Origin of the sequence: Clostridium sp. AM34-9AC, assembly GCF_003480225.1 — a bacterium.
GTDB classification, from domain to species: domain Bacteria; phylum Bacillota; class Clostridia; order Lachnospirales; family Lachnospiraceae; genus Acetatifactor; species Acetatifactor acetigignens.
Window position 1 is genome coordinate 942 of record NZ_QUIU01000014.1, and the last position, 89,559, is coordinate 90,500.

Sequence of the window (89,559 nt, forward strand, 5' to 3'; positions counted from 1 at the left end):
GTAATATGCAAAAATAAATATTTATGGGATACTAGCTCAGTCGGTAGAGCACTTGACTTTTAATCAAGTTGTCGGGGGTTCGAATCCCCCGTGTCTCATTGCAGAGAGATCAATATACGGTTTGTATATTGATCTCTTTTAATTTACGCGAGCAACGAGCCAAAGTCCGTGCTTGCACGAGACCTTGGCGACTGCCGCGATAACTTGAGAAACTCGCGAAGCGTGTTTCTCATAGTTTTCCCAGGCACAAGAGAACCTATATCAGACCATTGTCTGCACAAGAATGATATGCTAAAATAATTCGTCGGAAACAAAAAATCAACGAAAGAGATTTAAAATCGAAATGGAAAGTAAAGTAAAAGAACTGCGTTACGCAATCGTACAGTCCATACCAGTCATGCTGGGATATCTTTTCCTGGGATTTGCCTTTGGACTGATGCTGAATGATGCAGGATACGGCTTCTGGTGGGCCTTTTTTATCAGCTTGTTTGTGTATGCGGGAAGCATGCAGTTTGTGTTGGTCACCTTGCTGACGGCGGGAGCAAGTCTGTGGTATACACTGATCATGACGTTGTTTGTCAATGGCAGACACATATTTTACGGACTTTCTTTTGTAGAAAATTTCAAAAAAATGGGTATAACATATCCTTATATGATCTTTTCCCTTACGGATGAGACGTTTTCTCTGTTATGTGATCTGAAAGTTCCTGAGGGAATGCGTGAGGAACGGGTCAGCTTCTACATTTCTCTGTTGGATCATTGCTATTGGATTCTGGGAAGCTGTGTAGGTGCACTGGCCGGAAGGGTCCTGCCAATCGACACTACGGGAATTGACTTTTCCATGACGGCATTATTCACAGTTATAGTAGTCAACCAGTGGATGGATACGAAAGAACATAAACCGGCAGTCATCGGAGGCGTTGTCGGAGTTCTGTGTTTACTGGTACTGGGCGCAGACACCTTTTTATTACCTGCATTGACCATTGCCGCAATCATATTATTAGGAGTTAAGAAAAAATGTTACATTCCGTCGCAATCATAGCAGTTGCAGCTATTGTTACTTTGATCATACGGGCAGTTCCTTTCGTGGCATTTGGTGGAAAGAGAGAGGTTCCGGAAACAGTCACATATCTGGGAAAAGTACTCCCGCCGGCCATTATGGTGATTCTTGTTATTTACTGTGTAAAAGGAATTAATCTGTTTACCGGCAGTCATGGATTTCCGGAATTGCTGTCTATTGCCGTGGTGGCATTGCTTCATATCTGGAAGAAAAATACGTTGCTGAGTATAGCTGTAGGGACCATACTTTATATGATATTAGTGCAAGTAGTATTCTAAAACAGTGTGAAAAGGCTTTTTTTCAGCCTTTTCACACTGTTTTTTTACGAAATTAAATGCTATAATGAGCGCAACAGAAATAAGATGAGGGAGAAACAGAAGATAAAATGGAAACCGATAACAAAGAATTAAAAGAAGAAACAACAAAGAAAGAGGCTGATAAGAAAGAAACGGAGAGCAAAGAGGAAACAAAACAGCCTGTGGAAGAGACAGCGGTACAGAAGAAAAAGAGCAAAAAATGGATTGGTATTGTAGCAGCTGTAGTTGCAGTAATTCTATTGGCATATGGTGGTGTGGCAATTTACTACCAGTCTCATTTCCTGAATCATACTTATATCAATAACAGTGATTGCAGTAATATGACGGCGACAGAGGTAGCGGCGATCATGGATCAGCAGTCACAGCAGTATAGTTTACAGATTCTGGGCAGAGATGAGAACGGTGTGCAGGAAGAGATCGGTACGATCACAGCATCTGAGATCGGAATGTACTGGGTGGATACTTTGAATGCGGCACAGGAGCTTTTGGACAGACAGAATGAATTCCTGTGGATTGAGATGCTGTGGAGTACGCAGAATCATGATGTAGTTCAGGGTGTGTCCTATGATGCAGACAAATTGCAGGAACAACTGGCACAGATGCCTGCACTGCAGAACAAAAATATGATTGCACCGGAAGATGCTTATATCAGTGAATATTCCGAGAAGAACAAGAATTATGAAATCATTCCGGAGACCATGGGAATAGAGTTGAACAACAACCTGGTAGAAGAAGTAGTATCCACAGCAATCATGCAGGGAGATACCACGGTAGATCTGGAGGAGCAGGGCTGTTATGAAACTGCCAAAATAACGGCAGAGGATGCAGCGCTGGTAAAAGCCTGTGATACCATGAATAAATGGGTCAGCGCACAGATCACCTATGACTGGAACGGCAATAAGGTTGTCGTAGACGGAGATACGATCCATGAGTGGATCCAGACGGATAACAAGGATCCCCAACTGGACGAGGAAGCAATCGAGGAATTCGTAGCAGAGCAGGCCAAAGAATACGATACCTATGGCAAAAAGAGAAAGTTTACCACAGTTCAGGGAATCGAGCTTACCTTGCCCAGCGGAGCTTACGGCTGGAAGACCGACCGCGAGGAAGAGGTCAAAGAACTGACAGCTTCTATTGAAAAGGGAGAAAACATCGACAAGGAACCGGTATACAGCAGCAAGGGAGCACAAAAGGGAAGTGACGATATCGGTAATTCCTACGTGGAAATTGATCTGACGAATCAGCATCTTTATCTGTTCCAGAATGGAAGCATTGTATTGGAGACAGATTTTGTATCCGGTAATATGAGCAAAGCGGGCTGCATGACCCCTCCCGGAGTGTTCGGACTGACCTATAAGACAAAAAATGCTGTATTACGCGGTGCGGATTATGAGACGCCGGTAAACTACTGGATGCCTTTTAACGGAAATGTCGGAATGCATGATGCTACCTGGAGAGGAAGCTTCGGTGGAACCATCTATCTGACATCAGGCTCTCACGGTTGTGTCAATCTGCCACTGAATATGGCGGCAGCTATTTATGAATATGTATCTACCGGTTTCCCGGTAGTATGCTATTACTATTAATGCGAATCAGTGTGACTATAGATGATGGGATATTGAGAAGGAAGGCAGTTCTATGAAACAGCGTTCAGCAAAAAAAGTGCAGAAGTGGAAAGAGAGATTTGAAAGAGAACGACAGTTAAGGCAGGAGATCTGGGCGGTAGCACCGGATATTCTGCGTTCTAAGAACTTTCGCTCCACACGTTCACATGTACAGCACGGTAACATGACAGTCAATGATCACAGTATGAATGTGGCAAAATATAGTCTTGCCATCAGCGAGAAGCTGCATATTCCCTGTGAAAAAAGGGATTTGATCCGTGGGGCATTATTGCATGATTACTTTCTGTACGACTGGCACACGCCGGATCATATCAGCCCCCATAAGCTTCATGGCTTTTATCATCCGGGAAGAGCGCTTCACAATGCACAGAAGGAATACCATCTCACTCCCAGAGAAAAAGATATTATAAAAAAACATATGTGGCCGCTAACAATCTCCGCAGTTCCCATGTGTCGTGAAGCCTGGATCGTCACCATGGCAGACAAATGGTGTTCGCTTATGGAGACATTTCATGTACATAAGGGACATGGAGCCCTGATCGAGAAGCTTCGGAAGATTGAAGAGGAGCAGGGAAAATAAAAGGGTGGAAACCCAAAACAGGAGAATGACGGAATTGGGTGAATTATACCGGAGATTAAAAGACTACAGTAAGACAGATTATTATCCTTATCATATGCCGGGACATAAGAGACTGCTTTGTGGAGAATTCCCCCGGGAGATCATGGATATCGACATCACGGAGATTGATGGATTTGATAATCTACATGCTCCAGAGGAAATCCTAAGACGATTACAGGACGAGGCAGCCGGACTGTACGGCGCAGACGAGAGCTTTTACCTTATCAACGGAAGTACCTGCGGGGTTCTGGCGGCAATCAGTGCGGCGGTTCCGAGGGGCGGGCGGATCCTTATGACCAGAGGAGCCCATAAATCTGCGTATCATGCGGTATATCTGAGAAATTTAACAGTTTCTTATCTGTATCCGGAAATGATGGAGGAGTATGATATTTATGATGCGGTAACTCCGGAACAGATCGCAGAGGCATTCAGCCGGGAGCCTGTTCCGGATGCGGTATTTCTGGTGTCACCCACTTATGAAGGCAGGATCGCAGATATAGAGACGATCGCAAAGCTGGTACATAGTAAAGGAATTCCTCTGATCGTGGATGAAGCCCATGGTGCTCATCTGGGACTGGCGGAAGGATTTGCGAAGAACAGCTGCCAGTGTGGCGCAGATCTGGTGATCCACAGTGTTCATAAGACTTTGCCGGCACTGACACAGAGCGCGTTGCTTCATGTCAACGGAAGACTGGTCGACAGAGAGCGTTTGCGCAGATTTTTGCATATTTATCAGTCCAGTAGTCCATCCTATGTACTAATGGCAGGAATTGACAATGCACTACAGCTGGTAAAGGAGCAGGGAGATTATCTGTTTGCCCGGTTGCAGGTGAATTATCTGAGAATGCTGACAGAACTGTCAGAATGCAGGAACCTTCATTTCTTGCCGCTGGATGCCAGACAGGATATCGGAAAACTGGTGATATTATCTTCAAAGGCAGGTTTGTCAGGACAGCAGATTTATGATATTCTATTAGAGGAGTACCACTTGCAGTTGGAAATGGCAGCTGCAGATCATTGTCTTGCGATGTTCACCATAGGAGACAGTGACGAGGCATACACAAGAATGACGGATGCATTGCTTGCCATCGATCGTGACATATCTGCGGGAAAGTGGCAGACGCAGCCACAGACGGAAGGCGGAGATTCCAGAGAGACATCTCTCTATCACATGCAGCCGGAAGTCAGTCTGTCTCTTGCGGATGCATGGGATGCCGAAAAAGAGGAGATTCCTCTGGCACAGGCTGCAGGCAGGATTGCAGGAGATTTTGTGAATCTGTATCCTCCCGGAATTCCGGTGCTGGTACCGGGAGAACAGATCGAAGAGATCCATTGCCGAAAGCTTGCGGAGTATTTCAGAAAGGGTCTGAAGGTACAGGGAGTCACCGAAAAAGACGAATATTGCATTACCGTAGTCAAAAATCAAAAAAAATAGCAGCAGAAAGGATTTAGCCTGTATGAGAAAAACCAAAATTATTTGCACCATCGGTCCGGCCAGTGAGAGCGAGGAGAAATTAAGAGAATTGATGCTTGCGGGCATGAACGTGGCACGTTTTAACTTTTCCCATGGAAGCCATAAGGAACAGCTGGTTAAATACAACAGAGTACTGAAAGTACGAAAAGAACTGGGATTGCCGGTAGCAACTCTGTTGGATACCAAAGGACCGGAGATTCGTTTGCGTGATTTTGAGGGCGGTAAGGTAGAGCTGGTATCCGGTCAGCAGTTTGTCCTGACAACGGAAGAAATCATGGGAACAGCGGAAAGAGCCACTATTTCCTACAAAAATCTGAAAAATGACATCAATGTCGGGACAACGATCCTGATCGATGACGGTCTGATCGAAATGACGGTAGAAGAGATCAAAGGAGAAGACATTGTATGTAAGGTCATAAACGGCGGTTTTGTATCGAATCATAAGGGTGTCAATGTACCGGGAGCGATTCTGTCCATGCCTTATATCAGTGAGGTGGATCTGGCAGATATTGTGTTTGGTGTAGAGCACGGATTTGACTTTATCGCAGCTTCCTTTGTCAGAACCAGGGAAGATATTCAGGAAGTGCGCAAGATCGTAGAGGACAGAGGCAGCAAGATCAAGATCATCGCCAAGATCGAGAACATGCAGGGTATTCAGAATCTGGAAGAGATCATTAACGTGGCAGATGGTATCATGGTAGCACGTGGTGACATGGGTGTCGAAATCCCTCTGGAAGAAGTACCTATTCTGCAGAAGAAGATGATCAAGATGGCAGTGGCACAGGGCAAGCATGTAATCACTGCGACCCAGATGCTGGAATCCATGATCAAGAATCCCCGTCCTACCAGAGCTGAGGCAACGGATATTGCCAATGCCATCTATGATGGAACGACAGCCATCATGCTGTCCGGCGAGAGTGCAGCCGGTCTGTACCCCGTAGAGGCAGTTAAGACCATGAGCCGTATCGCAGAGAGAGCGGAGCAGGATATTGACTACCGCGGAAGAATGCAGAAAGTTAAGGAAGACAGACAGGAAACTCCCGATATTACTACGGCAATCTCCTATGCGACCTGCAGCGTGGCTTCCGATCTGAATGCAGCAGCCATCATCACCGTAACCATGTCCGGATTTACTGCGAATATGATCGCGCGTTATAAGCCCGGATGCCAGATCATCGGCTGTACATTGGATGAGAAGGTATACCGCCAGTTAAATCTGCTGTGGGGTGTAAAACCTGTCATGATCCAGAAGGAGCGGACCACGGATGCTCTGTTCGAGGAAGCGGTATTCAAGGCAAAGCAGGCGGGTCTGGTGAAGACAGGTGACACAGTTGTCATTACTGCAGGTGTACCCCTGGGCGTGGTAGGTAAGACCGATATGATCCACGTGGTGGAAGTAGAATAAAAACGTACTGTGCAGGCAGGAAAAAAGCTGGGACAGTATCGGGAAAACGAGAATACAGATATGGGAAAAATCGTATATCTCATGGGGAAAAGCTCCTCAGGGAAAGATACTATTTTTAAAAAACTGATGAAAGAGGGCACGATGGATCTGAGGACTATCGTGCCTTATACGACACGACCGATCCGTGCCGGGGAAGAGAACGGTGTGGAATATTTTTTCACAGATGAGACCGGTTTTCAGACCCTGAGGGAACAGGGGAAGGTCATAGAGGACAGAGCTTATAATACGGTCTATGGCATCTGGCGGTATTTTACAGTGGATGACGGACAGATAGATTTGACCACGAAGAATTATCTCATGATCGGAACACTGGAAGCCTATGAGAAAATGATTGCTTATTTCGGAACAGAAGCTATTTTGCCGGTCTATATTGAGCTGGATGACGGTGTACGCCTGCAGCGGGCACTGGACAGGGAACTGCGACAGGAGAAGCCGAAGTACGAAGAGATGTGTCGCAGATTTCTGGCGGACAGCGCAGATTTCTCCGAAGAAAAGCTGGCGGCAGCAGGGATCCGGGACAGATTCGAGAATACAGATCTGACAAAATGTCTGAAAGATATTACAAAGTACTTAAAAGAAGCCGGAATATAGCCGAAATACTGATAACAGAGAAGAAAAATGCCGGAATATAGCCGGTAAACAAAGGAAAAGAGGTGGGCGTATGGAAATGAGAGTAAATCAGATACAGCAGCCGGCTCCCGTGGAGCAGGTACAGAACACAGCGCCCACGGACGGCAGCTTCAAATTCATGCTGGCGAGCCATGTGGAGGAAGCAGAACTTCAGGAGCGACTGACGAACCTGATGGCGGAGATCACCACAGAGGGCGAAAAGCTAGCAAAGAAACGGGATGTGAAGGATATGCGACATTACCGTGGGCTGGTCAAGGAATTTCTCAATGAAGTGGTGACCAGATCCCATTCTTTTTCCAGAGAGAACTTCCTGGATCGGAGAGGCCGGCACCGTGTGTATGGCATTATCCGGCTGGTGGATGAGAATCTGGATCAGCTGGCACAGGAACTGATGAAGGATGAAAAAGACAATCTGGCGATCCTGAACAAGATCGGGGAGATCCGGGGACTGTTATTGGATATTTTTACTTGATCCTGCAAAATTTTATTTGCGCTAATGGCCAGAAGGAAGTACGATAGAAGCAGAGCAGATGATTAACGGTGTACAGACATAGCATAAGATAACAGACAGGGGGAATACCAATGGCAACATTTCATGACATCATAGGTCAGGAACAGATTAAAGAGCATTTACAGAACGCCATTTCGGCGAAGAAGATTTCCCATGCTTATATCATCAACGGTGAAAAATCCTCCGGCAAAGAATTTATTGCCAGAGTATTTGCCATGACCCTGCAGTGTGAAAAGGGCGGAACCGAGCCTTGTCAGGAATGCCATTCCTGTAAGCAGGCGCTGTCGGACAACCAGCCGGATATTATCTATGTCAGCCATGAGAAGCCGAATACCATCAGCGTAGATGATATTCGTGCGCAGATCAACAATGATATCGCCATCAAGCCATACAGCAGTCCCTATAAGATCTATATTATGAACGAGGCAGAGAAGATGACGCCCCAGGCGCAGAATGCAATCTTGAAAACGCTGGAGGAGCCGCCCGAGTATGCAGTGATCATGCTGTTGACTTCTAATGTGAATTCTCTGCTGCCGACGATCCTCAGTCGTTGTGTGGTACTGAACATGAAGCCGGTAGCCGATGAACTGGTGCGTAATTATCTCATGCATCAGCTGCAGGTGCCGGATTATAAAGCGGAGGTCTGTGTGGCATTTGCCAGAGGTAATATCGGCAAGGCGAAATCCCTGGCGTCTAGTGAGGACTTCGATAACATTAAGAATGAAGCATTGTCATTGTTAAAATATATCCAGGATATGGACCTGAGCGAGATCACCGCAGCGATCAAGAAGATCACGGAATATAAGCTGCAGATCAATGATTACCTGGATCTCATCGCGATCTGGTACCGGGATGTGCTCCTGTTCAAAGCGACCAGTGATGTGAACCATCTCGTCTTCCGGGAGGAGATCAGTGCCATCCGCCGTGTCGCACAGCGCAGCAGTTATGAGGGAATCGAGGAAGTCATCGAAGCACTGGACAAGGCGAAGAGGCGCTTGGATGCTAACGTAAACTTTGATCTGACCATGGAACTGTTAATGCTGGAGATCAAGGAGAACGGTTAACAGAAAGACAGGAATAAGTAGAAAGTGAAATTTACGCTTCACTTTCTATTTTTTTGAAAAAAATGACCGGTTGAAATCTCAGGACACTTTCCCGAAAAGCTATTTGCTATCTGTTGCGATTCGGATCTGGAAAAAACGGAACCGGAAAATAAACCGCAGAAACAGCATTGCAGCCGGAAAATACGAAATCGTCTACGGTGTCTATCCGAACTGGAATAAGTACGGAGCGGAGGAACTTTGGCAGATGGCGGCGGATGCCAGTGCGGCACACCTGGAGAGCTAATTTACCGGAATTAAATTGCGGTGTTTGCTTCTCAGCATGTGCCGTCGGTCAATGCGGCATCGGGGAAAAATCATAAATTCCCTTTATTTAACGAACGAATATTTTCTGCCTTCATAAAAACTTCAGCATATTCACAATTCATAAGAATGCCATTGGTTCTTGCTTTAAGTCGATAATATTCTACAATTGGCATAAAAGGGCAATTTTGTACACTTTGCTCCTGCTCAAGTGCCTTTTGCCATAGAGAAAAACCTTCGCTTATGTCAAAAAAGGTTTGCGGCCGGAAGGAACTACAATCTTCCCAGTTTTCTGTGTAATAAAATGCTGGTACGTTGTAAGCTGGATACTCACATTTGATGGCTGGTAAGGATGCATAAAAAACAGCATTATTAACAATAGTATGGCAAGCCATATGATCTTTGTGTGTGCTTTGATAATGGGTTATTAAAATCTGCGGTTTCAGCTTGCGGATCAAGGCACAAAGGTCAAGGCATAAGGAATCTGTTGGAACAAGGAAACCATCAGGAATATCATATATTGTGCTTTGACCATGTAATTCAGTAACAAAAGAAGTAGCCTCACGCCTTTTCATTTCTATAAATTTGTCTAAATCATCTGTGGCACTGGCACTTTTTTCACTTGTAGTTAAGGAAATAATAACCGGAGTCCAATTTTGCATTGCACAGGTAGATAAAAGTCCCCCGGCAGTTAATTCCATATCTCCAACATGTGCTCCAATAGCTAAAATAACAGGGGAAGTAGGTTTATTCATGATGAACCTCCTTGCTGATTATTTTTTCAAAGAAATCTGTGGGAATTGGTAATTCCATAGCTATTAGACAATTAACAATATCACGCAGTGACTGTACACCAATAACCGGCACAGAAGGATATGGTAATTGATAAATGTATGCCAGAACAATTTGGGTAAGATCCCAGCCGGTTTCTTTGGCAAGCTTTTTAATAGCGGTAAGTCGTTCCCTTGACTTATTGTTATCAAATAATTCCCGACAGGATCGATACTGCGGCGCAGTTTGAAAGTCTGTCCGGTCTGCAAGTGAAAAATAACCTCTGGCTGCTGCTGTATAAGCAAATAACGGGAATTGATTATTTGTGTGTAATTGTTCCAGTTCAGAAGAAATATATGTCATTCCATCATATAAAACAGCGGGCATGTTGGGATACGCAACATTCTTCATAGTTTGATGTGCTGTAAAGCCGGTGATTTTTTTATCATCAGCGTAACGCATAGCTTCACGAATGCGCTCTGCACTCCAGTTAGAGCATCCAAAATAGCGAATTTTCCCCTCTTTTTTGAATTGATTCATAATTTCAAGTATTTCACCCGCAGGAACAGCAGGATCATCAACATGAACCCAGTAATAGTCCAGATAGTCCGTATGAAGATTGGATAGGCTGTTTTCCAAATCATGGCGCAGACACTCGGAATTAATTCGGGGGATGGATTTATCCCAAGGATTTAATGCGCCACCTTTACTATCCAGAATAAAGTGGTGCCGGTTGTGCCTTTCGGAAAAATATCTTCCCAACCACAATTCATTTACCGGAAGTCTTTGCTCAAACCATCGACCGTATACATTTGCAGTATCTAAAAATGTGCCACCAAGTTCCAGATATGCATCTACCAGATAATAATTGTGTGTGTCGGTGTAATCACTGCCGGCTGGAGCAAAACTTGCAGCTATTCTTGGTATAGTGATATTTGTTTCAGGAATGTGTATATGTTTCATTGTTGTACCTCACTTTCATATTCAGGGTATGAATAGAGGAAATTACCGATGAAGTTAATATTTTTTACGATAGTTAACAGGTGTCGTATTTGTAATTTGTTTAAATGAAGCTGTAAAATGAGATAGATTAATATAACCTAAACGTTGTGCAATTTCACTTACACTCAAATTTGTGGTGCGTAATAGCATTTTGGCGTAATCAATCTTCTTTTCCTTAATATATTGAGAGACAGATAATCCAAATTCTTTTTTGAAAAGACGATCAAGATAATCTGGGTTCATATGTATATAGTCCGCAACGGTATTTCGGCAGATTTCCTGTTCCAAATGCTCTTTAATGTAATTTTGCACTACATAAACAAGCGAACTGTTTTTGGGTAATAAGCTCTCATTAACTTCAGCAAATTCAAAAATATTTTGTGGACCATGTAGATCTAATTGGAGCATATCTTTCATCTCACCCAGCAACACGGGGATTTTGGCACTATATCCGGTGACACATAGCAGTGGAAGGCTATTTTTTACGAGGGATGTATACATATTTTTAATCTGTTGTTTTACTTCCTCAATATATTGTACCTTGCAAGGAAACAGGATAAAAATGTTTTGGAGCTGGTAGCTAAAGACAACAGCATGTGGACTAAATGTTTGTACTTCTGTGTAAATTTGTTTTTGAACGTTATATCGTAAATCTGCAACTTGTTGAATATTATTACATTGCTGGCGGTCAATAATAAAAAGTACCGGATAATAGAGTATATCCAACATGGTCTGAGACGGTAAGATATACTCATGACCGGAAATATAGGAGAAAAGCATATCGTGCCATAAACTTTCTTTCTGCAAATATTGGTTTAAATAAAGATCCTTATCTGGATGATGGAGTTTGTCAATACATTTTTCAATAGATGCAGTTATTTGTTGTGGTGTTATGGGTTTTAGAATATAATCCAGGCAGCCAAGCCGTATTGCTTCCTGGGCATATTGAAATACACTGTAATTAGTCACAAAGACACAACCTGTTTGCGGATAATTAGCCCGAATCCAGGAAAGCAAGGCTAATCCATTTGTTTGGGGCATTTCGATATCACACATAACTAAGTCAATCATGGGCTCATTTAAAAAATATCTTTTTGCATCTTCTGCGCTATAAGCAAGGAGTATTTTTTCAATATTTAATGATTCTATGGAAATAGAACGAGCTAATGTTTGAATGATTATTGGTTCATCGTCGACCATAAGCAATATCATAAGCAAAATCCTTTCTAAAGTTCAATTGGAATCTTTACTTCTGCACAGGCTCCGCCGGTCTTCGGATTACACAGGTGAATAAATGCATTACCGTCATAAAAATAGTAGAACCTGCTCAAAAGATTTTTCAAGCCAATATGTTCGTTTCCAATGGAAAAAGGCGGTGTATAATTTTCAATATCTTGCAAAAGTGAATCAGGGAAGCCGACCCCATTGTCCTTTATCGTAAGTATAAGGTAATAAGAAGCATCCTCTTGCTGAAGCATGGCAGATACATTTAGTTTTAGGAGCTTGAGCTGTTCATGTGCATATTTTATTGAATTTTCCAAAAAAGTCAATATGGTAAGCGGAGGAATCATACAGTCAGTCAATGAATCGGGAATATTGAAATATACCTGTGGCTTTTGCGCTTTTTGAACTTGCTGTATGGAAATATAATGCGAGCATTGTTCCAGTTCTTTTCTTAAAGGAATGAGGGATGAACTGCTTTTAAATACAGCCCGGAAATATTCCATAAATTCTAAGGTGAGAGACTGTAACTGCAAGTTTTCTTCATTTATGGACAGAAAATAAATGGTATTTAATGTATTTATAAAAAAATGAGGGCTTAATTGAAGCTGCAGACATTGTAAATCCAGTTGAGTTCGCTGCAGTTCTTTTTCATAAAGTTCAATTTTCATGGTCTGTATTCTATGAATCATGGTGTTAAAAGAAGCTGCCATATGATCCATCTCCATGCTTCCCATATTTTCAGTCAGTTCGGAAGAAAAGTCATTATCCCGTATACTATCCATATGTTCGATAAATATAAGGATTGGGTTTAATATATTTCTTTGTAAATATGTATTTGCTATTGGAATTAAAGATAGCAAACATAGTGAGAAAAAGGTCGTAAACCAACATAAGACAATAATAATATAATTCTGCAATGGAATATCAGCAGATAAAAATACTGAAAAATCTCCGGTGGATGAATCAGCTGTAATTTGAAAATGCTGTAAGAGAAAAAAATCAAGCAGACTATCTTTGGCTGTAAAAGTACCGGTTGGTGCAATTGTTACAGCTGTGTTGGAAAAACTGTAATTTTCTAACTTCTGAATCATGGTATCTGTCGGTACACAGACCCCAAGATAAGTGCTATTACATTTAAATAAGCGCAACAAAAACTGTTGATCTTGGAGTGTTATTAATGTCCAGGAAGCATTCAGGGACTGTTCAGGATTTTTCAACATTTCGCAAAGAGTCTCTTTTGCCTGATAACTACCATGCGACACATATTCTGAAGAAGGGATGATGACCATTTCGTTGTTTTCAGAATGAAACATGAATAAATAGGCAATTTCCTGGCAAAGATCAATTTTTGAATTAAGATTTTGGTATAAGTGAATTTTTTCCAATGCGTAATCTTTGCCAGCATAATCAAAAGCAATACTTTGAAAGGCTGGATCCTCTGTTCCGTTTTTTATGAGAAAGAACGAAATCGTACTCAAACGAGAATCAATATCGTCTAAAAAATAATTAACCATATTTTCAGTAGATATTTTTGTTTGCCGATAGGTGGAAAACATAAAGAAAGAATTGGTTATGATTAAAAGAATATTTAGTGGAACTACAAAAAGAAAAATAAATTTGTTTACAGTCTGCTTTAAGGTTCCTTTCATAATCGTTTCTTCCTCATTTCTAAAATTTCTAAAGTTTGGTATTTTTGACATGTAGCACTATATATTATATAGCATATTTAAAATAATATTTGTACATAATGTCAAAAATTGGATAAAAAAAGTCGAAAATAGGGCAGATATGACGAAAGAAAGTATGATAGATTATGTGCACAGGGTATGAAAGAGGTTTAAAAATCTATTATAAAGAAAAGGAGAAGATTAATGAAAAAAAGAAAAAAATATGTAGCTATTATGTGTGCTGCCTTGTTGGCATTTTCGTCGTTGCTGCAAGGCTGCGGAAAAACAGAAACGGAATCTAAAAATTCAACCAAAGAAGTGTTGTCAGAATCATCGGAGCAACAAAGCACAGAACCGGACAAGATAACATTTGCATTTTTCTGCAATTTATTCATTCCGGAAGATATGGACATGATTGAAGAGGCCTTAAATGAACAGACTCGTAAAAAGATTAATGTAGAGGTAGAACTCGTGCCATTAAGCCTTGGTACTTATAACCAGCAAATAAACCTAATGGTTTCTGGTAATGAAAAGTTAGATTTATATATTATGTTTGGTGGTGATTTCAGTTCTGCGATTAATCAGAATAAGCTTCTGCCGATTGCACAGGATACACTACAGGAATATGCACCTGGGGTAGTCAATGCTTTAGGAGATTATCTGAAAGCATCAACAGTTGGGGACGAAATATACGGTCTGCCGGTAAATAAAGATATGGCACAGGCAAGAGGAATTTCTTTGAACAAAGAGATTCTGGAGAAATATGACCTGGTAGAAATGGGAGAAAATATTTCCAATACAGATGATCTGGCGGAATTATTTGCAATTGTTTCTGAGAAGGAACCGGGCATGGTTATGACGTCTTCTCAGGATAATGGAAAAAGTATACTGGAATCCGGATTTGCTTCATTTGATAAGATGGGCGATTACTATGGGGTTCTGATGAATTGCGGCGAGAATGACTATCAGTTGGTAAATTTGTATGAAACCGAATGGTATAAAGATACGCTGAATTATATTCGTGATTGGTACAATAAGGGCTGGATTTTAAGTGACGGTTCTATCAACCCGGATACGGGTATGGGCTTATATAAGTCAGGAAGACTATTCTCTTACATGGGAGATAAAAAGCCGGGCGGCTATGTAGATGTACAGAATTCAACAGGGGTTCCTACCCTGGATGCGCGTTTGTCGCAGGCCGTTGCTACAACGGATTCCATTAATGGAGTTGTTATGGCTATTCCTATTACATGTGAAGATGAGATCCCTGTATTAAAGTTTCTGAATTTGCTGTATTCAGATCCGGATGTGCTTAATATTATTGATTGGGGTATTGAGGGTGTACATTATGAACGTGTGAAAGGTACCAACACTTTAATTACTTACCCGGAAGGTGTTACCTCTGAAAATGATGGATATGGGCTTAACCAGGGATGGTCGTTTGGTAATCAGCTGATTTCTTATGCATGGGAAACAGTAGAAAATGATAATTATTATGATGAGATGAAGGCTTTCAATGAAAATGCAATTCAGTCGCAGGCAATTGGTTTTATATTTGATTCCTCTTCAGTTAAGTCAGAAATTGCTGCTTTGGATAGTGTATTAGCAGAATATCGACTTGGTTTGGAAAATGGTGAATTAGATCCGGAAGAATATTTGCCTAAATTTATACAGGCTCTGCGTGAGGCTGGTATTGAAAAGGTGATTGCAGAGAAACAGAGACAGTTGGACAGTTGGGTGGCTGAGAAGTAAGCAGTATGGAAGCAAGACACGGTTTATTGTGATTTTGTCAGTATCGACATCTGTTAATAAAATAAACCGTGTCTTATTGTCTCTAAATTAGGAAGGTGATTTATTGATGAAAAAGCAAAAACTGAAAAAAATGAAACGGCAGCTGCCATTATATTTAATGGCTTTACCGGGAATTTTATATTTATTGATAAATAACTATTTACCAATGACTGGGCTTGTGGTTGCATTTAAAGAATTTAATTATAGAGATGGTATTTGGGGAAGTCCGTGGAATGGTGTTAACAATTTTAAATATTTATTCAGCACTTCAACTTCATTGATTATTACCAGAAATACACTTCTTTATAATTTAGCATTTATAGTTTTGAATACACTGGTTGCACTTACAATAGCTATACTGCTGAATGAAATTCGTAACAGCATACACATTAAATTTTTCCAGACAGTCATATTACTTCCATATCTTTTATCAATTATTATTGTGGGATATCTGGTTTATGCTTTTCTGGGAAATGATCTTGGATTTGTCAATACACAAATTCTTACCAAACTGGGAATAGATACCATTGAGTGGTATAGTCAACCGAAGTATTGGCCTTTTATTCTTTTATTTGTAAATACATTAAAGAATTTTGGATTTCTTGCAATTATTTATTATGCAAGTGTCATTTCAATTGGCAAAGATTATTATGAGGCAGCAGAATTAGATGGTGCGGGAAAGATGAAGCAAATCTGGTATATTACCCTTCCATTTCTAAAACCCACAATTATTATGATGGTTTTGCTTGCTGTTGGCAAAGTGTTCTATTCGGATTTCGGATTGTTTTATCAGGTTCCGCAGAACTCCGGAGCACTGTTTAGCGTGACAAACACAATTGATACCTATGTGTATCGATCTCTCATTCAGCTGGGTGATGTGGGAATGGCATCAGCAGCAGGAGTATATCAATCAATTGTTGGATTTATTCTGGTGTTTTTAACTAACCTTCTGGTTCGGAAAATTAGTCCTTCAAATGCTTTGTTCTAAAGGAGTGGAGTTATGAGGAAACAAAAAGAACGAAATAGTATAGTGATTATTGTGGCATATGTCGTGCTAGGAATCATTTCATTTATGTGCATTGCTCCTGTGGTTTTGATGGCAGTGGCATCCTTAACAGATAATGATGTTTTGAATTTATACGGATATACATATTTTCCCCAAAAATGGAGTTTAGAAGCGTATGAATTTCTGATTAAACAGGGAACGGTAATTTCGAAATCCTTTCTAAATTCAGTTTTAGTTACTTTTATGGGGACTGCTTTAGGGATAATGGTAACCGTACTTTTGGCATATACCATTTCACGTAAAGAACTGGTTGGACGAAAGCTGATCATGCTTTTTGTTTTTTTTACAATGTTATTTAATGGTGGAATGGTACCAACATATTTGATGTATACACAAATCTTCCATATTAAAAATACAATGTGGGCATTACTCTTTCCCCATTTATTGGTGAATGGTTTTAATGTATTACTGGTAAGAACATTTTTTAATGAAAACATTCCGGAAGTGCTGTTGGAAGCGGCGCGTATTGATGGAGCGGGAGAAATATCTATTTTTCGAAATGTTGTACTGCCGATATCAAAACCTATTTTAGCTACTATAGGACTTCTGGTTGGAGTTGGCTATTGGAATGACTGGTATAATGGATTGCTGTTTGTTACGGATGTTAATTATTATACCTTACAAAATTTTTTAAATAAAATAATGACAGACCTACAGTTCCTTTCACAGAATATGTCAGCTACATCAGATGTTAATTCCATTATAGCGAATGTGCCGTCAGGAACGGTTAGGATGGCAATGGCATTTATCGGTGCATTACCGGTTATCATTGTTTTTCCGTTTTTTCAGAAGTACTTCACAAAAGGTATTACAGTAGGTGCGGTAAAGGAATAGAGAGATATGACAAATAATAGAGACCTTTTTAATTACACGGCTAATTTAATATTGAGAGCAAAACCAGACTTTGAGTATGCAAGAGAACCTCTTTTGAGGCGCATGCCAAACGGTGATTTAGTATGTGTCTGCTTAAGTGGAGGTAAGACAGAACCGGCGAATCAAAATCTGGTAATTATCAGCCGAAGCAAAGATGATGGCTGTACATGGAGTGCACCGGAAATAATTTTTCAACATAGTGAACGTGCCGTGTGGGCAACAGAACTGTTTTGCCACGACAATACAGTGTGCCTCTTTTTGATGACTTATTATGCTCCGTCAAGATATAGAGAACTGATTTTATATCGTTCTTTTAGCACTGATAACGGAGAAACCTGGTCAGAGCCACAGTCTCTTCCGAATGGAATTATAAGTGGAAGTGTCAGACAAGGAATTGTGCTTAGTAATGGATCATGGGTATTCCCGATATATTGGCAGGAATGTTGTGGAGCATGGGATTGGAAACTCCATTCCGTACCAAATGATGGCATTGATGAAAAGTGGCCATTTCGATGTGGCGTGCTACGAACAGAAGACAATGGGAAAAGCTTTCACATAGAAGGATACTTGAAGGTGCAGACATCGCTTTGGGAAAATAATATTGCGGAGTATGAAAACGGTAAGCTGGTTATGCTTATGAGGGCAGAATTCACGGGATATCTTTATCGTTCTTTTAGTGATGATTATGGGAAAACATGGAGCAAACCGGAAAAAACAGATATTCCAAATCCAGCATCAAAAATTACCTTGCTGAAATCAGGAAATAACATATTATTAATACATAATCCTACCATGTGTCAGGAATTTTGCGACTGGAACAAAAGAAAACCATTGGAAATGTGGGTAAGTAGTGATGGAACAAGGACATGGAATAAAAAAATCCCATTGACAAAGGTTGATGAACCGTTCTTTTATCCGCATGGATTTGTGGATTCGCAAAAGAATTTGATTTATATTGCCTGTGAGAACTCTCAGGAACATTTTTTGTTAAAAATACCTATTAACGAAATAGAAGGTTAGCCTTGAACTTTTATAAAACGTAATTTAAAAGGAAATACTTCTCTTAAAGAGTTCTTCTGCCAGACTTTAGGAGAAGTATTCTTTTATTTATTTCAAACGATTATCTAATAAGGTAGAGTTAGTGATATGAAAAAGATGAAGTATTATACTGAGATTTGAGAGTTAAATACCTTGACATTTCCGCTATTTCGGTATTATCATATCAAGGTAAAGGCAATGAACGTGCACAGTAAGATTCTATTTTCCTGACAGAGAGGGAAGCCCACCGGCTGAAAAGCTTCCTGAGGTTCAAGCAGAATCGAAATTCCCACGCGAGCCGCATACCGGAAGAATTCGAGAGCAGAGAGCATGGATTTGGTAGGGTATGACGTTTCCTCACTCGTTACGTGAGTTAAGAGTCTTATCGTGAATGTAAAAATAATTTTCATTTTTCACATAAGGAATTTGGGTGGTACCGCGGATATAAATTCGTCCCAATGGGGTGAAGTTATATGCGCGGTTTTCTTGTATATAAATTTCCCCAGGCACAAGTAAAAATACGTGTGAATCATTCACACAGAAATGAGGAGTAAGATGGCAGATTTAAACGAATTGAATGAAAAAGTCGAACAGATCAAAGCCGACATCCGGGAACAGCTGGAGAAGATCGAGAACACCAAGGGTGTCTACGAGTACAAAAAGACCATTCTCGACAAGAACGGTATTATCGGCGGACTGATGAAGCAGATGGGTTCCGTGCCCAAGGAAGAGAAGGCTGACTTCGGTAAGAAGGTCAACGAACTGAAGAACTGGGCAAGCGAGCATTTCGATGAGCTGAACACGAAGTTAAAAGAAAAAGAGATGGAGCTGCGCTACGAGAGTGAGAAGATCGATATCTCCATGCCGGCAAAGAGCCGCAAGACCGGTAATCTGCATCCCGTAACCCAGGTGCGTAACCAGTTGATCGATATCTTCGCGTCCATGGGCTTCAGCGTATACGAAGGTACCGAGATCGAGACCGATTATTACAACTTTACCGCACTGAATACCCCGCAGGATCACCCCGCAAGAGACATGCAGGATACCTTCTACCTGTCTCCGGAATTCCTGCTTAGAACCCAGACCTCCGCAGGTCAGGTTCACGTGATGGAGAATCAGAAGCCTCCCATTAAGATCTTAAGCCCCGGTAAAGTATTCCGTTCCGATGATGATGCGACCCATTCTCCCATGTTTACCCAGATGGAAGGTCTCGTAGTGGACAAGACCATCACTCTGTGTGACCTGAAGGGTATGCTGGAAGTACTGGTACAGAAGATCTTCGGTGAAGGTACCACCACGAGACTGCGTCCTTCTTACTTCCCGTTCACCGAGCCTTCCGTAGAGGTTGATGTCAGCTGCTTCGCCTGTGGTGGCTGCGGCTGCCGTCTGTGCAAGGGTACCGGCTGGATCGAAGTACTGGGTGCAGGTATTGTAAATAAGAAAGTGCTGGAGAACTGCGGCATTGACTCCGAGGAGTACAGCGGACTGGCATTCGGTATCGGTATTGAGCGTCTGGCAATGTTAAAGTACGGTATTAACAATATCAAACTGTTATATCAATCTGATATGCGTGTACTGGATCAGATCAATGATGACTAAGATCACAGGAATATGATTTTAAAACAGTAACGATGCAAGGAACATTACGAGAGGATGTCGTACAAGACGGCATCGAAGGAGGTAAAAGATATGTTAGTACCACTTAGTTGGTTAAAAGAATATGTGGATATAGATGTAGAAGCCAAAGAACTGGAAGAGAAGCTGTTCTCCTGCGGTTTTGAGGTAGAGGAATCCTACGAAGTAGGTAAGGACATCAGCGGCGTGGTAGTCGGACTGGTAGAAGAGTGTGAGCCCATCCCTGAGACCCACTTACATGTATGTAAGGTAAATGTAGGCGGCGCAGAGCCCCTGCAGATCTGCTGTGGTGCAGACAACGTACATGTAGGCGGCAAATACCCCGTAGCACTGGAAGGTGCGCAGGTATACGCTACCGCAAAAGATCATGTGACCATCGAAGGCACCATGAAGATTAAAAAAGGCAAGCTGCGTGGCTATGAGTCCTGCGGTATGCTGTGTTCCGGTACCGAGCTGGGACTGAATGAGGATCTGTACCCCGGTGCAGGCTACAACGGACTGCTGGTACTGCCGGACGACGCCGAGATCGGTGCAGATGTAAAGCCTCTGTTACAGTTGGATGACTGGATCTTTGACATTGCCATTACCGCCAACAGACCGGACTGCGAGAGTATCTTCGGTATTGCCAGAGAAGTAGCTGCTATCCTGAATAAACCTGTAAAAACTCCGGCACTGGACTACACCGAGAGCGGCATCACGAAGGACGGATTCACCGTGACCGTGGATGCTCCGGATCTGTGCCCCAGATATATTGCACATTATGTAACCGATGTAAAGATCGGGGAATCTCCCGCATGGATGAAACGGAGACTGGCACTGGTCGGTATCGGTTCTATCTCCAATGTGGTAGATATCACGAACTACATTTTAAAAGAACTGGGTCAGCCCATGCATGCTTTTGACTCTTCTTATATCGAGGGCAATGCGATTCATGTAAGACGTGCGCATGACAAAGAAAAGATCATGACGCTGGATGAAAAAGAGTTTGAATTAAACGAAAACAACCTCGTTATCTGCGATGGCGTAAAGCCCGTAGCTTTAGCAGGTATCATGGGCGGTTTAAATTCCGAGATCCGCGATACGACAGAGGCTGTTATCTTCGAGTCCGCAAAATTTGCAAGAGACAATATCCGTAAGAGCTCCAGAGCACTGGGACAGTCTTCCGATTCTTCCCAGAGATATGCCAAAGGCGTGGATGAGTATGCTACCGTTATGGCAAGCAAGAGAGCACTGCATCTGATCGAGGAACTGGGCTGTGGTAAAGTATCTTCTACCCACGTAGAGGTAAACACCGGCAACTCCATTGAACCCACCGAGATGAAGGCAAGCATCAAGAAGGTGAACGGCGTACTGGGTATCGAAGTACCTACCGCTGACATCGAGAGAATCTTAAAGTCTCTGAACTTCCAGCCCGTAATTAACGGTGACGAACTGACCATTCAGGTACCCGCATATCGTGAAGATATGGAATCCTATCCCGATATTGCAGAGGAAGTGATCCGTATGTACGGTTACGACCATGTAACACCGACCTTCCTCGCGGCAGCAGCTGTAACCAGCGGCGGCATGAATACCAAACAGAAGACCGAGCTTAAGATCAAGAGAGCACTGTGTGCACAGGGCGCATTTGAGGGTGTACATTATTCCTTCTTCTCTCCTTCCGATCTGAATCTGTTAGGCCTGCCTGAGGATGCACCGGAGAGAAAGGCCATCCGTCTGATCAACCCGATCAACGAGGATCTGTCCCTGATGCGTACCACTCTGGCTCCCCAGATGATCCATGCCATTGCCCGTAACCAGAAGAACGGTTGTCTGGAAGGCAGAGTATATGAGATCGGCAATAAATTCATCCCTAAGGATCTGCCTCTGACCGAGTATCCCGATGAGAGAGAGACCATCTGCATCGGTATCTGGGGTAAGGAAGAGAATTTCTTCACCCTGAAAGGTCTGGTAGACACGGTAGCAGAGACACTGTTCATTGATTTCGAATATGTAGAGGACAAGAAGACCTTCCTGCATCCTTATCGTACTGCAAAGATTCTGTACAACGGCGAAGAGATCGGCTACCTGGGTCAGCTGACCTACGAGATTCAGAAGGAAGAAGATATGCGTGAATCCGCATACATCGCAGAGATCGATCTGAAAGCCCTGCGTCCCGTATACGGCAAGGTTCCTACCTTCGCACCGATCTCCAGGTTCGCCAAGGAGACCAGAGACCTGGCACTGGTAATGAGCAAGTCCGTTACCTGTGGCGAGGTAGAGAAGGCCATCGCGGAAGCCAGCAGCTTCGTGGAGTCCGTAGAACTCTTCGATGTCTATGAGGGATTACAGGTGGGACCCGAGAAGAAGTCCATGGCCTTCACCGTAACCTTTGCCCCGAAGGAGGAAGAATTCACCACAGAGGCAGTGGACGGCTACGTGAAGAAGATTCTCAAGAACCTGAACAATAAGCTGGGTGTGGAACTCAGATCCTAAAGCGGTAAGCGATAGAAGAAATAGAGTAGTCATTTTCGAAAAGATATGATAAAATAGCAGTTGCAGGTGCATTTCGCACAGGCAGCTGCTATTTTGCGATGGGGTGCTGAATAGCTACGTTATTTTAATTTATTAGAAGATGCCAACGGCATCAGTGAGGTAGATAGATATGACAAAAGTAATCGGTGTAAGATTTCGTACAGCGGGCAAGGTATATTTCTTCGATCCGCTGCAGCTTGAGATAAAGAGAGGCGACCACGTGATCGTGGAGACCGCCAGAGGTATTGAGTTCGGCACGGTCGTTGCGGGAGTGCATGAAGTGGAGGATGACAAGGTAATCCAGCCGCTGAAGCCTGTGATGCGGATCGCCGGAGAGAGAGATATCGAGCAGGAGGCTGCCAACAAAGAAAAAGAAAAGGAAGCCTTCAAGATCTGTAAGGAGAAGATTTTAAAGCACGGTCTGGAAATGAAGCTGATCGATGCGGAGTATACGTTTGATAACAATAAGGTATTATTCTATTTTACAGCAGACGGACGTATCGACTTCCGTGAACTGGTAAAGGATCTGGCAAGTGTGTTCAAGACCCGTATCGAGCTGCGTCAGATTGGTGTCCGTGATGAGACAAAGATCCGCGGTGGTATCGGCATCTGTGGAAGGCCTCTGTGCTGCCACAGCTATCTGTCGGATTTCGTACCGGTATCCATCAAGATGGCGAAGGAGCAGAATCTGTCCCTGAATCCGACGAAGATCTCCGGAGTCTGCGGCAGACTGATGTGCTGTCTGAAAAATGAGGAAGACACTTACGAGGAACTGAACCGCAAGCTTCCCAGTGTGGGTGACTATGTCCAGACGGCAGACGGACTGCACGGCGAGGTACAGAGCGTCAACGTACTGCGCCAGCTGGTCAAGGTGCTGGTAGAAGTCGGCGACGAGAAGGAACTGAAGGAGTACGCGGCAGACACGTTACAATTCAAGAGACGCCGCGGCAAAAAGGGCGGTCAGGAACTGTCTAAGGAAGAACAGAAGGAACTCGAGAAGTTAGAGGAGATCGAGGAGAAGGAAGAAGCGGAAGAACGCGCAGAAAAACGTGCGGAGCAGCGTCAGGACCGCAGAGAGCAGAGAACTGACGGAGAGAATCGTGGTGACAACCGTGGAGAAAACCGCAGACGCGACGGACGCAGGGACGACAACCGCAGAAATAATAACCGCGGGGAAAATAACCGTAACGGCGAGAATCAGAACCGCAATGACAACCGTGGTGGTGACAATGGCAACAAAAGTGAGAACCGCAGGGATAATAATCGAGGTGACAGACGCCGCGAGAACCGTCCCCAGAACCGTCCGGACCAGGTAAGGGACAATGCACAGAGAGCAGATCAGTTCCGTCCCGCCAGCCAGACACAACAGGAAGGTGGTAACGGTCAGGAAGGCGAGCGCAGAACTCAGAGGGACAATTCCTTCCGCAGACGACCGAGACACGGCGGCAGAAGAGACGGCAACAACGGTAATAACGGTAACGGAAGAAAACCGGAGAACACGAATGAAGGTTGAACTGAGGGATAAAGAACGAATTGATGACCTTCAGCGGAACGGTTATCAGATCATACAGAATCGGGAGAAATTTTGTTTCGGTATGGATGCGGTGCTTCTGACAGGATTTGCCCATGCCAGAGAAAGGGATACGATGCTTGACCTTGGCACAGGCACCGGGATCATCCCGCTTCTGATGGAGGCAAAATACCACTGTTCTCATCTCACCGGACTGGAAATCCAGGAGGAGAGCGCAGATATGGCGAGACGCAGCGTGGCACTGAATGACCTGCAGAATCGCATTGACATCGTGACAGGAGACATCAAGGAAGCAGACCAGATTTTCCCGGCTGCTTCCTTTGACTGTATTACCTGCAATCCTCCGTATATGATCGGACAGCATGGATTGACGAACCCGGAGGAACCAAAAGCAATCGCCAGACACGAAGTGCTCTGCACGCTGGAGGATGTGGTCAGCAGGACAGCAAAACTGTTAAAGCCCGGCGGACATTTTTACATGGTACATCGCCCTTTTCGGCTGGCGGAGATCATGACCATGCTGGTAAAATACAAGCTGGAGCCGAAACGGATGCAGCTGGTATATCCCTATATCGACAAGGAGCCCAATATGGTGCTCATCGAGGCGGTGCGAGGCGGCAGATCACGCATGACCGTGGAAAAGCCACTGATCGTGTACCAGGCGCCGGGAGTATATATGCCGGAAATATATGATATATATGGATATTAGATAGTTAAGATATTGTAACTATTCAGCACACCACCCACCGTATAATTATGTCAAATGTTCTTACGAATGCGAGCATTCGCCATACATAGTGACATGATATCATGGCTTTGAATAGTTGTAGACTACTATGATTTGGAAAGGAGGCAGGAGCTCATGCCCGGAACTTTATATTTGTGTGCGACGCCTATCGGAAATCTGGGTGATATGACACCGCGGGTGGTGGAGACCCTGCAGACGGTGGATGTGATCGCGGCGGAGGATACCCGTAACAGTATCAAGCTGCTGAATCATTTCGACATCCACACACCTATGACCAGTTACCACGAGTACAATAAAGTAGAAAAAGCGCACCAGCTGGTAGGACAGCTGTTAAACGGACAGAACATTGCGTTGATCACTGATGCCGGTACCCCGGCGATCTCCGATCCTGGTGAAGTACTGGTGCGGATGTGCCAGGAGCAGAGCGTTCCCGTCACTTCTCTGCCGGGTCCGGCAGCATGCATTACGGCGCTGACTTTGTCGGGACTCAGTACGAGAAGGTTTTGCTTTGAAGGATTTCTGCCTGCAGATAAAAAGGAAAAGAAAATGATCCTGGAGGAACTGAAGACCGAGAGCCGTACCATAATCCTCTATGAAGCTCCCCATCATCTGATCCGGACACTGGAGGAACTGTATGCGGCACTGGGGGAGCGGCGGATCACGTTGTGCCGTGAACTGACCAAGAAGTTCGAGACCGTATTCCCCACCACTTTGGAAAAGGCGTTGGATTACTACAAGACAGAGGAGCCCCGCGGGGAATATGTCCTGGTAGTGGAAGGGAAAAGTCCGGAAGAGAAACGACAGGAAGAGATCGCATCCTGGGAATCCATGAGCATTGAAGAACATATGGCTTATTACGAAGAGCAGGGCATGGATAATAAATCCGCCATGAAGCAGGTGGCAAAAGACAGGGGTGTCGGAAAACGGGAAATCTATCAGTACTTGCATGGCAACTCATGAAACAGTGAAAATACCATAATGAAACCGAAGCAAAACAGACAAAAGCATATGAGGATAATGTAGGATACATCCATGAAAGGCATATGCGGAGAGAGGGAAAATGACTAATTGTGACGCTTGTGTCAATTATGAATATGACGAAGACTATGAATGCTATTGCTGCATGGTGAATCTGGATGAAGATGAAATGTACCGCTTTTTATCCGGAACCCAGCAGGAATGTCCCTACTTTCGACTGGATGACGAATATGCGGTGGTAAGACACCAGATGTAAGGTAAAAATTCACGAAAGCAAGGTCAAAAAGTCTACTTAAATGGTAGAGAATGCTGATTGTGAAAGTAAAAACCGAGTAGTATAATACGAAGTTGCGTACTGAAAAATAGTACGCAGCTTCTTTTGTTTGTGTGCAACATAATGATGATGCCAGGGTGCTATGTGCCAGTGGCACATGTCTAGCACGGACCGAAGCGGAGCGGAGACGTGGGAGTGCGTAGCACGGAGCAATCCGTAGGCATCAAAGTCGGGGGCTTTTGACCCCGACATCAAAGAAATGAAATACTAAAGTTAACAGGTAGGGTGACAATATCATGAAATATGTGAAACAATTTTCGATTATCCTGGGAATCTCCTTTTTGGCAGAGCTTCTGGAGATCCTGATCCCGTTTCCCATCGCAGCCAGCGTTTATGGTTTGGTGATCATGCTGGTGGGGCTGATCACGAAGCTGATCCCACTGGAAAAGGTGGAGACCGCAGCGGATTTCCTCGTGGATGCCATGTCCATTATGTTTGTACCCGCAACGGTAGGTATTATGGCAAGTGTAGATGCACTGAAAGAGATGTTGCTTCCTATTTGTGTGATCACACTGGTATCCACGATACTGATCATGATCGTGACAGGCCGGGTGTCCCAGCACATTATCCGGGGACAGAAAAACCGTGATGCGGCAGCTGTTGCGATGGCAGGAATCAAAGTGACCGATGATGGCAAGGAGGGAAAATAAATGAATGAAATATTGAGTCAGTCTATCTTTTTCGGTATTGCCATTACACTGGTCACATACGAGATCGGTCTGTGGATCAAACAGAAGACCGGAAAAGCCATTGCCAATCCCTTACTGATCTCCGTAATCCTGATCGTGGCAGTATTGTTATTGTTCCATATAGATTATGAGACCTATGCAAACGGCGCACAGTATATCAGCATTTTCCTGACTCCGGCAACGGTCAGCCTGGCAGTGCCTCTGTATCGTCAGCTGGAGCTGTTAAAGACTTATCCCAAGGCCATTTTCGGCGGAATCATCGCCGGCGTGCTGACTGCCATGGTGAGCGTTTTTGCTTTAAGCCTGATGTTCGGTCTGAATCATGAGCAGTATGTAACGCTTCTGCCGAAGTCCATTACCACGGCTATTGGTATGGGGATTTCTGAAAAAATGGGTGGTATTGTGACCATTACCGTAGTTGTCATCATTGTCACCGGAATCTTAGGTAATATTCTGGCAGATACGATCTGCCGCCTGTGTAAGATCGAGGATCCTATTGCCAAAGGTCTTGCCATCGGTACCAGTGCTCATGCGCTGGGAACTGCAAAAGCCATGGAACTGGGTGAGATCGAAGGCGCCATGAGCAGTCTGTCCATCGTGGTCTGCGGTATTTTGACCGTGATTTCGGTATCTATTTTTGCAAACTTTATCTAGTATAGAAAAAAATATTCTGCGCATACTAACCTCGCAAATAAGAAAAAGGAGGTTAACAGCATGAGTGATATTTCAGAATTAGATCTGCAGAATCTGCGCCATCTGATCGGCGGTTTTGACACGACCCACTGCAAAATGCAGGAGTACGCCAAGGAAGCGGAGGACCCGAAGGTAAAACAGTTTTTTGAAAAGGGTGCCCGCAGCGCGATGGAGAACAAACAGCAGCTTATGAAGTTTTTGCAGTAAGGAGGCAGCAGAATGCAGGAAAAGACAATGGTAGCAGATACTCTGGCCGGAATCAACGGCGAGCTGACCCGTTATGCGGGAATGATCGCCCAGTCGGAGAATAAGGAGTTAAAACAGACACTGAAGCAGTTCCGTACGGCCTGTGAGCAGTCCCAGGAGGAACTGTACCAGATCGCCAGAGAGAAGTCTTATTATGTGCCGGCGGAGAAAGCCACCGCAGAAGAAGTGGCACATGTGAGAAGCCTGTTCACACAGGGAACTCTGTAGATCCGAAGGTAATAAATATAACTTATAAATGTAGTTTAGAGTAAATCTCCCGGAGAATTTATTCCCGGGAGGTTTATTTTAGTGCACTTGATAAGAAGCGTTGAATCTGGCAGGGAGCACTGCCCGCAAGGCTCATTTTGCATGTGACATCCCGTCGGGAGCAACGTGCAAAGGTGACCTGTGCCGCATAGGACATACCGCTGCCCGCATATAGTGAAACGAAGGAATAGCAGGCGGTTTATGAGATGCTTAACTATATCTGGGCAGGAATGATCCTGTTAGGCGTGATCTATGGTGTCTGTACCGGGCAGATGAGCGCACTGACGGGAGGCGCGTTAGACAGTGCCAGAGAGGCCGTGAGCCTCTGCATCACCATGGCGGGGGTCATGGCATTGTGGATGGGACTGATGGAGATCGCGCAGGAGTCTGGAATGATTGCGAAAATGACAAAAGGGATTCGCCCCTTTCTGAAATTCATGTTCCCCAGGCTCCCGGAGGATCACCCGGCAGGGGAATACATAACCACGAATCTCATTGCCAATGTCCTGGGGCTTGGCTGGGCCTGCACGCCGGCTGGATTAAAGGCCATGGAGCAGCTGGCTGAGCTGGAGAAACAGAGGGCAGAACAGCGACGGATAGAGCAGCAGAGGATGCAGCCTGTGAACAGGCAGTTACGACCAGTGGCAGGGCAGGGGACGGAGAAGGGACGGCAGGGATCGGAGGATCGGCGGTATGGAGCAGAGGCCACGGCAGCCAGCAACGAGATGTGCACCTTCCTGATTCTGAATATTTCATCCTTACAGCTGATCCCAGTCAACATGATCGCCTACCGCAGTCAGTACGGCAGTGCCAACCCCGCGGTGATCATTGCTCCGGCGCTGGTGGCCACACTGTTCAGTACGATCATTGCCATCATTTACTGTAAATGGAAGGGCAGGTGAGGATCATGATGAACGCATTGACACACATGTCAGATATTATGATTCCCATGGTGATTTTCTGGATCGTGGGTTATGGGATGGTCTCGGGGGTGAAGGTCTATGAGACTTTTTTGAAAGGGGCCAAAGAGGGCCTGCGCATCGTTGTGGAGATCCTTCCGACACTGGTAGGATTGATGATGGCAGTGGGGATTCTCAGGACCTCCGGCTTTTTTGACCTGCTGGGGCATCTGATCGGACCTGCCACACAGGCGGTGGGACTTCCGGCACAGCTGATACCGCTCCTCATTGTGAAAATGTTCTCTTCCTCTGCGGCAACCGGGCTGGTACTGGATATTTTTAAGACCTGTGGGCCGGATTCTTATGCCGGGATGCTGACTTCGATCCTCATGAGCTGTACCGAGACTATTTTTTACACCATGAGCGTGTATTTTCTGGCAGCAAAAGTAACAAAAACCCGCTACACGCTGCCGGGGGCATTGCTGGCAACGTTAGCGGGAACAGTGGCAAGTATTTTCCTTGCGGGAAAAATGGGATGATAATCCCACGATATGCGAATATTGGGTAGAATTGTGAGAGTGCGTAGCACGGAACAATTCGTGGGCATCATATAACTAAATCAACTGCAAGCTTCGCAAAATGAACAAGAACACCGTCAGGGTGATGGAACTTAAAAAAGTGGTGGCTACGACCACACTGGAAGTCAAAGTTCCTTCGTGGTTCATGTTTTTCGCCATGATATAACAGCTTACAGTGGTGGGAGAGCCCAGCATAATGAGGATCGCCACCAGTTTTTCTCCGGTGAAGCCGAAATACACGGCCAGTGGCAGAAACAGAGCGGGCCATATTACCAGCTTTAACACGGTTGCCACTCCGGTGGGGGCTAAAAGCTTTAAGGCTTTTTTACCCTCGAATCCGGCACCGAGGCCGATCAGGGCCAATGGGGTTGCCAACACGGCGATATTGCTGATGGTCTTCGAGATGATCACGGGATAACTGATCCGGCAGGAGCTGGACAACATACCCAGGGCGATACTGATAATGATCGGATTCGTGATGATCCCTTTTAGGGATTTCAGCAGGGATTCCTTATCGAAGCCCTTCGCATCCGGTCCGGTGAAGGACAGGATCAGCACGGCAGCGATATTGTACAGGGGAACCGTACCCACGATCATCAAGGGAGCCATGCCGGAGTTCCCGTAGATATTCTGTATAAAGGCGATACCCAGGACAGCGGCACTGCTTCGATAGCTTGCCTGGACAAGCTCTCCCAGGCGGGATTTGTTCTTATAAAAAATGCCTGCCAGGACCCAGGTGATGACGATGCAGAACAGGGTCACGAAGAAGCAGAACAGCACGTAACCGGTATCCCATACACTGTAAAAATCTGCAGTGGACATGTCCTTGAACAAAAGTACGGGCAGGGTGATTTTATAATTGAATGAATTCAGGGTTTTGACAAAAGAGTCGTTGGTAACATGCAGCTGCTGTAAAACATAACCGATCACCATGACCAGGAATACGGGGATCGTTGCATTGAGACTGAATAATAGTTGTTCCATGGGAATTTGTATGCCTTTCTGCTATCGGAAGCGGAATATAGGAAGCGATAAGCCCCTCTCTTTTTGCAAGTATAGAAAAGGAGAGGGGCTTTGTCAAGTTACGGGCTTGTGATGTTTTATTTTACAGCGTTGATCTTGTAGATAAATTTCACACTGCTGTCCATACCGTTATTGTCTCCGGTGAAGGAGTTGTAATTTTCGGATACGGAAGAGGTAGCTTTCATACGATCGATCACTTCCTGAAGTTCATCGGTATCCATATCAGTCAGTTTGCTGATGGCTTCGTCATTGTATTCGATCATGCCGTCCTTTAATTCCTTGGAACCATCCTTCAGCTGACTGATACCATCGATCAGCTTATCGCTTCCATCGGAAAGCTCGTTTACGCCGTTAGCCAGTTTGCCGCTGCCGGAGGCCAGATCTCTGGCACCTTCTACTAAAGTATCAGCACCATCATACAGCTCTTTACTTCCGTCTGCCAGTTTGTCAGCGCCATCCTTTAACTGGGAAGCACCGGCAACGACCTGGGCGGAACCGTCAGCCAGTTTGGAAGCACCGGCACTTGCGGATGCTACACCGGCGGTGTAAGTCTGGAGACCGGTGTAGAACTGATTATAGCCATCCAGAGAAGCTTTCAAGGCAGCAATGCTGCCGGCAGCTTGTGAAAGACTTGTGGCTTTATCCTGAATGGTTTTCAAATTTGCCTGAAGTGCGGCATCACCTGAGGATACGCTCTGGGATGCCTGAATCATACCCTGATATTTTTCAATTGTCAGTCCGGCCTGCTGGAGGACATATCCCAGAGCAACGTCAGCATCCGAGAGAGGCTCCATTTGCTGATACAGAGTATTTAATATGGTCGCATAATTAGATATTGTCAATTCTTCCGGAAGCGTGAGACCAGCAGCCGTTAACTGGGAAGCTGCAGTTTTCAACAAAGTATCGAATACCTGGCCGGCAGCGCCGTTCAAAGTATCATTCTGTGCAGTCAGCTGACCGAGACCATTCTTCAGATCATTAGTACCGGACTGCAGGCTCTGTGTACCTGCTAACAGGGTCTTGGTGCCCTCCTGCAGTGTACCGATGCCGCTCCGCAGAGAACCGACACCGCCTCTTAAAGTGACAGTACCGTCAGCTACTTTGTAAGCGCCATCCCGGAGGTCGTTGGAACCATCGGACAGTTCTTTTACACCATCCTGCAAGTCACCGGATTTGTCATAAAGCTCTGTGACACCATCATAAAGATCGGAAGTCCCGTCCAACAGTTTGTTGGTAGCATCCTCCAGATCATCCATTGCCTCTGTCAGGTCATCGAGATCATCCACATTACTGAAATCCAGGCGGGAGAAGACGGAATTGGTGGCGATGCAGTAGGATTCATTCATGGTGAAATCCGTTGCATCGGCCTCAATCTCCAGATAATCGTCGAAATCCTCTTCCATATCCAGGTTCGTACCCAGCCCGGGGAAGACGATACCGGTGACAACGCTGTGGCTGCCGTCGTTGATGACCTTACCTGAGGACACCTTAATATTGCGGAAATTGTCATTATCCAGGATCATACCGGTCATTACCGCAAAAGGAACATAAATCTTTTCCTCTTTTCCGGCAATCTCACGGGTCTCATATAATTCGTTCGTGTAATCATAGCGGATCACTACATGACCGCTCTGGCCGTTCAGATCTGATGGGGAGATCTCCTTGCCGTCCAACGTATAAGTAACTTTCAGGGAAATGGGAGCATCCTTATCGGGATTGCTCTGGGTGTAGGAATCTTTTTCTCCCTGATTCTTCAGCCAGTCGCTGACGTAGATCTTCTGCTGGGTTCCGTCTGCATTCAGGATCACATAGACGGTCTCATCAATGGAGGCTGCGGAGGTATCTTCGGATTTCCAGATGTCATCTACGGCATCCCGGATCTGCTCCTTGACCTCGGTCTCTTTCTTTTCGGAAGTTTTTGCATATACGGAGACACCGGTAACACTTAAGGCTACCACACCGGCGAGGCACAGAGCCCCGGTTCTCCAGGCTTGTTTTTTCAAATTGATCATAATCTTATGCCGTCCTTTCTTTCAATGTATTGGAGGGTTCTGCATTCTTGTTCCGGAAGCCGATGCTGGTGACACAGATCATCTTGTCGAACAGCATGAACATGGCCGGCAGGAACAGGATAACAGCAAACATACTTACAATAGCGCCTCTTGCCATCAGATCACAGAGGGAACTGATAATGTCCACGTCGGAATACAGGGCAACACCGAAGGTGGCGGAGAACAGTCCCATGGCGCTGACGATAATGGAAGGAATGGATACCTTCAGGGCGTTGGTGACAGCTTCACGTTTGTCCCTGCCTTCGTAGCGTTCCTGCTTGTATCTTGTGGTCATCAGAATAGCGTAGTCCACAGTAGCACCCAGCTGAATCGTACTGATACAGATCGGGGCAATGAAAGGAAGTGACGTTCCTGTCAGGTGAGCAAGGCCCAGATTGATGAAGATGGACAACTCGATAACAGCTACCAGGATCAGCGGCAGGGTAATACTTTTTTCTACCAGAGCAATGATCACGAAGATCGCTACGATAGAGACGGTATTTACAACTTTGAAGTCCTCGTCGGTGGTCTCGATCAGATCCTTGGTACAGGGAGCTTCACCGATCAGCATGCCCTTGGAATCGTATTTTTTCAAAATAGTATTCAGCTCATTGATCTGGGCATTTACCTCATCGGTAGCGGTCTTATATTCGGAGTTCACCAGAAGGAGTTCCCAGTCATCACTCTTTAATACTTCTTTTACGGATTCCGGAAGCATTTCCTCTGGTACCAGGGGGCCCACTACGGATTCCAGACCCAGAGCATATTTGATACCCTCGACGTTTTCCATCTCGTGGATCATGGCACGTACGTCAGTGTCAGATACATCGGTGCTTACCAGTACCATATGGGTGGCACCTACACCGAAGTCTTCCTGCAATTTGCTGTTGGCTACCACGTAGGCCATATCTTCGGGAAGGGTTTCACCGAGATCGTAATACACTTCATTGTTGGTTGCCTTATAAGACAGATAAGAAGGAAGTACCAGCCCCAGGAACAGGATCAGGAATACCGGGAATACTTTGGTGATACCTGAAGCAACTTTTCCCATATCCGGCAGCAGGGATTTGTGACTGGTCTTCTGTAATAACTTATCCAGTACCAGGATCATGGAAGGAAGCGTTGTGACACAACCGATGACACCCAGGATGACACCCTTGGCCATGACAATACCAAGATCCAGACCTAAGGTATAGCTCATAAAGCACAGAGCGATAAATCCGGCTACCGTGGTGATGGAACTTCCGACCACGGAGGTCAGAGTGTTGTTGATGGCTACAGCCATGGCTTCCTTGTTATCCTCATACATACTCTTCTGTTCTTCGTAGCTGTGCCAGAGGAAAATAGAGTAGTCCATGGTTACAGCCAGCTGCAGGACAGCGGACAGTGCTTTGGTCAGGTAAGAGATCTCTCCGAGGAAATAGTTGGTACCCATATTTAAGAGGATTGCCATACCGATACTCATCAGGAAAACAAACGGTGTGATCCAGTTGTCCATGAAGATCATCATGGCTACGCAGGCCAGTGCAACGGCAATACCTACATAAATCGGTTCCTCTTTTTCGCACAGATCCTTCAGGTCGGTGACCATGGCGGACATACCGGAGACAAAACACTGCTTGCCGGCAATGCTGCGGATCGCTGTGATCGCCTCCATAGTATCGTCGGAGGAGGTGGAGGTATCGAAGAAGATCGCTAGCATGGTGCTGTCACCGGAATTGAAAGCGTCATATAGTTTGGAAGGAAGTATTTCCATGGGAACGGAAACATCTGCGAAATCGTCATACCAAAGAACGGTGTCCACATGATCTACATGGGAAATATCTTCCCGAAGGGAGGAGACATCCTTGGGATCCATTCCCTCGATAATAACGAAGGAAAAGGCTCCTTTTCCAAATTCATCCATCAGAATATCCTGACCCACTACCGTGTCAATATCACCGGGCAGGTAAGTCAGCATATCGTAATTGATCCGCGTCATGATCATACCGATCAGGGAAGGGACCAGTAGTGCAACTGCCAGTATCAGAATAGGAATACGGCATTTTACGACCCATTTACCAAATTTCATAAAACAGGGCTCCTTTCGTTGTCGATTCTTTCTCAATTGGTATTGTATGCAAGGAATCCAGTCTTGAAAACGGACAAAAAAAGGCAATGCACAAAAATTGCGCATTGCTCTTAAATAATCCAAAATATGTGCAAACATGGACAAATGTCCAAATTAACGGGACACACGGGTCAGGGCTGCTTCGATATTTCCGTGGAAAATCTCGCCGACACGCCGGATCAGTCCCTCCGGATCTTTCTTCATTCCGGTGTTCAGCCAGTCTAAAATCATGCCCACCAGGGCAAATTTGTAAAAATCTACCACCATTTTCTGATCTTCGGGAAATACTTTTTTATGAGCCACATGTTCCACCTGTTCCGTGATCCTGGATACATATAGCCGCATGACCTCTCCGGCGATACTGTAAAGGTAGCGCTCCACCCGTTCTCTGCTGACGGAATTGTAAATATGGTAGACCAGACGCTTATTCTCCAGAGCGAACCGGGCAGCGGAGATAAAGCCGTCCTCCCAGGAGTCCATATCCAGATGCTGTGACAGTACCCGCTCCACATCTGCATTCAGAATGTGTTCCAACAGAGCGGTGATATCCTGAAAATGATAGTAAAAAGTGTTGCGGCTGATGCCGCAGTCATCCACGATGTCTTTTATAGTGATCTTATCCAGCGGCCGTTCATTCAGCAGCCGGATAAAGGATTCTTCGATAGCCTTGCTTGTAAACTGTGTCATGGGTTCCTCCAACCTGATGATCCGTACACTTTATCCTATCACAAAAACGTTAATTTGTCATTAAAAGCAGGTCTTCCAGTGAGGAAAAATCAGAAGTTCCCTGTTCCAGATAAAAGGTATGGAATCTAAGGTCGGAGTAAGCATCTTTCCAGTGACTTCTGGCGGTGTCCTGCAACTGCAGAATCTCCAGATAACCGATGTAATATTTCGGATAATTACAGGGCTCTTCTGCGATATAAGTGTAGATTGCTTCGCAGGTCCCGGGAGAATCAATACCGAATTTCCCAAGAACCTCTGCCACCTGATCGTATCCGGCGCCCTCTCCGTGGATCAGGAGGTCCAACAGAGTGTACATGCACAACTGCAAGCTGCGGGTATGTTTCTCCAGCCGGGCCGACTGTGCGGCATCCGACTGTCCGGCCTGTTCCAACAGAGTGGCCGCATAATCATAGGAAAGAAATTCCACATACAACGCCCAGCCTTCGAGATAACCGCCGTACCAGATGAGTTTTCTGGCAGGATCCGTGTGCATGTCGGAAAAGATGCGGCTGCTGTACACGGTCTGGTAGAGATGACCCGGGAACCCTTCATGAGCCAGTGTGGTGTAGAGCTCCAGTCCCTGAGGGGAGTTCCGGCGGTTTATATATATGACATTATTGTCGGAATCTCCCAGAGGCGTGGTTAGGTAAAAGGCCGGTGCACTATAGGGTTCCAGACTGGGGACCACATCTTTGACAGTGACGGTGGGAACGGGACTGCTGACAGGAAAGTCATTTTTCATACGAGCCTGTAGATCCGAGAGCATTTCTTCCGGTTCTGCCAGAGGGAAAACTGCCGTATTTTCTTCAGAAAGCAGTGTAATCAGGGAAGGGGACTGGGAAGCCAGATTGCGGATTGCGGATTGCTCTTTCTGAAATTGCACAAGCAGCATCTGCACCAGTTCTTTTTCGGAACGGGAGGAACCGGTCTCGGAAAACAGCAGATGGAGATAGTAGGTCTTTCCGTCCGGCAGCAGGGCGAGCCCTTTCGGGAGCCCATTGTGGGCACTGTTGTTTTTGCCCGAAGCAGCATTGGCAGTTGTTTCGGATGCAGTGGAATCGGCATTGGTGGAAGTCTCCAGAGAGTGTAGCCCTTCGGATAGGGCGGCATAGGCGGGCTGCACCACCGTGGCAAGCAGGCGGTCGTTGGTCTCAATCAGAGAGGCAGTCTCCTCCGGTGTAAAAAGTCCCTGCTTCTGTAGCTCTGACAGGCGGTCTTCAAAAGTAGTCTGTAAAAAATGGGTTCCCTGTGCCAGTTCTTCGGTTGTGACAATGGTGTCACATTGCTTCCGGACTTTTTCTGAGGAGCAGGCAGGCATAAAGAAGCCTGCGGCAGCTTTTTCCTGCTCGTAGAGAAGCAGGGAGGCAAAATAGTCATCTATCTGATCCAGGAGAGCCAGGTAATCCGTGACATCCCGTTTTGTGCGGAAGGTGTATTCCGCCAGCAGAACGGGAAGCTGGGACTGCATTCCGGAGGAAGGTGACAGAGGCTCATTGTAATAAGGAAAATCTGCCAGAGCCAGATCATTTTCCAGAGAGCGATGCAATAACCGGTAAGTATAGGCATTTTCCGGGGAAAGTCTGTCAGGGTCTATACGGTCAAGCCGGTGCAACAAGTCGGAACAGTGTTCTTTGCTGTCTTCCGGCTGGCCGGAGTGGTAGATCGGAAGCACAGGTTCATATTCGGAGATGCCAAAGGTCTTTGGATCGGCAATGGTGTAGTGCATATTCAGGGTACTGCCAGTCATTTCCTCCTGAAAAAGTTGAGAGGTGAATTGCTCAAAACGTCTATCCGGGGAGGTATGGGAAGCTACAAGGGTCAGAGCACCGGTGAGGGCGCAGAGAAGACTAATACATACGAGTAGTTGAGGGAAGGAGAGAGGGGGACGTTTACGCACGATGATTACCTGATGAAAAAGAGTGTTGGTAAGAGTATATGTGAATACTCCGCGGGATAGACTTACTGCAAGGTTGTACACCATACAACTATATACAAATGTACCTAAAACAGGTAAAAGATGTATTGACTTTGTACGGTGGTCTGATTATACTGAAAGTGATTATGGAGACAAAATATCAAAACCTCATTAATTACATACAGGAACAGATCTCAGACGGACAACTAGGTCCGGGAGAGAAAGTTCCCTCGGAGAATCAGCTGTCGGAACAGTTCCATATCAGCAGGCAGACGGTGCGGAAAGCTATCGGCACGCTGGAGGAGGACGGGCTGGTGCAGAGGATCCGTGGCAGTGGCACTTATGTGAACTTTGACCGCCGGAAGAATCTGGAACAGCGCAACAGCATCGCCGTGGCGACTACCTACGTGGACAGCTACATTTTCCCCAGAATTTTACAGGGAATGCAGAATACTTTATTTGAAAGCGGGTTTTCTGTCCAGATCTATTTCACAAACAACACGCTGGACCGGGAGAAAAGTATTCTGAAGGATCTGTTGAAACGGGACGATGTGGCCGGAGTGATCATTGAGGGGACAAAGAGCGGATTGCCGAATCCGAACCTGGATCTGTACCGGCACCTGATGGCCAGAAAGATACCGCTTCTGTTTTTCAATACCTATTATCCCGAACTGGAGGCACCGCATGTATCGTTAAATGATGCGGAGGCGGCTTACAAGGCCGTAAGATATCTGATTGACAAGGGGCATCAGAAGATTGGGGCAATCCTGAAGCTGGATGACGGTCAGGGCAGACAGCGTTATCTGGGATATCTGAAGGCCATGGAAGAGGCCGGGCTCACTGTGACGGATTCCCGGATGGTGTGGATCGACACGGACGAATCGAAGCAACTTGGTTACTGCCGGGACAGAATCCTGAATCGGGTGGAGGAGTGCACCGCCCTTCTGGCATACAATGATCAGATTGCCTTTCAACTGATCCGGATGCTGACGGAACGCAATATCCGGGTACCGGAAGATGTGTCAGTCATCAGCATCGACGATTCGGATCTGGCGAGACACAGCGAGGTGCCCATCACTTCCCTGCCGCACCCCAAGGAGAATCTGGGGAAAAAAGCAGCGGAGACATTATTACAGATGATCGCGGGCAGGAAAAAGAACCTGACTTACGAATTTGACACCCGTGTCGTAGAGCGGGAATCTGTTGCGGAATGCACTGAAAACGGGAATAAAAAATGAGATAAATAAAGAAGTGAAAAGGAGAGAACACAATGAGCGAAGCAGTAAAAGAAGCGATCAGAACAGGAAAAACAGCCCTCGGTATTGAGTTTGGTTCCACCAGAATCAAAGCGGTACTGGTAGATGAGAGCCACGCACCCATCGCCATGGGAACCTACGACTGGGAGAACCGTCTGGAGAACAACATCTGGACCTACAGCCTGGAAGATATCTGGAAAGGCCTGCAGGGATGCTACAAGAGCCTGACAGACGATGTAGAGGCAAAATACGGTGAGAAGCTGACCACCCTGGGCTCTCTGGGATTCAGCGGAATGATGCACGGCTATATGCCGTTCAATGCAGCCGGAGAACTTCTGGTGCCTTTCCGTACCTGGAGAAATACACAGACATCCGAAGCCTGCAAGAAGCTGATCCCGGTATTTAATTTCAACATTCCCCAGAGATGGAGCATTGCACATCTGTATCAGGCTATTTTGAGCGGAGAAGATCATGTGAAGGATATCGCATTCTTCACCACCCTGGCAGGATACATTCACTGGAAGCTGTCCGGAGAAAAGGTGCTGGGCATCGGTGAGGCAGCAGGTATGTTCCCCATTGATTCCACCATTATGGATTTTGATCAGAAGATGCTGGATCAGTTCGATGGCTTACACAATTTTGACTGGAAGATCCGTGACATTCTGCCGAAGGTACTGGTAGCCGGAGAGCCTGCCGGTGTTCTGACCGCGGAAGGTGCAAAATTACTGGATCCCACCGGAACCTTACAGCCCGGCGTACCCATGTGCCCTCCCGAAGGTGATGCGGGAACCGGCATGGTAGCCACCAACAGTGTGGCAGTCCGCACCGGTAATGTCTCTGCCGGAACCTCCATTTTCGCTATGGTGGTACTGGAGAAGGCTATGGAAAAAGTACACGAAGAGATCGATATGGTCACCACTCCCGACGGTATGCCGGTAGCTATGGTACACTGCAACAACTGTACCTCCGATCTGAATGCCTGGGTAAATCTTCTGGGCGAATGTGCAGAGAGCTTTGGCGTAAAAGTAGATAAGAATGAACTGTACGGTGTGCTGTACCGCAAGGCACTGGAAGGTGCTGCGGACTGCGGCGGCGTGACAGCATACAATTATTTCTCAGGAGAGCCCATCACCGGACTGGATGCAGGGCGTCCCATGGTGGTAAGAACTCCCGATGCGGATTTCTCACTGGCAAACTTCATGCGTTCCCATCTGTACAGCGCAGTTGCTACCCTGAAGATTGGCATGGACATTCTGTTAAAAGAAGAGCATGTGGCCGTGGATTCCCTGATGGGCCATGGCGGCTTCTTCAAGACTCCCGTGGTGGGACAGCGTGTCATGGCAGCAGGCATGAACGCACCGATCACCGTTATGGATACAGCCAGTGAAGGCGGTGCCTGGGGTATTGCTATTCTGGCAGCTTTCATGAAGGAGAAAAAAGACGGCGAGACTCTTTCTTCCTATCTGAATGACAAGATCTTCGCAGGACAGACCGGAACCACACTGAACCCGGATCCCGAGGATGTGAAGGGATTTGATGCTTTCCTGGAAGAGTACAAGAAACTGCTTCCCGCAGAAAAGGCAGCCGTTGCGGCAAAATAATTTTTCAGATGCAATTTGAGCCTGCATAGTGTACGGAAGTACACGATACCTATGTGTCGGAAAGTTGGCAGGCTGTGGAAAGGAATGAGATTAAGTATATGTTAGAGGAATTAAAACAGAAAGTATATGAAGCAAATATGGATCTGCCCCGGTATGGTCTGGTGACTTTCACCTGGGGAAATGTCAGCGCCATTGACAGAGAGAGTGGACTGTTCGTGATCAAACCCAGTGGTGTAGATTATGACAAGCTGACACCGGAGATGATGGTAGTCATGGATCTGAACGGCAATAAGGTGGAAGGGGATCTGAATCCCTCTTCCGACACTGCAACTCATCTGGAGTTGTACAAGGCGTTCCCGGAGATCGGCGGTATCGTGCATACCCATTCTTCCTATGCTACCAGTTGGGCACAGGCGGGAAGAGACATTCCCTGCTACGGAACCACCCATGCAGATTATATCTACGGTCCGGTTCCCTGCGTGCGCTGCCTGACAAAGGAAGAAATCGAGGACGCTTACGAGGAAAATACCGGACACTTGATTGTCAACGAGTTCAAACGTCTGGGCAAGGACCCGAAAGCAGTGCCTGCCGTTCTGTGCAAGAACCATGGGCCTTTTGCCTGGGGCAAGGATGCCAGAGAGGCTGTCCACAATGCGGTAGTACTGGAAGAGGTGGCAAAAATGGCTTATCGTGCAGAGACGATCAACCCCAGAATTCAGCCGGCACCGCAGGAGCTGCAGGATAAGCACTATAATCGCAAGCATGGAAAGAATGCATACTATGGCCAAACAGTTCAGAAATAGAATTTGGCTTATAGTGCGAGGGTGCTTGCACACAGAGCACTATATGACAAATTCTATTAGCGGAGCGCACCTCCATGAAATGAATTTGTGAGTGGAACGAACAAATTTATGAATGGAGGTCTGAACTGTATGCTGGAATTTGCCACCGCAACATTTTACGGTAGAAGAGCAATTCTTTTACTAGACTAGCATTCGGAAGTATGCTAGTATAACAACGTAAATCGCAACAGATAAGCCAATATGGCGGAATGGAGGAGACAATGAAGAATTTAGAACTGCAAAAGCGTGCCAATGATGTCCGCAAGGGCATTGTGACCGCAGTTCATGGTGCGAAAGCAGGACATCCCGGCGGATCCCTGTCAGCCGCAGATATTTTTACTTTTTTATATTTTGAGGAGATGAACATTGATCCGAAGAACCCCGATATGGAGGAACGTGACAGATTTGTATTGTCCAAGGGTCATACCGCTCCCGGACTCTATTCCGCACTGGCTAACAGAGGATATTTCCCGGTAGAGGATCTGCCCACACTGCGTCATCTGGGCTCTTACCTGCAGGGACATCCCTGCATTCATATCCCCGGCGTGGATATGTCTTCAGGATCCCTGGGACAGGGTATCTCCGCAGCTGTAGGAATGGCGCTGGGTGCAAAGATGGAAAATCGTGATTTCCGTGTATACACTCTGCTGGGTGACGGCGAGATCGAGGAAGGCCAGGTATGGGAGGCAGCCATGTTCGCAGGCTTCCGTAAGCTGGACAACCTCTGTGTTATGGTAGATAACAATAATCTGCAGATCGATGGACCTATCGACCAGGTATGCTCTCCTTATCCTATCGATAAGAAGTTCGAGGCATTCAATTTCCATGTGATCAATGCAGATGCTCATGATTTTGATGCGATCCGTGCAGCATTCAAGGAAGCAAGAGAGACCAAGGGCATGCCCACCTGTATCGTATTCCATAGCCTGAAGGGTAAGGGCGTTTCCTTCATGGAGAACAGTGTGGACTGGCACGGCAAGGCTCCCAACGATGAGGAGTATGCAGTGGCAATGGCAGACCTTGATAAGATCGAAAAAGAATTAGAGAAAGCAGGTGAGCAGTAATGGCAGAGAATACCGTGAAAAAAATCGCAACCAGAGAAAGCTATGGTAACTCCCTGAAGGAGCTGGCTGAAGAATTCCCCAATCTGGTCGTATTGGATGCCGACCTGGCAGCAGCTACCAAGACCGGAATCTTCCGTAAGGCATATCCCGACCGCCACATCGACTGCGGTATCGCAGAGTCCAACATGATGGGTGTGGCTGCAGGACTGTCTCTGGTAGGTAAGATTCCCTTCGTAAGCTCTTTTGCAATGTTCGCAGCAGGACGTGCTTTTGAACAGGTACGTAACTCTATCGGTTACCCTCATCTGAATGTCAAGATCGGTGCGACCCATGCAGGTATCACCGTAGGTGAGGACGGCGCTACCCACCAGTGTAACGAGGATATTGCTCTGATGCGTACCATTCCCGGCATGGTAGTAATGTGCCCTTCCGATGATGTGGAAGCAAGAGCCGCTGTCCGTGCCGCTCTGGAATATGAAGGACCTGTATATATTCGTTTCGGACGTGCTGCAGTACCCGTGATCAATGATCATCCTGGTTATCATTTCGAGATCGGTAAGGGAACCATAGTCCGTGAAGGTAAGGATGTCACCATCGTAGCCACTGGTATCTGCGTAGATTCCGCTCTGGGTGCAGCAAAGATGCTGGAAGAGGAAGGCATCAGTGCAGAGGTTGTAAATATCTGTACCATCAAGCCTCTGGACGAGGAGATCATCATTAACAGCGCCAAGAAGACCGGCAAGGTAGTGACCGTGGAAGAGCATTCCGTGATTGGTGGACTGGGAAGCGCTGTCTGCGACTGTCTGTGCGCAAATCATCCCGTGCCTGTGAAGAAGGTCGGCATGCAGGATGTCTTCGGTGAGTCCGGTTCCGCTGCTGCTCTGGTAGAGAAGTACGGTCTGGATGCCAAGGGCGTTTACAAGTCTGTCAAAGAATTTCTGTAAGAGAATATAAGATATCAAGAGGAAGCCGCCAGTTATGTGAAAACAGAGACTGGCGGCTTCTTTTAGGTCATGGTATCATGAACTCGAAATAATAAATGAAAAAGAAGACAATATTGTAAAGAAGTCGATAATCAGGTAAAAGAAGTCGAAAATTAGGTATCAAAAGTCGATATTCAAGCGGAAGTTACACAAGAATATGATACTATATTAGATAGAAATATATATACGGTGCTGGTGTCACAACGGTTGGTGCTCTTAAGAAAGGCGAAATCATGTTAAGCAAAATGAAAAAATCTGTTGTAATTTGCATGAATAGTCTTATATCTGTAATTATTTTTTGCATGATAATAATGCTTTTATGTAGTTGCGTCAGTGCAGCTCGCACGACTTGGAAACAGGCAAAAAAGACTTATCATTCTATGGTGGAGTACTATACGCGCGATGTAGAAAATAATTTGAGCAATATTTCGGACTATCTTCTTCGAATAAGCGAAACAGCGGATTATTATGGTATGACTAATTGCGAAGAGGATAAAGAATCTATGAACAATTTGTCAAGACAGCGGCTGTATAATCAATTGAATGAGGATATTCTTGTTTATAGTTCTGCGGATTACTTTTTTATATTTCAAGACAAATATGCAGATATCATGATGGTGGAATCTGCAAAAAAGAAAGCAAAAATACAAAGTCAGAATATCAGAGAACAGTTGAAAAGGTTATTGGAGAGTAGAGAACCTACAGAAAAATGGGAGCTGTTTGATGCAGAAGGTTATCAATATTTAATCAGAGTTGTATCAAAGGATGGTGTGGGGATTGGCTGTGCAGTGAGCCTTAATCGACTGATTGAAACAATGCAAGCTGTACAACTAAGTGATTATTATGTTTCTTACTATAAAATAGGCACAATGATTTTAGACAACGAGTCAGGGAAAGATCTAAAAATAGAACTGCCAATTCAAGAAACAGATGTGGGTGTAAGAATTGTAATTCCTTCAGAAAAGCTATTTGAAGAAATCAGAACGTTATTAAACTTCAGTATGGTTTTTGCTGTGATTTTGATCATACTGCTTTTTGCTCTTTATATTTCCATGTATCACTGGTTTACAAATCCGGTAAAAAGGATTGTATCAGTAATGCAAAAGGTGGATGAAGAAGGAATAGATCTTAAAATGCCGGAGTTTGACAACTGGGAAGAGTATCATATTGTCAGTAAAAACTTTAACAATATGATGGAAAAAATTAAAATTCTGAAAATTGATGTTTATGAGAAAGAAAAAAAGCAGTCTGAGCTGTATAAACAATATTTAATGCTTCAGATTAACCCTCATTTCTTTTTAAATGCTTTAAATACTATTTATATGTTGAATAAAAGAAAAGATAACAATCAGGTAAATATTCTTCTAACATATCTGATAAATTATTTTAAAAGTGTGTTTGCTCGTCAAGGAGAAATGGTTCCTCTGAAGGAGGAAATCAATTTTATGTTAAACTATATGGCGATTCAAAAGTTTCGTTTTGCGGGTGCTATGCATCTTCAGTGTGAAATAGAGCCGGAAGCAGAAATCAGCATGGTGCCGGCTATGTGTGTATTAACTTTTGTGGAAAATGCAATCAAATATTCCACGGATTTCTCGAATGATTTGATGATTGTCGTTTCAGCCAAAGTAGAGGGAGACAATATAAAAATTGAAATTCAGGATAATGGAGAAGGAATTGAGGAGAACATTCTTAAAAAAATAAACCAAAATGAGAAAATTGTGAAAAACGATAGGGAGCATATTGGAATAAAAAATATAGTAGATAGAATGCACATGCATTATGGAGAGGCTGCCAGTGTCAAGGTTACAAATCGGGACAGTGGAGGAGTTAGCGTTGTCATAAATGTACCAAAATGAACAAAAGGGAAACTATAAGATAACTAGAAAAAGATGTTGGAATGGAGATCAGCTATGAACTTACTTATTGTAGATGATGAATATCTGGTGGTAGAAGAAGTAGTTACAGTAACGGACTGGGGGATGCTGGGTATTACGGAGATTTATTCTGCTACAAATGCAGTTAGCGCTGTTCGAATTTTAAATGAGAAAAAAATTGATATTATGATCTGCGATATTGAAATGCCTCAGACAGATGGATTGGAATTATCAAAAAAGGCAAAGGAAAATTTTCCGGATTTAGAAATCGTCATGTTGACAAGCCATGCGGAGTTTATTTATGTCAGAACTGCCTTGCGATACGGATGTTATGATTATCTGCTTAAACCGGTCATGGAAGATGATATTATTAAGGTGATGAAAAATCTTGTCACTAAGATTGAAAGAGAGCGTCATCAGGCGCAGTTACAGGAAGAAGGAATTGTATGGAACCAGTTAAAACCAGTATGGAAAGAAAAATATTGGGAGGAAATGCTCAGAGGACTACGTGATGATCCGAACAGGGAGTGTGAAGAATATGAGGAGAAGCAATGGAAAGAGGAGCAAGATAGAAGGCTGATCCCAATTTTATTTTATCAATATGCAAATGACAAAGCAGAAGAAGACATAAAGCAGACCAGGAAGAAGGTAAAAGAGGACTTGGGAACAGTGGCTGGTGACTTTCTGCTTCCGGTATTGTCTCAAAAAGAATTTGCAGGCCTGGTTTTTATTTCAGACGAGTGGCTGAGTTCTGGCACTGAAAGAAATGGCATAATATTAAAAGATGCGATATTACAGCAATTTAAGACAGAAAGATTATACGAAAAAATTGGAATATGCATAGGAGAAGTGTGTACAGGGAGAGAAGTACAGTCCATGGTAGATAAGCTTCGACAGTTTGCATGGAATAATGTTTGCAGTAGAAGACAGATTTTGGATATTATAAATATGCCTAAAAACAGTGAAGCAATTGGTATGCCTGATATGACGCTATGGAAAGCATATATTGATAATGGCAAGACTGTGGAACTTCAAGATATAATCCGAAAATGGCTTTGGGGAAAAGACAATGAGGCAAAGTTAAATAGGAGAGCACTTCAAATGCTTCAGTATGATTTGGAACAGTTGTTCTATTCGACACTTCAGGAAAATGGAATTCAGGCACATCAATTTTTATATGATAGAGAAAATGGATGTAACAGAGTAACAGCAATTGGTTCACTGGAGGAAATGGATGCATGGATTGAGGAAACTATGGGAGCTGTTTCCAGGATCATGCAGGATGTATCGAACTTAAGTGGGATCAGGGAACAAACGATTTATTATATACAGACCCATCTCGATGAGGAACTGAATAGGATAAAAGTTGCTTCAGCACTGTATTTAAATCCGGATTACCTGGATAGACGATTTAAAAAGGAAATGGGATGTTCGGTAAATCGCTATATTTTAAGGGAACAGGTAAATATGGCAAAAGGATTGCTGTTAAACCCAAAGATTTCCGTATGTGAGATTGCATCCCGGTGCGGCTATGAAAATATGTCTAATTTTTCTGCAATGTTTAAAAGAGAAGTAGGAATTTCACCAAATGAATATCGAAAAAACGGTGGGATGGAAAGACCTGATCTTTGAGGATCAGGTCTTTTTGTATAAAAATCATAAGTGAAGGTCGAGTTTCAAGTAGAGTCAGAACATAATAGCAGATTATACTATAGTTGATCCTAAATGAAAAGAATGATATGGAAAGGGAGGAACAAAATGTTTGATTTTTTTTCAAAGGAAGATAAACAACTATATAATATGTTAGGACATCTGAATATGGCTGAAAAAGAAATAAGCTTAAAGGATAACAGTGAAACAGAGATATATGAAGTCGCCGGCCCGGATGATAAATATGCTTTTTTGCATGAAGCAGCTATTATAGAATATCATGGAACGCTATTTGCTGCCTGGTATAATTGCGAGGAAAAAGAACTGATCGGACCTACTCCAATCAGACAAAAAAGGTCAAAAGACGGTGGAAAGACATGGAGTGATATTGAAACGATAGCGGAGGATCAAACCGGCAAAATTTTGTTCTGCCCACCAGTGTACGGTATTTGCGAAGATAAACTATATATGCTTATTAATGAAATGGTATCAGCAGATCATATTCATGCTCTTGATCTTTATGTATTTCAAGAGGAAAAGGACTGTTTTGAATTTTTATGGTCCAAACCGATTCCTTTTAAGCTAAATACGAATGTGTATAAGATGGCAAATGGGAAATTGCTTTTGCCGGGACGTATTGCTGAACTAGATGGCTTCCCGAATACTCCGGCGGTACTTATTTCGGATTCCGGGAAAATAGATGATGATTGGAGATTAGTATATATTCAGGAAAATGGAGACTTACCTGATGGTTCTAAGCTGGTACATCCGGAAATTACCGCAATCATAGAAGATAATAAAATTGCCATGTTTTCGAGAGATGACGAGCGAAAAGTTCCGCTTGTATATTTATCACAGGATTATGGCGAGACATGGTCGGATGCCTTTTCCTATGATATTCCTTTTTCAGATTCAAAAATATATGCGGGCACGCTTTCTGATGGTAGAAATTATATAATAGGAAATTGGTATCCGGGAAGAGAAAAACTTGTACTCGCATTCTCCAAACCCAAAGAAAGTACCTTTGAGACAGGCATTATACTACAAAATGGCTTTTCCGACAGATTAGGTTATGGAAAAGCGTGGTGTTACCCATGCGCCTATGAAGCAGATCATAAATTATATATTATATATACTGTATATTTAGAAAATGAAAAAAGAGGGGCTGCATTGTCCGTTGTTCCGTTGATATAACAGCTCCTGTATTTTTAAAGAAGATGCAGAAAACATGGATATAAGTCTGTTGGAGGAAACGATTATGTTGTATACGGAAACAAAGGAATTACAAAAATACAGGGCTTCAAAACGCCTATGGCAAGGAATCCCAAGCATTGAGGTGACAAAACGAGGAAGGATTTTCCTTACTTTCTATTCAGGTGGAGTCAAGGAAGAAATAGGAAATTATGTGATCGTAATTAAGTCGGATGACGGAGGGAATCATTTCTCGGAACCGATTGTTATTGTAAAAGAAGATAATGGAAGATGCTATGACCCATGCCTTTGGATAGATTCATTGGGAGAACTTTGGCTGACATGGGCAAAGTGTCCGGACGATGGTTTATATGCATCTGTTTGCCGAGATCCTGATGCAGAGGAGCTGGTTTGGGGAGAAGAATTTCTGGTAGGCCATAATGTAATGATGAATAAACCTATAGTGGTGAAATCTGGTGAATGGTTGTTCCCGATTGCTGTATGGAATGATGGTATAAGAGTATTATCAGAAGAATATGATACTAAAATTACGGAAAAAGGCTCCTTTGTTTATGCTACCAATGATTGCGGGAAAACCTTTCAGAAGCTTGGCTTTGCAGACGTGAAAGACCGGCATTATGATGAACATATGATCTTGGAGATGAAGGATGGAAGCCTAAGAATGTTTGTTAGGACAAAGTATGGGATTGGCGCATCGAATTCTTATGATGGAGGAAGAAGCTGGAGTAAAGATTTTGACACTGGCTATGGTGGTCCCTGTTCGAGATTCCATATTACAAGATTGCGTTCAGGTAGAATCCTGCTGATCAATCATTTTAAGTTTAGTGGAAGAAATAATCTTACGGCAATGCTGTCAGAGGATGAAGGAAAAACGTTCCCTTATAAATTACTATTAGACGAGAGAGAAGTTTCTTATCCGGATGCAAAGGAAGCAGATGATGGATTTATCTATGTAACATATGATCGGGAACGTGGAAGTTATCTATCCAATATGAAAGAGGTGATGGCTTCCGCCAGAGAAATTTTAATTGCCAAAATAACAGAAGAGGATATTATTAGCGGATCTCTTGCAAACACAAATAGTTATCTGAAAAGGATCGCGAGTAAGCTGACGGATTATGATGGAGAGGACAAAGATCCATTTCATGAGCTGGATTTCGATAAAACAAAAAGCGTATAAAATTCATAAGTGAAGGTCGAAATTCAGGGAGAAAGAAATAATTATAAGAGATATAGTTTAATTACAAAAGATACAAAACATACATAAAAGGAAGGAGAAAATGATATGAAAAAGAAAATTGTAAGTAAAGTATTTGCCTTATTGTTGGCAGCATGTACAGTGCTTTCCGCATGTGGAAATGAAAGCGGTAATCAGAGCGTAGGTCAGACAGACAAAAGTGAAACGAATGACACTGTGCAGGAAGGAGAGGAACCATATACCATTGTTTATGCATTTGATGTATGGGTACAGCAGGCAGATTGGGATTTGGTAGAGGAGAATCTAAGCAACATTGTTTATGACAAGATTGGTGCCAAGGTTAAGCTTTTGCCTATGACAGGAGCAAACTATCAGCAGGAGGTTAATCTGATGATTACCAGTGGCGAAAAGCTGGATCTGGTAAATGCATCAGCCAGAACTACATTCAGTAGTGATGTCACTTCCAATAAACTGCTTGGGCTGGATGAAGAAACGGTTCGTAAATATGCACCGGATGCAATGGAAGTAATCGGCGACTATATGGAAGCTACCACAGTTGACGGAAAAATATATGGATTTCCGACCATACGTGATATGGCAAGTGCATACGGACTGATTCTTCGCAATGATATTATCGAGAAATATGGAATTGATGCTGATGCAGGATTAACAGTAGAACAATTAGATGACCTTTTTGCCAGAATTAAAGAGGGAGAACCGGACAAGTATGTAACGCAGCCGCAAAGCCAGGGAACCAGCATTCTGGAAAGCCTTTTTAAAACATATGATGGGCTGGGTGATACCATGGGAGTCCTGATGGATTGGGGACAGGGCGATCTGACCGTGCAAAATCTCTTTGATACAGAATATTACGAGGAGTGTGTGAGGAAAGCCAGAGAGTGGAATGAGAAGGGCTATATTCTTCCAGATGCTTCAACGAATCCTGATACAGGAGTAGCTTATTTCAAAACAGGAAAAGTGGCATCCACAATGTCCCTGATTCATCCGGGTGTGCCTACAGACAGCACCAATATGACAGGTATTCCATGCAGTACAGCAATTGTAAATCCGGCTTTTGGAAATACACAAACGGTTGGAGCTGTTATTCAGTCGATCCCTGTCAGCTGTAAGAATCCTGAAAAAGTGTTGGAGTTTGTCAATCTGCTTTATAGTGATGCAGAAGTATATAATGCGTTGGTATGGGGTATTGAAGGTACACACTATCAGCATGTAAAAGGAAGCGAAAAGTGGATTACTTATCCGGACGGTGTAACTGGAGAAACATCCGGCTATACTCTGAGTGCAACTTACGCTTTTGGAAATCGTTATCTGAGTTATATTTGGAATACGGATCCCGAAGATTTAAATGAAAAATATGAGGAATTTAATGATAATGCAATCAAATCTAAAGCGCTGGGATTTGTGTTTGACACCACTCCTGTGAAGGCAGAAGCGGCGGCTGTACAGGCAGTAATGGATGAGTATCGTCTGCCTCTGGAGAATGGAGTAATCGATCCTGATGAAAATTTACCGAAATTCCGACAGGCACTGAAGGATGCAGGGATTGATACTGTTATTGCAGAAAAGCAGCGGCAGTTAGACGAGTGGGCGGCAACAAAATAAGTAAAGTTTCTCGGAAAGGTCAGAGGTATAACACAACTGACCTTTCTATTCAAAGGAGCCTGGTATGTATAAAAGATTAAAAAAAATAAAAAAGCTTTTGCCACTATACATTATGGCTTTGCCGGCATTGGTTTATTTGTTTATTAACAATTATTTACCACTAACGGGTATGGTGGTAGCTTTTAAAGATTTCGACTACAGCAAAGGAATTTATGGAAGTGATTGGGCAGGCTTTAGAAATTTTTTGTTTTTATTTAAAAACTCAGTTGCTTTTATTATTACCAGAAACACAATATTGTACAATGTGGCATTTATTATAATTAATACATTTTTAGGTATTTTAGTAGCAATTCTTTTGAGCGAAGTGACAAGCAAAAAGGCTTTAAAAGTATATCAGACAGTGATTCTTTTGCCATATTTGTTTTCTATCGTCATTATCAGTTATCTGGTATTTGCTTTCTTAAGTACGGATGTAGGCTTTATTAATAAAGGGATCCTGGAGCCCTTGGGAAAAAGCACGATATCCTGGTACAATGAGTCAAAGTACTGGCCTATAATATTACCGATCGTAAATACATGGAAGTCATTTGGATTTCAGGCAACTATTTATTATGCCAATGTTATTTCTATTGATAAGTCTTACTATGAAGCGGCTCAACTGGATGGGGCATCAAAGCTTCAACAGGTACGGTATATCACACTGGTATTGTTGAAACCGGTTATTATAATGATGATATTATTGGCGGTAGGAAAGATTTTTTATTCTGATTTTGGTTTATTTTATCAGGTTACGCAGAACTCAGGAGCAATATACAGTACTACAAATACAATAGATACCTATGTGTACCGCACATTGATACAGACAGGAGACGTGGGTATGTCTGCAGCAGCAGGAGTATATCAGTCAGTAGTCGGCTTTTTAATTGTTTTAATTACAAATTTGTTACTTCGGAAGATCAGCCCGGAAGATTCTCTGTTTTAGGAGGTGTGAGATGAAACGAATGAAAGTAAACAAATCAGCATTAGTAGCACATATAGTTTTAATTTGTTTCGTGCTTTTCTGTACTCTTCCTACGTTGTTGCTGGTAACGTCTTCTCTGTCGGATAATGATAGTGTGTTCCGAAATGGTTATTCCTTTTGGCCCAAAGAGTGGAGTCTGGGAGCATATCGCTATATGGCAACGCAGGGGCAGACAATATTCCGTGCATACGGGATTTCAATACTAACTACATTTATAGGTACGATTTCCGGATTGATGCTTACAGCCATGCTGGGATATACACTTTCGCGTAATGAATTACCCGGAAGAAAGATAATCAATTTTCTCGTGTTTTTTACATTGCTTTTTAACGGAGGTATGGTTCCCACCTATTTATTATATGTAAATACGTTACATGTCAAAAATACTATATTTGCATTACTTTTGCCAAATAATATTTTGGTAAATGGTTTCAATGTTCTGCTGGTGAGAACATACTTTAATAACAATACGCCTAAGGAATTGATCGAATCAGCTATGGTAGATGGCGCTAAGGAGTTCCGAATTTTCTTTAGTATTATTATGCCGATTTCGAAACCCATCCTGGCTACGGTAGGATTGTTGATTGGTATTGGTTATTGGAATGACTGGTATAATGGTCTCCTTTATCTTACGAATACAAAATTATTCAGTCTGCAAAATTATTTGAATAGAATTTTGCTGGATATTCAGTTTATGACACAAAGTATGGCAGGAAGCGCAGAGGCTGCCAATGCCTTGGGTAAAATGCCTACCATCACGGTTCGTATGGCAATTGCAGTAATCGGTATTTTACCTCTTATGATGATATTTCCGTTTTTCCAGTCCTATTTTGCAAGAGGTATGACAGTTGGAGCAGTGAAAGGCTGAGAAGTGTTTTAAAAGGAGAGCGAAGGATGAATATTGTAAATTATAAAGGAACAAATTTGCGAGTGTCAGATATAGCGTTGGGAGGTGGAGTGCTCGGGAGCCGTATTTCCGACCAGGCATCATTCGATATCCTCGATTGTTTTGTAGGAAATGGGGGTACATTTATTGATACAGCGAATGTGTATGGAAGGTGGAATCCAGGAAATCTTCCACTATCTGAATTATTGATTGGAAGATGGATGAAACAGCATAGATTGAGAAGCAAGCTGGTAGTTGCGACCAAAGGAGCCTGCCATGCACTTGAAACACCGAGCATAAAAAGGCTGGCGCCGGAAGAGATACGAGAGGATCTGGAGAGCAGTTTGAAAAGCTTACAGACTGATTATATAGATTTATACTATTTACATGCAGATGATCCGAAGCGTGAGGTTGGTGAAATTATTGAAACTTTGAACAGCTTTGTCAGAGAAGGAAAGGTGAGATATTTTGCTTGTTCGAACTGGTCGGCAGAAAGAATGTGGGCTGCAGATGCTTACGCGAAAGAGCATAATTTGAAATCCTTTGTTGGGCATGAAATTATGTTTAATTTGGCAAAACCGAATGACGAGGCAGTGGAGGCAGCTGTACAGACCCATATGACAGAGAACATATATGAATATCACCAAAAAACCGGTAAACCGGTAACTGCATATACTTCTCAGGCAGCAGGATTTTTTGTATTACATAAGGAAGAGGGATTTCTCAAGGACGATAAATTTGCTTTCCCCAGAGATATGTTTTATAATGCGGAATCCTTAAAAAGAGCGGAGAGAGTAGACGAACTATGCAAGCTCACGAATGCCACTCCATTGGAAATAACATTAGCATATCTTTATGCGCAGCCTTTTCAGGTTATTCCGATCGTAGGACCTTGCAGGGTTAAGGAACTGGAAGAGAGCCTTCGTGCATCAGAAAAGAGATTAACGCAAGAGGAAGTAGAGTTTTTGTTTTCATAATGGAGAGAGCTGACTTAAATGACATTCTATTTTTGCAATACATTTGGAAACACATCGACAGATGGGATATATCGTATTGACCTGGGGAGAAATGACAGCAGGGAAACTTTGGCTGCACCACTGAAAAATCTGGAATGGGCGTGTATTGCGCCCAACGGAATACTGTATGCGGTAGGACAGGAAGAATCAGGGGGAAGTTATATTCAGTCGTTTTATTTGAAGCAACTTACAGGAGAACTGTTTTTTTTGGAGAAAAGCTGTTTCCCTTGGAGAGGGATCAGCCATATGAGCTTTTGGGAGCAGGGAAAGGCTCTTTTGATTGCTGTGTATGGAGAACAAATGGTTGTATCAGTGGACGTAGCGGAGGGGCGCATCGGCAAAGAATCTGGAAGGGTGATTTTCAAAGGAAATGGTCCGGTAGTTAGCAGGCAGGAAGCGTCTCATCCGCATTTTGTAAAGTGGATGCAGGAGGAGTGCTGGATTGCCGATCTGGGCGCGGATGCAGTATATCATAGTAGTGAGAGCCAACTTTGGGGAAACCGGGACAACTGGAGAATAGAGCAACAGCCCCGGGGATCAGGTCCAAGATTTCTGGAGATACATCCATTAGGAAAAATCGTATACCTCGTTACAGAATTATCGAATGAATTGATCGTGTTGGAGAAAAATTCAGACGGAGGTTTGAAAGAAAAGCAGCGTGTCAGTTTGCTCCCTGCCGGAGCACGAAAAAGTCTTTCTTCAATTTTGTGTCCAGATTGGACAAAAGGAAGATTGTTCGTAGGAGTACGGGGAGCTAATCTGATCCGGGAATTGGTCGTTGAGCAAAACGGAATGATCCGGGAAGGGAGAATTTTGCAAACACTGGGATGGCCCAGGAGCTTTCTGTATCTGAAACAGCTGGATTGTTTGCTGATTGCTGATGAAGAATTTGCGGAATCAACCGGAAGACTGGAGCTTTTTGATCTATGTGAGGGAAAACGTTTATGGGAAAAAAGAATGCCAAGAGCTTATCAAATTTACAACGGAGAGTACAATGACGAAACTGAAAGGTAAAGATATGGAGAAATGGATGAAGTGTTACGTAGGAACGAACTCCTTGAGAGGATCGAAAGGTATTTACACATTGGAGATAAATACTCAAAATGGGGAAATGAGGGAAGTTTCAACAGTAGAGGCTGACGATTCTGCATATTTATATGTTTCGGAAAAGAGAAAATGTCTGTATGCGGTTATGGAATCACTGGAATATAAAGGTGTACCGGGTGGAGGTGTTGCTGCTTATCGCATAGAGGATAATAAACTTTCATTTTTAAATAGCAGATATGCTTATGGTGGCTGGCCATGTCATGTTATAGCGGATGAGGAAAAAGATAGTCTTTTAGTATCTGTTTTTCGTAATGGATTGCTGGTGGTGTACGGCATTAATCAGGATGGAAGCATTGGGGAGGAAAGACGAGTAGAGCATCACCAGGAACCAAATGGAAGGATGTCTCATATTCATGCATCCATGCCTACACCGGATGGAAAATATATTGCGGTTGCGGATTGTGGTCTTGATTATATATATCTTTATGATGCAAAAACGTATCAAAAAGTTTTCGAGTGGAAAGCACCGGAAGACAGTGGACCCAGACAACTCCGTTTCAGTCCGGATGGAAAATATCTATATATGGTATCTGAATTGAGCTGTCAAATTTTTGTGTTTGAGTATCAGCCGGATTGCAAAGATATGTTACGGAATGTCCAGGTAATATCGACGAGACGTGAGGATGGTTATGACCGGGAGAACTATACTTCGGCACTACAGATGCATCCATCCGGTAGATATCTTTTGGCTGGGAACAGAGGGCACAATTCAATTGTTGTCTATGAGGTAGATAAGGAAACCGGTTTGTTGATGTTGAAAGGACATACAATGTTGGCAGGTGATTTCTGCCGGGAGTTTTGTTTTGTACCAGATGGCTCTATGCTGATAGTGGGTATTCAGCATACAGATGTGGTACAGACCTTTTTCTTTGATGAAAATAAAGGGATTTTAAAGTGGAGCGGACAGGAAATTGTAATTCCCTCTCCTTCCTGTGTTATAATGGGCGACTCTGCAAAGTAATGTTGGCAGCGGTTAGAGATGCATTTGTAAGAACGTATAATTTGCGAGCTTATATATTTACTATATGAAGGTGTTGTATGCTTTTACTCCAAAAAATGATAATGTTTTTCTTGATTATGCTCATCGGATATATCTGTCGGAAAATCGGTGTGTTTAAAGATACTACAGGCAAAACAATTTCAAGTATAGTAATCAATATTGGAAATCCTGCGCTGATTATTGCCTCTGGTATGAATCCTGAGAGACTGGAGAATAAAGGAAAATTGTTGTTTACTCTGGGTGTTGCGCTGATCTATTTTGCAATTATGTTTGCTGTCGCGGAACTATTGCCCAGATTGCTTCATGCAGACAGAGAGGACTACGGCGCTTATCAGGTCATGACGCTTTTTTCCAATATTGGATTTATGGGTTATCCCTTGCTGGATGTCATGTATGGCAGCAATGCAATAATTCACGCTGTAATCTTCAACTTGTTATATAATGTCTTGATCTATACTTATGGCATCCACAAAATGCAGATTGGTGGTTGTCAGAAAAATATAAATTGGAAACAACTCGTGAATATAGGCGTAGGCTCTTGCATTATTGCGATAGTTCTGTATATCACCAATCTTCCGGTCCCATTGATCCTTGAAGATACAGCAACTTTCACTGGTGCCATCACAGGTCCGTTAAGCATGTTGGTCATTGGTGACTCTTTGGCGCAGACCCGGTTAAGAGATTTATTTACAGATGTGCGCCTACTCATTTTTTCTATAATAAAACTGGTATTATTACCAGCATTGCTTCTGTGGGGGCTATGCTTTTTTATCAAAGATCCTATATTCCGAGGCGTTTGTCTGGTAATGATGGCAACACCGGTAGGCAGCATGACAGTAATGTTGGCACAGCAGTACAATGGCGATTATCGGTTGACATCCAGGGGCGTGGCCCTAACTACACTGCTTTCTGTGATCACAATGCCGTTTTTATTCTGGGTGCTGAAGCTATAGCTACCAATTTTCTGAGTGCAGTTCTATTCTGAATGTAAATACTCGTTTTTTGCGTTATCAAGATGTCGGGAGCAAAAGCTCCCGATTTTACTGTGTTGGCTATATTAAACTTTTTTGTAGAAAGTATCGCCATTGGAACCTAAAACAACGTCTGCTGCACATATCTCTCGGGAAATTCGTGCAGGTAAGTAAAGCATTCCGTCGGGGAACACAGGATACCATTCGCTGTGCAGGTGTTTTGAATCAGTGTCATAAGTTCTTTTGCGTGAGGACTGGGAATATCATAAGCATTCCCATAAGTACTGACATATTTTTGTCGGATGCCGGGGAAATCACGATCCAGCGCCTGATAGAAATATTCCCGGTCGCCTTCCCGCAGCGTGACACCAACATCGAACACCAGGATCCCCTGAACTCCTGCCTGCAGGCAATAATCAAGCAAGCCTTCTATATTCTCCCTGGTATCGTTAATAAAAGGAAGAATCGGTGTCATCCACACAAGAGTTGGTATTCCCAACTCTTTACATCTCATCAACACTTCAAAACGCTCTCTCGTAGTAGACACATTCGGTTCAAGCTTCCGGCACAGATCTTCATCATAAGTAGTGAGCGTCATCTGCACGACTGCCTTGGTCTTCTTATTGATAGATTGCAGCAGATCGAGATCCCGAAGCACCAGATTGGATTTTGTGAGTACCGTGACACCATATTCATATCGATCGATCAGTTCCAGACACTTCCTGGTCAATTGAAGCTCTTTTTCAGCGGGAAGATACGGATCGCACATGGCACCTGTACCGATCATACACTTGTGCCGCCTGGAACGAAGCGACCGTTCCAACAGTTCAGGAGCATTTTCTTTGACCTCAATATCTTCAAAGGCGTGTGTAAAACCGTAACATTTGCTGCGGCTGTCACAATAAATACAACCGTGGGAGCATCCACGATAAATATTCATTCCGTTATTCTGAGACAGAATCCCCTTTGCCTGTACAAAATGCATGGCAGATAGCTCCTTTCTGAAAGCACTGTATATAGTTTCATGGTAGCATATCGTGTGAATGAACACAATGAAATGCAGGAAAATAAATTTAGGCAAATAAAAGCTAATTTTACTAGCTAAATAAAATTAAAAATGATACAATACAGGAAATGAAACACAAATGGGATACTTGGAAGGGAAGGTATTGTATGGAGGCATTTCGCGCTGTGAATTTTGCGGTTTTTCCGCACAGAGGAGTATTGGGTTCGGAAGAATCCAGAAAAAGTATGGAGGAAATGGTACGAAGGATCCATACGAATTGGGTGATATTCACACCATCGGGGATGCAGGAAACACCTTACAGTGAGGAAATCCGTTATGATGGGGAGAAAAGCTGTACGGATGAGGAACTGTATGATATGATTCGATATGCACAGAGCCTGGGACTGAAAGTTGCTTTGAAACCGACGGTGAATTGTGACAATGGTGTCTGGCGGGCACGAATCAGCTTTTTTGACCATGATGTACCTTGCGAACCCAAATGGGGCAACTGGTTCGAGAGTCACATTGCCTTTCAGAAACATTATGCACAGATTGCGCAGCGGACAGGCTGTGAATTGTTCCTGGCGGGGTGTGAAATGACCATGACGGAGCACCGGGAGACAGAGTGGAGAAAACTTATCGCAGAAGTACGGACGGTATATGACGGACCTGTCGGTTATAATTGCGACAAATATGGAGAAGATCATATTACATGGTGGGATGCCGTGGATGTGATTGCGTCCAGCGGATATTATCCCATAGACGACTGGGACAACCAGTTAGACCGGATCGAAAAGGTTATGAAAAAATTTCAGAAGCCCTTTTTGTTTTCGGAAGCGGGTTGCATGAATATTCATGGTTCTGCGCAGGTTCCGAATAACTGGGAACTGCAGGGTGAAGAGGATGATGCGGAACAGGCGGACTGGTACCGGGCAATGTTTACAGCCTGCAGAAAACGTGACTGGGTGAAAGGCTTCGGCATCTGGGATTGGCCGGGAAATTTGGAAGGATTGAACCCTTATGCGGTATGCGGACGTCCTGCGGAGAATGTGATCGCAGAAGAGTACGGCAGGAGAGAGTAAAGCAGGCAATCGAAAGATCATAACAGAAAATGTCGAAGCAACAGAAAACAGAGTAGAAGGTATGGGAAAATGGAACAGCAGAAAAAGATTATAAGTATAGCGGATTTGCCGCAAGTGCGGGTATTGGGCCGGACCACGGGAAAAGATGTGATCAATTTATTCTGGACCGGCAGCGGTATAGAATTTCTATATACTGGCAGTGAATTGTGGCTGGAAGTAAATGCTGATTACGACACGATGGAGCCATGGCTGGCGGTAGAACTGAATGGTGCCCAGATCAGCCGTTTTCCGGTTAATAAAGGGAAAAATGAAGTATGCCTGTTTCGAGGAATGACAGTAGGAAAGCCGAAGCATGTACGGATTCTGAAGGAAGTACAGGCTATGCACCAGGACCCGCTGCACATGATACAGATTTTGGGATTGCAATATGGAGATGGGAAATTTTTGGTTCTGCCGGATCCTGAATATCGCCTGGAATTTGTAGGAGACAGTATTACCAGTGGAGAGGGAACTATGGGGCCGGTAGGTGAGGAAGACTGGATCAGTGCGTTCTTCTCTGCGGAAAATACGTATCCCCGTATGGTATCGGATGCGCTTTCTGCGGAATATCGTGTGGTGTCCCAGAGTGGCTGGGGAATCGTCACCGGCTGGGATGGCATTGTAGAGAATAAGATTCCTCCCTATTATAAACAGGTCTGCGGATTGCTTACCGGGGAGCGAAATGCTTCGCTGGGAGCACTGGAAGACTATGATTTCAAGGCATGGCAGCCGGATGCCGTGATCATTAATCTGGGAACCAACGATGCCACAGCAATCCAGTCCGCAGCGGAACTGGTAAGAGAATGGGCAGGAACCCGTGACATAAAAGAAGTCAAAAAGATCCTGACTACAGCAATCCGAGATTTCCTGAAAGCTGTGCGTGACTGCAATCCTGAGGCACAGATCATCTGGGGCTATGGTATGCTGGGAGACAATTTCCTGCCCGTCATCCGTGAAGCGGTGGAAACCTACGCGGAACAGACTGGTGATACCAGAATCCACTTTTTACAACTTCCCAACACCACACCGGACACCGTAGGCAGCCGCCTGCATCCCGGAGTGAAAGCTCATCGCAAAGCAGCACAGGTGATAGAAAAGTATTTGCTGGAACTTTTTAAACAATAAATTTATAAAATCTTAAGGAATATGTGCCGAAAAATGTGACAACTCCGGATTAAACTGGGACTCAAAGAAAGCAATTAACTCTGGGGGGCAGCAATATGACACAGGAGAATCGTTCGAGCAGACAACCGGATCTGGAAATGATACAGGTGCGAAGAAATCCGTATCTGGTGGATTACCGGACTGGAAAAAATATAGTCAGACACGTAGGAAGACGTGTAGGACAACCGCAAGACAGACAGACCGGAAGATACGCCGATCAATCACGAAGCAATCATACCGGAGGACGCACAGAACGGTCACAACATAGCATATCGGCAATGCCGCAGGAAGGCGGAAGGAAGAAATCACATCCGCAGTATTCGACGACAGCACAGCAGAAAAACAAGGCCTGGCGGCAGGAGCAGGGTCATCCGGGCAATGCATATGAGCAAAATGTTTACAAAGACAATACTTACAGCACCCGCGTCAGACAACGCCGGGTCAGAGCCGGGAGGCAGCGCCGCCGCAGACAGGCAAGAATCCGCAGATATATTAAGATTTCCCTGCTGTGTGCCAGCATTCTTGCAGGAATCTTTATGTTGAAAAATTTGTTGGAAGTACCTGCCAGCACTGCGGAGGCCAGTACTCCTGTGGAAGTTGCGGCAGAAGCTGTGCAGCGGATCGAAAAACAGATCGGGGAGACCACGGGAACCCGGATCCAGGGACTTCCGGCGGATGTATATGCAGCACATCCCAACTGGACAGAAGATTTTCTCACCGTGAATGAATATTCCAGACCGGGAGATCCCCTGACGGAAGTGAAAAATATTTTTGTACATTACACGGCGAATCCTGGGACCAGCGCGGCCCAGAACCGCAGCTATTTCGAACAGCTGAAAGACAATCATGAACGCAGTGCCAGTGCCCATTTTATCATTGGCTATGATGGCGAGATTCTTCAGTGCGTTCCTCTGGACGAGATCGCCTATGCAGTACAGACCCGCAATGAGGATTCTATTTCTATCGAATGCTGCTACAAGGCGGACAACGGCCAGTTTACTCAGGAGACCTATGATTCTCTGATCAAATTATTGAAATGGCTGACTGATGCCTATGACCTGCAACCCGATGACATCTTGCGCCACTATGATTGTGGCGGAAAGAAATGTCCCATTTACTATACGGAGCATGAAGATGCCTGGAACAAACTGAAAGAAGACGTGAAAAACCTATAGAGAATTGCGAACGGAGGAACTTTTTTCCAAAAGGAAAAGGTTCCTTTTCGTTAGTCTTGTTTTACGAAAACAAGTTTGCTAGAATAGAACGGTAATAAGCAACAGACAAGGCCTTGCGGGGCAGAAATGAGGAGTAACATGAATTTATTATCACCTTCAATTCTTTCGGCGGATTTATGGAAACTGGGAGAGGATATCAAAGCTGTGGAAGGAGCAGGAGTCCCCTGGCTGCATGTAGACGTGATGGACGGATTGTTTGTACCGTCGATTTCCTACGGTATGCCGGTATTAAAAGCTGTCAGATCCCACACGGATATGTTTCTCGATGTGCATCTGATGATCGAGAAGCCGGAACGTTATGTGGAAGAGTTCGCTGCCTGTGGTGCGGACCTGGTGAATTTTCACCTGGAAGCCACAGAAGATGTGGAGGGATGCATTGAAAAAATACATGCCACAGGCAAAAAGGCCGGCATCACCATTAAGCCCGCCACTCCGGCAGAGGCAGTGGAACCTTATCTGGAACTGGTGGATCTGGTGCTGGTAATGACTGTGGAGCCCGGATTCGGCGGACAGAAGCTGATCCCGGAGTGCCTGGATAAGGTACAGGTGATCCGGAAAATGATCAACGATAAGGGGCTGTCTACCGATCTGGAAGTAGACGGTGGTATCAATCTGGACAATGTAGCATTTGCCATGGAAAAAGGAGCCAATGTCATTGTAGCCGGTTCCGCTGTATTTAAGGATGACATTGCAGCCAATGCAAAGGCATTTCTGAATAGATTACAATAGTTCAAAAGAATGTCTGACGGTGAAATTACGGAGCGGCCGATAACCAAGCCGGAAGACGGACAAGGAGGAACGAAGGATGGAATTACAGATATTGCATGCGATTCAGGGGATCCATCAGGAATGGCTGACAGAGATCCTGCGTTTTTTTACTACGATCGGAGAAAGCGGTCTGGTATGGATCGTCATTGCGATTGTGCTGACATGCATTCCGAAGACCCGGAAATGCGGTCTGACCATGATAATCGCCATGGCAATCACCTATCTTGTGGGAAATTTGTTCCTGAAAAATGTGATCGCGAGACCCCGTCCCTGTGCTGTGGACACCGGTGTGACGCTGAAAATTCCGTTCCCTTCGGAATATTCCTTCCCTTCGGGACACACTTCCAACGGTTTTGCCGGAGCGGTGACCATTTTCAGTTATTATCGTAAGGCGGGTATTTTAAGTCTGCTTATGGCAGCAGTCATTGCCTTTTCCAGACTTTATTTCTTTGTCCACTATCCCACGGATATTCTGGGCGGCATGGTACTGGGAACATTGGATGCAGTACTGGCAGTTTACATAGTAAAACGTCTGGAAGACCGGGCAGATGCGAAGACCGTATCAGACAACGATAAGACGGGACACAGGTAGGAAAAGCAGCACTATAGAAGCAGGGATCTGACAGGAAACGATATGGACAGAAAGGGCAGAAATTTCGATGAACAGCAAAACGTTATGGAATGATAACTGGTATTTTGCAAAAACAGCATTGGGTGTGAATTGGGAAGACAGAACTCTCTGGGAGCGGGAGATGCAGCCGGCAGACTTGCCTCACGACTGGCTGATCTATGATACGAAGAACCTCTATGAAGACAGTATCGGCTGGTATCGGAAGAAATTCGTGTATTCCGCATCCGGAGTAAAGCGTGCAGGCGAAGCGGCGCAGGAGAACTTGCGGGAGCAGTCAAATTCTGTGGCAGGTAATGCCTGCACGACATGTGACGAACGTGTCATTTTGCGCTTCGAGGGTGTTTACATGGATTCTTCCATCTATATAAACGGCGTGTGCCTCGGTGACTGGAAATACGGCTACTCCACCTTTGACTGGGACATTACGGATCATCTGCGTGAAGGTGAAAATGAAGTTGTTCTCCGGGTAACCTTTCAGGCACCCAACAGCAGATGGTACAGCGGTGCCGGAATCTATCGTAATGTCTGGATGATCCGTCTGCCTGAGACACATATTCCGCTGGACGGTATCTATACCTCCTCCGTGGAGACGGAAAACGGCTACGATCTGACCATCGATACGGAACTGGAATGGGGAGCAATCACTGAGAATTATGAACTGGAATATTGCTTGCATTATGCCGGGGACAGTAAAAACTCTGCAGAAACGGAAAACAGGGAGATTTTCCGGGTAAAACAGCCCCTCGCCGGTGGACAGGAGAAGACATCTGTGGCGATTCCTGTGGATAATCCCCGGAAATGGGACATCACAGATCCTTATCTGTATGATCTTACAGTTCGTCTATGCAAACTTCCAATGAACGACGGGGAGAACGGAGCAGGTGAAGCCTTACAGAAGACGGAAATCACACAGGAAGAACATCTTCGCATCGGTTTCCGCACCATGCAATTTGATCCTGCCAGGGGCTTTTTATTAAACGGCAGAAAAGTGCGCCTGAACGGTGCCTGCGATCACCATGACCTCGGAGCACTGGGAGCGGCTTTTCACAAAGAAGCCATGCGCCGGAAATTTGAACTCATGCGTTCCATGGGTGTCAATGCTGTGCGGACTTCCCACAATATGCCCGCTGTGGAACTGATGGAACTGGCGGATGAGATGGGATTTCTGATCGTATCCGAAGCGTTCGATATGTGGGAGATGGCAAAGAATCCTTATGATTATGCCAGATTTTTCAAGGAATGGATGGAGAAGGATGTACGCAGCTGGATCCGCAGAGACCGCAATCATCCTTCCGTTATCATGTGGAGCATTGGCAACGAGATTCCGGATACCCATGCGGATGCCCATGGACAGGAGATCACCCGTAGCCTCCTTGCAGTAGTCAGAAAGTGGGATTACCGGAAGGTGGCACCGGTGACGATCGGTTCCAATTACATGCCCTGGGAAAATGCCCAGAAATGTGCGGATATCGTGAAAGTGGCGGGCTATAACTACGCGGAAAAATATTATGCGGAACACCATGAAAAGCATCCGGACTGGATCATCTACGGAAGTGAGACTTCCTCTGTGGTACAGAGCCGAGGGGTGTATCATTTTCCGCTGGAGAGGGCGAATCTGATCGAAGCGGACGAACAGTGTTCTGCGTTGGGCAACAGTACTACCAGCTGGGCGGCGAAAAATACGGAATACTGTATCACTATGGACAGAGATACCCCTTATTCCTGTGGTCAGTTCATCTGGACAGCCATTGACTATATCGGTGAGCCGACCCCTTATCAGACGAAAAACAGCTATTTCGGACAGATGGATACGGCGGGATTTCCCAAAGACTCCTACTACGTCTTCCGTTCGGAATGGACGGATGGGAAAAAAGATCCCATGATCCATGTATATCCCTACTGGGATTTTAATCCGGGACAGCAGGTGGACGTGCGGATCACCAGCAATGCTCCGGAGGTGGAACTGTTCGTAAACGGAGTGTCACAGGGAAAACAGCAGATCGATCATCAGAAAGGAACGGTATTGCAGCCTTCCTGGAAAGTACCGTATGCGCCCGGCAGTATCTGTGCCGTGGCATATGACGAAACGGGTAGGGAGATAGCCAGACAGGAGAGACATTCCTTCGGCAACACAGATCATTATGTATTAAAAGCAAATAAATCAGCCTTGCATGCTGACGGCGAGGACATGATCTTTGTGGAGATCTCAGCGGAGGACCGGAACGGATATCCTGTGGAAAATGCCTCTGATTATGTGAGAGTGACCGTGGAAGGTGCTGGAAGACTGGTGGGACTGGACAATGGTGACAGCGCCGATTACGATGCCTACAAGGGAACCGTGCGTAAGTTGTTCCAGGGGAAATTACTGGCTATGATCGCAGCAAAAACTACGCCGGGGGAGATTCGTGTGACTGTGGAGGATGCATGGGCAGCCACAGTGAACAGCATGACCAATGAAACCGGCACTGGAACAGCAACGGCAGCTGCCGGGCACCGCACGGCGACAGTGACGTTACAGGCAGTCGAAGCACCGATTCGTCCCGGTGTCTGTGCAACAGAAGAAAACAGAGAATATCCGCCCGCCTTTGTGGATCCCGGATTTGTTCCGGTGCGGAAACTGGAAATGAGCGCTCCCTATATGAGATTGACACCGGAGAAGCCGTATGTATTGCTACATACCCGTATCTATCCCACGGAAGCCACAGACCGTAAGCTTCTCTGGAGCATTACTGATGCTTCCGGTATCCCCAGCCCTGTGGCAAAACTGGAGGAACTGGAAGACGGCGAGAGCATCCGGATCACAGGCGTCAGTGATGGCAGTTTTCAGGTAAGGTGTATGACCTGTAACGGAACAACCAATATTAAAATGATTTCCCAACTTGACTTTGCAGTGGAGGGCATGGGACAGACGTTCCATTCTCCGTATGAGCCGGTGACGGGTATTTCTTATGTCGGAAGTTTTGGCGGAGACGTAAGCCGCGGAGTGGAGAACAGTGCCGGAACGGACAAGGCACAGCCTACCGGACTGGTCTATGAAGCGTTAGACTTTGGTGAATTCGGAAGTGACGAGATCACGCTGTCTATTTTTGCCAATGATAATGATCCCCACCGGATTCAGATATGGAAGGGAGAGCCCGAAGAGAGCGGTTCCGGGACACAGGGAACACTGGTGGGTGAAATAACCTATCAGAAGCCGGGCATCTGGGAAGTCTTCCAGCCGGATACCTTCGTATTGCCCCGGAGATTAAAGGGTGTAACAAAACTGACAATAGTGTCAGAAAATAAAATTTTCCTGAAAGAGTTTCATTTCACCAGACAGGAAAAAGCTTATGCAAGACTGAGTGCTCTCACGGACGGAGTTACCTATGGTGACAGCTTTGTGAGAACCGGGGATGCCGTTGAACAGATCGGCAATAATGTCTCTCTCGAATTTACGGATATGAACTTTGGAGAAGCGGGAACCGATAGCATTGTCATCTGCGGAAGAACTCCTTTACAGCAGAATACGATCCAGCTTAGGTTTACCGATGGAGCTACACAGGTACTTCCCTTCCCACACAGCGAGGAATATAGGGAACTGCGTTTCCCTCTGGAAAGAGTGACGGGAGAGCAGAATGTGACCTTCGTTTTCCTGCCGGGATGCAATTTTGATTTCAAATGGTTCCGGTTTGAAAAAAAGCGGATCTGAGGAGTAAGCGATAACTATGAGCAAATGGAACAGAAAAATATGGGCAGCAATACTGGTGGTGGGAATGACAGCGTCTCTGACTGCCTGTGGAGGCAGCAAAGGAGAAAACAGCAATGCGTCTGCTGCCGGTACACAGAATGAGACTGCCACCGTACAGGATGAGAGCGCGGACAGTAACACTGACAGCACCGGCAGTACCACGTCTCTGGTGCAGGACAACCGGGTACTGCAGATCCCGGACGACAACTACCGTACCTACTATGAGCTTTTCGTATATTCCTTCTATGACAGCGACGGTGATGGCATTGGAGATCTACAGGGCGTACTGGAAAAGCTGGATTACCTGAATGACGGTGATGATACCACAGATATGGATCTGGGAATCAATGGTATCTGGCTCATGCCGGTGATGCCCTCCGTCACCTATCATAAATATGATACCACGGATTATGAGAATATCGATCCGCAGTACGGCACTCTGGAAACGTTTCAGGAGTTGCTGACGGCCTGTCATGACCGTGGAATCCGTGTGATCCTGGATCTGGCAATGAATCATTCTTCCAGCAGCCATCCCTGGTTCCAACAGGCTGCGGAGTATCTGAAGAGCCTGCCGGAAGGGGCGGAACCGGATAGTTCCGAATGCCCGTACATGGATTATTACCATTTTTCCAGAGAATACCAGGGCGGGTATGCGCAGCTGGATGGAACGGCCTGGTATTATGAAGCGAGATTCTGGGACGGAATGCCGGATCTGAATCTGGAGAATGAGACGGTACGCCGGGAATTTGAGCAGATCGCGGACTTCTGGCTGGATATGGGTGTGGATGGCTTCCGACTGGATGCGGTGAAAGAGTATGTTACCGGATCCACAGAGGACAATGTGGAAATTCTAAGCTGGTTCGCGGATTATGTTCATGGCAAAGATCCGGAGAATTATCTGGTGTGTGAATGCTGGACGGATCAGAATACCTATGCCAAATATTATGAGAGCGGCGTGGACAGCATGTTTGATTTTGCTTTTGCCGACAAGTCCGGTATCATTGCCAATGTGATGAACGGTAAGGCATCGGCAACATCTTATGCAAAGAATCTGGAAACAGAGCAGGGCATGTATGCGCAGTACAATCCGGATTATATCAATGCTCCCTTCTACACCAATCATGATATGGGGCGCAGTGCAGGCTACTATGCCGGGGAGAATAGCGAAGCTCAGACGAAAATGGGCAATGCCCTTAATCTCTTAATGAATGGCAATGTATTCCTCTATTATGGGGAAGAACTGGGCATGAAAGGCTCCGGCAAAGACGAGAACAAACGGGCCCCCATGTACTGGAGCAAGGACAAAAATGCTGCAGGTATGTGTAAAGGACCGGCGGATATGGAAGATTTTCAGATGAAATTTGACAGTCTGGAAGAACAGCAGGAGGATCCCGATTCCATCTATAATTATGTGAAACAGGTGATCCGTGTCCGCAACCAGAACCCAGTGATCGCCAGAGGCACCACCGCTTATCTGGAGCAGTATTCCGGTGAACAATGCTTTGCCCTGACAAGAAGCTATGAAGGCAGTAACTTATTATTGTTGGGAAATACCTCTGCGGAGGCTGTGAGCGTGGATCTGACCGGACTTACCGTAGGAGGCACCACAGCGGAGGAACTGGTACTGCTGGGGGAACTTTATACCGGAGAAGAGACTGCGGAGCGTGCCGGTACTGTAGTTACGCTTCCGGCTTATTCGATCCTGATCCTGGGAGAAGAATAAGACGAGCAAAACAGAATACAGGAACAAAAACAGGTCTGTGGGCGAACCCTACAGACCTGTATGCTTTCTTACAAAATCTTCAAATTCGTTTACCGGTAACGGCTTCGAGAAGTAGTAACCCTGAATATCATCACAGTGAAGATTCTTCAGAAACTCTACCTGATCCGAAGTTTCTACACCCTCTGCGGTAATAGTCATACCGAAGCTCTGCAGCAGCTGTGTGATATGCAACAGCAGCTTTTCACCGTTCCGGTCACCAATGTAATCGATCAGACTCTTATCCAGCTTGATCGTATCGAAATGCATGACATTCAGCGAAGACAGAGAAGAATAACCGCTTCCGAAATCATCCAGCAGTAAAGTAAATCCCGCTTCATGGAACTGCTCGATCAGGGAGGAAATATCACTGTTATCAATGGTAGCACTCTCAGTGATCTCTAACGGAACATATTTCGGATCCAGCTGGAAAGAATTCAAAATCTCCCGGTACTTATCTACCACATTGCTGTAGTATAGGCTGACTCTGGAAATATTTACAGAAATCGGATACAATGTTGCTCCGGCCTGCAGCCATCTCTGCTGTTGTGCGCACACTGTGCGGAACACATATTCATCCAGTGTTGTGATATTACCGTTTTTCTCAAATAATGGAATGAACTTCCCGGGGGAGAGCATGGTGCCGTCGGGGCGCTTCCAACGGATCAGAGCCTCCGCTCCCAGAATGTTTCCGGTGACGGGGTCTACTTTCGGCTGATACCACAGCTGGAATTCTCCGTTCTTCAGGGCGTCTTCGAAGACATCTTCCATCAGACGATCCTCGGAGAGCTGTTTGATATCCAGATCTTCATAAAAAGCATAATGTCTGGTACGTTTTCCCTTTATCGGATACTTGGCCTGTACAGCCTTGCCGTAATTCTGCTCGATTTCCTTATGATCGGCGGTCTCATAGATGCCGCACAGTGGGAACAGTTTCGGAATATTAAGCTTTGTGGACAGATTGGAAATATCCTGACACAGGCACTCCAATCTGGGTTCTAAGGTACACCGGTCATTATCCCGCAGGAACAGGATGAACCGGTCTGCATTGATGTGGGCAGAAAATTCACCCAGATGTGTACCGGTTTGCAGGAGCTTCCATACTTCCAACAGTGTTTCGTCACCCTTGGCCACACCACAGGTATTATTGATCAGCTTGAAATCCTGAAGATCCAGGGCAACATAGAAGCCGCTGTCTCCGTTGCGGTGTGATAATTTCTCCTTGAAGCAGGCAAAATTATCACCATTTGTCAGAGGATCCACATAAGCCAGACGATATAACTGCCTGCGCCGTGTCCGGATACTGTGCACAAAAGCAAAAGTACCGACTCCGGCGATCACAATGATCAGCAGGATCAGCAGCCGCACCTGAAACAATATCGGAGCGGAACGACTGGAAAGTACCTGATCGGGAACAATAGTCAGGGCGAACCACTGTCTGTCGCTGCGGAGATTGTCCATTGCAGCCGCATAGTAATAATACTTCTGACTGCCTCCATAGAAATAACCACCGTTGGAAGAAGAACTCTGAAGCAGCGTATGCAGATCCTGCAAGGGCTGGTCGTTACGGGCATTCTGAGTCAGATAATCGGACATACGGTCGGCTTCCTGCAGGGAAGCCGGTGCATTGGAAGATGTGGCGATCAGGTCACCGTCCTGATTTACCAGACAACTGAATCCTTGATTATTAAAGGATTGCACGCCTAAAATTTCTTCAAAATGCTGGTTCCGATAGGTGGCAAATAAAACACCGATAATGGAATCACTCTGATCATACACAGGAATGCTGAATACATTGATGGGTTCCGGAGTACCGAGGCGATCCTGGAGGGTATTGGTAATACCAGGAAGTCCCTGCATACCATCCTTAAAAAAATCTCTGCTGGACAGATCCTGTACATAGCCATCGGTGGTTATCACCTGACCGTCCGGTGAGACGAAACCGATCCGTTTAAACTCATAGGTGGAGATAAAAGATCCCAACTGTGCAGCAATGGATTTTGCATTGACTGCATCCGGGGAAACGCTGATCGCATCGGCAAGGCTGTATAATAAGTTGAAGTTTTCACGGAGCTCCTGTTGTACGATCAGGGCGTTCTGCGTGGCAACATCCCGGAGAGTGGACTGTACTTCTTCCTCTGTATCCTGTGTGATCTGGGCAGAACTCCACATAACTGTGGAAATTACCAGCACCAGAGCAATGCTCAGAATGATCAAGGCCTGTTTTGGTAATTTACTTTTTTTCATTTTATATCCTCTTATGTATGTTATAAAAATTACCTTATATAATATACCATTATACACATTTACGATTGCATGGCAACAAAAACTGCATTGACAGTCCGGATTTCCTGTGCTACTGTAAGAATACGCAAATGCAATGAGGAAGAGAGTATTTATCATAGAAGTTTTACAGAGAACATTCCGTAAGGCTGAGAGGAATGGAACGGACAGATAGAGAAGATGGCTTCTGAGCGGCGCACCGAACGGATACCGGGGAGAATAGGAACGGTAGAAGCAAGGCTGCGACAGGATCCGCCTGTTACAGCGGATAGGGTTACGGACCCGAAGAGGTCTGTACTGTGAGGTACAGACGAAGAGAAGTGGTAACACGAGATAACGCTCGTCTTCTTGAAGAACATAAGGTTCTTTGAGGAGACTTTTTTAATGCCAACAAGGTCACAAGACAGAAATTACGATGTGCTTGCACGAGAGTAATTTTCTGTCTTGATGACCTGCCCCGATATGAGCATAGAAGAGAGGCGTAAGCCTTTCGATATGCGAATGGCGGGTAGGATTGCGGGAGCGCAAAGCGCGGAGCAATCCGTGTGGCATTAGATAGTGTTATAGGAGTAGAAAAGGAGAACAGACACAATGGAAAGCAAAGGAAAATATTATCTTACCACAGCGATTGCCTATACATCTGCGAAGCCCCATATCGGCAACAACTACGAGATCGTACTGGCTGACAGCATCGCACGTTTCAAGAGAAAGGAGGGCTATGATGTCTTCTTCCAGACCGGTACTGACGAGCATGGACAGAAGATCGAACTGAAGGCTGAGGCAGCCGGCATCACTCCCAAGGAACATGTAGATAAGATCGCCGGTGTGATCCGCGGACTGTGTGATCTGCTGAACATTTCCTATGATAAGTTCATCCGTACCACGGATGAGGATCATGAGAAGCAGGTGCAGAAGATTTTCAAGCGTCTCTACGATCAGGGAGATATTTACAAGGGAGCCTATGAGGGAATGTACTGTACTCCCTGTGAGTCCTTCTGGACCGAGTCCCAGCTGGTGGACGGCAAGTGCCCGGACTGCGGCGGTGTCGTAAAGCCTGCCAAGGAGGAGGCTTATTTCTTCCGCATGAGCAAATATGCAGACAGACTGATCAGGCACATTAATGAGCATCCCGAGTTCATTCAGCCCGTTTCCCGTAAGAACGAGATGATGAACAACTTCCTGCTCCCCGGACTGCAGGATCTGTGCGTATCCCGTACCTCCTTTACCTGGGGCATTCCGGTGACCTTCGATCCCAAGCATGTCATCTACGTGTGGCTGGATGCACTGACCAACTACATCACCGGTATCGGCTACGATGCAGATGGCAACAGCACCGAGCAGTACAAGAAACTGTGGCCCGCAGACCTGCATCTGATCGGCAAGGACATCATTCGTTTCCATACGATCTACTGGCCTATTTTCCTGATGGCACTGGGTGAGCCCCTGCCGAAGCAGGTATTCGGACATCCCTGGCTTCTTATGGGCGGTGGTAAGATGAGTAAATCCAAGGGAAATGTGGTCTATGCGGATGATCTGGTAGATTATTTCGGCGTAGATGCAGTACGTTACTATGTACTGCATGAGATGCCTTTTGAAAATGACGGTAATCTGACCTGGGAACTGGTAGCAGAGCGTACCAATTCCGATCTGGCCAACACCCTGGGCAACCTGGTGAACCGTACCATTTCCATGAGCAACAAGTATTTTGGCGGTGTAGTAGAGAATAGGAATGTACAGCTGACCGAGAACGATGCAGCAGTGGATGCCGATCTGAAACAGACTGTGACCGGCACTTATGCAAAAGTAGTAGCCAAAATGGAAGAACTGCGAGTAGCAGATGCCCTGACCGAGATCTTCGGCATCTTCAAACGCTGTAATAAATACATCGATGAGACCGAACCCTGGGTACTGGCCAAGGACGAAGCCAAGGCAGATCGTCTGGCTACCGTTCTGTACAATCTGGTGGAAGGTATTATCATTGGCGCATCCCTGTTAGAGCCTTATATGCCCGAAACCGCAGAGAAGATCGCAAAACAGCTGAATACCTCCCTGCGTGACTTTGATCAGTTAGAGCAGTTCGGCCTGTATGAGAGCGGCAACAGGGTGACAGATCAGCCTGAGATCCTCTTCGCCCGTCTGGATATGAAGGATGTAGCAAAAAAAGAGGCAGAGCTGGAAGAAGCCATGATCAAGGCAGCAGCGGAGCATGAAGCGGAAGAGGCAAATGCCGAGGCAGAAAAGGCAGAGCAGGAAGCCATCGATATTGAGCCTAAGACAGAGATCGAATATGACGACTTCGCAAAAATGCAGTTCCAGGTAGGTGAGATCATTTCCTGTGAGGCAGTGCCCAAGTCCAAGAAGCTGCTGTGCAGCCAGGTGAAGATCGGCAGTCAGGTACGTCAGATCGTCTCTGGCATCAAGGCACATTACAGCCCGGAGGAAATGGTGGGCAAGAAGGTTATGGTACTGGTGAACCTGAAGCCTGCGAAACTGGCAGGAGTAATGTCCGAGGGCATGATCCTGTGCGCAGAAGACGCGGAAGGCAATCTGGCTTTGGTCACCCCGGAGAAGAATATGCCTGCCGGAGCAGAGATCTGTTAAATAGTATATGACAACGCAACTTTACGAATGAGGCGGGATGAACTGTTACTATTTTACAAAAAAAGCAATATAGGGCTTAAAATTTTATAAGAAATGATATATAATGAATAGGATGCCAAAGCAGATGGCTGTAAAATTGACATTTGTTTTGTGCGTCCTATGATTTTTCCGTAACCAAGGAGGTTCTATGATTAAGGAAGAATTTTACTTTGATTCCCGGGACGGCGAAAGCCGTATCCATGCAGTGAGATATACTCCCGATGACGGCAATGTAAAAGGCATTGTGCAGGTAGTGCACGGAATGGCAGAGTATGTGGAGCGTTATGAGAACCTGGCTGAATTTCTGACTGCCAGAGGAATCCTTGTTACCGGAGAAGACCATCTCGGACATGGAAAATCTGTGGCGGAAGGCGGCACTTACGGTTACTTCTGCGAACAGGATCCGGCAACGGTAGTGGTAAGGGATGTACATCGGCTGAAGAAGATCACAGAGGAAAGCTATCCGGAGGTGCCCTATGTTATTTTGGGACACAGTATGGGTTCCTTTATTACGAGGAATTATCTGTGTCGTTACGGTAAGGGAGTCGACGGGGCGGTAATTGTCGGAACGGGAATGCAGTCCGGGGGATTGATCCTTTGTTCCAAAGCCATGGCAGGCATACAGAAGCTGTTCTGTGGTTCAAAGCATATCAGCCGTTTTATTGACAAGGCTGCTTTCGGCGGCTATAACAAGCGGATCGATGCTCCGAGGACATCCAGTGACTGGCTGAGCCGGAATCCGGAGAATGTGGACCGCTATATAGCGGATGGGCTGTGTGGATTTACCTTCACTGTGAACGGGTTCCAGACGCTGTTTGAACTGATCCGCAGACTGCAGAAGCAGGAGAATCTGGAGAAGGTACCGCAGAACCTGCCAATCCTTATGGTATCCGGTGCCGAGGACCCGGTGGGAGATTACGGTAAGGGTGTCCGGAAGGCATGTGATTCTCTGAAGAAGGCTGGTGTGAAAAATATTACCGTCAAACTGTACGAGAATGACAGACATGAGCTTTTGAATGAGGAAGACGGTGAACAGGCCATGGAGGACATCTATCAATGGATCCGTAGGGAGATTCCGGGACTGGATTAAGACCGGAAAGCTTTCGGATCAGAGAGGCGGTGCATCATGTCGGATACGGCAGTGGGCACTTACGAGATCAGATGGGCGGAAGACAAAGACTGGATTCCTGCCATGCATATGATCTGGAAGACATTTTTAAAATTTGAGGCGGTGGATTATACAGAGGAGGGAATCCGTAACTTTTATGATTTTATTACGGATGAACACCTCTATAAGTCGTTCCTGCAGGGAAGATACCAGATGATGGTGGCGCTGGACGGTGAGAGAGTCATCGGAGCGGCTTCCGTGCGGAATTATAATCATTTATCACTTCTTTTTGTCGATGAGGAGTATCATCATCGGGGAATCGGACGGGATCTGATGAGAAGAATGTGTGAATATCTGAAAAAAGAGGAAGGGGAACGGTATATGTCGCTGAAAGCAGCTCCGTATGCCGTAGAGTTCTATAGAAAACTGGGGTTTCATGCGGTACATGAAGAGGAGGCATTTTCCGGAATACGTGTGACCCCCATGGAAAAATTTTTATAAAACAGAAAAGGATAAGATGTAAATGAAAATTTTTGACCTGGATAGCCCTTTAATGAATGTACTGAACAAAATGGCAGATCTGATGTGGCTCAATATTCTGACACTGATCTGCTGCATCCCTGTCATTACCGCTGGAGCTGCGCTGACTTCCATGCATTATGTGGCATTGAAGATCGTGCGTAACGAGGAGAGTTATATTACAAGAAGCTTTTTTAAATCCTTTAAAACCAATTTCCGTCAGGCAACCCTGATCTGGTTGCTGCTTATGCTGGTAGCGGCGATCCTTGGCGGTGATTACTACATTATTACCAAATCCGGAATGCAGTTCAGTCAGGTGTTGGTGGTACTGATCATGGCAGCAGGAGTGCTGGTGATCTGCACTTCTTTATATGTATTTCCGGTACTTGCCAAATTTGACAATACAATCATGGGAACCATTCGAAATGCATTTATCATGAGTATTTTACAGCTGCCCAAGACAGTTGTGATGTTCGTAATGGCATTTTTCCCGTTGATTATTTATCTGGTATCTTTAAGACTGATACCCATTATTTTCCTGTTTGGTTTTTCGCTGCCGGCTTATGCCTCTGCCATGCTGTACAATAAATTCTTCCAGAAGCTGGAAGATCAGTTGTTGTCAGAACAGGAGCCTGCACCGGAAATCTCGCCGGAAGAGGATGAGAGAGTATTCCATGATGAACTGGATGAAAGCCTGAAAACAGACGTGAAGTAACAAAAATGTCCTGCGGGGGCATCAGACGAGAGGTGTTCGGAGTATGCAAAAGAGAAAATTTTGGGAAATTGTTTTCCAGTGGGTCTTTCCCTGCGCATTGCTGGTTGTTGCACTGGTTCTGAGTATTTACGAATTTAATAATAAAATGAATTCAGCCATACAGACGGTGGTGGATGATCAGGCAGAGCAGATCGGCTTTTACTATTCCGCGGGAGTAGATGACAAGCTGGGGGCACTGGGAGATATCACGAGTGCCATGGCAAACATTATGGCGAGCCGGCCGGACAGAAGTGATGCTTTTGTATATGAGAAGCTGGACACCATTGTAAAAGCCAGCAACGCCTATATGTCTGCTTATTGTGCTACGAACGGAAAAGGAATGCTGAGTGACCGCCGGGAGTTCGATATGTCGGAGTTAAACTATTACGGCAGCATCAGCGGAACCTCCGCCCATTATATTTATGCCGGCACGGATGGGATCAACGGACAGACTGCCTTTATCTATGTGTGTCCGATTGCGATATCCGGAAATGTCACCGGATATCTGCTCAGTTATATGAACCCGGATGACATGAAGGAATTCTTCGACAATTCTGTATATGGTGACAAGGCGTTTTTCTCTCTGGTCAACCGGAACGGAACCATTATGGCATGCTACGGTGCCACTGACGGAACGGCTATTTTGCAGAATGATTTCTGGAATTCCCTGAAAGATATTTCGGAAAGCCTGGGAAGCTGGACCCTGTTTGAAAGACAGCAGCAGAAGGGCAGCAATGGGATACTGCATGTTAATGAGAACGGCGTAGGTAAGATTCTCTGTCATTTCCCCATTGCGGATACAGACTGGAATCTGGTGGTAGGCATTGATGAATCCTATCTGTCCAGTATTCAACAGTCCTTCCGCGGCCCGATTGCGAATCTGATCGTCAAGATCAGTATTTCCATTGCAGTAGCGCTTATTATTATCACCGCAATCAATATTCTGGTACGCATCAAAGCCTCTGAACACAGTAAGGTGTTGGAGGATAAAGCAGATACCGACCTATTGACGGATCTGAACAATAAGATGGCCACAGAGCGTAAGATCCGGGAATACATGGAAAAGTACCCGGACAAGCAGGGCGTATTGTTCGTACTGGATGTTGATAACTTTAAGAAGATCAATGATACTATGGGACATGCCTTCGGAGATGAAGTGCTCCGCAGCCTGGCAGTACGTCTGCAATCCATGTTCCGGGCTACGGATATCGTGGGTCGTACCGGTGGCGATGAGTTCATGGTGTTTCTGAAGGATATCCGCGAGATCAGTATGATCGAACGGGAAGGCAGGAAGATCGAACAGTTCTTCCATCAGTTTGAAGTGGGAGAATATGTAAAATATTCCGTAACGGCCAGCGTGGGAGCAGCGGTCTTCCCCGGGGACGGCAAGTCTTTCGAGGAACTGTACAAAGCCGCAGATAATGCGCTGTATGTGTCAAAAAGACATGGCAAAAACCAGCTTAGCTTCTATAAAAAGCCGGAAAATGAGACAAAGTAGGGCGATTCTTGTGGAATATGTCCAAGAAATGCGGGCGGATTTGTTCAATCTGACAAGCATTTCGAAAAAAAACAAACTTTATAAGCAATTCTTACAATATGATTCAAAATCTTTGTGAAATAGTGGTATGGCACATTTTCGTGATTTTCGTTATACTGAATTCAGATTCAAACGAGACATATCGTTTCACAATGAGAGAAAATAACATTGGTAAATATGAAAGGAGTATTTTCAAATGGCAAGTTTATCTTTAAAGAATGTCTGCAAAGTATATCCTAACGGTTTCGAAGCTGTTAAGGATTTCAACCTTGAGATCGCAGATCAGGAGTTCATCATTTTCGTAGGTCCTTCCGGATGTGGTAAGTCCACCACCCTTCGTATGATCGCAGGTCTGGAAGATATCTCTTCCGGTGAACTGAAGATCGGTGACAGAGTAGTTAACGATGTAGAGCCTAAGGATAGAGATATCGCAATGGTATTCCAGAACTACGCTCTGTATCCTCATATGTCCGTATACGACAACATGGCATTTGGTCTGAAGCTGAGAAAAGTTCCCAAGGATCAGATCGATAAGATGGTTAAGGAAGCAGCTAAGATTTTGGATCTGACTCCGCTGCTTGATCGTAAGCCCAAGGCTCTGTCCGGTGGTCAGAGACAGCGTGTTGCTATGGGACGTGCAATCGTTCGTAACCCTAAGGTATTCCTGATGGATGAGCCTCTGTCCAACCTGGATGCTAAGCTGCGTGTACAGATGCGTATCGAGATCGCTAAGCTGCATCAGAGACTGGGCACCACCATCATCTACGTTACACATGACCAGACTGAGGCTATGACCCTTGGTACCAGAATCGTTGTTATGAAGGACGGCGTTATCCAGCAGGTAGATACTCCTCAGAACCTGTATGAGAAGCCCTGCAACCTGTTCGTAGCAGGATTCATGGGATCTCCGCAGATGAACTTCCTGGATGCTACTGTTAAGGTAGAAGGCGACATCGCTAACCTGGTAATCGCAGGCCACAGCATTCCCCTTCCTCCCGCTAAGTCCAAGAAGCTGATCGATGGCGGTTACGATGGAAAGGTTGTTACCTTCGGTATCCGTCCTGAGGACGTATATGATTCCGAGATGTACATCGAGACCTCTCCTCAGAGCGTATTTACCTCTACCATCAAGGTTTATGAGTTACTTGGTGCAGAAGTATATCTGTACTTCGATCTTGACGAGTTCCCTATGACCGCAAGAGTAGATTCTCGTACCACTGCAAGACCTGGCGATACCGTTAAGTTCGCTCTGGATGTTGAGAAGATCCACGTATTCGACAAAGAGACCGAGCAGGTTATTACCAACTAGTCTTAAGTTTCATAAGAGATTTCAAGGTCCTGTCTGTGAATGCAGACAGGGCTTTTTTTATGCATTTTGCTTGCACGAGGTGAGTAAATCAGATATACTAAGTATATATAGTTCTGACATAGATGAAAAGCGAGACTGCTTGCAGGTGGAGCTTTTCGCCTATGAACAGAACGAATGGATATGAGCAGGGAGGACGATAGTCCGGAATGCGAAGAGACGTTGCGAAATCGAGAACGCGAAGAGCGAAGAATTCGATATAGATTATGCTACAGAAAGGCGTGGACAATATGATTACAGGCCAGATTATACAGACAAGCATTGATGAATTAAAAGCAATCACTAAGGTAGACCTCGGAGTCTATGATCTGAACGGATCCGAAGTGGCATCTACCATGGAAAAGGATGACATAACCACAGATCTGATCACAGGCTTTGCGGCTTCTCCGGCGGATAGCCAGGTGATCGGAGTACATCACCTTCTGAAGATCCGTGACGAAGGGGATCTTTTATATGTACTGGTGGCACGGGGAATGACGGATGACGTATATATGGTGGGTAAGATTGCTGTCAGTCAGATCCAGAATCTTGTCATTGCCTACAAGGAACGGTTTGACCGGAATAATTTCTTTCAGAACCTGTTGTTGGATAATCTGTTGCTGGTAGATATTTACAATCGGGCGAAGAAACTTCATGTGGAAGTCAGCTGTCCCAGAGCCGTATATCTCATTGAGACCAAGGATGAGAAAGATGGCATTGTATCTGAAGTGCTGAAGGGCATGTTTTCCCCGCAGGCGGGAGATTATGTAACAGCGGTGGATGAGTCCAGCCTGATCCTGATCAAATCTGTTGAGAGCACCACCACACCTGAGACACTGCATGAACTGGCCGAGACTATTGTAGCCATGATGAATGCGGAGGCTCTTCTGGATGTGAAGGTGGCATATGGCACCGTGGTACAGGAATTGAAGGACGTATCCAAGTCCTACAAGGAAGCCAAGATGGCACTGGATGTAGGCAAGATCTTCTACGTAGAGAAAAAGGTGATCGCCTACAGCACGTTGGGAATCGGACGTCTGATCTATCAGCTGCCGGTGAATCTGTGCAAGATCTTTATTGAGGAGATCTTCGGTGACAATGTACCTATGGATCTGGATGAAGAGACCCTGAACACCCTGAACAAGTTCTTCGAAAACAATCTGAATGTGTCGGAGACTTCCAGACAGTTGTTCGTGCATCGTAATACGCTGGTATATCGTATTGAGAAGATTCAGAAGAGCACCGGCCTGGATCTGCGGAGCTTTGATGATGCACTGACTTTCAAGATCGCGTTGATGGTCGTAAATTATATGAAATATCTGGACAGCCAGGAATATTAAGGACAACCCCTCGCATAAAGTTAGATAGAAACTTTATACGGGGGGGATTTTATGTCATATCGGAAACAGATCAGCTATTTGGAATTACAGGAAAACGGGCAACGGATCCGGGGAGCCGGGTATGCAAAGCTGGAAAGCTGGGAAAAGGAAGAGATTCTGATGGTGCAGCTGAGAGGACAGGGGATCGTGTCTGGCAAGGAGATGATGCTGTATCTGCAGCGGGAAAGCGGAGAAGAACTGTTATGTGAAATGACGGCAGAACGGGGGACCGTTTCCTGTGAAAAAAGAATTTCCAGAAAAGCGGATTGGGAGCCGACACTGGGGATACGCATTCCCCTGGAACGTAATTTTGAGATCATAGGGCGGTTTGCAGGAGCGGCTGGTGCGAAGAAAGTACCTGCGCCTGTGACTGCGATTGCACCGGTTACGGTGGGGGAAATCGAAGGACAGGGGCAAGGTGGAAACCAGCCGGAGCAGGCAAAGCGGCCGATACAGACAGAACAGCAGGAAACCCAAAATAGGGAGATGCAGCGGGAGCGGGTGCAGGAGCAAGGCAGGCAAGCCCGTGAACAGACCGAAAAAGTGGCAGAAACCGTAGTCGCAAACGAAAAAATGGTCAGTGGATCGGAAGCCCGGAGCTCGAAAAAAACTGCCACGGAACACACTCTCCACATGAAAGACACCAAATGGGAGCAATTAAGCAGTATCTACCCCCACATCCATCCCTTCCGGGATGCCAGAGAATTTCTTTCCGTGGGTCCGGAGGATTTCGTTGTGTTGCGGGAGCGTTGCTATCAGATGACCCACAACAGTTTTTTGTTGCATGGCTATTATAATTACAGACATTTATTATTAATGCGTCAGGAAGTCTCTGGGGAAGTGAAATATTACATAGGAGTCCCGGGTAATTTTTATGAAAGAGAAAAACAGGTAGCCAGAATGTTTGGCTTTGAAAGTTTTGAAGGAACCAGAGAACCGGCATGGGAAGGGGATTTCGGATATTATCTGATCGCAGTGGAACTGTGAGAGAATCACAGTCCCCGCTCGTCAAATTCCGGAATAAAGCTTTCACAGGCGGCACTTCCCTCTTGCCGGAAGCCCTGTTCAATGCCGATTCGCTCCGCAAAGCGCAGGACCCGGTCATATTCCTCCGGTGTCACTGTGCGATTGAGTGCTTCAATATCTGCCACCTGCGGAAGAGGTGTATATTGATTCATAATGCTAATATAGATATGATCCCCATAGGTCTCATGGAGATACCGCAGGATCTTCTTGGAGTCTTTCGCTTGTCCCGGCAGGAGCAGATGGCGTACGATCATCCCCCGCTGCATCAGCCCGGTGTCGGGATCCATGACCGGATCTAAGACCTGCCGGTACATTTCCGCAATGGCAGCGCAGGCAATCTCAAAATAGTCCGGGGCATGCGAATACGCAGCGGAAAGCTCCGGAGAAAAATATTTCAGATCCGGCAGATAGATATCCACCAGACCATCCAGATGGCGTAAAGCCTCCGGAGATTCGTAACTGCCGGTATTGTATACAATGGGGATGGACAGTCCCTGATTTTTGGCCTGCTGTAAGGCAATGACGATCTGGGGAAGAAAATGTGTGGGGGTAACAAGATTGATATTGTTAGCACCCTGTTCCTGTAATTGTAGAAAGATTTTCACCAGATGTTCGGGAGTGATGACTCGTCCGGCTTTCCCCAGAGCGATATTATGGTTCTGGCAGAAGACACAGCGCAGGTTGCATCCGGAGAAAAAGACGGTACCGGAACCGGAAGTACCGGAGATACAGGGCTCCTCCCAATAATGCAGAGAGGCTCTGGCAGCCATAATATCTGCCGTCTGGCCACAATATCCCACGCCACCATCCAGGCGATCGGCATGACAGGCCCTGGGACACAGGACGCAGTCGGACATGATTTTCCGGAACCATGCGGCATCTTGGGGAGCCAGATCGCCGGAAACGGATGCTATGCTGTTGGAAACCAAAAAAGGGGATGACATATCGCCTGACACAATCTATAACCTCTTAACTGACTTATCCATGAATTCACAGAACACTTTAAATATCAAAACCGCACATGCCGGACCAGGATAACAGCTCCACCCAGTTTCCTCACGGCACATGGAAGGTTCTACTTAGTGCTGCTTTGTTCCCAACCTGACACGGTTCGTAGATTCCCATTGCGTAAGACCGAGTTTCATCACTATTCCCATGATACCGGACATGTACGGCCTTTTAAGTGTATCCTGTTCCCCGGTTTTTGTCAAGCCTCTTTGCCTTGAAGGAAACAGGGAAGAGTGTTATAATTAAAATAATATGTAATTTTGTCGAAAGATAGTTGCCTACGGAGAAGGATCCATGAGAAACAAGCGAAAAAGTATATCCCTGCTGGGATGGATAATAGGTGCACTTTTACTGATATATCTGGGAGTATTTTGCTACCTGAATCTGTGTAAATATGCACAACATGTGGATTCGGATATTGCCGCAGAGGCTTTGCTGGCCCGGGAGATCTGGGTGGAGAAGGATATTACACCCAACGACTGGATCTCCAGCACGGAGAGACGGATCATTGGAATGCCTACGGTTGCAGCCGTATTTTACGGTATCACCGGCAGCATGCAGACGGCGGCGGGAATTACCTGCGTTCTATTGGGTGCGATTTTGCTGGGGATATTTTATTTTTTTCTGAGAAAATTATCTTTGAGCAGACCGGCATCAATTACGGCATTGCTGGTATTGTGTGCGCTGCCAATCAACGGTTTTCGCAATGAGGGGCAGATGGTTCCTTTTGTAGCGCTGCTTTTATTCCTATTTGCAGAGTATTATGTGTTTCATGGCATTTTTCTGTTTTTCAATATCCTGTTTTACCTGAAATTAAAAGAAAACCGGCAGATGACCCGGAAGACCTTTCTGGAGTGGCTGGTATTGTTTGTTGCCGCAGTTTTGCTGAACTGTGGGGGACAGAGATGTCTGCAGGTCATCATCCTGCCACTGCTTGTAGTGGAAGTGATCGCTTTATTCATGGAATCCGGACATCTCCGGCAGAAGCTGCCCGGTGGACGTTATCTTGCCACAGCCTATGTGGGAAGTCTTGTACTTGCTTTTCTGGTATCCTGTCTGTACGGCGGCAGAGGAGATTATGCAGTCTATCTGCTGCAGCCGGGAGAGGCAGTAGAGAAACTGCTTCTTGGGGTTCCGGCAGCCCTGTTGGAGAACTTCGGACTGGTGGGAAATGCAAAGGTAGGGAGCTTTGCTTCTCTGATGCAGCTTCTTGTCTGGGTGTTCCTGATCCTGTTGGGGTATGGACTCTGGTATGTGTTCCGGAAAAATACAGAGAGCACAGACAGACAAAAAGATGCACTGACAATTCTCCTTGCTTCTGTGGGAGTCACAGCATTTATCATCGGGATCACCAGTGCGGAGGCGGCCCATTATTACTTTTTCATGGCATGGTTCGCAGCAGCTGTTCTGGTAGCGGTGATGGTGGATCATATGTCGGAAGGACAGCCGGTGTTCGCTGGTCTGATCTTAACGGCCGTAGCGCTGTTCGCGGTGCTGAATCTGAAATACACCTACTGTGAAGCGGCCACCACACAGGATAACCTGAAGGAATATCAGGAAGTGGCGGATTATCTGACAGAAGCGGGAATCGACTACGGATATGCAGAATTCTGGGATGCCGAACGGATCTGTCTGATCACGGACGGCCGGGTGACGATGGGACATTCCTATACCATGGCCAGTCTTTCCGGATACTGGTGGCTCACCAGTATGAAATGGTATCCCCCGACGCTGCCCAAGGAAATGCGGACCGCTTACGTCGTACGGACAGAAATGCGTGAAGCCTTTGAACAGCAATTTCCGGAAGGGGAAGCACCGATACTGGAATATGAGAATGAAAAGCTGGCAGTATATGTCGGTGACAGAAATTATGTGGAACTATAAGATAAAAATGAGGGAACATTAATGGAAAAAATATACCGTATTCTGTTGGGAATATTTCTTGTCTGTCTGATTCCCATTCTTTTGGTCCTGAGTTACTGGTCCTGTCGGTATTCTTATTACGGAACGGTGGATTACAGCATCAGAAATCTCCTGATAAAAGACAGTACCTGGAAACATTTTGTTATTTTCCTGCTGACATCTGTCCTTGTCTATGAGGGAGATAAATGGCTGAATGCTCAAAATCAGGAAAAACAGGAAAAAATCTGTAGATACACGTTACTGGCAACTGGCATGACGACATTTATTCTTGGGTGTGTTTATGTTCTGAAGAACCCCTATTATCCCGAGGGAGATCAGATCAATGCAACGGCGTTTGCGGCGTATTGTCGGGAGGGTAATTTTATCATGCTGGAACCCGGAGGCTATGTCGGGATGTATCAACAGCAAAAAGGGCTGGGAATATTGTATGAGATATTGTTTGCCCTGTTTGGAAATTTCAATTATACTCCGGCAAAAATCCTGCATGTAATATGGTGGGTACTGGCGATTCTGGCAGGATACGGTTTCCTGAAACTGAATACAGACAGAGCCATATTTAGAATCGTATATTGTATTATGATGTTGGGCTGTATTCCTTTTTTGCTGTATTTACCGTATATTTACGGGGACGTGCTCAGTATCAGCTTTGGAATGGTAATGTTCTGGGCGGTGTCTGCTTATGAACATTATGAGAAGAAGAGGTATATTGCGTTGGCGGCATGTGTGGCAGGGATTGCTGTGCTTGCCCGGAAAAATACATGGATCATACTCATTGGAGTGGGAATTTATGCAGTTCTGGTCTGCCTGAAGAAAAAGAAGGGACAATATCTGCTGGCAGGGTTTGCAATTCTTCTGACGGCAGCACTGACGGTGAAAGCGGTAGATGTAATGTATGAATACCGTTCCGGATATCCCAGTGACATTGGCATTCCGAGCATTCTCTGGATTGCGATGGGATTACAGGAGACGGATGGCATGGCCGGGGTGTACAATCGCTATCAGCAAACCACGTTTGCAGAACATGATTTTCAACAGGAGCCTGCCGCACAGGAAGGAAAGGAATATATTCGAGAACGATTGCGGGAGTTCCGGGAGAATCCGGCTATGGCCAGAGATTTCTTTAAGAGAAAACTGGAAGATCAGTGGATCGAACCGCTGTTTTCCAGCCTCAAGGCAACAGAGTCGTTTGATACGGATGGAGAACCGCTGTCCTCCGGGATTACCAGTCTGTACTATGGGAACATACATGAAACCGTATGGAAGCTGGCCAATTATTACCAGAGTATCGTATACTTGGCAGGACTTGTACTTGGAATTGCTTTGTGCGGAAGATGGTGGCAAAAAAAAGAAATTCCGACAGCATTGTGGCTGCCTTTGATTGGCATAGTAGGTGGCTTCCTGTTCAGTATCATCTGGGAAGCGCAGAGCAGATATGTATTTCCGTACTATGTATTTTTGATCCTCTTTGTGCCGATGGGACTTTATGAAACGGGAAGAGCGATTTCCCGATTACCGAAGCATAGAAGAAAAACAACCGAACAGAACCAGACACAGGAAGAAAGCTTACGAGAGATCGCCTGATGCCTTTCTGGCAGCTTTCTCCTGTTTGTTCCGGATGCGGAGCTCTTCAAAAAAAGTCTTCAGCATCTGGCTGCATTCCGTTTCCAGAATGCCCCGGGTAACCTTCACCTGATGGTTAAACTGGGGCATTTCCAGTATATTTAGGATCGAACCTGCACATCCCGCCTTGGGATTCATGCAGCCCATCACTACTTCAGGGATACGGGCCTGCACAATGGCACCGGCGCACATCTGGCAGGGTTCCAGGGTCACATAGAGCGTGCATTCTTCCAGACGCCAGTCGCCGATCACTTTGCTGGCTTTGTTGATCGCTGTGATCTCTGCGTGCGCCAATGTATTCTTGTCTGTATTTCTCCGGTTGTAACCACGACCGATGATCTTACCTTCATGTACAATGACACAGCCGATGGGGACTTCCCCCAGGGCATAGGCTTTTTTCGCCTGCTTCAGAGCTTCCTTCATATATTTTTCTTCCACACTTTTGATTACTGCCATGGTATCTGTAGCCTTTCTGGCGCATGCGCTGTCCGATTTATTCTGCCTTGGAAAACCTTTTCCAAAAAATCACACTATATTTCGTAAATGCTGTACATTGACGAAACTACCGTTAACTTATAGTATAGAGAATATATGAGTAAACGTCAAATGGAACGAGACCGCATTTTGCTGCGGTAACGGAGAGCAACGGGCGCAGGAACTGCGACCGGAACGGGGGATTTATGGTATCGATCAAAGAAGTTGCAAAACATGCCGGAGTGGCTATTTCCACAGTATCCAAGGTCTTAAATGGCTATCCTAATGTCAGTGAAGAGACGAAGAAAAAGGTACAGGACGCCATCAAGGAGTTGAATTATATTCCGAATTCCATTGCTGCGGCGCTTTCCTCCAAGCAGTTTGGAAGAATCGCGCTGGTGCTGGATCCCAATAGACAGACCCAGGCCATTGACCAGATCTTCATGCAGTATCTGGTAGGGGCACTGGATAAGGCCAAGGAACTGAACGTGGAAGTCGTGACGATCTTTCCGTCCATGATCGCGGGGATGACGGCGGAAGAGATCACAAGATCTTTTCTGTCCCAGAGTATTTCCGGCGTGGTGATCTATGGCATGTCTAAGGAGGACAAGGTGCTGCAGAAGCTGATCCGGGAGAAACAGTTTGCCTGTGTGGTAGTGGATGCGCCGATTGTCAATTCCAGGACTACATCCATCAGCATTGATCAGGAACAGGCCCAGTATGATGTGGCGAAGAAGACCGTGCTGGATGACAACTGTAAACGAGTGCTCTACATTGCGGGCAGAAGAGACGGTTATGTCACGGATCAGAGATTGAAGGGGATGAAGCGTCTGGTGAAGGATCTGGATCTGACCATGATGGTCAGACAGGGAGACTTCAGTGAGCTGACGGCAAGAAACGTGGCATTGAAATATGCGAAGAATAAGGATGTGGTGGTCTGCGCTTCCGATCTGATGGCCATAGGTGCCATGAATGCATTGATCGATATGGATATTTTCCGTCCGGTGTGCGGCTTCGATGGTATCACCCTGATGGGATATGTCGGCAAGCAGATGAATACCATAAGGCAGGACTTCTACAGCATCTCCAGCAGAGCCGTGGAAGAGGTACACCAGCTGATGAACGGAGGGGAAGGGCATCAGGTAATCATGCCCCACAGTATCGTGAAAATGTACTATAAGGACATTATCTGTTAAGCTATTTTGCACAAAAAATCAGGAAAATTAAAGAAAAGGTTGCGGAAAACGTTTTCCTATGCTATCCTGTGTATTGTAAGAGAACGACATACACAAAATCTCAGTATTGCGAGGGTATGAAAAGCCGGAAAGTGCAGGAAATACCCAAGGCGCAGCGGCAGCAAGTGTATGGGATATCAAAAATAAGTATAGTACCCAGACAAAGAAAAAGAATATGAAAAAATGAGTGTGGCACGGTACATTCATTTTGGCAAAAATAAAACTATCGTGCAGAATGGAGTTTGAAATGAATTTAGAGCAGACTTTAAATGAGATCACCGGCAAATTATATGGCAAGAATATCGGTGCCTGCACCGATGCACAGCTGTACACCGGAGTATTGCAGCTGACCAAAGAGAAGATGGCAGAGACTCCCGCCATTACAGGAGACAAGAAGGTATATTATATTTCCATGGAGTTCCTGATCGGTAAGCTGTTATCCAACAATCTGATCAATTTAGGCATCTATGAGGAGCTGAGCGATATCCTGAAGAAGAACGGCAAAACCATCGCAGACATCGAAGAGGCAGAACCCGAACCTTCTCTGGGTAACGGGGGCTTAGGCAGACTGGCAGCCTGCTTCCTGGATTCCATCGCTACCCTGGGACTTCCCGGGGACGGTATCGGTCTGAATTACCACTTCGGATTGTTCAAGCAGGTATTCAAGGATCACCTGCAGAACGCCGAGAAGAATGACTGGATCCAGAAGGATTCCTGGCTGAACAATACCGGCACAAAATTCGAAGTATCTTTCGGTGACCGCAAGGTGACTTCCGTACTTTATGATATTGATGTCGTAGGTTATGAGAATGGACTGAACAAGCTGCATTTATTTGATGTCGAGACCGTAGACGAGAGTCTGGTAAAGAAGGGCATCACTTTTGATAAGGAAGCCATTGAGAAGAACCTGACCCTGTTCCTGTATCCCGATGATTCCGATGAGGCAGGTAATCTGCTGCGTATCTATCAGGAATACTTCATGGTATGCAACGGTGCCCAGCTGATCCTGAAGGAAGTAAAGGAAAAGGGTTATGATCTGCATACTCTGCCCGAGCATGTAGCGATCCAGATCAACGATACCCATCCTACCATGGTTATCCCCGAGCTGATCCGCATTCTCACCACAGAGGAAGGCTTCACCATGGACGAAGCCATTGATGTGGTAAGCCGCACCTGTGCTTATACGAACCACACCATTCTGGCAGAAGCTCTGGAGAAATGGCCTCTGGCTTATATCGAGGAAGTAGTGCCTCAGCTGGTTCCCATCATCAAGGAGCTGAGTGACCGTGTGGCAAAGAAATATAAGGACGAAAAAGTTCAGATCATTGACAAGGACAAGAGAGTGCACATGGCACATATCGACATCCACTATGGCTATAGTGTCAACGGCGTGGCAGCGATCCATACCGAGATCCTGAAGCAGAGCGAACTCAATCATTTTTACAAGATCTATCCCGAGAAGTTCAACAACAAGACCAACGGTATTACCTTCCGCAGATGGTTGCTGTCCTGCAACCATGAGTTGGCTGCCTTCCTGACCCAGACCATTGGCGACGGCTACAAGAAGGATGCGGATGAATTACAGAAGCTGTTAGAGCATAAGGACGATCAGGCCGTACTGGATGCCATCTACGACATCAAGAAGACCAAGAAGGCAGAACTGGTATCCTATATCAAGGAGAAGGAGGGCGTGGAGCTGAATCCCGATTCCATCTTCGATATTCAGGTAAAGCGTCTGCATGAGTATAAGCGTCAGCAGATGAATGCACTGTATATCATTCACAAATATCTGGAGATCAAGGGCGGCAGGAAGCCTTCTACTCCACTGACCTTTATCTTCGGTGCAAAGGCTGCGCCTGCGTATGTGATTGCTCAGGATATCATCCATCTCCTGCTGGTAATGTCCGACATTATCAATAACGATCCTGAAGTCAGCCCTTACATGAAGCTTGTTATGGTAGAGAACTATAATGTAAGCTATGCTGAGAAGCTGATCCCTGCCTGCGATATCTCCGAGCAGATCTCCCTGGCATCCAAGGAGGCATCCGGAACCGGTAACATGAAGTTCATGTTAAACGGTGCCGTAACACTGGGTACCAGTGACGGTGCAAACGTAGAGATCCATGAGCTGGTAGGCGATGACAATATCTACATCTTCGGTAAGGACAGCGACACTGTGATCAAGCATTACGAGAAGGCAGATTATGTTTCTAAGGACTACTACAAGAAGAGCCCTGTGATCAAAGAGGCTGTAGACTTCATCGTCAGCAAAGAAGTGCTCAAGGTCGGCAAAAAGGAGAACCTGGAGCGTCTGTACAACGAGCTGCTGAACAAAGACTGGTTCATGACCCTGCTTGACTTAGAGGACTACATCAAGGTAAAGGATCAGGCATTTGCTGATTACGAGGATCAGCAGAAGTGGAAGAAGATGATGTTAGTGAACATCGCCAAGGCCGGATTCTTCTCCTCCGACAGAACTATTGCAGAGTACAACAGAGATATCTGGAAGCTGAAATAAATGGAAAGTTACGCGAGCAATGAGCCGCGCATAGGCAT

General features: G+C 45.4%; 73 protein-coding genes, 1 tRNA gene, 1 other RNA gene, 1 pseudogene and 2 other annotated features. Of the genes and pseudogenes, 62 read left to right on the forward strand and 14 right to left on the reverse strand.

The window, feature by feature from the left end; all coding sequences use genetic code 11:
- Window positions 1-25 precede the first annotated feature (25 nt).
- The 11 genes from DW835_RS09805 to DW835_RS09855 all read left to right on the forward strand — a co-directional run bounded on the left by DW835_RS09805 (window position 26) and on the right by DW835_RS09855 (window position 9,048).
- A tRNA-Lys gene (locus DW835_RS09805) sits at window positions 26-98 on the forward strand.
- Between the two features lie 245 nt (window positions 99-343).
- The gene (locus tag DW835_RS09810) at window positions 344-1,042 is read left to right on the forward strand and encodes an AzlC family ABC transporter permease (RefSeq protein ID WP_118731062.1); all 699 of its coding nucleotides are present in this window, start codon (window positions 344-346) and stop codon (window positions 1,040-1,042) included.
- Complete coding sequence (locus DW835_RS09815) at window positions 1,018-1,338, forward strand: AzlD domain-containing protein (RefSeq protein ID WP_022312593.1); 321 nt, start codon at window positions 1,018-1,020, stop codon at window positions 1,336-1,338. The genes DW835_RS09810 and DW835_RS09815 overlap by 25 nt, the downstream gene beginning before the upstream one ends.
- A 107-nt stretch (window positions 1,339-1,445) precedes the next feature.
- Entirely contained in the window at window positions 1,446-2,963 is a 1,518-nt protein-coding gene (locus tag DW835_RS09820; protein ID WP_118538578.1) for a peptidoglycan binding domain-containing protein, read from the forward strand.
- Between the two features lie 52 nt (window positions 2,964-3,015).
- On the forward strand, window positions 3,016-3,582 hold the full coding sequence (locus DW835_RS09825) for a phosphohydrolase (RefSeq protein WP_182430293.1): 567 nt from the start codon (window positions 3,016-3,018) through the stop codon (window positions 3,580-3,582).
- 34 nt (window positions 3,583-3,616) lie between these two features.
- A complete protein-coding gene (locus tag DW835_RS09830) occupies window positions 3,617-5,056 on the forward strand; it encodes a PLP-dependent transferase (RefSeq protein WP_182430294.1) in 1,440 nt (479 codons plus the stop codon).
- Between the two features lie 22 nt (window positions 5,057-5,078).
- On the forward strand, window positions 5,079-6,500 hold the full coding sequence (pyk, locus tag DW835_RS09835; RefSeq protein WP_118731064.1) for a pyruvate kinase: 1,422 nt from the start codon (window positions 5,079-5,081) through the stop codon (window positions 6,498-6,500).
- 60 nt (window positions 6,501-6,560) lie between these two features.
- Window positions 6,561-7,151, forward strand: coding sequence for a guanylate kinase (locus DW835_RS09840; protein WP_118731072.1), 591 nt, complete (start codon window positions 6,561-6,563; stop codon window positions 7,149-7,151).
- Window positions 7,152-7,221: 70 nt separating this feature from the next.
- Complete coding sequence (locus DW835_RS09845; protein ID WP_117466062.1) at window positions 7,222-7,662, forward strand: YaaR family protein; 441 nt, start codon at window positions 7,222-7,224, stop codon at window positions 7,660-7,662.
- Window positions 7,663-7,772: 110 nt separating this feature from the next.
- On the forward strand, window positions 7,773-8,765 hold the full coding sequence (locus DW835_RS09850) for a DNA polymerase III subunit delta' C-terminal domain-containing protein (RefSeq protein ID WP_117466061.1): 993 nt from the start codon (window positions 7,773-7,775) through the stop codon (window positions 8,763-8,765).
- Between the two features lie 70 nt (window positions 8,766-8,835).
- Window positions 8,836-9,048, forward strand: a complete 213-nt coding sequence (locus DW835_RS09855) for a hypothetical protein (RefSeq protein ID WP_118731065.1) — start codon at window positions 8,836-8,838, stop codon at window positions 9,046-9,048.
- A 70-nt stretch (window positions 9,049-9,118) separates the two neighbouring features.
- Here DW835_RS09855 and DW835_RS09860 read toward each other — a convergent pair whose 3' ends face one another.
- From DW835_RS09860 to DW835_RS09875, 4 genes are read right to left on the reverse strand one after another with little or no spacing between them, the layout of a single operon-like run.
- A complete protein-coding gene (locus DW835_RS09860; RefSeq protein WP_118668862.1) occupies window positions 9,119-9,820 on the reverse strand; it encodes a PIG-L family deacetylase in 702 nt (233 codons plus the stop codon).
- On the reverse strand, window positions 9,813-10,799 hold the full coding sequence (locus tag DW835_RS09865) for an aldo/keto reductase (protein ID WP_117466058.1): 987 nt from the start codon (window positions 10,797-10,799) through the stop codon (window positions 9,813-9,815). The genes DW835_RS09860 and DW835_RS09865 overlap by 8 nt, the downstream gene beginning before the upstream one ends.
- Window positions 10,800-10,853: 54 nt before the next feature.
- The gene (locus tag DW835_RS09870) at window positions 10,854-12,038 is read right to left on the reverse strand and encodes a helix-turn-helix domain-containing protein (protein WP_182430295.1); all 1,185 of its coding nucleotides are present in this window, start codon (window positions 12,036-12,038) and stop codon (window positions 10,854-10,856) included.
- A gap of 26 nt (window positions 12,039-12,064) precedes the next feature.
- On the reverse strand, window positions 12,065-13,711 hold the full coding sequence (locus DW835_RS09875) for a histidine kinase (RefSeq protein WP_181968689.1): 1,647 nt from the start codon (window positions 13,709-13,711) through the stop codon (window positions 12,065-12,067).
- A 222-nt stretch (window positions 13,712-13,933) separates the two neighbouring features.
- Between DW835_RS09875 and DW835_RS09880 the strand changes: the two genes are divergently transcribed.
- The 16 genes and pseudogenes from DW835_RS09880 (at window position 13,934) to DW835_RS09955 (ending at window position 29,570) form a co-directional block, all read left to right on the forward strand.
- Window positions 13,934-15,481, forward strand: a complete 1,548-nt coding sequence (locus DW835_RS09880) for an ABC transporter substrate-binding protein (RefSeq protein ID WP_118731067.1) — start codon at window positions 13,934-13,936, stop codon at window positions 15,479-15,481.
- 106 nt (window positions 15,482-15,587) lie between these two features.
- Window positions 15,588-16,508, forward strand: a complete 921-nt coding sequence (locus DW835_RS09885; protein ID WP_207665421.1) for an ABC transporter permease subunit — start codon at window positions 15,588-15,590, stop codon at window positions 16,506-16,508.
- Between the two features lie 12 nt (window positions 16,509-16,520).
- Window positions 16,521-17,420 carry a carbohydrate ABC transporter permease gene (locus tag DW835_RS09890; protein ID WP_118731068.1) on the forward strand — a complete coding sequence of 300 codons (900 nt, stop codon included), beginning with the start codon at window positions 16,521-16,523 and terminating at the stop codon, window positions 17,418-17,420.
- 6 nt (window positions 17,421-17,426) lie between these two features.
- On the forward strand, window positions 17,427-18,479 hold the full coding sequence (locus DW835_RS09895) for a sialidase family protein (RefSeq protein ID WP_118731069.1): 1,053 nt from the start codon (window positions 17,427-17,429) through the stop codon (window positions 18,477-18,479).
- A gap of 207 nt (window positions 18,480-18,686) precedes the next feature.
- Window positions 18,687-18,958 (forward strand) — a binding site (T-box leader).
- 94 nt (window positions 18,959-19,052) lie between these two features.
- The gene (locus tag DW835_RS09900; protein ID WP_347559370.1) at window positions 19,053-20,096 is read left to right on the forward strand and encodes a phenylalanine--tRNA ligase subunit alpha; all 1,044 of its coding nucleotides are present in this window, start codon (window positions 19,053-19,055) and stop codon (window positions 20,094-20,096) included.
- A gap of 90 nt (window positions 20,097-20,186) precedes the next feature.
- Window positions 20,187-22,607 (forward strand): phenylalanine--tRNA ligase subunit beta, encoded by a 2,421-nt coding sequence (gene pheT, locus DW835_RS09905; protein WP_118731070.1) that lies wholly within the window; start codon window positions 20,187-20,189, stop codon window positions 22,605-22,607.
- 169 nt (window positions 22,608-22,776) lie between these two features.
- Window positions 22,777-23,682: pseudogene (locus DW835_RS18630) on the forward strand (stage 0 sporulation family protein); the annotation flags it as partial.
- Between the two features lie 466 nt (window positions 23,683-24,148).
- Entirely contained in the window at window positions 24,149-24,886 is a 738-nt protein-coding gene (locus DW835_RS09915) for a tRNA1(Val) (adenine(37)-N6)-methyltransferase (protein ID WP_118538587.1), read from the forward strand.
- A 153-nt stretch (window positions 24,887-25,039) separates the two neighbouring features.
- The gene (gene rsmI, locus DW835_RS09920; RefSeq protein WP_118668856.1) at window positions 25,040-25,885 is read left to right on the forward strand and encodes a 16S rRNA (cytidine(1402)-2'-O)-methyltransferase; all 846 of its coding nucleotides are present in this window, start codon (window positions 25,040-25,042) and stop codon (window positions 25,883-25,885) included.
- A gap of 100 nt (window positions 25,886-25,985) precedes the next feature.
- Complete coding sequence (locus DW835_RS17990) at window positions 25,986-26,159, forward strand: DUF6472 family protein (protein WP_022312743.1); 174 nt, start codon at window positions 25,986-25,988, stop codon at window positions 26,157-26,159.
- 314 nt (window positions 26,160-26,473) lie between these two features.
- A complete protein-coding gene (locus DW835_RS09930; RefSeq protein WP_118668855.1) occupies window positions 26,474-26,887 on the forward strand; it encodes a CidA/LrgA family protein in 414 nt (137 codons plus the stop codon).
- The gene (locus tag DW835_RS09935; protein WP_117569186.1) at window positions 26,888-27,580 is read left to right on the forward strand and encodes an LrgB family protein; all 693 of its coding nucleotides are present in this window, start codon (window positions 26,888-26,890) and stop codon (window positions 27,578-27,580) included. It abuts the gene before it with no gap.
- 60 nt (window positions 27,581-27,640) lie between these two features.
- A complete protein-coding gene (locus DW835_RS09940) occupies window positions 27,641-27,826 on the forward strand; it encodes a hypothetical protein (RefSeq protein ID WP_022312740.1) in 186 nt (61 codons plus the stop codon).
- 12 nt (window positions 27,827-27,838) lie between these two features.
- A complete protein-coding gene (locus DW835_RS09945; RefSeq protein ID WP_022152866.1) occupies window positions 27,839-28,093 on the forward strand; it encodes a spore coat protein in 255 nt (84 codons plus the stop codon).
- A gap of 245 nt (window positions 28,094-28,338) precedes the next feature.
- Complete coding sequence (locus DW835_RS09950) at window positions 28,339-29,034, forward strand: nucleoside recognition protein (protein ID WP_118668854.1); 696 nt, start codon at window positions 28,339-28,341, stop codon at window positions 29,032-29,034.
- 5 nt (window positions 29,035-29,039) lie between these two features.
- A complete protein-coding gene (locus DW835_RS09955; RefSeq protein ID WP_347559371.1) occupies window positions 29,040-29,570 on the forward strand; it encodes a nucleoside recognition domain-containing protein in 531 nt (176 codons plus the stop codon).
- A gap of 75 nt (window positions 29,571-29,645) precedes the next feature.
- Here DW835_RS09955 and DW835_RS09960 read toward each other — a convergent pair whose 3' ends face one another.
- From DW835_RS09960 to DW835_RS09980, 5 genes are all read right to left on the reverse strand, one after another.
- Window positions 29,646-30,593, reverse strand: a complete 948-nt coding sequence (locus DW835_RS09960; RefSeq protein WP_118668853.1) for an AEC family transporter — start codon at window positions 30,591-30,593, stop codon at window positions 29,646-29,648.
- Between the two features lie 116 nt (window positions 30,594-30,709).
- Window positions 30,710-32,644 carry a hypothetical protein gene (locus DW835_RS09965; RefSeq protein WP_118504153.1) on the reverse strand — a complete coding sequence of 645 codons (1,935 nt, stop codon included), beginning with the start codon at window positions 32,642-32,644 and terminating at the stop codon, window positions 30,710-30,712.
- Between the two features lie 4 nt (window positions 32,645-32,648).
- Window positions 32,649-34,754 (reverse strand): MMPL family transporter, encoded by a 2,106-nt coding sequence (locus DW835_RS09970; RefSeq protein ID WP_118538593.1) that lies wholly within the window; start codon window positions 34,752-34,754, stop codon window positions 32,649-32,651.
- Between the two features lie 153 nt (window positions 34,755-34,907).
- Window positions 34,908-35,480 (reverse strand): TetR/AcrR family transcriptional regulator, encoded by a 573-nt coding sequence (locus DW835_RS09975; RefSeq protein ID WP_118504157.1) that lies wholly within the window; start codon window positions 35,478-35,480, stop codon window positions 34,908-34,910.
- 49 nt (window positions 35,481-35,529) lie between these two features.
- Window positions 35,530-37,266, reverse strand: a complete 1,737-nt coding sequence (locus DW835_RS09980; protein WP_182430296.1) for a DUF885 domain-containing protein — start codon at window positions 37,264-37,266, stop codon at window positions 35,530-35,532.
- A gap of 314 nt (window positions 37,267-37,580) precedes the next feature.
- Between DW835_RS09980 and DW835_RS09985 the strand changes: the two genes are divergently transcribed.
- From DW835_RS09985 to DW835_RS10060, 16 genes are all read left to right on the forward strand, one after another.
- Window positions 37,581-38,672, forward strand: a complete 1,092-nt coding sequence (locus tag DW835_RS09985) for a GntR family transcriptional regulator (RefSeq protein ID WP_118668868.1) — start codon at window positions 37,581-37,583, stop codon at window positions 38,670-38,672.
- Between the two features lie 32 nt (window positions 38,673-38,704).
- Window positions 38,705-40,291, forward strand: coding sequence for an FGGY-family carbohydrate kinase (locus DW835_RS09990; protein ID WP_118668851.1), 1,587 nt, complete (start codon window positions 38,705-38,707; stop codon window positions 40,289-40,291).
- 98 nt (window positions 40,292-40,389) lie between these two features.
- Window positions 40,390-41,094: an L-ribulose-5-phosphate 4-epimerase gene (locus tag DW835_RS09995; RefSeq protein WP_118504163.1), complete on the forward strand. Its 705-nt coding sequence runs from the start codon at window positions 40,390-40,392 to the stop codon at window positions 41,092-41,094.
- A 260-nt stretch (window positions 41,095-41,354) separates the two neighbouring features.
- Window positions 41,355-42,197, forward strand: coding sequence for a transketolase (locus DW835_RS10000; protein WP_118668850.1), 843 nt, complete (start codon window positions 41,355-41,357; stop codon window positions 42,195-42,197).
- Window positions 42,197-43,141 (forward strand): transketolase family protein, encoded by a 945-nt coding sequence (locus tag DW835_RS10005; RefSeq protein ID WP_117466035.1) that lies wholly within the window; start codon window positions 42,197-42,199, stop codon window positions 43,139-43,141. The genes DW835_RS10000 and DW835_RS10005 overlap by 1 nt, the downstream gene beginning before the upstream one ends.
- Window positions 43,142-43,413: 272 nt before the next feature.
- Entirely contained in the window at window positions 43,414-45,039 is a 1,626-nt protein-coding gene (locus tag DW835_RS10010) for a histidine kinase (protein ID WP_117466034.1), read from the forward strand.
- 54 nt (window positions 45,040-45,093) lie between these two features.
- Window positions 45,094-46,689, forward strand: coding sequence for a response regulator (locus DW835_RS10015; protein ID WP_172594674.1), 1,596 nt, complete (start codon window positions 45,094-45,096; stop codon window positions 46,687-46,689).
- Between the two features lie 126 nt (window positions 46,690-46,815).
- A complete protein-coding gene (locus DW835_RS10020) occupies window positions 46,816-47,901 on the forward strand; it encodes a sialidase family protein (protein WP_172594675.1) in 1,086 nt (361 codons plus the stop codon).
- A gap of 34 nt (window positions 47,902-47,935) precedes the next feature.
- Window positions 47,936-49,099, forward strand: coding sequence for a sialidase family protein (locus tag DW835_RS10025; protein ID WP_242993617.1), 1,164 nt, complete (start codon window positions 47,936-47,938; stop codon window positions 49,097-49,099).
- A 105-nt stretch (window positions 49,100-49,204) separates the two neighbouring features.
- Window positions 49,205-50,740 (forward strand): ABC transporter substrate-binding protein, encoded by a 1,536-nt coding sequence (locus DW835_RS10030; protein ID WP_117466030.1) that lies wholly within the window; start codon window positions 49,205-49,207, stop codon window positions 50,738-50,740.
- Between the two features lie 64 nt (window positions 50,741-50,804).
- Window positions 50,805-51,722, forward strand: coding sequence for an ABC transporter permease subunit (locus tag DW835_RS10035; protein WP_117569116.1), 918 nt, complete (start codon window positions 50,805-50,807; stop codon window positions 51,720-51,722).
- A gap of 10 nt (window positions 51,723-51,732) precedes the next feature.
- The gene (locus DW835_RS10040) at window positions 51,733-52,629 is read left to right on the forward strand and encodes a carbohydrate ABC transporter permease (RefSeq protein ID WP_118538609.1); all 897 of its coding nucleotides are present in this window, start codon (window positions 51,733-51,735) and stop codon (window positions 52,627-52,629) included.
- 26 nt (window positions 52,630-52,655) lie between these two features.
- Window positions 52,656-53,624, forward strand: a complete 969-nt coding sequence (locus DW835_RS10045; RefSeq protein ID WP_022312720.1) for an aldo/keto reductase — start codon at window positions 52,656-52,658, stop codon at window positions 53,622-53,624.
- An 18-nt stretch (window positions 53,625-53,642) separates the two neighbouring features.
- Window positions 53,643-54,677 carry a beta-propeller fold lactonase family protein gene (locus DW835_RS10050; protein WP_022312719.1) on the forward strand — a complete coding sequence of 345 codons (1,035 nt, stop codon included), beginning with the start codon at window positions 53,643-53,645 and terminating at the stop codon, window positions 54,675-54,677.
- On the forward strand, window positions 54,658-55,731 hold the full coding sequence (locus DW835_RS10055) for a lactonase family protein (protein WP_172594676.1): 1,074 nt from the start codon (window positions 54,658-54,660) through the stop codon (window positions 55,729-55,731). Before DW835_RS10050 ends, DW835_RS10055 begins: the two co-directional genes overlap by 20 nt.
- A gap of 77 nt (window positions 55,732-55,808) precedes the next feature.
- On the forward strand, window positions 55,809-56,723 hold the full coding sequence (locus DW835_RS10060) for an AEC family transporter (protein ID WP_118668847.1): 915 nt from the start codon (window positions 55,809-55,811) through the stop codon (window positions 56,721-56,723).
- 139 nt (window positions 56,724-56,862) lie between these two features.
- Here DW835_RS10060 and DW835_RS10065 read toward each other — a convergent pair whose 3' ends face one another.
- Window positions 56,863-57,726, reverse strand: a complete 864-nt coding sequence (locus DW835_RS10065; RefSeq protein ID WP_118731071.1) for a radical SAM protein — start codon at window positions 57,724-57,726, stop codon at window positions 56,863-56,865.
- 266 nt (window positions 57,727-57,992) lie between these two features.
- Between DW835_RS10065 and DW835_RS10070 the strand changes: the two genes are divergently transcribed.
- The 7 genes from DW835_RS10070 to DW835_RS10100 all read left to right on the forward strand — a co-directional run bounded on the left by DW835_RS10070 (window position 57,993) and on the right by DW835_RS10100 (window position 68,116).
- On the forward strand, window positions 57,993-58,829 hold the full coding sequence (locus DW835_RS10070; protein ID WP_243037123.1) for a 1,4-beta-xylanase: 837 nt from the start codon (window positions 57,993-57,995) through the stop codon (window positions 58,827-58,829).
- Between the two features lie 69 nt (window positions 58,830-58,898).
- The gene (locus DW835_RS10075; protein ID WP_118504197.1) at window positions 58,899-59,993 is read left to right on the forward strand and encodes an SGNH/GDSL hydrolase family protein; all 1,095 of its coding nucleotides are present in this window, start codon (window positions 58,899-58,901) and stop codon (window positions 59,991-59,993) included.
- Between the two features lie 95 nt (window positions 59,994-60,088).
- Window positions 60,089-61,207: a peptidoglycan recognition family protein gene (locus tag DW835_RS10080; protein ID WP_117466022.1), complete on the forward strand. Its 1,119-nt coding sequence runs from the start codon at window positions 60,089-60,091 to the stop codon at window positions 61,205-61,207.
- A 138-nt stretch (window positions 61,208-61,345) separates the two neighbouring features.
- Window positions 61,346-61,996 (forward strand): ribulose-phosphate 3-epimerase, encoded by a 651-nt coding sequence (gene rpe / locus DW835_RS10085; protein ID WP_117466021.1) that lies wholly within the window; start codon window positions 61,346-61,348, stop codon window positions 61,994-61,996.
- Window positions 61,997-62,072: 76 nt separating this feature from the next.
- Window positions 62,073-62,627 (forward strand): phosphatase PAP2 family protein, encoded by a 555-nt coding sequence (locus DW835_RS10090; protein WP_117466020.1) that lies wholly within the window; start codon window positions 62,073-62,075, stop codon window positions 62,625-62,627.
- A 67-nt stretch (window positions 62,628-62,694) separates the two neighbouring features.
- A complete protein-coding gene (locus DW835_RS10095; protein WP_118668844.1) occupies window positions 62,695-66,354 on the forward strand; it encodes a glycoside hydrolase family 2 TIM barrel-domain containing protein in 3,660 nt (1,219 codons plus the stop codon).
- Window positions 66,355-66,370: 16 nt separating this feature from the next.
- Complete coding sequence (locus DW835_RS10100) at window positions 66,371-68,116, forward strand: alpha-amylase family glycosyl hydrolase (protein ID WP_118668843.1); 1,746 nt, start codon at window positions 66,371-66,373, stop codon at window positions 68,114-68,116.
- 48 nt (window positions 68,117-68,164) lie between these two features.
- On the opposite strand, the gene DW835_RS10105 is transcribed toward DW835_RS10100, so the two are convergent.
- Window positions 68,165-70,399: a GGDEF domain-containing protein gene (locus DW835_RS10105; protein WP_182430297.1), complete on the reverse strand. Its 2,235-nt coding sequence runs from the start codon at window positions 70,397-70,399 to the stop codon at window positions 68,165-68,167.
- 124 nt (window positions 70,400-70,523) lie between these two features.
- Window positions 70,524-70,786: a binding site (T-box leader), on the forward strand.
- A 240-nt stretch (window positions 70,787-71,026) separates the two neighbouring features.
- On the opposite strand from DW835_RS10105, the gene metG reads away from it, so the two are divergent.
- The 8 genes from metG to DW835_RS10145 all read left to right on the forward strand — a co-directional run bounded on the left by metG (window position 71,027) and on the right by DW835_RS10145 (window position 80,704).
- Window positions 71,027-73,036, forward strand: coding sequence for a methionine--tRNA ligase (gene metG / locus DW835_RS10110; RefSeq protein ID WP_118668841.1), 2,010 nt, complete (start codon window positions 71,027-71,029; stop codon window positions 73,034-73,036).
- A 187-nt stretch (window positions 73,037-73,223) separates the two neighbouring features.
- Complete coding sequence (locus DW835_RS10115) at window positions 73,224-74,165, forward strand: alpha/beta hydrolase (protein WP_117466015.1); 942 nt, start codon at window positions 73,224-73,226, stop codon at window positions 74,163-74,165.
- 36 nt (window positions 74,166-74,201) lie between these two features.
- The gene (locus DW835_RS10120; RefSeq protein ID WP_117466014.1) at window positions 74,202-74,684 is read left to right on the forward strand and encodes a GNAT family N-acetyltransferase; all 483 of its coding nucleotides are present in this window, start codon (window positions 74,202-74,204) and stop codon (window positions 74,682-74,684) included.
- 22 nt (window positions 74,685-74,706) lie between these two features.
- Entirely contained in the window at window positions 74,707-75,417 is a 711-nt protein-coding gene (locus tag DW835_RS10125; RefSeq protein WP_117466013.1) for a DUF624 domain-containing protein, read from the forward strand.
- A gap of 43 nt (window positions 75,418-75,460) precedes the next feature.
- Window positions 75,461-76,954, forward strand: a complete 1,494-nt coding sequence (locus DW835_RS10130; RefSeq protein ID WP_118668840.1) for a sensor domain-containing diguanylate cyclase — start codon at window positions 75,461-75,463, stop codon at window positions 76,952-76,954.
- A gap of 235 nt (window positions 76,955-77,189) precedes the next feature.
- Window positions 77,190-78,302 carry a sn-glycerol-3-phosphate ABC transporter ATP-binding protein UgpC gene (gene ugpC / locus DW835_RS10135; protein WP_022153948.1) on the forward strand — a complete coding sequence of 371 codons (1,113 nt, stop codon included), beginning with the start codon at window positions 77,190-77,192 and terminating at the stop codon, window positions 78,300-78,302.
- Between the two features lie 287 nt (window positions 78,303-78,589).
- Complete coding sequence (locus DW835_RS10140; RefSeq protein WP_118538634.1) at window positions 78,590-79,678, forward strand: helix-turn-helix domain-containing protein; 1,089 nt, start codon at window positions 78,590-78,592, stop codon at window positions 79,676-79,678.
- A gap of 51 nt (window positions 79,679-79,729) precedes the next feature.
- Window positions 79,730-80,704 (forward strand): DUF6128 domain-containing protein, encoded by a 975-nt coding sequence (locus DW835_RS10145; RefSeq protein ID WP_118668839.1) that lies wholly within the window; start codon window positions 79,730-79,732, stop codon window positions 80,702-80,704.
- A gap of 5 nt (window positions 80,705-80,709) precedes the next feature.
- On the opposite strand, the gene DW835_RS10150 is transcribed toward DW835_RS10145, so the two are convergent.
- The gene (locus DW835_RS10150; protein ID WP_347559372.1) at window positions 80,710-81,699 is read right to left on the reverse strand and encodes a radical SAM protein; all 990 of its coding nucleotides are present in this window, start codon (window positions 81,697-81,699) and stop codon (window positions 80,710-80,712) included.
- Between the two features lie 55 nt (window positions 81,700-81,754).
- Window positions 81,755-81,923, reverse strand: an RNA gene (gene ffs, locus DW835_RS10155) — signal recognition particle sRNA large type.
- A 122-nt stretch (window positions 81,924-82,045) separates the two neighbouring features.
- Here ffs and DW835_RS10160 point away from each other — a divergent pair.
- Together DW835_RS10160 and DW835_RS10165 are read left to right on the forward strand one after the other, a co-directional pair.
- Window positions 82,046-83,635, forward strand: a complete 1,590-nt coding sequence (locus DW835_RS10160) for a hypothetical protein (RefSeq protein ID WP_118668838.1) — start codon at window positions 82,046-82,048, stop codon at window positions 83,633-83,635.
- A gap of 21 nt (window positions 83,636-83,656) precedes the next feature.
- Window positions 83,657-85,255: a hypothetical protein gene (locus DW835_RS10165; protein ID WP_117466009.1), complete on the forward strand. Its 1,599-nt coding sequence runs from the start codon at window positions 83,657-83,659 to the stop codon at window positions 85,253-85,255.
- On the opposite strand, the gene tadA is transcribed toward DW835_RS10165, so the two are convergent.
- Entirely contained in the window at window positions 85,238-85,750 is a 513-nt protein-coding gene (gene tadA / locus DW835_RS10170) for a tRNA adenosine(34) deaminase TadA (protein ID WP_022312641.1), read from the reverse strand. The two genes, DW835_RS10165 and tadA, sit on opposite strands and share 18 nt — an antisense overlap.
- Window positions 85,751-85,974: 224 nt before the next feature.
- Here tadA and DW835_RS10175 point away from each other — a divergent pair, with 224 nt between their 5' ends.
- Together DW835_RS10175 and DW835_RS10180 are read left to right on the forward strand one after the other, a co-directional pair.
- A complete protein-coding gene (locus DW835_RS10175; RefSeq protein ID WP_022312642.1) occupies window positions 85,975-86,964 on the forward strand; it encodes a LacI family DNA-binding transcriptional regulator in 990 nt (329 codons plus the stop codon).
- A gap of 274 nt (window positions 86,965-87,238) precedes the next feature.
- Entirely contained in the window at window positions 87,239-89,521 is a 2,283-nt protein-coding gene (locus DW835_RS10180) for a glycogen/starch/alpha-glucan phosphorylase (RefSeq protein ID WP_243037124.1), read from the forward strand.
- Window positions 89,522-89,559 lie beyond the last annotated feature (38 nt).

Bases quoted from the DNA above. Each gene is read 5' to 3' on its own strand.
- DW835_RS09810 (WP_118731062.1), top strand. From the start codon at position 344: ATGGAAAGTAAAGTAAAAGAACTGCGTTACGCAATCGTACAGTCCATA.
- DW835_RS09815 (WP_022312593.1), top strand. From the start codon at position 1,018: ATGTTACATTCCGTCGCAATCATAGCAGTTGCAGCTATTGTTACTTTG.
- DW835_RS09820 (WP_118538578.1), top strand. From the start codon at position 1,446: ATGGAAACCGATAACAAAGAATTAAAAGAAGAAACAACAAAGAAAGAG.
- DW835_RS09825 (WP_182430293.1), top strand. From the start codon at position 3,016: ATGAAACAGCGTTCAGCAAAAAAAGTGCAGAAGTGGAAAGAGAGATTT.
- pyk (WP_118731064.1), top strand. From the start codon at position 5,079: ATGAGAAAAACCAAAATTATTTGCACCATCGGTCCGGCCAGTGAGAGC.
- DW835_RS09840 (WP_118731072.1), top strand. From the start codon at position 6,561: ATGGGAAAAATCGTATATCTCATGGGGAAAAGCTCCTCAGGGAAAGAT.
- DW835_RS09845 (WP_117466062.1), top strand. From the start codon at position 7,222: ATGGAAATGAGAGTAAATCAGATACAGCAGCCGGCTCCCGTGGAGCAG.
- DW835_RS09850 (WP_117466061.1), top strand. From the start codon at position 7,773: ATGGCAACATTTCATGACATCATAGGTCAGGAACAGATTAAAGAGCAT.
- DW835_RS09860 (WP_118668862.1), bottom strand. From the start codon at position 9,820: ATGAATAAACCTACTTCCCCTGTTATTTTAGCTATTGGAGCACATGTT.
- DW835_RS09865 (WP_117466058.1), bottom strand. From the start codon at position 10,799: ATGAAACATATACACATTCCTGAAACAAATATCACTATACCAAGAATA.
- DW835_RS09870 (WP_182430295.1), bottom strand. From the start codon at position 12,038: ATGGTCGACGATGAACCAATAATCATTCAAACATTAGCTCGTTCTATT.
- DW835_RS09875 (WP_181968689.1), bottom strand. From the start codon at position 13,711: ATGAAAGGAACCTTAAAGCAGACTGTAAACAAATTTATTTTTCTTTTT.
- DW835_RS09880 (WP_118731067.1), top strand. From the start codon at position 13,934: ATGAAAAAAAGAAAAAAATATGTAGCTATTATGTGTGCTGCCTTGTTG.
- DW835_RS09885 (WP_207665421.1), top strand. From the start codon at position 15,588: ATGAAAAAGCAAAAACTGAAAAAAATGAAACGGCAGCTGCCATTATAT.
- DW835_RS09890 (WP_118731068.1), top strand. From the start codon at position 16,521: ATGAGGAAACAAAAAGAACGAAATAGTATAGTGATTATTGTGGCATAT.
- DW835_RS09895 (WP_118731069.1), top strand. From the start codon at position 17,427: ATGACAAATAATAGAGACCTTTTTAATTACACGGCTAATTTAATATTG.
- DW835_RS09900 (WP_347559370.1), top strand. From the start codon at position 19,053: ATGGCAGATTTAAACGAATTGAATGAAAAAGTCGAACAGATCAAAGCC.
- pheT (WP_118731070.1), top strand. From the start codon at position 20,187: ATGTTAGTACCACTTAGTTGGTTAAAAGAATATGTGGATATAGATGTA.
- DW835_RS09915 (WP_118538587.1), top strand. From the start codon at position 24,149: ATGAAGGTTGAACTGAGGGATAAAGAACGAATTGATGACCTTCAGCGG.
- rsmI (WP_118668856.1), top strand. From the start codon at position 25,040: ATGCCCGGAACTTTATATTTGTGTGCGACGCCTATCGGAAATCTGGGT.
- DW835_RS17990 (WP_022312743.1), top strand. From the start codon at position 25,986: ATGACTAATTGTGACGCTTGTGTCAATTATGAATATGACGAAGACTAT.
- DW835_RS09930 (WP_118668855.1), top strand. From the start codon at position 26,474: ATGAAATATGTGAAACAATTTTCGATTATCCTGGGAATCTCCTTTTTG.
- DW835_RS09935 (WP_117569186.1), top strand. From the start codon at position 26,888: ATGAATGAAATATTGAGTCAGTCTATCTTTTTCGGTATTGCCATTACA.
- DW835_RS09940 (WP_022312740.1), top strand. From the start codon at position 27,641: ATGAGTGATATTTCAGAATTAGATCTGCAGAATCTGCGCCATCTGATC.
- DW835_RS09945 (WP_022152866.1), top strand. From the start codon at position 27,839: ATGCAGGAAAAGACAATGGTAGCAGATACTCTGGCCGGAATCAACGGC.
- DW835_RS09950 (WP_118668854.1), top strand. From the start codon at position 28,339: ATGCTTAACTATATCTGGGCAGGAATGATCCTGTTAGGCGTGATCTAT.
- DW835_RS09955 (WP_347559371.1), top strand. From the start codon at position 29,040: ATGATGAACGCATTGACACACATGTCAGATATTATGATTCCCATGGTG.
- DW835_RS09960 (WP_118668853.1), bottom strand. From the start codon at position 30,593: ATGGAACAACTATTATTCAGTCTCAATGCAACGATCCCCGTATTCCTG.
- DW835_RS09965 (WP_118504153.1), bottom strand. From the start codon at position 32,644: ATGATCAATTTGAAAAAACAAGCCTGGAGAACCGGGGCTCTGTGCCTC.
- DW835_RS09970 (WP_118538593.1), bottom strand. From the start codon at position 34,754: ATGAAATTTGGTAAATGGGTCGTAAAATGCCGTATTCCTATTCTGATA.
- DW835_RS09975 (WP_118504157.1), bottom strand. From the start codon at position 35,480: ATGACACAGTTTACAAGCAAGGCTATCGAAGAATCCTTTATCCGGCTG.
- DW835_RS09980 (WP_182430296.1), bottom strand. From the start codon at position 37,266: ATGACTGGCAGTACCCTGAATATGCACTACACCATTGCCGATCCAAAG.
- DW835_RS09985 (WP_118668868.1), top strand. From the start codon at position 37,581: ATGGAGACAAAATATCAAAACCTCATTAATTACATACAGGAACAGATC.
- DW835_RS09990 (WP_118668851.1), top strand. From the start codon at position 38,705: ATGAGCGAAGCAGTAAAAGAAGCGATCAGAACAGGAAAAACAGCCCTC.
- DW835_RS09995 (WP_118504163.1), top strand. From the start codon at position 40,390: ATGTTAGAGGAATTAAAACAGAAAGTATATGAAGCAAATATGGATCTG.
- DW835_RS10000 (WP_118668850.1), top strand. From the start codon at position 41,355: ATGAAGAATTTAGAACTGCAAAAGCGTGCCAATGATGTCCGCAAGGGC.
- DW835_RS10005 (WP_117466035.1), top strand. From the start codon at position 42,197: ATGGCAGAGAATACCGTGAAAAAAATCGCAACCAGAGAAAGCTATGGT.
- DW835_RS10010 (WP_117466034.1), top strand. From the start codon at position 43,414: ATGTTAAGCAAAATGAAAAAATCTGTTGTAATTTGCATGAATAGTCTT.
- DW835_RS10015 (WP_172594674.1), top strand. From the start codon at position 45,094: ATGAACTTACTTATTGTAGATGATGAATATCTGGTGGTAGAAGAAGTA.
- DW835_RS10020 (WP_172594675.1), top strand. From the start codon at position 46,816: ATGTTTGATTTTTTTTCAAAGGAAGATAAACAACTATATAATATGTTA.
- DW835_RS10025 (WP_242993617.1), top strand. From the start codon at position 47,936: ATGGATATAAGTCTGTTGGAGGAAACGATTATGTTGTATACGGAAACA.
- DW835_RS10030 (WP_117466030.1), top strand. From the start codon at position 49,205: ATGAAAAAGAAAATTGTAAGTAAAGTATTTGCCTTATTGTTGGCAGCA.
- DW835_RS10035 (WP_117569116.1), top strand. From the start codon at position 50,805: ATGTATAAAAGATTAAAAAAAATAAAAAAGCTTTTGCCACTATACATT.
- DW835_RS10040 (WP_118538609.1), top strand. From the start codon at position 51,733: ATGAAACGAATGAAAGTAAACAAATCAGCATTAGTAGCACATATAGTT.
- DW835_RS10045 (WP_022312720.1), top strand. From the start codon at position 52,656: ATGAATATTGTAAATTATAAAGGAACAAATTTGCGAGTGTCAGATATA.
- DW835_RS10050 (WP_022312719.1), top strand. From the start codon at position 53,643: ATGACATTCTATTTTTGCAATACATTTGGAAACACATCGACAGATGGG.
- DW835_RS10055 (WP_172594676.1), top strand. From the start codon at position 54,658: ATGACGAAACTGAAAGGTAAAGATATGGAGAAATGGATGAAGTGTTAC.
- DW835_RS10060 (WP_118668847.1), top strand. From the start codon at position 55,809: ATGCTTTTACTCCAAAAAATGATAATGTTTTTCTTGATTATGCTCATC.
- DW835_RS10065 (WP_118731071.1), bottom strand. From the start codon at position 57,726: ATGCATTTTGTACAGGCAAAGGGGATTCTGTCTCAGAATAACGGAATG.
- DW835_RS10070 (WP_243037123.1), top strand. From the start codon at position 57,993: ATGGAGGAAATGGTACGAAGGATCCATACGAATTGGGTGATATTCACA.
- DW835_RS10075 (WP_118504197.1), top strand. From the start codon at position 58,899: ATGGAACAGCAGAAAAAGATTATAAGTATAGCGGATTTGCCGCAAGTG.
- DW835_RS10080 (WP_117466022.1), top strand. From the start codon at position 60,089: ATGACACAGGAGAATCGTTCGAGCAGACAACCGGATCTGGAAATGATA.
- rpe (WP_117466021.1), top strand. From the start codon at position 61,346: ATGAATTTATTATCACCTTCAATTCTTTCGGCGGATTTATGGAAACTG.
- DW835_RS10090 (WP_117466020.1), top strand. From the start codon at position 62,073: ATGGAATTACAGATATTGCATGCGATTCAGGGGATCCATCAGGAATGG.
- DW835_RS10095 (WP_118668844.1), top strand. From the start codon at position 62,695: ATGAACAGCAAAACGTTATGGAATGATAACTGGTATTTTGCAAAAACA.
- DW835_RS10100 (WP_118668843.1), top strand. From the start codon at position 66,371: ATGAGCAAATGGAACAGAAAAATATGGGCAGCAATACTGGTGGTGGGA.
- DW835_RS10105 (WP_182430297.1), bottom strand. From the start codon at position 70,399: ATGAAAAAAAGTAAATTACCAAAACAGGCCTTGATCATTCTGAGCATT.
- metG (WP_118668841.1), top strand. From the start codon at position 71,027: ATGGAAAGCAAAGGAAAATATTATCTTACCACAGCGATTGCCTATACA.
- DW835_RS10115 (WP_117466015.1), top strand. From the start codon at position 73,224: ATGATTAAGGAAGAATTTTACTTTGATTCCCGGGACGGCGAAAGCCGT.
- DW835_RS10120 (WP_117466014.1), top strand. From the start codon at position 74,202: ATGTCGGATACGGCAGTGGGCACTTACGAGATCAGATGGGCGGAAGAC.
- DW835_RS10125 (WP_117466013.1), top strand. From the start codon at position 74,707: ATGAAAATTTTTGACCTGGATAGCCCTTTAATGAATGTACTGAACAAA.
- DW835_RS10130 (WP_118668840.1), top strand. From the start codon at position 75,461: ATGCAAAAGAGAAAATTTTGGGAAATTGTTTTCCAGTGGGTCTTTCCC.
- ugpC (WP_022153948.1), top strand. From the start codon at position 77,190: ATGGCAAGTTTATCTTTAAAGAATGTCTGCAAAGTATATCCTAACGGT.
- DW835_RS10140 (WP_118538634.1), top strand. From the start codon at position 78,590: ATGATTACAGGCCAGATTATACAGACAAGCATTGATGAATTAAAAGCA.
- DW835_RS10145 (WP_118668839.1), top strand. From the start codon at position 79,730: ATGTCATATCGGAAACAGATCAGCTATTTGGAATTACAGGAAAACGGG.
- DW835_RS10160 (WP_118668838.1), top strand. From the start codon at position 82,046: ATGAGAAACAAGCGAAAAAGTATATCCCTGCTGGGATGGATAATAGGT.
- DW835_RS10165 (WP_117466009.1), top strand. From the start codon at position 83,657: ATGGAAAAAATATACCGTATTCTGTTGGGAATATTTCTTGTCTGTCTG.
- tadA (WP_022312641.1), bottom strand. From the start codon at position 85,750: ATGGCAGTAATCAAAAGTGTGGAAGAAAAATATATGAAGGAAGCTCTG.
- DW835_RS10175 (WP_022312642.1), top strand. From the start codon at position 85,975: ATGGTATCGATCAAAGAAGTTGCAAAACATGCCGGAGTGGCTATTTCC.
- DW835_RS10180 (WP_243037124.1), top strand. From the start codon at position 87,239: ATGGAGTTTGAAATGAATTTAGAGCAGACTTTAAATGAGATCACCGGC.